The organism is Mesorhizobium sp. B264B1B, assembly GCF_020165765.1.
Classification (GTDB): domain Bacteria; phylum Pseudomonadota; class Alphaproteobacteria; order Rhizobiales; family Rhizobiaceae; genus Mesorhizobium.
This window is the reverse complement of the sequence record NZ_JAIUIS010000005.1, coordinates 1-115,343: the sequence shown is the minus strand read 5'-3', so window position 1 is coordinate 115,343 and position 115,343 is coordinate 1. Positions and strand designations below refer to the sequence as shown.

The following is a 115,343-nucleotide window of genomic DNA, read 5'->3' as shown; positions in this document are numbered from 1 at the left end:
GCATCTACATGTCGCTGTTCTGGTTCATCGCCGCGGCCATCGCGCTGGGCTATGTGCTGACGCAAAGCCGCACCGGCAACTGGATCCAGGCCGCCGGCGGCAACCCGAACGCTGCGAGGGCGCGCGGCGTCAATGTCAGCCGCGTCAAGATCGGCCTGTTCGTGCTGTCCTCGGTCATGGCCTCGCTTGCCGGCGTCATCTCCTCGCTGCGCACCTCGGCGGCCAACCCCAACAGCGGCACCGGCTACGAACTCGAGGTCATCGCCATGGTGGTGATCGGCGGCACGGCGCTGACGGGCGGGCGCGGCACCATCATCGGCACCGTGCTCGGCATCCTTATCCTGCGCGTCATGCGCAACGGCATCGTGCTGATCGGCGTGCCCGGCCTTGCCTACAACATCTTCATCGGCGCGATCATCCTTGGCATGATGGCGCTTCATTCATGGCTGGAACGCCGGCATCAGGCAGGGACGTGAACCATGGCCGAGCCACTGATCCGCATGCAGAACATCCGCAAGTCCTACGGGCGCGTGCAGGCGCTGGTGGACGCCAATTTCCATGTCAACGAGCGCGAGATCGTCGGCCTGCTCGGCGACAATGGCGCCGGCAAGTCGACGCTGATCAAAGTGCTGTCGGGCGCGGTGCCGCTGACCAGCGGCGACATCTTCATCCGCGGCAAGAAGGTGAACCTGCGCAACACCAGCGACGCCATCGCCAACGGCATAGAGACCATCTACCAGGACTCGGCGCTGGTCACGCAGCTGTCGATCGCCCGCAATCTGTTCCTCGGGCGCGAGCCGATCAAGCCGCCGCGCTTCCTCAACCGCATGGACCAGGAGGCGATGAACACGGTCGCCCGCGACCTGCTCAAGCAGGTCGGCATTTCCAAGAACATTCCGCCGACGACGCCGATCGGCTCGCTCTCCGGCGGCGAGCGCCAGGCGGTGGCGATAGCGCGCGCCATGCATTTCGACAGCGATCTCATCATCCTCGACGAACCGACCAACAATCTCGGCGTCGCCGAAACCCAGGGCGTGCTGAGCTTCGTGCGCAGCGCGCGCGATTCCGGCCATTCCTGCATCTTCATCGCGCACAACATCCACCATGTCTTCCAGGTGGTGGACCGCATCGTCGTCATGCGGCGCGGCAAGGTGGTGGCCGGGGACATCGACCCCAAGACGACCAGCGTGGCGGAGGTTGAACGCGTCATCACCGGCATGTCGGACAAGGAGATCCGCGACGCCATCGCCGATGGCAAGGGGTCGCATTGAGGACGAGCGCAACATCCCTGGCGAAACAGCAGAATGGGCATCCGGGCGATGGGCGCGATCGGCGCCGCTCAAATCGCCCGTCTGGCGTGCCATCGCATCGGCAATAGGGTTGCGGCATGAAAGCCACCGTCTCTGACATCGCCAGGAACTGCGAACTGTCGACGGCGACGGTCGACAGGGTGCTCAACAACCGGAAGGGGGTCAGCGCGGCCAACCGGCAGCGCGTCATGGAGGCCGCCAAGCAACTCGGCTATCTGCCGGTCGCCGACCAGGTAACGCTCCCCTCGCGGCCGGCCAATCTGGAATTCTTCCTGCCGATCGGCAGCAACGCCTTCATGCAGGATCTGGCCAGGCATATCGAGGATTATGCCTCGCGCCTGCCGCTCGTTGCCTCGTGCCGGATCCACAACCTCGCCGGAATCTCGCCGAACGCCTTGCAGACCGCCGTCGAAAACCTGTCGCTGAAAGCCAACGGTGTCGGCGTCATCGCCGTCGATCATCCCAGGACGCGCAACATCCTGCGCGACATCGTCGAGGCCGGCATTCGCCTGGTGACGCTGGTGTCCGATATTCCGGCCGCACCACGCTCGGCCTATGTCGGCATAGACAACCGGGTGGCGGGACGGACTGCCGCACTCCTGATGGGACGCTTCCTCGGCGACCGCGAGGGCCAACTGGCGATGGTGGTCGGCTCGCGCTCCTATCGCGGCCATGAGGAACGCGAGATGGGTTTCCGCTCCGTGCTCGGCGAGGAGTTCCCCAACCTGAGCGTCAGCAGCGCCGTCGAGATCAACGACGAGACCGATGCCAGCTACGCCGAAACCATGAAGGCGCTGCGCAACGAGCCGGAACTGCTCGGCATCTATTGCATTGGAGCCGGACGCTCCGGCATTGCCAAAGCCATCCGGGAGGCCAGGCCCAACCGCAAACCGGTATTCATCTGTCACGACCTGACGAGGGAAACGCGCGGCTATCTCGTCGACGATCTAGCCGACGTCGTCATCGACCAGAATGCCAGGCTGATCGCCGAGCAATCGGTCATCCGCCTGCTTGGCTCGATCGCATCATCGGCGCCCTACCTGACGCGGAAATTCATCGAGCCGCGGCTGATCTTCCGGGAAAACGTCCCGGTGCAGTGACGCGGCCCGCGAGGTCTTCCGGTCACTGTGTTCGCGAGCGATACGGCGAATCTGCACAGCTGCTATGCACGATTCACGATTGCCGAATCATTGGGCAACCCATAGCTTCTAGTTGTCGGCCATCTACTCCTCCCAGATGCGATGCCGACGCTGAGTGGGGTGCACCTCCTCCCGCACCACATTCGAAATCGAGCCCGCTGCCACCTCCTCCCGGCAGCGGGCTTTTTTATTGCATGCCGGACATTTCCGGGAACGGCAGGGAATCCACGCAACATCAAAGCCACGGCAAACCGGAAGCGCACGCGCTGTCCGGCGCCAATGAGCCTTGCCGATGGATCAGCCCGCGGCGGCTCCGCCCCTGAAGGACTGGATCAACCCTTCCGCCATGCGCACCAATTGCGCGCTGGGACCTTCGGTGCCAACGGTCTGCACGCTCACGCGCGCGCCTTCGCACAGCAGCGAAAGCGTATCGGCCAGAAGTTCGGCCTGGCCGATGCCGGCGCCCCGGCAGAGCGCCACCAGGCGCTCGCGCTGGGCTTCCTTGAGTTCCTTGATCACGCGCCTGGCCGGATGGTCGGGTTCAGTCAGCTCAACCGCGGCGTTGGCCATGTCGCAGCCCCGGCAATCGGCCGTAAGCATCTCGGCCGCCTTGCGAACCCAGGCATGCAGTTGCGCGAGCTTGTCGCCCGGGTGCTCGGCTTCGAATGCGTCCCACATCGCGCCGGCCTTTGATGCGGTGGCGCGCAGGCATTCGATGATCAGATCGTCCTTGGATTCGAAATGACGGTAGAGCGTCATCTTGTTCGTGCCGGCAGCCTCGGTGATGGCGTCGACGCCGACGCCCTTGATGCCGTGCTTGTGGAACATGTCGCGCGCCGTCTCCAGGATCCGATCCCGGGGACGAGGACGCTCCACGACGCCGTCTGTCATCATTGATCTCCTTCGTTTCCAAAAATCCCTCGGCCACCTCTTGACTAGGGTGTTACCGGTCTGTAACTTCCAGAATGTTACTTACTGGTAACACCTATGGCGTCCGCCGTCAATAACAAGACCGTGATCTGGTCCGGCCAGATCGGGGCGGGCGAAAAATTGCATTTCATGCGGCTCCGGCCGGTGAAGAGATGAAAAACGGTTCGCGAGCATGGGCTGCGAATCGACAGACAAGGAGCCGGCCAATGCCACAGCGCCGCGATCTTACCATAGATGAAGCCGTCCGGGATCCGATGATCCGGCTGGTCATGAAAGCCGACGGGGTCGATCCGCGCGCTTTCGAAACAATGCTGCGCACGCTTGCCAGTTCGCAGCGCGGCGAGGTGCCGTTGCTCCGTTCGTCGGAAGAGTTCGGACGCGGCCAGAGGCTGTCCAGGGTTGCCACTGCATTCGGCAGGGCAAGAGCAGCCGGAGAGGCGTGCGTGTCGTGGTAAACTTCTTCATTCACCGCCCGATCTTCGCCTCGGCGATCGCCATCATCATGGTGCTCGCCGGGACGATTTGTTATTTCCTGCTGCCCGTCTCGCAGTTTCCCGACATCACACCGCCGCAGGTCGTGGTCAGCGCCCACTATCCGGGAGCCAGCGCGCAGGTGGTCGCCGACACGGTGACGACGCCGCTGGAGCAGCAGATCAACGGCGTGCAAGGCATGACCTACATGTCGTCGACCAGCTCCAATGACGGCTCCTCGACGATCACCATCACCTTCGATGTCGGCTATTCCCTGAGCACCGCCGCCGTCGACGTCCAGAACCGCGTCTCGCAGGCTGCCTCGTCGCTGCCGGCGATCGTCAATCAGGGCGGCGTGACGATCAAGAAGCAGAATCCGAACTTTGTCCTCATCGTCAACCTCACCTCGCCCGACGGTTCCGTCGATCCGGTGGCACTGTCGAACCTTGCCTATCTGCAAGTGGTCGACCCGCTGAAGCGGCTGCCCGGTGTCGGTGACGTGCAGATATTCGGCGAGCGGCGCTATTCGATGCGCGTCTGGCTCGATCCGGACAAGCTCGCCAATCTCGGCATCACCGCCGTCGACGTCCAGAACGCCATTGCCGAGCAGAACGTCCAGGTGGCCGCCGGCAAGATCGGCCAGTCTCCGGCGCCTGCCGGCACCGCTTTCGAGATGCAGGTCAATGCCGTCGGCCGGTTGAGCGATCCCAAGGAGTTCGGCGACATCGTCGTGCGCGCCAACACCACCACCGGTTCGCTGGTGCGGCTGCGCGACGTCGCCCGCATCGAGCTCGGCGCCCTGCAATATTCGTCGTCGGCCTTCTTCGGCAAGGACCCGACCGTGGTGCTCGCCGTCTACCAGATGCCCGGCTCCAACGCGCTCGATCTGCAGCAGCGCGTCAAGGACAAGATGCAGGAGCTGTCCGCCCGCTTCCCCAAGGGCGTCAGCTATGCCATGCACTACGACACGACGCGCTTCGTCTCGGCGTCCATGCATGACGTGCTGATCACGCTCGGCGAGGCTCTGGTCCTCGTCGTCGCCGTGGTTTTCATCTTCCTGCAAAGCTGGCGCACCACAATCATTCCGACGATCGCCATCCCGGTGTCGCTGGTAGCGACGCTCGTCGTCATGGAGATGATGGGCTTCTCGCTCAACATGCTCTCCCTGCTCGGCATGGTGCTGGCGATCGGCCTTGTCGTCGACGACGCCATCGTGGTGGTCGAGAATGTCGAACGACAGCTCGAGGCCGGGCTGAAACCGTTGGCGGCTACCAAGGCCGCCATGGCCGAAGTCACCGGTCCGATCATCGCCACGACAGCGGTGCTGATGGCCGTCTTCGTGCCGGTCGCCTTCATCCCCGGCGTTTCGGGACGCCTCTACAACCAGTTCGCGCTGACGGTGGCGATCTCGGTCGGCATTTCCGCCTTCAATTCGCTGACCCTGAGCCCGGCGCTGAGCGCCGCCTTCCTGCGCCATCGCCAAGGCACGCAATTCGTGCTGTTCCGCTGGTTCAATACGGGCTTTGACAGGCTGTCGCATGCCTATGCCAATGGCGTGCGCATCCTCATCCGTTTGCGCTGGATCATGCTCGGCCTGTTCGCGGCCGGGCTGGTCGCCACCTATTTCGTCTGGGCGAAGCTTCCCTCGACCTTCCTTCCGGTCGAGGACCAGGGCTATTTCTTCGTCGTCATCCAGTTGCCCGACGGCGCTTCGCTGGAACGCACCGACGCGGTGGCGCAGAAGGCGCGCGACATCCTGCAATCGACGCCCGGCGTCGACATCGTCGGCTCGATCAGCGGCCTGAACTTCCTGACCAGTGCCGCGCAGTCGAATTCCGCGGTCGAATTCGCCATCCTGAAGCCGTGGGAAGAGCGTGGCCCCGACCAGAGCGCCTCCAAGCTCGTCGCCGACGTGCGCGGCAAGCTGATGCAGATCCCGGAGGCGTTCGCGCTCTCCTTCGATCCGCCCTCGATCCCGGGCATCGGCACCACGGGCGGCTTCGAATTCGTCGTCGAGGACCTTACCGGCCGCGGCAGCACCGCGCTCAACGACGCAACGCAAGCCGTGATCGCCGAGGCGCGCAAGCAGCCGGAAATCAACCCGCAGCAGCTTTTCTCGCCATTCTCGACCTCGACGCCGCAGTTCAACTACGACCTCGACCGCGCCAAGGCGAAGCTGCTCGGGCTCAACCTGCCGGACGTCTTCAACACGCTGCAGATCTATCTCGGCTCGCTCTACGTCAACGACTTCAACCTGTTCGGCCGCACCTTCCGGGTGACCATCCAGGCCGACAAGGATGCACGCGCGGGTGCGGCCGACATTTCGCGGCTCTATGTGCGCAATGCCTCCGGCGGCATGGTGCCGCTCAGCACGCTGGGCAAGCTGGTGCCGTTCGTCGGCCCGGAAACGGTGCCGCACTACAACAACAACGCCTCGGCCTCGATCAATGGCGGCGCCGCGCCCGGCTATTCGTCGGGCCAGGCGGTCGCCGCCATGGAACGGGCCGCCGCCACGGCTCTACCAAGGGATTTCGGCTTCGAATGGACCGGCATCACCTTCCAGGAGCTCAAGGCGGGATCGATCGCGTCGGTCGTCTTCGGCCTCGCCATCGTCTTCGTCTTCCTGATCCTGGCGGCGCAATATGAGAGCTGGGCGATGCCGTTCATGGTGCTGCTGGCAGTGCCGCTCGCCTTGTTCGGCGCGTTCGTGGTGCTGTGGGTGCGCGGCATGCAGATCGACGTCTACTCGCAGATCGGCTTCGTCATGCTGATCGGCCTGGCGGCGAAGAACGCCATCCTGATCGTCGAGTTCGCCCGGCGACGGCGCGAAGAAGGGCTCAGCATCGTCGAAGCGGCGATGGAAGCGGCACGGCTGAGGCTGCGGCCGATCCTGATGACGGCCTTCGCCTTCATCCTGGGCGTGCTGCCGCTGATGTTCGCGACCGGCGCCGGTGCTGCCAGCCGTCAATCGATCGGCACCACCGTCTTCGGCGGCATGGTGGCGGCGACCATCCTGTCGCTGGTGTTCGTGCCGGTCTTCTATGCGGTCATCGAACAGCTGCGCGAACGGCGCGGCGGCGACGAGCCCGCTTCCCTGCATTCCGAACCAACTGCCGAACCCGCCTTGCCGCCCATGGCGCAAGCGGCCGAATAAGATTGGAGACTGAACATGCGTAAATGGAAAATCGCTTTGGGCGCCGCTGTCGCGCTGGGCGCAATCTCGGTGGCGAGCGTTCACCTGCTCGATATGGGCAGCCTCAGCCTCAATGCCGGCACGGCCGGAGCGGCAACGCCCGCTCCCGCGGCATTCGTCATGCCGGTGCCGGTGACCAGCGTGGTGAAGAAAACGATCCCGATCTATCTCGACTATGCCGCCCGCACCGAACCGATCCGCAGCGTCACGCTGCAGGCCAGAGTGCCGGGCTACCTGGAAGAGCAGGCCGCCGAAGACGGCGCCGACGTCAAGAAGGGCGACCTCCTCTACAGGATCGCGCCGCAGGACTTCCAGGCGGCGCTCGACCAGGCGAAGGCGCAGGTGCAGCGTGATACAGCGACGCTCGACTATGCCCGCTCCAATCTCGGCCGCGGCACCGAGCTCGCCAAGAGCGGCTATTTGGCCAAGGACAGCTTCGACCAGCGCACCAGCACCTTGCGCGAGGCGCAGGCGTCGCTGGCGCTCAACCAGGCGGCGGTCCGCACGGCCGAGCTCAATCTGAGCTATTCGGAGATTCGCGCTCCCTTCGCAGGCCGCATCGGCCGTAACCAGGCCTCGATCGGCACGCTGGTCAGCGTCGCCGGCACGGTGCTCAACACGCTGGTGCAGCTCGACCCGATCTATGTAACCTTCAATCCGAGCGAGAGCGATCTGGCGCAGATCGAGGAAGCTCGTGCCGCCGGCCCGATCGAGGTCGAGGTGCTGCTCCCGGGCGAGACCGAAGCCCATCAGAAGGGTGAACTCACCTTCATCGACAACACGATCGACCATTCGACCGGCACCATCACCGCGCGCGCCACCATCGGCAACGCCAAGTTCGCGCTGCTGCCTGGCCAATATGTCCGCGTCCGGCTGCACGTCAAACAGCAGCCCGATGCGCTTATGGTGCCGCAGGTCGCACTGGGTTCGAGCCAACTCGGCAAATATCTCTACGTCGTCGGCAAGGGCAACACGGTCGACCAGCGGCTGGTTTCGACCGGGCCGACCAGCGGCGACCTGGTCGCCATCCTGAGCGGAGTCACGGAAGGCGACCAGGTGATAACAGGCAATCTGCAGAAGATCGGCCCTGGAATGCCGATTTCGCCACTGCCACAGAAACCGGCCACCTGACTCCCCCGCAGGCCCGGTTTCAGCGCGGCGCCCCGGCCTTCCCACAGGTCGCGGGCGCCGCTTTTGCGAGCAGCTCCGCCCGGCCAGTACCGGCGATGTGAAAAAAGCCGCAAAAGTCCTTGTTAGATTGTCGACAATCTGCTTGTCTTGCCTTTATTTCGTCGGGAGTGGCCGGGATGGCAAAGGCGGATTTCAGTCCAATCGCGGATACGACCCGACGCGCGGAGATCGTGGCGCTGCTGCGACGGGCAATCCTAACCGGCCAGTTGGAGCCGGGCCAAAAGCTCAACGAGCTCAGGATTTCCGAACAGATGCGCGTCAGCCGCGCGCCTTTGCGCGAAGCGATGCGCGAGCTGGTGCAGGAAGGTATCCTGACCAGCATCCCCTATGCCGGCACCTTCGTCATCAATGTCACCGCCAAGGACATCGACGATGTCTACTCGCTCAACAAGGTGCTCGACGAATTCGCCATCGAGCGGACATGGGAGCTGCGCGACCGGCGCTTTTTCGATGAGCTCGACCGGCGCCATGAGGCGGTGAAGCAGGCGACGCGCGACCGCGACACCACAAGGCAGATCGAAACCGCGCTGCAACTGCATGGCCTGATTCACGAATGGGCCGACAATTCCGTTCTTTTGGAAACATGGCAGCGACTGACCAGCCGGTTGCAGATGTATTTCGCCCTGCACCAGCAGGCACGCAACGAAGCCGTGCCCGCCGAGGACGTTCACGAGACCTACGTGCGGCTGCTCAAGGGCAACGACATGCGTGCTGCGCAGCGCCACGCCCGTCAACATATCGACCAAGATTTCCAAGAGCTTCTTGCCTACGCGCGCGCTCTCGAACGGCGCCCGTCGAAAGGCGCCTGATCCTTCCCCAGCGGACAACGGACATCAACGTGCAGATCGCAACCATCAAAGCCTACCATGTCGTGCAGCCCTTCGTGGACGGCCCCTACCGCATGTCCAAGGGACGCGTCGCCGACGCCTTCGACGCGGTGATCGTCGCCATCACCTCGGACGATGGCATCACCGGTTGGGGCGAGATGGCGCCGCTCGGTAATTTCTATTCGGCCGCCTTCCCTGCGGGCGCCCGTGCCGGCGTTATGGAGATCGCCCCGCACCTCATCGGCCACGACCCGCGCGGCCTCGCCGGCATCGGCCGGCTGATGGACATCGTGTTCAAAGGGCATCCCTACATCAAGTCGGCGCTCGACATGGCCTGCTGGGATCTCGCCGCGCGCGCCGCCGACGTGCCGCTGGTGACGATGCTGGGCGGCAAGGAGAGCGATACGGCCGAGCTTTACAAGGTCGTCACCCATGGCAGCGTCGATGCCATGGCCGCCCTTGCGCAGCGCATCGTCCAGGACGGCTTCCACCGGCTGCAGGTCAAGGTCGGCGGCAACGTCCGCGACGACATCGAACGCGTCAGCGCGGTCGCCGCCTCAGTGCCGAAAGACACTGTCATCTTCTGCGACGCCAATGCCGGCTGGACGCCCTACCAGGCGCGCCAGTTCGCCGATGCGACGCGCTCGATCGATTACACATTCGAGCAACCCTGCACGACGATCGAGGAAAACATGTCGGTGCGCCGCATGCTCGACAAGCCGATGGTGCTCGACGAATCCGTCACCTCGCTCGAGGACATGCTGGAAATCCATCGCCAGGGCGCGGCCGACGGGCTGACGCTGAAGATCTCGCGGCTCGGCGGCGTCGGCAGGACTCGGCTGATCCGCGATGTCGCCGTCGACCTCGGCTTCATGATCACCGTCGAGGATACCGGCGGCGCCGAGATCGACACGGCAGCCATGGCGCATCTGTCGCTGTCGACGCCGCAGGAGCGCCGCCTGCACGCCATCGCGTTCCACGAATGGGTGACGGTGCGCACGGCGTCGAACAAGCCGCCGGTCACCGGCAGCCGCATGGGCGTTCTGGATGGTCCGGGCCTCGGCATCGACGTCGTCCCGGACCTTCTCGGCAAGCCCTTCTTCGAGGTCGGCCGGTGAAAATCCGCGGCATCAAGGCGACGCCGATCAACCTCAGGCTCGAGGCGCCTTATGCCTGGGTGTTCGGTGAACTCGACGGCTTCTCGCCGACCATTGTCGAAGTGGAGACCGAAGATGGCCTGATCGGCCTCGGCGAAGCACCGACACCGGCAGCAGCCGCAATCGTCAACGACATCCTGGCACCGCGGCTCGTGGGCCGCGACGCCTTCGACATCGCCGGCGCCGAGCATGTCTGCCTCCCCTACTGGACCGGCGTGCAGTCGATCAACGACCGCACCCGCATCATGGCCTTCGGCGCGATCGAGATGGCGCTCTGGGACCTGCGCGGCAAGGCGTGGAACCAGCCGCTCTACCAATTGCTCGGCGGCGCCGTGCGCAAGGAGATCCCGTTCACCGATTACTTTTCGCTGCGCGGCGACGGGCCAAGCGTGAAAGGCGAGACGACAGCGGAGGAAGTCGCCGACTACTGCGTCGAGCTTCATGAGACCCACGGAACGACCTTCTTCGAAGGGAAGTTCTCGACGCAGGATCCAAAAATCTCGCTGAAGATGATCGAATTGATCCGCAGGAAGCTCGGCGACGATGCAATGATCCGCATCGATTCCAACCAGGCCTATTCGCTCAGCACCGCCCGGCGACTGACGCGGCCGCTGGAAGAGCTTAGCGTGCGCAATTGGGAGGATCCAGTGGCGACGATCGAGGAGATGCGCGAACTCAGGCGCCATTGCTCGATCCCGTTCTCGACCCACAACATCGACATCGCCCGCGCCATGGACCTCAAGGTGCCCGCCGCCTTCGTCGGCAATCCAACCGCGCATGGCGGCATCGGCCGCATGCTGCGCTTCGTCGGCGCCTGCGAGCACGCCGGCATCGATTTCTGGTGCTACAGCGGCGACAGCGGCATCGGCAGCGCCGCCTACCTGCATCTATGCGCGGCGCTCGGCTGGATACGGGAACCGAACCAGTCGCTGTTTCGCATGCAACCGACCGACATCACCGAGGAAGGACCGTTTTGCCCGAGGAACAATGTCGTGCCTGTGCCGGAGGGACCCGGTCTCGGCATCACATTGTCGCGAGAACGGCTCGCTGCCTGCCATCGCGACTTCGCCGAGAACGGGCCCTGCAACAAATATCACGATCCGGCAAAGCCCGGAACTTACCGTCGTTTGCCGCTGAACTAGATGAGGGCGGCCGGCCACAACAGAAGAAGCCAGCCGCCGCGATCCCGGTCGGAAAGGGTGGCCACGGACGAGAGGAAGCAGTGCAGCCCAGAAACCGGCACGTCCGCGCCAAGGACTGGATGGACCGGACAAAACCGCGTGCTACAGTCCCGGTCTACAGGCCTCTGGCGACCGGAAACGGTATAGTCGCGAATTTTCGTCAACCATAAGAAACAGGGGAAAGGGTCAAACCCATGAGCAAGAATTATCGCATTCTCGACCTCATCCGGCGCAATCGCTCGCCGCTCGAAAATCACCTCATCGACGGTCTCGTCGACGGCCGTGTCAGCCGCCGCGACTTCATCCGCCATGGCAGCCTGCTCGGCCTGTCGCTGCCGCTGCTGGGCGGCATCACCACGGCCGCGGGCCTCGGTGCCATGCCGTCGCTCGCCCGGGCGCAAGGCGCGCCAGGCGCCACGATCCGCGTCGCAAGCAGCGTGCCGGCGGCGACGATCGACCCTGTCACCATCGCCGATGCCGGCGGCCTGCTGATCATGCAGCAAGTCGCGGAGTTCCTCTGCGTCGACGGCCCCGATCTCGTGCTCAAGCCGGCGCTGGCTGAAAGCTGGAAGCCGAACGACAACGGCTCGGTGTGGACTTTCAAGCTGCGCAAGGGCGTGAAGTTCCACTCAGGCGGCGAAATGAAGGCCGACGACGTGGTGGCCAGCATCGACCGGATCGCCGACCCGGCCAACTCGTCCAACGCATTGTCGGTGTTCACCGGCATCCTGTCGAAGGGCGCCAGCAAGAAGGTCGACGACTACACGGTGGAATTCCACCTCGACGCCCCGAACGGCAACTTTCCCTACATGGTGTCGTCCGATAATTACAACGCCGTCATCGTGCCGGCGAGCTACAAGGGCGACTACGAAAAGAGCTTCGACGGCACCGGGCCGTTCAAGATCGACAAATACACGCCGAAGGTCGGCGCTTCCTTCGTCCGGAACGAAGGCTACTGGGGCGAGAAGGCGCTGCCGGAACGCACCGAATTCACGTTCTTTGCCGACATGCAGCCAATGATCCTGGCGCTGCAGGGCGGGCAGGTCGACATCATCAACCAGATGCCTGTCCTGTCTGGCGTGGCGCTGCTCAACGATCCCAACATCGACATCATCAGCCTGAAATCGTCGGCGCACCAGCAACTGCACCTGCGCTGCGACGACGGGCCGATGAAGGATGCGCGCGTGCGCCGCGCCATCGCGCTCAGCCTGGACCGCGACAAGCTAGTCGCGGGCCTGATGAAGGGGCGCGCCGTGGCCGGCAACGACAGCCCGTTCGCCCCGGTTTATCCCTCGACCGATGCGAGCGTGCCGCAGTGCAAGCAGGACATCGCGCAGGCCAAGCAGCTCATGGAGGCGGCGGGCGCGGGCAAGGGCTTCAAGATGACGCTGACCACCGAGCGCTATCTCGAAATCCCCGAATACGCCCAGCTCATCCAGAACTGGGTCAAGGAAATCGGCATCGAGCTCGAGCTCAACATCCTCGACCAGAGCGCCTATTACGGCGACGCCGTGTTCGGCAAATCGAACTGGCTGGACTCGGAAATGGGCATCACCGACTACGGCCACCGCGGCGTGCCGAACGTCTATCTTGCCGCCCCGCTGAAGAGCGAAGGCACGTGGAACGCGGCGCACTTCAAGAACAAGGACTACGACGCGCTGGCGACCAGCTATATCGCGGCCCTCGATCTCGAAGCGCAGAAGGCGACGGCAGGCAAGATCCAGAAACTTCTGCTCGAGGAGACGCCGGTCATCTTCGGCTATTTCTACGACTATCTGACGGCGACGGCGAAGGGCGTGGCCGGCGTGCAGCCGACCGCGATGTCGCAGCTGTTCCTGGAAAAGGCGTCGAAGGCCTGAGCGGAAGGGAAAGCCAATCCTCTAACAGCCAGCTTCCTGACGGGAGCTGGCTACTCAGGGAGTGTTAGCCATTCTCTCCTTCCTTGTCCGGCGCGTCTCGCTTTCGCTCGTCACGCTGTTCCTGCTCAGCATCATGGTCTTCCTGGGCGGGCAGGTGCTGCCCGGCAATGTCGGGCGCGCCATATTGGGGCCGTTCGCCGACCAGCGCGCCGTCGATGCGCTCAACCATTCGCTCGGCGTCGACCGGCCACTGCTTGCCCAGTACTGGAGCTGGATTTCAAACTTCGTCCAGGGCGACATGGGCACGTCCTACATCTTCCGCTCGCCGGTCGCCCCCTTCGTCATCGATGCGCTGGGAAATTCGATGAAGCTGGCGGCGGTCGCCTTCGTGCTGGTGGTGCCGATCGGCATCCTTGGCGGCGTCGTCGCGGCCCTCAACCTCAACCGGCCGCTCGACCGCATCATCAGCCTTGGCGGCCTGTCAGTGACGGTGCTGCCGGAGTTCGTCACCGGCATCATCCTGATCCTGATCTTCGGCGTCTGGCTGCGCTGGCTGCCGATCTCGGCGGCATGGCCGCGCGATGCCGGTTTCTTCACGCAGCTTTACTACCTGATCCTGCCGGCGCTGCCGCTGTTCCTGGTGCTGTTCGGCTATATCGCGCGCATGGCGCGCTCGGGCATGATCGAGGCGCTCGATTCCGACTATACGCGAACCGCGGTGCTCAAGGGCCTGCCCTGGCGCACGGTGATCTGGCGCCATGTGCTGCGCAATGCGCTGCTGCCGACCATCACCGTCATTGCCACCCAGACCGGCTATCTCATCGGCGGGCTGGTGGTGATCGAGACGCTGTTCCGCTACCAGGGTATCGGCTCGCTGATCTTCACCGCTGCGCGCGGCAAGGATTTCCCGATGCTGGAATCGGGCATCCTGACCATTGGCATCGTGTATGCCGTGGCCACCCTTGTGGCCGACTTCCTCTATTCCGTGCTCAATCCACGCATCCGGCTGGGGTCAGAACAATGAGCGCCGTCCAGACCAGTCCCGCCAGACAGGACGACACCCGCCAGCGCAGCCCCCTGGCGGAGGTTTTGTCCTCGCTGCTTCGCTCCGGCACCTTCCTCGTCGGCATCACCATCGTGCTGTTCTGGGTCGCCTGTGCGCTGTTCGGCGAACATTTCGCGCCCTACGATCCGCTCGCCGACGACATCATCAACGCGCTGGCGCCGCCTTCGGCCGAACACTGGTTCGGCACCGACCAGATCGGCCGCGACGTCTTCTCGCGCGTCATCGTCGGCTCGCGCGACATCCTGACCGTGGCGCCGCTGGCGACATTGCTGGCGACGGTGGCCGGCACGGCGCTCGGGCTGCTCACCGGTTACTTCCGCGGTATCGTCGACGATGTCGTCAGCCGCATCCTGGAAGCCTTCATGGCAATCCCGGTGGTGATCGTGGCGCTGCTCGCCATCGTGGCGCTCGGCACGTCCAAGACCACCGTCATCGTGGTCATCGGCCTGAGCTTCGCGCCGATCATCGCGCGCACCGTGCGCTCGGCGGTGCTGGCTGAGCGCGAGCTCGACTATGTCGCCGCGGCCCAGCTCAGGCATGAGAGTGCGCTGCATACGATGTTCGTCGAGATCCTGCCCAACGTCATTCCGCCGATCCTGGTTGAAACGACCGTGCGGCTTGGTTATGCCATTTTCGCGGTTGCCACGCTTTCCTTCATGGGCTTCGGCATCCAGCCGCCGTCGCCGGACTGGGGGCTCTCGATTTCCAGCAATTACGGCATGATCGGCGGCGGCTTCTGGTGGACCGTGCTGTTCGACGCGCTCGCCATCGCCTCGCTGGTGATCGGCGTCAACCTGGCGGCCGACGGCGTGCATGGAGCCTTCAATGACTGAACCCTCCAAGACCCGGAAGGCCAAGGCCCAGAACGCACTCGACCTCGACGACCTGTCGGTCGCTTATCGTGTTTCGGGCCGAAACCGGGCGGTGCTGCGCAATCTCAGTCTCACCATCGGCCAAGGCGAGGCCTATGGGCTGGTCGGCGAATCCGGCTGCGGCAAATCCACAGTCGCCCTTTCCGTCGTGCGCTACCTGCCGCGAAACGGTTCGATATCAGGCGGCGCGATCTCGCTCGACGGACAGGACGTCATGAAGCTCGATGCCGAGGCGCTCAGGCAAATGCGCGCCGAAAGCGTCTCCATGGTCTATCAGGACCCCGGCAAGGCGCTCAACCCGTCGATCCGCATCGGTCGCCAGCTGACCGAGATCTTCGAGCTTGGGGGCAAAACGGGGCAGGCAGCCGAGGATCGCGCAATCGCCATGCTCAACCGGGTGCGGATCTCCGATCCGGCCAGCGTCATGCAACGCTATCCGCACCAGCTTTCCGGCGGCATGCAGCAGCGCGTGGCGATCGCCATGGCGCTGGCCAACGATCCTTCGATGCTGATCCTGGATGAGCCGACGACCGGCCTCGACGCGACCGTCGAAGCCGAGGTGCTCGACCTGATCGCGCAGCTGCGGCAAGAATTGTCGGCCTCGATCCTGTTCATCAGCCACAATCTCGCCGTCGTCTCCAACATGTGCGATCGCGTCGGCGTGCTCTACGCCGGCATGCTGGTCGAGGAAGGACCGACGGAGGCCGTCTTCAACGATCCGCGCCACCCCTATACGGTAGCGCTGCTGCGCTGCCTGCCACGCGGCGGCCAGCGCAAGGACCAGGGCCGCCTCGACACCATCCCGGGCTTTTTGCCCGGCATCGGGGCCGACATCAAGGGCTGCCCCTTCGCCGACCGCTGCGCTCTCGCTACAGACCGCTGCCGCAACGAGTTGCCGCCGCTCTACGAGCTGGGCGGCCGGCTGTCGCGCTGTCACTATCACGAGAAGGCGCAATCCCTCCCGCGCACGACGCCCAGCGACGCGCCCGCCGCGCCGAAAGCCGCAGCCACGCCGGTATTGCGGGTCGCCGGGCTGAACAAGACCTTTGCCAGCCATGGCCATTCGCTGCGCGCGGTGAAGGACGTGTCGCTCGATCTCAGGCCGGGCGAAACGCTCGGGCTGGTCGGCGAGTCCGGCAGCGGCAAGACCACTTTCGCCAGGCTGCTGCTCGGCCTCGTGCCGCCCGACGACGGCGGCAGCATCGAGCTCGAGGGCAAGGCGCTGGCGCCGCGGCTGGGGGACCGCAGCGACGACCAGGTCAAGGCGATGCAGATCGTCTTCCAGAATCCGGACTCCGCACTCAACCGGTCGCATTCGATAAGGCATCTGATCGGCCGCGCGCTGAAGCGGCTGGCGGGCTTGAGCGGCAAGGCGCTCAAGGCCCGCCTCGACGACCTCGTCCGCTCGGTGCGGCTGACCGACCGGCATCTGGCCGTGAAGCCGCGCCAGCTGTCGGGCGGACTGAAACAGCGCGTTGCCATAGCGCGCGCCTTCGCCGGCGATCCACGCATCGTCGTGTGCGACGAGCCGACCTCGGCGCTCGACGTGTCGGTGCAGGCCGCGATCCTGAACCTGCTCGCCGATCTGCAAGCGAAGGAAGACGTCAGCTACATCTTCATCTCGCATGATCTTGGCGTGGTGCGCTACCTCTCCGACAAAATCGCCGTGCTCTATCTCGGCCGCATCATGGAGCTTGGGCCGTCGGAGGACGTTTTCTCCGGCCCGCATCATCCCTACACCGAAGCGCTGCTGTCGGCCGTGCCCAGGCTCGACCAGACCGAGACGGCGCGCATCCGTCTCGACGGCGAAATCCCCAGCGCCACCAATCCGCCGCCGGGCTGTGTCTTCCACACGCGCTGCCCACGCAAGATCGGCCCGATCTGCGAACAACAGGAACCGCCGCTGGCCGAGGCGCGCCCCGGACACTCGATCCGTTGCCATATTCCCTATGTGGAACTCGCCAGGCTGCAGAGGCCGGCAGCGGTCGATACCGAGCCGGCGTAGCCGAACATACGGCCCCTGCCCTTCACGGATGGCCGGCCATGCTGAAGGACCGGTCGCCCTCGGCAAAGCCCTGCTCGCCGGCCCAATCCCTCGTCAGTGCCCGCAATCCCGCCAAGGCCACGTCGAGCACATCCGACGACGCCGGATTGCTGGGATAGGCAAGATAGATCGGCCGCTGGAACACGGGCGTGTTCGCGACGCGTTTCATTTCGCCGCGCTCGATATGGCCGCTGACGGCGCTGAGCGGCAGATAGGCGGCGGCTTGCTGCGACAGCACGTGCTGCAAACCGATGAAGACCAGGCCGGCCGAAATGGCCGGCTTGACCATGCCGGCAAACGCCCGATCATGCTCGATGCGGAATTCGAGCCCCCAGTCCATCAGTATGTAGTTCTCGGTCCATGGCTTCGTCTGCGCGGCATGCTGGACAAGCACGACCTGATCGACGGCCAGCGTTTCGTAAACGATTCCGGGATGCGGCCGCGGCAGATAGAGGATGCAGATGTCGAGCAGGCCTTCGGCCAGTTGGTCGATCGCCAGATCGGGAAAACTGCCCTCGAGCCGTAACGCAACGTTCGGCCGCTCGGCGCGCATCCATTCGACCCATGGCGAAGTGATGCGCTCCCACAGATAGGCGGGCGCGGTCAGCCGGAGCAGTGTTTCATAGCCATCGGGAACGGCGATGTCCTGCCTCGATTGCTCCCAGGTGCGGGTGATGGCGGACGCATGCGGCAGGAACTGGCGGCCGGCCGGCGTCAGCGTGATGCCATCGCGGTCGCGGATGAAAAGCCGTCGCCCCAACTGCTCCTCCAGCACTCTTATCCGCGCACTGACGGTGGACTGGGCAAGGTTCAGCCGATTGGCCGCGACGGTGAAGCTGCCATGCTCGGCAATCTCCAGGAAACTGCGCAGGTTTTCGGTGTCCATGCCTTGGCTCTCCGCATCGAAAATTCCGATGGCCCCTATCAAAAAATATCGCTTTCCGCTCGCGGTCAACGATGAACTAGATGGCCTGCCCCAAGACAAGCGAGGATTGCAGCCATGCCGAAGCATTTCGAGAGGATCGACATCGCCCGCCGGAATCTCACTGCAATCGAAAATTCCGCTGTCGACGAATTGCTGGCCGGCCGGCTCGACCGGCGCGATTTCCTGCGCCATGGCAGCGTTCTCGGCCTTTCGCTGCCGTTCTTGGGCAGCCTTGTCGCCGCCGCCGGTCTCGGCACGCAAGAAGCCCGCGCCGAAGGCAAACCGGGCGGCACGGTGCGCGCCGGCGTGGCGACGCCAGGCGGGGCCATCGATCCCGTCACCTACTACGACAGCGGCAGCTACCAGCTGGTTTTCCAGACCGCCGAATTCCTCTGCGTCACACAGCCGGACCTCACGCTGAAGCCGGTGCTGGCGGAAAGCTGGTCGCCGAACGAGGACGGCAGCGTCTGGACGTTCAAGCTGCGCAAGGGCGTGAAATTCCACAATGGCGAGGACTTCAAGGCCGACGACGTCGTCGCGACCTTCGACCGGCTGGCCGACCCGGACGGGGCCTCGAACGCGCTTTCGGTGTTCAAGGGCCTGCTGTCGAAGGGCGGCACCCGCAAGGTCGACGACCACACCGTCGCCTTCCATCTCGACGTGCCGAACGGCAGCTTTCCCTATTCGGTGTCGATCGACAACTACAATGCCGTCATCCTGCCGGCGAGCTACAAGGGCGACTACGAAAAGACCTTTGAAGGCACCGGCCCGTTCCGGCTGGAGAGCTACACGCCGAAAGTCGGCGCTACCTTCATCCGCAACCCCGATTATTGGGGCGAGAAGGCGTTGCCCGACCGGCTCGAGTTCAAATTCTACGGCGATGTCCAGCCGCGCATCCTGGCGCTGCAGGCCGGCGAAGTGGACATTCTCGACGCCGTTCCGCTCGATGTCAGCCAAGTGGTGCTGAACAGCCCCGACATCACCGTGCTGCGCGTCGCCTCGACCGCGCACCGCCAGCTCCACATGCGCTGCGACATGGCGCCTTTCACCGACAAGCGCGTGCGCCAGGCGCTGGCGCTGTGCATCGACCGTTCCAAGCTGGTGGATGGGCTGTGCCGCGGGATGGCGGCGACCGGCAATGACAGCCCGTTTGCGGCGGCCTTCCCCGCGACCGACAGAACGGTGCCGCAGCGCGCCCAGGACATCGCCAAGGCCAAGCAGCTTATGGAAGCCGTGGGCCTCAGCAGCGGCTTCGACATCACGCTGACGACGCTGCGCTACTCCGACATTCCCGGCTACGCGCAGCTGTTCCAGAACTTCGCCAAGGAGATCGGCGCGCGCGTCTCGCTCAACATCGAGGACCAGGACAAATATTACGGCAAGGCGGTGTTCGGTCAATCGGACTGGCTGGACAGCCCGCTCGGCATCACCGACTACGCCCATCGCAGCGTGCCGAACGTCTTCCTGAAAAGCCCGCTGGTCAGCGACGGCCCGTGGAATGCGGCGCATTTCAAGAGCGCCGCCTATGACGGCATGGTCAATTCCTATCTCAAGGCGCTCGACATCGGCGCGCAGCGGGCGGCGGCGTCAGACATCCAGAAGCTGCTGCTCGACGAGACGCCTGTCATCTTCAGCTATTTCCCCGACCTCCTGGTGCCGGTGCGCAAGAATGTCAGCGGGCTGCCGCCGATCGCCGCCGGCCTGCTGCTCGACCGGGTGTCGCTGGGATAGAGGCTGGATGGACAATTTCTGCTTTCGGGCGGCGAGGCTATCCGCCAGCGGGGCTGCGAAGGGCGATGGGGGGCCATCGTTCGAGCCGCTCGACTCAGGAGAAGCCCGCCGCCCGGAAACCCACTCCGAGACGACTCAATCCAGGTCCATCTCGCTTTGCGCCAGCACTCTATGACAAAAGAAAAGAAACGGGAGACTACCATTCGCAAGCCTCATTTGCGCGGCCGCGGGCCGCATTTTCCCTTGCTCGACACGATCGTGCAGTATGAGTTCGAGCCCGGCTACGTCGCCTTCACCATGCCGATGCAGAAGCGGCTGCGCGTGCAAGTGGGATCGATGATCGTCGCCGACACGACCAGGGCGCTGGTGTTCTACGAATCCGATCACCTGCCGGTCTACTATTTCCCGATGAGCGACGTGCGCGAGGAATTCCTGCTGCCGAGCAGGACGACGACGGAAGATCCGTTCAAGGGCCTGGCCACGCACTACTCGCTCAACACCGGCATCACGCTGGTCGAGGATGCCGCCTGGCGCTATCTCGACCCGGTCAAGGGCTGCCCACCGATCGCGGACTACATGTCCTTCTACTGGCCCAAGATGACGCATTGGTATGAGGAGGACGAGGAGATCTTCGTCCACGCCCGCGACCCGTTCCGGCGGGTCGACTGCCTGCCGTCCTCACGGCGGGTGCAGGTCATCCTGGACGGCGAGCAGGTCGCCGATTCACGGCGCGGCGTGTTCCTGTTCGAGACCGGCCATCCGGTACGCCATTATCTGCCGATCTCCGACACGCGGCTCGATATGTTCGCGCCCAGCCGCTACATCTCGCGCTGCCCCTACAAGGGCATCTCCAACTACTATCACGTGACGACGGGCAAGAAGCGCCACGAGAACCTCGTCTGGTATTATCCCGAGCCGGTGCATGAGGCGGAGCGCATCAAGGGCCTGGTCTGCTTCCATCACGAACTGGTCGACAAGATCCTGGTCGACGGCGTCGAGATCCCGAAAGAAGCCACGGCCGCCTCCGACGGCTATTTCTAGCCGCGTCGCCATGCCCGCGCTGAAGGCTTGATCGGAACGCGGGACAGCGCATACCCTCCCTGAAGCAGGGAGGACTCTCGATGGATCTTTTCAAGCTGGACGGCGATGTCGCGCTGGTTACCGGTGCCGGCAGCGGCATTGGCCAGGCAATCGCGATCGGATTGGCGCAGGCCGGCGCCGACGTCGCCTGTTTCGGCCATGCATCGAAGGGCGGGCTGGAGGAGACCGCACAGCGTATCACCGCGCTTGGGCGCAAGGCGCTGGTGCTGACGGGCACGGTGACGTCCGAGAGCGATCTCGCGGCGGCGACCGACCGCGTCGAGAGCGAACTCGGCGCCCTGACGATTGCCGTCAACAATGCCGGGATCGCCGGATCGGAGCCGGCCGAGACGATGCCCCTGGAGACGTGGCGGAAGGTGCACGAGGTCAATGTCGCCGGCGTGTTCCTGTCCTGCCAGGCCGAAGCGCGCAAGATGCTGGCGCGGCGCAAGGGCTCGATCGTCAACATCGCCTCGATGTCGGGCACCATCGTCAATCGCGGGCTGACGCAGGCGCATTACAATTCCTCGAAGGCCGCCGTCATCCACATGTCGAAGAGCCTCGCCATGGAGTGGGCCGACCGCGGCCTGCGCGTCAATGTGGTCAGCCCGGGCTACACGCTGACGCCGATGAACAAGCGGCCGGAGGTGGCGGAAGAGATAAAGATCTTCAAGCGCGACACGCCGATGGGGCGCATGGCGGCGCCCGAGGAAATGGTCGGGCCGACCGTGTTCCTGGCCAGCCGCGCGTCGAGCTTCGTCACCGGCCTCGACCTGATCGTCGATGGCGGCTACGTCTGCTGGTAAGGTGGCTCGGCAGGTGGGTTGGGTGCGACCTCGCCTGCGGTCCGAATTATGCATCCAGCAAAGCCTTAGTCGTTGCGCGCGATGAACGTTGGTATATATAATTTCATCCCATGAAACCGTCCTGGCGATGGGGCTTGCCGGGCCGATAGCCGAGGTCAGGGGACCCTGATGGCTCGCATTTTGCAGGGCGCCATAAGGCTGGCAATCGACCGGCAGGTGATCGCTGTCGTAGCGATGCGTCGGCAGCTATGACGCCGACCCTCTCAGCACCATTTCCGCAAATCAAAAACTCAGCACAATCCCGCCTGCGCCGGTTTTGGCCGCGCGATGGCGGAAACGGCCTTGCGCAAAGGCAGGTCTTTCCAACACAATCAAGAAAAAACCCAACAAGGGCAGAAAGACGCAAGAAGGGAACGAACGATAACCGTCACAGCTTGAAGGAGAACAAGCATGTCATTTCGGAGCAGAGTTTCTAAACTGTCCCTGGGCGCCGCCGCGCTCGCGGCACTGAGCCTGCCAACGCTTTCCGTCCACGCCGCAGCCCCTGAATCCAACGACCCCATCAAGATCGCGCTGTTCGACTGGACCAGCGTCAACCTCAACGCCAAGATTCTCGGCGGCATTCTCGAAAAGCTCGGCTACACCGTCGAATATCCGACCGCCGATTACCTCTCCAGCCTGACCACCGGTCTCACCAATGGCGACCTCGATGTCGGCCTGGAATTCTGGGACACGACCGCCGGCGAGGCGATGAAGGCTTCCGATGCCACCGGCCAGACCGAGCGCCTCGGCAAGCTCGGCCCCAAGGCCAAGGAAGAGTGGTGGTTCCCCGAATATATGAAAGAGAAATGCCCCGGCTTGCCCAATTGGGAAGCGCTGAAAGACCCGAAATGCGCCGAGGCCTTTTCGACAGCCGAGACGGCACCCAAGGGTCGTTATCTCGGCGGTCCGGTGACCTGGGAGGGTTTTGACGACGAGCGCGTCGAGGCACTCAAATTGCCATTCACAGTCATCCACGCCGGCACCGACGCGGCGATGTTCGCGGAGCTGGATTCGGCCTATCAGCGCAAGGCGCCGATTATGCTGTGGATCTATTCGCCGCATTGGGCGCCGGCCAAATACAAGGGCGAGTGGGTCGAATTCCCCGAATACACGCTCGAATGCTACAGCGACCCGAAATGGGGCACGAATCCCGATGCCAAATATGATTGCGGCAAGCCGCATGGCGAGATCTGGAAATATGCCTGGAACGGCATGAAGGACAAATGGCCCGTCGCCTACAAGGTGGCCAAGGCCTACACGGTCGACACCGACGAGCTCAACAAGATGAGCGGCGAGATCGACCTCGGCGGCAAGACGCCGGAGGACGTCGCCGCCGCCTGGATCGCCGCCCACGAAGCCGACTGGAAAGCCTGGGCACAGTGATCGCTCCGACTGGAGAATGAGACCCTGCCGTCGATCGGCCGGGTCTCAATCGTCGATATTCCAGAAGGACGCTTGAATGCTTGACAAGACCGAACCGGGATCAAACGTTGCGGGCGCGCCAAAGGATGCCCGCCCGATAAAGCTGGCTTGCCGCAATGTCTGGAAACTGTTCGGTTCGAACGCGGCCAGTTTCATCCGCGAGCGCGACGGCAAGGCCAGCATGGCCGATGTCGCCGCTGCCGGACTGGTCGGGGCGGTACGCGGCGTCGATCTTGAAATCCGCCAGGGCGAGGTCTTCACCATCATGGGGCTCTCGGGGTCGGGCAAGTCGACCCTGGTGCGCTGCATGTCGCGTCTGGTCGAGCCGACGCACGGCAAGGTCGAGTTCGAGGGCAAGGACCTGCTCGAGATCTCGGATGCGGCGCTCATCGAACTCAGGCGCCATCGCATGGGCATGGTGTTCCAGAATTTCGCGCTGCTGCCGCATCTCAACGTGCTGGACAACATCGCCTTTCCGCTCAGCATCCAGGGGCAGGACCGTGCGACGCGCGAAGCACGCGCCCGCGACGTGATCGAGCTTGTCGGCCTGCGCGGCCGCGAGCATTTCTATCCCCGCGAACTTTCAGGCGGCCAGCAGCAGCGTGTCGGCATCGCCCGCAGCCTGGCGACCAAGCCGGAGATCTGGTTCCTCGACGAGCCGTTCTCGGCGCTCGACCCGTTGATCCGCCGCGAGATGCAGGACGAGCTGATGCGATTGCAAACCATGCTGCACAAGACCATCGTCTTCATCACCCATGATTTCGACGAGGCGATAAGGCTGGCCGACCGCATTGCCATCATGAAGGATGGCGAAGTCATCCAGATCGGCACGCCGGAGGAACTGGTGGTTAATCCCGCGACAGACTATGTCGCCGAATTCACCCGCGACGTCGACCGCGCCAAGGTGATCTCGGCGAAGAGCCTGATGCGCGCCTGCGACGGCGCCGAGCATGGCGGCACGGTGGCGCCGGAGGCCAAGATTGCCAGCTTCTCGGCCAGCATCGTGGCGGGCGGCAGACCGTTCGCGGTGGTCAACGGCAGCGGCAAGCCGATCGGCGAGGTGACGCCGCAAGCGGTGATCGACCTGCTCGCCGGCATCGAGCGGTCAGGAGCCGGTGCATGACAGTAACGGCAAGCGCCAGTGAGACGAGGCCGCGACCGGCGCAGACCCGGCTGCTGGTCTGGGCCGCAGCGCTTGCGGTGGTGCTGGTCGTGTTCCTGCTCCAGGACAGTCTCCCCTGGGCTGTCAACTATCCGGCCGAGGCGATCGTGCCGGTCGCCGATTGGGTCAGCGCCCTGATGCGCTGGATAAAGATAAACCTGTCATGGCTGACGCGGTCGATCACTGCCGTGCTCGGCGTGCCGCTCGATTTCGCGCTCGACCTTCTGGCTAAGAATTTCAAGATCGGCCACGGCGCCGACGCCTATGTGCTGCCGCGCCTGTCCTGGATCGGCATCTGCGCGGCGGCCTTCCTCGCCGGGCATGCCGCTGGCGGTCGCAAGCTCGGCATGCTGGTCGGCGGCTGTTTTCTCTACATCGCGCTGTTCGGCCAATGGACCAGCGCCATGCTGACGCTGGCGCTGATTTCCATCGCCGTGCCATTCTGCATCGCCACGGGATTGTTCGTCGGCATCTGGGCTTGGCGGAAACCCTGGGCGGAGCGGCTGGTGGTCTCCCCTGCCCTCGATCTGATGCAGACCATCCCGACCTTCGCGTACCTCATCCCGATGCTGCTTCTGTTCGGCAACAGCCCGGTTTCGGCGATGATCGCCACCGCCATCTTCGCCACGCCGCCAATGGTGCGGGCAACGATGCTCGGCCTGTCGCGGGTGCCGTCCGAGATCGACGATTTCAGCGAGATGGCCGGCTGCACGGCGCGGCAGAAACTGTGGCGCGTGCTTTTGCCGTCGGCGCGGCCGACGCTGATGGTCGGCGTCAACCAGGTGATCATGCTGGCGCTGAACATGGTGATCATCGCCTCGATGATCGGCGCCGGCGGGCTGGGCTATGACGTGTTGCTGGCGCTGCGTGCGCTGAAGGTCGGCGAAGCCATGGAAGCGGGGCTGGCCATCGTGGCGCTGGCCGTCGCGCTCGACCGGTTGAGCCAGGCCATCGCCGCCAACCATGCAAAAGGTCACGTCCACCGGCAAGTCCAGCCCGCCTTCTGGCGGCGCTATCTGACGCTGGCCGTCGCCATCCTGATCGTCACCACACTGCTTGGCCTCTTCGTGCCTGCCTTTGCGGCGGTGCCGAAGGCGATCACCTTCACCACCGCGCCATTGTGGAAAGCGGCGGTGAATTGGGTGACGATCAACTTCTTCGATGTCATCGAGGCGTTCCGCGTGGCGCTGATCCTTAACGTGCTGAACCCGGTGCGCGCCTTCTGCGAAAGCTTTCCGTGGCTGGGCGCGGTATTTCTGCTCGGCCTTGCCGGCTATCAGCTTTCCGGCCTGCGCCTGGCCGCTCTGGTGGCAGTGCTGACCGCCTTCTGCGCCGTCACCGGGCTGTGGGAAAAGACCATGGCGACCGTCTATCTCTGCGGCATCTCGGCCTTCGTCGCTTGCCTGATCGGGATTCCGATCGGCCTGATGGCCGCGCGCAGCGACCGCGTCGAGAAGGTGATCACGCCCGTCATCGATACGCTGCAGGTACTGCCCTCCTTCTGCTTCATCATTCCGGTGGTGATGCTGTTCCGCGTCGGTGACGTCACCGCGATGATCGCAACGATCGCCTTCGCCGTGGTGCCGGCGATCCGCTACACCAATCACGGTATCAGGCAAGTGCCGCCGGCACTGATCGAGGCGGCCAAGGTTTCGGGCTGCACGCCGCGCCAGACTTTCTTTCGCGTGCAATTGCCACTCGCGCTGCCCGAGATCATGCTGGGCGTCAACCAGACGATCCTGATGGCTTTGGCGATGATCATCATCTGCGCCATGGTCGGCACCCGTGATCTCGGCCAGGAGGTGTTCATCGCGCTGTCCAAGGCCGATTCCGGCCGCGGCATCGTGGCGGGCCTCGCCATCGCCTTCATCGGCATCGTCGCCGACCGGCTGTTCAATGCCTGGACGGCGAAAGCACGGGCGAGGCTGGGTTAAAGCTCAAGCGGCGAACTTATCAAGGGAGGAAGACATGACCAGCAGGATTGCTCGCTGCACCTGTGGCCAATTGCAGATCCGCTGTCCGCAACAGCCGGCCAAAATATCGCTTTGCCACTGCCTGGATTGCCAGCGGCGCACCGGCAGTCCGTTCGGGATAGCGGCTTTCTTCGATGCCGACGCGATCGACATCGACGGCTCATCCCAGACATTCCGGCGCAATTCCGACAGCGGCTTTCCCGTCACTTTCCACTTCTGCGGAAACTGTGGCTCGACGGTGTTCTGGTATCCGTCGCGCAAACCGGAGGCGGTCGCTGTCGCGGTCGGCTGTTTCGCCGATCCGTCTTTCCCTGCGCCGACGCAAGCCGTCTACGGCGAAAGCCGCCACGACTGGGTCGTGTTGCCGGCCTGAAAGCCGCTACTCCGCCGCGACGCCCTTCACCTCCAGATAGCTCTCCATCGAATCGTCCAGCGCCTGCAGCCAGGGCGTATGGTGCAGCGGCGCCATGGTGCCGGTCATCAACGAGCGGTAGGAATGGTCGCGGAAGCTCATGATGTCTTCCACCTTGTGATGCTCCCATTCCATGAAGGTCTGGTTGACCGCCTCGACGTCGAAGCCGGGATAGTCGGTCTGGTCCATCAATTCCTTGGTGTAGTCGCCCTGGAACCAGATCATCTGCTCGGCGTCTTCCAGCGTCTCCTCGCGCGCCCGCCATCTGGCACCGTGCTCGGCCATTGCCTGCGCGGACGGCAGCTTGATGCGGCCCATGATGACGTCGCGCGCGTACCAAGCCTGCGCGTCGAACATGTTGAAAGTGTAGAACTGGTCCTGCATGCCGATGTAGAAAAGCTTCGGGTTCTTCTCCCAAACGACGCCTTCATAAAGATCCAGCGGCCACATGCGGTTGGCGGTCTTGAGCTTCAGGTCGTCGGTGAGGAAGGGGAAGGAATGGAGATAGCCGGTGCACAGGATGATTGCGTCGATATCCTTGGTTGAACCATCCTTGAAATGCGCGGTCTTGCCGACGACCTTCTGGAGCAGCGGCACCTCTTTCCAGTTCTCAGGCCATTTGAAGCCCATCGGCTTGGAGCGGTAGCTCGAGGTGATCGACTTCGCCCCGTATTTGTAGCACTGCGAGCCGATGTCCTCGGCCGAATAGGAGCGGCCGATGATCAGGATGCCCTTGCCCTTGAATTCCATTGCGTCGCGGAAATCGTGGCTGTGCAGGATGCGGCCGTTGAAGGTCGAGAACCCCTCGAAGTAGGGAACGTTTGGAACCGAGAAATGCCCGGAGGCGACGACGACATTGTCGAACTCTTCCGAATAGGTGACGTCATTGGTGCGGTCATGCGCGGTGACGGTGAATTTCTTCGTCTCGTCCGAGAAGGTCACCATGCGCACAGGACTGTTGAAGCGCACCCATTTGCGCACGCCTGACTTTTCGACGCGGCCCTTGATGTAGTCCCACAGCACGGCGCGCGGGGGATAGGAGCCGATCGGTCGGCCGAAATGTTCCTCGAACGTGTAGTCGGCGAATTCCAGGCATTCCTTCGGCCCGTTCGACCAGAGATAGCGATACATCGAGCCGTGCACCGGATCGCCATGTTCGTCGAGGCCGGTGCGCCATGTATAATTCCACAGGCCGCCCCAGTCGGACTGCTTTTCGAAGCAGACGATCTCGGGAATGTCTGCCCCTTTGTCGGCCGCTGACTTGAAGGCCCTGAGCTGTGCTAGGCCGGACGGTCCGGCCCCGATGACGGCAACGCGAGTGTTCATGTCCGGGCCTCCATTTTTTTGATTTCCCCAGCGAAACAAATTTCACTGGCAGTGACAGTAATTGGCCCTCCGGCACTGTCAACAGCCATCTGCGGGAACGGCGTTTGCGCAAGGCGGATTCCTGGCGAAGAACCCGCATTGCCCGAAATCGCGGGATTGGCGCATGCGGCATAAGACGGCTTGCCGACGCGGCTGCGCTCATGTATCGCCACCGAATATGTTCACCTTGAGTGAAATAAATCCGCGAAGTCCGGGGGCGACATGGCGAAAAACGCTTCAAATCCAAAGGCCGGTGCTGGAGCCGGCGGCGCAAAGGCAAAGCCGCTGCCAAAGGTCTCGGTGGACGGGAAGACCATCCGCGCGCCGCTTACCCAGAACCCGCACGCCATCCGCGACACGCGTGAAAAGGTGCTGGAAGTGGCGATCGGCCGCGAGGTGCGCGCGTTCCGCAAGAAGCTCGGCATCACCGTCGCCGATCTGGCGGTCGCCACCGACATTTCGCTGGGCATGCTGTCGAAGATCGAGAACGGCGTCACCTCGCCGTCGCTGACCACCTTGCAGGCGCTGTCGCGGGCGCTGGGTGTTCCCGTCACCGCCTTCTTCCGCCGCTTCGAAGAGGAGCGCAGCGCCGTTTTCGTCAAGGCGGGCGAAGGGTTGGACGTCGAGCGCCGCGGCACGCGCGCCGGCCACCAGTACAATCTGCTTGGCCATATCGGCTCAAACACCAGCGGCGTCGTCGTCGAGCCCTATCTGATCACGCTGACCGAGGATTCGGACGTGTTCCCGACCTTCCAGCACGAGGGCATGGAATTCCTTTATATGCTCGAGGGCGAGGTCATTTACCGGCACGGCAGCAATCTCTATCCGATGAAGCCCGGCGACAGCCTGTTCTTCGACGCCGACGCCCCGCACGGACCGGAGCAGCTGACGAAACTGCCCATGCGCTATCTGTCGATTATTTGCTATCCGCAGAGCGCGGGTTAACGGGGCTCGATTCCTTTTTTACAGCATTGGCGATTGGCGAAAGCCGAAGTGACATCCGATCTCCCCCCTTGAGGGGGAGATGTCCGGCAGGACAGAGGGGGGCGAACCGCGATGACGCATAATCTCGTATCCTCCAACAACCGCCGCAATGCGCGCAGGATGCGCAAGGTGATGACCGACGCCGAACTCAAGCTCTGGAATGAGATCAGGGCACGTAGGTTGATGGGACTGGGGTTTTCGGCGCCAGATGCCTATCGCCGGCCATATCGTCGATTTTGCATGCCCGGACAAAAAGCTGATCGTCGAGCTTGATGGTTCCCAGCATGGCCAAGCCGAAGCGTTGGAATTGGACGCTGCAAGAACCGCCAAGTTCGAAGCCCTGGGCTGGACCGTCCTGCGCTTCTGGAACGACGATGTTATCCGCGACATCGACAGTGTCTGCCAGCATGTCGTGATTGTGGCCGGGCTGGGCGGCGGGTGAGTTTCGCGGAGCGTTAGAGGTTGGACATTGGGCAAGGCCTGCGCTCCACGGCGCCCCCTTCTGCCCTGCCGGGCATCTCCCCCTCTTGGGGGGAGATTGGCTGCTTGGAGGGCAGCGTCAATACAGCAATCAATCCGGCCCGAATCCCGGGCTCGTCGCACTGCCATCATCCAATTTCGACAGCCACTCGACCAGTGTCGGGCGGTAGCGCGTCAGCCCCTTGTAGGTGGCAAGCTCCTCGGGCAGGTCGCGGACGACGCGGTGCAGGCGGCGCGCCCATTTCGGTTGCGTCACCAGCTCGTCCATCTTGATCAGGTAGCAGCGGATCGGGAAGACGATGGCGTTGGAGCGCGGCAGGCGCCAGAAGCTCTGCAACTCGACGCGCAGATGCACCTTGTCGCCGACATTGTCGGGCGTCACCGTCGCCCGGTCCGGGCCCCATTTGTGATAATTCTCGGGGCTGGTGTCGAGGCGCGGATTGACGGTCATGGTCCAGTTCAGGCGACGCGCCGGCTTGCCCTGCTGGATGTTGATGAGGAACTTCAGCGCCCTGACGAAAATCCCCTTTTCATGTGCCAGCGGTACCGGCGCGTGCCACTCGAAGAAGTTCATGCCGATGTCAAAATCGAGCGACCAGTCGGCCTGGGTGGTGACCATTCCGGCATCCATCCAAAGATTGCCGTCGCGCTGATCGAGGATGCAGAAATCGCCCTGGCTCTGGCGGGTGATGTACTCCATCGGCCCGTAAGGCAGCGTCGTTGTGTCGCCGAAGGTGAAGGTGTCGTCGATGCCGAGCGGCCGGTTGATCCAGCGCCAGCGATCGCCGTCTCGGGTCAGCGTGAAATGCTCGGGATAGCCCAGCGCCTGCTGCTCCATCAGAAGTTCGAGCAGATCCCAGCCGGCGAGCGTCATGTGCGGCAGCGACTGGCAGCGCAACGGATCCTCGGCCAGGACCAGAGCGCGGTCCTGCATCTCGGCGACATAGTGCTCATCGACATCTATCAGGTTTTCCAGCACGCTGCCCTTCGGACCGACGACATGCGGCTCGATGTTGACCGCATACATGTAGCTGTCTTCATGGAACGGAAACGGGAACCGCCTGATGTGCTCAGGGCTGTTCCTGAAGGTGAAGTCGTCGCGAAACGTTTCCTTGCGAAAGGTGATGCCCAAGCTCGCCTCCTATCTTTCCAAGACCAGCGATTTGCCTTCGAAGCGCGACACGCACGGCATGATCTTGCAGCCGGAGCGATGATCTTCCTCGCTCAGCCAATGGTCGTTGTGGATGAACTTGCCGTCGGACGCGATGACGTTGGTTTCGCATTGGCCGCAAACGCCGCCGCGGCAGAGATAGGGCGGATCGACGCCGGCCGCCTCGATCGCCTCGAGCAGGCTCTGCTGCTCGCCGACCCGGATGCTCTTGCCGCTGACGGCCAGCGTCACATCGAAGGGCAATCCCGGTTGCGGCGCCGCGAAATGCTCGAAATGCACGGTCTCCGGTGGCCAGCCAAGCGCGGCGGCGCGCTCGCGCACCCAGCCGATCATGCCTGCCGGACCGCAGACATAGAGATGCGTGCCGAGCGGCTGCGACGACAGCAGCCGGTCGAGGTCTATGCGTTCCCCGCGGTCGTCGTGATAGAGCCGGACCCGGCGGCCGTAGCGCTGTTGCAGCACATCGGCATAGGTGCCGAGCGAAGCCGTGCGGCAGGTGTAGTGCAGTTCGAAATTGCCGCCCTCGCCTGCCAACTGCGCGGTCTGGGCCATGAAGGGCGTGATGCCGATGCCGCCCGCCAGCATCAAATGTTTCTTCGCCCGGAGATCGAGTGAGAACAGATTGACTGGATAGGAGATCACCATCTCCAGGCCGGGCTTGACGCTCCGGTGCATAAACAGCGAGCCGCCCCGGCCGACATCGTCGCGACGTATCGAGATCGTGTATTCGCGCGTGTCGAGCGGCGAGCCCATCAGCGAATAGGGATTGAGCCTTGTGCGGTCGCCGTCGCGCATCTCGACCACGACATGGGCGCCGCCTGAAAAGGTCGGCAACAGCTCGCCGTCGCGGCGGCGGAAATGAAAGCGGGTGACCAGCTCGTTGACGGGCACAACATCGCTGACGACGACGTCGAGCTTGGTGGTGCCGGTGCTCATCGGAAGACCTCCTCGAACGGAGGAATTTCGCTGCGATCCTCGGCATTGATGCAGACGCCCTGGAACGCCGCCAGCCGCCGCGAATAGTGGTCGCGTACCAGAAGTAGCAGGCCGCAATGCGAGCAGGTGGCGGGTTGCGTCGTTACATTCTCGGTGATGCCCTTGCAATGCACGCACTGCACGCGGCGCGCCAGCGAGCCGCGATGTTCGGTCTGGATCGCGGTGTGGTCGATGCCGGCATCGAGCGCCACCTGCATGGCCTGGCCGATCAGCCCTTCGGTACCGGCGAGATAGAGGCGCAGGCCCATATGCGCGTTATCAAGCGTCTGTTTCAGCCGCGGCAGCAGACTGGCGAAGGACGGCGCCTGGTGGAAGCGCGCCGGTTTCAGCGCTTCGAGAGCGGCGACTTGCCTGTCGTCCGGCCCGGGAATGAAGACGATCTCGGCACCGTCGAAGAACCCGTCCGGAGCCGTTTTGGCCATGTCCGCTATCGCGAGCGCACCCTCGGCATCGGCGATGAAAAGATGGTGCTTGCCGGGCTGCGGAGACAAGGTTCCGTAGACGGGCCGGCTGATGATCGACTTGGCTGCCATTCTCTGCTTCGTGCCTCGAACCCTCGCCTTCGACTATGCCTCAGCCTTTCGCCGTGCGCTTGGTCTTCTTTGGGTCGTCGAACGGCAATGGCTGCGCCGTCGCCTTGATCGATCCGCTCCTGTTGCGGATCTCGAGCCTTGTGTCCTTGACGGCGCAGTCGACGTCGAGGCGGGCGATGCCCATCGATTTCTCGACCAGCGGCGAATACATGGCGCAGGTGACGACGCCGACTTTCTTCCCATCGCGATAGACCGGGGCGCCCTCGTCGGCCGGCTCCTTGCCGTCGAGCAACACGCCATAGATCTTGAAGCGCTCCTTGCCCTTGAGACGGTAGTGCTCCTCGGCGCCGCGAAAGCCGGTCTTTCCCGGGCTGACGGTGAAGTCGAGGCCGAGTTCCCACAGCGTGTCGCCGGGGCCTTCATTCTCGAACGGATATTTCTGCGAATTGTCGTAGGGATAGAACAGGAGATAGCTCTCGACGCGCAGCATGTCGAGCGTAGTGAAGCGGCACGGGATGATGCCGGCGCTCTTGCCCTCGTCGAGGATCCTGTCCCAGATCGTGCCGGCATCCTGGCCGCGGCAGAAGATTTCATAGCCGCGCTCGCCGGTATAGCCGGTGCGCGAGATCATCACCGGAAAACCGAAGAGCTGCGTCTGCATGTGATGGAAATAGTTGAGGTCGCGAATGCCCGGCACGTGCCTGGCAAGATAGTCGACCGCCGCCGGCCCCTGCAGCGAGAGGTCGTGCAGATTGTCGTCGAAGCGCAGCGACACGTCCCTGCCCATCGCCGCCCGCTGCAACTCCTCATGTCCGGTTCCCGAGCCATGCACCACCATCCAGCTATTCGGCCCGGTGCGGTAGAGGATGCAGTCGTCGGTGAATTTTCCCGCCTCGTTGAGCATGCAGGCATAGGCCGATTTGCCGGGATAGATTTTTTCGACGTCGCGCGTGGTGGCGAGATCGATGAGGTGCGAGGCGTGCGGGCCTGTGATGTGGACCTTCTTCAGGCCCGAGACATCCATCAGCCCGGCCTTGGTGCGGATAGCGATGTATTCCTCGTCGGCATCCTTGTCGTAGGTCCAGGCGGTGCCCATGCCGCTCCAGTCTTCGAGTTTCGAACCCAGCGCGCGATGGCGATCCGCCAGGGTTGAAAATCTCCAGGATGCCGTCATCCGATCCTCCGTTCGATATTTTGATTATGTTCCCTGCTCCTGTGCGCGCGGGCTGGAGCTTTGAGCGAATATTGATCGCAAACGCGTGGGGCCTGCAATCCCCTGAAAGCAAATAATTTCATTGTCAGGCAAAATTCGTCATCCGAACAAGACGGTTAACTCTGCGTAAATTCGTCTTGACAATTTCCGAATTCGGTCTGAATTTATGAAAAAAATTTCACTCTCTTGAAAGAGAACGGCGGACGGTGGATTCGGAACCGGACGTCGAAAAAGGGGAAAACCGATGTCAGACCTGCAGCAGCGCATCGAGGCGCTGTACCGTTCCGACTTGCGCGGATCCGCGCTCCTGATCATCTGCCTGTGGGCGACGATCCTCTTCGTCCTCTTCATGACATGGCCGCATATCCCGCATGACGGCATCAAGGCCGTCGTCGCGATTGCCGCCGCCGCGGTGCTGATCTTCAACACGGCGGCGATCCTGGCCATGGTCAACCACTACAAGGAGGACAAGGAGTTCATCTACGGGCTCGACATCAAGAACTACGACCGCAACCGCAAATCCTGAGGGGGGAGAGAAGCATGTCCCGCTACACGCCGCCGCAACAGAGCAAGGCCGGGCAGGTCTTCGATATCGCCGTCGTCGTGGTCGCCATCTTCGTGGCGCTGTGGCTGCCGCTGAAACTGGGATTGGCGGGAGCAGCCAAGTCCATCGACGCGCTCGACGCCAAGACCTGGGAGGCGCTCGGCCAGAACCCGACCATGGCGTCGATCTGGGAAAGGCTCGGCTATACGCCGGAGACCGCGCACGACATAATCCAGAACCGTTTCCACTACATCATCGACTGGCCGACGCTTGTTGTCATGGCAGCCGTGCTAATCGGTTATTTCGTGTTCCTGTTCCGGGCATCGGACCGCGAATATCGCGACGTCATCAACGAGAAGTTCGACGAGAAATAATCCGGGGACAAGACCATGTGGATAGCGCTCTCTTACGCATGCTGGTGCATCTCGATCGTGCTTGCGCTGTGGATGCTCTACGATTGGTTCAAGGTCGATACGACCTACTCCGAGGATGTGCTGACGTCCTCGCGCGAAGGCGAACTTGAAGCCGCTTCCGAAAAACACCGGATCTGAGTGGGGATTGATCGATGACGGTCGTGGTTGAAACTGCGGGTTCGGCAACAAATGGCGACAGGGTCTCGCTGCTTCGGGTGCTTGGCCCGGCCCATGTCTGGGCGTTGGGTGTGGGCATCGTCCTGGTCGGCGAGTTCACCGGCTGGAATTTCTCCGCCGACAAGGGCGGCGCGCTTGCCGCGCTGATCGTCTGCTGGGTCGTCGGGCTGCTCTATACCTCGGTCGCCATGATCGATTCCGAAGTGACGTCGACGGTCGCCGCCGCGGGCGGCCAATATGCGCAGGCCAAGCACATCGTCGGGCCGCTGATGGCCTTCAACGTCGCGCTGTTCCTGGTCTTTGCCTACACCATGCTCGAAGTGTCGGACGCCATCCTGCTCGGCGACACGATCGTCGCCAAGGCGGGCGTCGAGGGCCTCACCCACAACTCCTTCATCGCCGCCACCATCGTCGTCCTGGCATGGCTCAACTATCGCGGCGTGCTGATGACGCTCAACGTCAACTTCGTCATCACCGCGATTGCCTACATCTCCATCGTCATCCTGTTCTTCTCGGTCAGCCCGTGGACGCAAGGCGCGGTGCTCAAGCTCAACGAGTTGGTCACCCCAGAAAACGCGCTGCCCTATGGCTGGATCGGCGTCATCGCCGCTTTCCAGTTCGGCATCTGGTACTATCTCGGCATCGAGGGCACCACGCAGGCGGCCGAGGAAGTGCGCTCGCCCGCGCGCTCGCTGCCTTATGGCACGATGGCCGGCATGATCACGCTTCTGATCGCCGCCGCCATGACCTGGTATGTCTGCGCCTCGCTGATGCCCTGGGAATATCTCGGCATCACTTATTATCCGCTGTGGGACGCCGGCAAGCTGACCGGCAACCCGCTGCTGGAAAACCTGCTGTTCATCGCCACGCTGCTTGCCGCACTGGCGTCCGCCAATGGCTGCATCAACGACGCGGCGCGCGCCTGGTTCTCGCTCGGCCGCGATCGCTACCTGCCGAGCTGGTTCTCGGCGGTGCACCCGAGATACCGCACGCCCTACCGCTCGATCCTGTTCCTGCTGCCGATCGCGCTCGCCTTCGCCTTTATCGCCGACCTCAACCAGGCGATCACCTTCTCGATCCTGTCCGGCGTGCTGCAATATACGTTCATGAGCATCAACATCATGATGTTCCGGAAGAAGTGGCCTCTGGGTTCGATCCGCCGCGGCTACACGCATCCCTTCCACCCGCTGCCGGCGATCGTCTTGTTCTGCCTGTGCGTGGTCACCTTCTTCGCGATCTTCCTCGGCTTCGGCTCGCAGCTCATTGCCATGGTCGCGTTCTATTTCCTGATCTCGCTGTGGTTCCATTTCTATCGCTACAAATTCGTGCGGCGCGGCGACCAGTTCACCATGCCGTGGCCGAAACCGCAGGGCTATTGATGGGAGTAGGCCCGTCCGAATTGGGCGGGCCTGGCATGACGAAATGTCCGAGGTGACGTCAGCACTGCTTGCCGGGGCGGCTGTCCTGGCTCTCGTCCTGCACTTTGCCTGGCTGGCACGCCGCAGCCGCAACAGGGCTGCCGTGGCGCGCGCCGCCGACCAGGCCAGCATCCGCGCCGTCATTGCCGACGCCGAAGATGTCTCGGACGGTACTGCCGGCGTCATCACCTGGGAAGGCTCGTGGAATGGCCAGCGCGTGCAGTTGCGCACCATCGTCGACACGCTGGCGACGAGAAAGCTGCCGGCGCGCTGGCTCAGCGTATCGATAACGGAGAAAACAGCCGTGCCCGGCACGTTCGACATGATGATGCGGCCGGGCTCGCCGACGACATTCTCCAATTTCGACCATCTCGACCACACGCTGCCGAAGGCGCCCGGCTTTCCCGCCGAGGCGGTGCTTCGAACGGACCGCAGAGGCGTGCGCTTCCCGCAAAACATCATCGCCGACCATCTGGAGCCCTTTTCAGAAGGACGCGCCAAGGAGCTACTGATCACGCCAAAGGGTGTGCGTATCGTCTGGCTGCTGGCCGAAGCCGAGCGGGCCCGCTACGGTGTCTTCCGGCAAGCCGCTTTCGGTGACGCGCAAATCGACCCGGCGCTGATCTCGCGGCTGCTCGTATCCCTTTCGGGACTGCGCGACGCGATCAACAGGAACGAACGGAAAGCGGCATGACCGGCGCAACCCCCTCGCCCGGACCTACCAGCCCATATATCGTCCTGGGCGCGGCAACCCTGCTGCCGGGCAGCGGCCACGTCATGCTGGGCGTTCCGACGCGCGGCCTGCAGTTTCTTTTCTTCATGGTCATCCTGGCCTGGGTGACGGCGAAGATCGCCCCGCCCGACGCCAGCTTTGTCGGCCGCCACGCCGGCGGCTTCCTGATCTATGCGCTGTCGATCCTCGACGCCTACAAAATGGCTCGTATCCGGACCGCCAAATGGGCCCATTCCATGCGCCGACAAGGCGATGGGCCGCCGGATGGGACAAAACACAACGCGTAACGAGAGGAATATTTTTTTCATACCAATTGAATTCCCCGAACTCATTCGATACATCATTTTTAGCTACAAAGGGTCTGGAGGCTGGCATGTGCGGAATCGTTGGACTTTTCCTGAAGGACAAGGCGCTGGAGCCGCAGCTCGGTGCGATGTTGTCGCAGATGCTGGTATCGCTCAGCGATCGCGGCCCCGACAGCGCCGGCATCGCGATCTATGGCGCGCCGTCCGGCAACGAGGCCAAGATCACCATCCAGTCGCCGAAGCCGGAGCGTGATTTCCGTGGACTGGACGCCGAACTCACCAAGGCGCTCGGCGTGCCGGTGGGCGTCACGGTAAAATCGACGCATGCCGTCATCAGGACCACGCCCGAAAAGGTCGATGCGGCGCGTGAGATCATCCAGTCGCTCAGGCCCGACATCCGCATCATGGGCGCCGGCGAAGCCGTGGAAATATACAAGGAAGTCGGCTTGCCCGAGGCTGTGGTCGACCGCTTCGACATCCGTGGGATGACCGGAACGCATGGCATCGGGCACACCCGCATGGCGACGGAATCGGCGGTGACGACGATGGGCGCGCATCCGTTCTCGACCGGCGCCGACCAGTGCCTGGTGCACAATGGCTCGCTGTCCAACCACAACAACGTTCGCCGCGAACTGGTCCGCGAAGGCATGAAATTCGAGACCGAGAACGACACCGAAGTGGCGGCCGCCTATCTCTCCTCCCAGATGGCGCATGGCAAGAACCTCGGCGAGGCGCTGGAGGGCACCCTCTCAGATCTCGACGGTTTCTTCACCTTCGTCGTCGGCACCAAGAACGGCTTCGGCGTGGTGCGCGACCCGATCGCCTGCAAGCCCGCCGTGATGGCCGAAACGGACCAGTATGTCGCCTTCGGCTCGGAATATCGCGCGCTGACCAAACTGCCCGGCATAGACAATGCGAGAGTCTGGGAACCGGAACCCGCAACCGTCTATTTCTGGGAGCATTGAGTTCATGCCGGCAACAAAACTTTCAACCGCGGCGGCGAGCGACCATGCCTCCCGGGTGTTCGACCTGGACCAGATGTCGCTGCGCGAGCTCAACCAGGCACTGCACAATCTGACGCCAGGCTCGAACGAGACCGCCTGGGAAGTGTTGAACCCGAAGGGCAGCCATTCGGTCGCCGTCGGCGTCGACCAGCCGGTCAGCATCGATGTGCGCGGCAGCGTCGGCTATTACTGTGGCGGCATGAATTCCGGCAGTGCCATCACCGTGCATGGTTCGGCGGGACCCGGCGTTGGCGAAAACATGATGTCGGGGTCGATAACAGTCAAAGGCGACGCCAGCCAATATGCCGGCGCCACCGGCAAGGGCGGGCTGCTCGTCATCGAGGGCAATGCGTCCTCGCGCTGCGGCATTTCGATGAAAGGCATCGACATCGTCGTGCACGGCAATATCGGCCATATGTCGGCCTTCATGGCACAGTCCGGCAATCTGGTGGTGCTGGGCGATGCCGGCGACGCGCTCGGCGATTCCATCTACGAGGCACGGCTATTCGTGCGCGGCAAGGTCGACAGTTTGGGCGCCGACTGCATCGCCAAGGAAATGCGGCCCGAACACCTCGAACTCCTGCAAGGCCTGCTCGATCGTGCCGGCGTCACCGGCGTCAAGCCGTCGGAGTTCAAGCGCTACGGCTCGGCGCGCACGCTCTACAATTTCAATATCGACAACGCCGACGCGTATTGAGGCAGCATGACCTATCGCAACCCGCCGACGACGCCGCGCAAATCCGCGACTTTCGACGACTACACGCTTTCCGAGATCCGCCGCGCCGCGGCCACCGGCATCTATGACATCCGGGGCGCCGGCGCCAAGCGCAAGCTGCCGCATTTCGACGACCTTCTGTTCCTGGGCGCATCGATCTCGCGCTATCCGCTCGAAGGCTATCGCGAGCGCTGCGACACATCAGTCGTGTTGGGCTCACGCCATGCCAAGAAGCCGATCGAGCTGAAAATCCCGATCACCGTTGCTGGCATGAGCTTCGGCTCGCTGTCGGGCCCGGCCAAGGAAGCGCTCGGGCGCGGCGCGACGCTGTCGGGCACCTCGACCACGACCGGCGACGGCGGCATGACCGAGGAAGAGCGCGGCCATTCCAAGCAACTCGTCTACCAATATCTCCCCTCGCGCTATGGCATGAATCTGCGCGACCTGCGGCGCGCCGATGCCATCGAGGTCGTCGTCGGCCAGGGCGCCAAGCCCGGCGGCGGCGGCATGCTGCTCGGACAGAAGATCTCCGATCGCGTCGCCGAGATGCGCACGCTGCCCAAGGGCATCGACCAGCGCTCGGCCTCGCGCCATCCCGACTGGACCGGGCCGGACGATCTCGAGATCAAGATTCTCGAACTGCGCGAAATCACCGACTGGGAGAAGCCGATTTACGTCAAGGTCGGCGGCGCCCGCCCCTACTACGACACAGCGCTTGCGGTGAAGGCCGGCGCCGACGTCGTCGTCGTCGACGGCATGCAGGGCGGCACGGCGGCGACGCAGGAAGTGTTCATCGAGAATGTCGGCCAGCCGACGCTCGCTTGCATCAGGCCGGCGGTGCAGGCGCTGCAGGATCTCGGCATGCATCGCAAGGTGCAGTTGATCGTCTCGGGCGGCATCCGCAACGGCGCCGATGTCGCCAAGGCGCTGGCGCTCGGCGTCGACGCGGTCTCCATCGGCACGGCTGCCCTTGTCGCGCTCGGCGACAACGATCCCCGCTGGGAGGCGGAGTACAACGAGCTCGGCACCACATCAGGCGCCTATGACGACTGGCACGAGGGCCGCGACCCGGCCGGCATCACCACGCAGGATCCCGAACTGATGAAGCGGGTCGATCCGGTGGCCGCCGGCCGCCGGCTGGCGAACTATCTCAAGGTGATGACGCTGGAGGCGCAGACCATCGCCCGCGCTTGCGGCAAGAACAGCCTGCACAATCTCGAACCCGAGGATCTCGTCGCGCTCACGATCGAGGCCGCCGCGATGGCCGGCGTGCCGCTGGCCGGCACCAACTGGATACCGGGGAAGAACGGCTTCTGATCAACAAAGGGCCGAAGGCCATATGCTCTAGGGCCAACAATCGACAAAAAATGGGGAACTTCCGTGACAGTTGATCTTGCAGAGTTCGCAAGGGCGAAAAACGTCAAATATTTCATGATCTCCTACACCGACCTGTTCAGCGGGCAACGCGCCAAGCTGGTGCCGGCGCAGGCGATATCAGATATGCAGAAGGATGGCGCCGGCTTCGCCGGTTTCGCTACCTCGCTTGACCTCACGCCGGCACATCCCGACATGCTGGCGGTGCCGGATCCGAATTCGGTTATCCAGCTGCCCTGGAAGCCTGACGTCGCCTGGGTCGCCGCCAACTGCATCATGGACGACAAGGAGGTCGACCAGGCACCGCGCAACACGCTTAAGCGACTGATCGCGGAAGCCGCTAACGACGGCATGCATGTCAAGACCGGCGTCGAGGCGGAATTCTTCCTGATCTCGCCCGACGGCAAAACGATCTCCGACGAATATGATACGGCGGCGAAACCATGCTACGACCAGCAAGCGTTGATGCGCCGCTACGACGTCATCGCCGAGATCTGCGACCACATGCTGGCGCTCGGCTGGGGCGCCTACCAGAACGACCACGAGGATGCCAACGGCCAGTTCGAGATGAACTGGGCCTTCGACGATGCGCTGGCGACCGCCGACAAGCACTCTTTCTTCAAGTTCATGGTCAAGTCGATCGCGGAAAAGCACGGCCTGCGCGCCACCTTCATGCCCAAGCCCTTCCAGGGACTGACCGGCAATGGCTGCCATGCGCACATCTCGGTGTGGGACAAATCAGGCAAGACCAATGTCTTTGCCGACAATTCGATGGAGCTCGGCCTGTCGGCCAAGGGTAAGCACTTCCTCGGCGGTATCATGAAACATGCCTCGGCTCTCGCCGCCATCACCAACCCGACCGTCAATTCCTACAAGCGCATCAACGCGCCTCGCACCATTTCGGGCGCCACCTGGGCGCCGAACACGGTGACCTGGACCGGCAACAACCGCACCCACATGGTGCGCGTGCCCGGCCCCGGCCGTTTCGAGCTGCGGCTGCCTGATGGCGCGGCCAACCCTTATCTGCTGCAAGCCGTCATCATCGCCGCCGGCCTCGACGGCATCCGCTCCAAGGCCGATCCCGGCAGGCGCTACGACATCGACATGTACCAGCACGGTCACACGGTGGAGGGCGCGCCGAAATTGCCGCTCAACCTGCTCGACGCGTTGCGCGAATTCGACAATGACAAATCGCTCAAGACGGCGCTGGGTGAGGAATTCTCGTCGGCTTATCTAAAGCTGAAGCACCAGGAATGGAATTCCTATGCTTCGCACTTCACGCAATGGGAGCGCGACCACACGCTGGATATCTGACCGGCGCAGCGTGCGAGCGACCTCGGAATGAACGTATGAAATATTCGATCTTCTCGCTCGCCCGCGCCGCCTTCTCCGGCCACAAGAACTGGCAGCGCACCTGGCGCGACGCCAGCCCGAAGGACCGCTACGACGTGGTGATCATCGGCGGCGGCGGGCATGGTCTGGCCACCGCCTGGTTCCTCGCCAGCGAGTACGGCATCAGGAATGTGGCCGTGCTGGAAAAGGGCTGGATCGGCTCCGGCAATGCCGGCCGTAACACCACCATCATCCGTTCCAATTACGGCCTGCCCGGCAACACCGGCTTCTACGAATTATCGATGAAGCTGTGGGAGCGGATGGAGCAGGACCTCAACTACAACACGATGGTCAGCCAGCGCGGCGTCATCAATCTCTACCATTCCGATGCGCAGCGCGATGCCTATGCGCGGCGCGGCAACACGATGCGCGTCAACGGCATCGATGCCGAATTGCTCGACCTTGCCGCGGTCAAGAAGATGATGCCGTTCCTGAATTTCGACAATGCGCGCTTTCCCGTGCAAGGTGGGCTCTTGCAGCGGCGCGGCGGCACGGCGCGGCACGACGCGGTGGTCTGGGGCTACGCCCATGCGGCGAGCGCGCTCGGCGTCGACATCATCCAGAATTGCGAAGTGACGGGCTTCGTGCGCGACGCCAACGGCAAGGTGACCGGCGTCGAGACCTCGCGCGGCAAGATCGGCGCCGGGAAAGTCGGCATGGCCGTCGCGGGCTCCTCCTCGCGTGTCGCCGCGATGGCGGGCCTGCGCCTGCCGATCGAAAGCCATGTGCTGCAGGCCTTCGTCTCCGAGGCGATCAAGCCGCTCATCCCCAATGTGATGACGTTCGGCGCCGGCCATTTCTACGTCAGCCAGTCGGACAAGGGCGGCCTGGTCTTCGGCGGCGACATAGACGGCTACAATTCCTACGCCCAGCGCGGCAATTTGCCTGTGATGGAAGACGTCTGCGAAGGCGGCATGGCGCTGATGCCGATGATCGGCCGCGTGCGCCTGCTGCGCCAGTGGGGCGGCATCATGGACATGTCGATGGACGGTTCGCCGATCATCGACAAGACGCCGGTCGACGGGCTCTACCTCAATGCCGGCTGGTGCTATGGCGGCTTCAAGGCGACGCCGGGCTCAGGCCTCGTCTTTGCCCACCTGCTGGCCCGCGACCAGTCCCACAAGGAGGCCGCCCGCTTTCGCCTCGACCGGTTCCGGTCTGGTGCGATGATAGACGAAAAGGGCCAGGGCGCCCAACCGAACCTGCACTGAAGGCCCTGCCATGCGCATCACCTGTCCCTTCTGCGGCGAACGCGACCTCGGCGAGTTCACCTATCTCGGCGACGCCAAGCCGATGCGTCCGGAGGCTGGCGCTTCGGAGGACGACGTCTTCGACTACGTTTACCTGCGCGACAATGTCGCCGGCGTGATGGACGAGAATTGGTATCACGGTGGCGGCTGCCGAGCGTGGCTGAAGGTCACCCGCAACACGCTGACGCACGAAATTTCGGCCGTGGAGCCGGCGGCGGGCGCCGGGGGGAGGCAGGTTGCGAAATGAATTTTTCTGTCCAGCTCAGCGCCGCGGTGAAGGCCGGTACGTCTTTACCTCCCCTTTGTAGGGAGGTCGGACCGCAGGTCCGGGTGGGGGTCGGCGCCGCCCCCCCACCCCGCTGCTTCGCAGCGACCCTCCCCACCAGGGGGAGGGTAAGAAGCGGCAGGGCGACGAGCGGCAGCGCGACGCCAGTGCATGGGGCTGCATCGTGACTTCCTCCCAATCCCATCGTCTCCCGACCGGCGGCCTCCCCGATCGTTCGTCACCGCTGAGCTTCCGCTTCGATGGCAAGACGTTCTTCGGCTTCGAGGGCGACACGCTGGCGTCGGCGCTGATCGCCAACGGCGTCAAGCTGGTCGGCCGCTCGTTCAAATACCACCGTCCGCGCGGCATTCTGACCGCCGGCTCGGAAGAGCCCAACGCGCTGGTTGAACTGCGCACCGGCGCACGCCGCGAGCCGAACACCAAGGCCACGACCGCCGAGCTCTATGAAGGGCTCGAGGCCGCCAGCCAGAACCGCTGGCCGTCGCTCCATTTCGACGTGATGTCGGTCAACCAAATCTTCGCGCCGATCTTCGTCGCCGGCTTCTACTACAAGACCTTCATGTGGCCGGCGAAATTCTGGGAGGCGATCTACGAGCCGGCGATCCGCCGCGCCGCAGGCCTCGGCCGCGCCGCCGGCGTTGCCGATCCCGACCACTATGACAAGGCCTGGGCGCATTGCGACGTGCTGATCGCCGGCTCCGGCCCGACCGGGCTTGCGGCGGCCCTTGCCGCCGGCCGCTCCGGCGCCCGCGTCATCCTGTGCGAAGAGGATTTTATTCCCGGCGGCCGCCTGCTCTCGGATGGCGGCACGATCGACGGGCTGCCGGCAGCCGAGTGGCTGTCGCGAACCCTGGCGGAACTCGAGGCAATGCCCGATGTCCGCATCATGACCCGCACGACGCTGTTCGGCGTCTACGATGGCGGCACCTATGGCGCGATCGAGCGGGTCAACGACCATCTGCCCTCGCCGCCCGAGCACCAGGTGCGCCAGCGCATGTGGCGCATCGTGGCCAGGCGTTGCGTCGTCGCGGCCGGCGCCCTCGAGCGGCCGGTCGTCTTTGCCGGCAACGATACGCCCGGCGTGATGATGGCTTCGGCCATGCGGACCTATGTCGCGCGCTATGCCGCCGCGCCGGCAAAACGCATCGCGCTGTTCACCAACAATGAGGATGGCTGGCGCACGGTCGAGACAGTACTCGGCGCAGGCTTGCAGATTGCGGCGGTCATCGACGCACGGCCTGACGTCTCGCCCGCCCATCGTTCGCTCGCCTCGAAGAGCGGCTTCCCGGTGCTGCATGGCGCCGTCAGCCGTGCGGACGGCGGCAAGGACGGTGTGAGGAAAATCTCCGTCTCTCTCACCGGCGGCGCGCGAGCCGAAGTGGAAGCGGACGGGCTTGCCGTCTCCGGCGGCTGGAACCCGGCGGTCGGGCTCACCTCCTATCATCGCGGCCGGCCGAAATGGCGCGACGACATCGCCGCCTTCGTGCCCGACGGCGCGCCTCCCGGCATGGTCGCCGCCGGTGCAGCCAATGGCTCGTTCGGTCTCGGCGCCTGCCTGGCGGGAGGGTTTGCAGCAGGCGCGGCGGCCGCGCTCGACGCCGGGCGCAGCGGCAAGGCCGGCACAGCGCCAACTGCCGATGACGAGGCGTTCTCGTTGACGCCGCTCTGGCATGTCGCCGGCAAGGGCAAGGCGTTCGTCGACCAGCAGCACGATGTCACTGCTTCCGACATCGAACTGGCGCAGCGCGAGGGCTTCGAGTCGGTCGAGCATCTGAAGCGCTACACCACGCTCGGCATGGCGACCGACCAGGGCAAGACCTCCAACGTCGCCGGCCTTGCCATCATGGCCGCGGTGTCGGGCAAGTCCATTCCCGAAACCGGCACGACGATCTACCGCCCGCCCTATGTGCCGGTCGCGATCGGCGCCTTTGCCGGCCATCACCGCGACGAGACTTTCCACGCCACAAGGCTGACGCCTTCGCATCACTGGGCCGCCGAACAGGATGCCGTCTTCGTCGACACCGGCCTGTGGAAGCGCGCGCAATGGTATCCGCGCACGGGCGAGAAGGACTGGCTGGAATCCGTCACACGCGAGGTCAAGGCGGTGCGTTCCGGCGTCGGCTTCTGCGATGTCTCGACGCTCGGCAAGATCGACGTGCACGGCCCCGATGCCGGCGCCTTCCTCGACCGCGTCTACATCAACACCTTTTCCAACCTCGCCGTCGGCAAGGCACGCTACGGGCTGATGTTGCGCGAAGACGGGTTCGTCTACGACGACGGCACGACCTCGCGGCTGGCCGAGGATCATTATTTCCTCACCACCACCACCGCCAAGGCCGGGCTGGTGATGCAGCATCTCGAATTCTGCCGGCAGGTGCTGTTTCCCGAATTGGACGTGCAACTGACCTCGGTCTCCGACCAGTGGGCGCAATTCTCGATCGCCGGGCCGAAGACCCGAGATCTGCTGAAGGAGATCGTCGACCCGACAGAGGATCTGTCGAACGAGGGCTTCCCCTTCATGAGTGCACGCGAAGTCGCGCTGCGCGGCGGCATCAAGGCGCGGCTGTTCCGCATCTCTTTCTCCGGCGAAATGGCGTTCGAAATTTCGGTGCCGGCGCGCTATGGCGAGGCGCTAGTGCGCAATCTGATGCTGGCCGGCAAGCCGTTCGGCGTGACGCCATACGGCACCGAGGCGCTTGGCGTCATGCGCATCGAAAAGGGCCATGTCGCCGGACCGGAACTGAACGGCACCACGACGGCCAGCGACCTCGGCCTGGGCAAGATGATGTCGACCAAGAAGGATTTCATCGGCCGCGTCATGGCCGGCCGCGAGGCACTGGTCGCGCCGGACCGGCAGGTCGTCGTCGGCATCAAGCCGACCGACAAGGCGCGGCGGCTGCGCTCCGGCGCGCACATCGTTCCGAAGGGCCAGACGCCCGGACCTGATAACGACCAGGGCTATGTCACCTCAGTCTGCTTCTCGCCGACATCGGATCAATGGATCGGGCTTGCTCTCGTGGAACGTGGTCGCGAGCGTATCGGCGAGACCGTGCGCGCGCACGATCCGCTGCGCGCAGAGGAGTATGATGTCGAACTGTGCAATCCCGTCTTCTACGACCCGGATGGAGGGCGCCAGCGTGGCTGAATTTACCTGGGATGCGCGCAGCCCTCTCGACCGCACGCTGGTCGTCGGTCCGCATGGCGCGCAGGGCGATACCGGCGTTTCGCTGACCGAGATCCGCAATTTCGACCTCGTGCAAGTGATGGCACGCCGCGGCAAGGCGGGTGACCTGGCCAGGGCTGCGACGGCGTGTTTCGGCATTGCCGGTCCGGATGCGCCCAAGGCGGTGCGGATTGCGGATGCCACGCTGATCTGGTCCGGGCCGGATCAGTTTTTCGTGCTGTCGAAGAGTGGCAAGCACGGGATGAAGGCGCTTGCTCCTCTGCTTGCCGGATCGGCTTCGCTATCCGACCAGTCGCATGCGCGGGCGCTGATCAGCATCTCCGGTGACAAGGCGCGGGCGATGTTGGCCAAGCTTTCATCGCTCGATCTGCATGCCGGTGTGTTCGCGGTCGGCTCTGCCGCCGCAACCTCGATGGATCACACCAGCGTCACGCTCTGGCGTGGGAATGATCGGGCGGACGGACAGGCGGTGTTCAACGTTCTGGTCTTTGCGACCTTTGCCGAGAGCCTGTGGCACACGATGCTCGATGCGGCGGCGGAATATGGTGTGGATATCAGCCATTCCGAGGAAGTGACGTAGCTTTGCGCACGCCCTTCCCTTCTCCCCTTGTAGGAGAAGGTGGCCTCGCGGAGCGAGGTCGGATGAGTGGCGCTCCAGCTTGGCAATGACGGCACGCCGTCACCCACCCCCTCAACCGTCTCGGCGCTGGGCACTGATCCACCGCCCTGGGGCGAGCCACGGATCTCGCCCCGTCCTTCGGGCCCCACAAGGGGAGAAGGAAGAACCTGCCCCACCACCGCCTTGCCAAACCCACCCGCACTGCTATTCTTGCTGCTAAAATAATTTCACGCACAGGCAAACTTGTTTCTCGAACCGCAAGGCTGAGATGAGCCAGTCGCCCTACCCTGCCGTCGCATCCGGACCACCCCGGCCGAGCCTGATCCTGCGGCCCGGCCAGATCGCGCTGCCGCCGGGCATGGAGCGCTATACGGTCCAGGGCAATGGTGCGGTGCTGATCGAGGCCGAGGCCGGCGACACGATCACAGTGCGCAATGTCGAGGGCGGCCAGGCTTGCGAACTGCTGGCATGGGATGGCACGGGTGCGACCGATCCCTCCATCCTCGGGGAAAAATCCAACAGCAATGCCGCCGGCATCAAGGCGCTGCTTGCCGAGGGCGATGACAGTCTCGCGTCCCTGCGGCGCGGGCTCGCGCGCCGGCAGGTGCGGCTCGACCAGGCCAAGGCGGTGCGCGTGTTCGGCGGCGCCACGCCGGCCGGCACCGAACAAGCTTTCACCGTCGTGCGCGACGGCTCGGTGGTGATTGCCGCGCCCGGCGGGCCGATGCTGGTCGACGGCCATGATACGGCGACGCCGCTTGCCGTGATCGTGCGGCGTGCCACCATCCGTCCGGCGGCGAAGTCGCTATTGGCCGACCCGCTCGCCGATCCGGTGCTCGATTTGCGCGTCCATTCGGCGACGGCGGAATCCTACTTCGTCAAAGCCGGCGACTATCTGCAGATCATCGACGTCGACGGGCGCCAATGCACCGACTTCCAGTGCTTTTCGGCGCGCAAGCTGGACAAGGGGCTCGACCATCCGCTCGATGTGACGACGACACGCTCGCTGATGGGCGCGAGCTATCCGATGCCGGGGCTGCACTCGAAATATTACGACCAGGACATGGAGCCGCTGGTCGAAGTGGTGCAGGACACATGCGGCCGGCACGACGCCTTCGCGCTCGCATGCGCCGCCAAATATTACGATGACATCGGCTATCCCGGCCATGCCAACTGCTCGGAGAACTTCAACCGCGCGCTGTCGGACAAGGGCGTCACACCACGCGCCGGCTGGATGGCTATCAACTTCTTCTTCAACACGGCAATCGACGCGCATGGCATCATGGTCTCCGACGAGCCATGGTCGCGGCCCGGCGACTATGTGCTGCTGCGGGCCCTGACCGACATCGTCTGCGTGTCCTCCGCCTGCCCCGACGATACGACGCCGGCCAATGGCTGGGACCTGACCGACATCCATGTGCGCACCTATTCCGGCCAGCACAAATTCTCGCGTGCGATCGCCAGACGCATGACGCCCGATTCGGAACCGAAAATGACCCGCGAGACCTCCTTTCATTCGAGCTTTGCCAAGCACACCCGCGACTTCGTCGAGTACAGGGGCTATTGGCTGGCCAATTCCTTCGCCAGGGAAGGCGCGATCGCCGAGTACTGGGCCTGCCGGCAGGACGCCGTGATCATGGACCTGTCGCCGCTGCGCAAATTCGAGGTCACCGGCCCGGATTCCGAAGCGCTGCTGCAATATACGCTGACCCGCGACGTCAAGAAGCTCGGCGTGGGCCAGGTCGTCTATTCCGCCATGTGCTACGAGCATGGCGGCATGATCGACGATGGCACGCTGCTCAGGCTCGGCAAGGACAATTTCCGCTGGGTCGGCGGCGACGATCTGTCCGGCGAATGGCTGCGCGAGACGGCGACAAAGCTCGGCCTCAACGTGCTGGTGCGCTCGTCCACCGACCAGATGCACAATATCGCCGTGCAGGGGCCGAAGAGCCGCGACATCCTGAGGAAGGTGATCTGGACCTCGCCGCTGCAGCCGTCGATCGAGGAACTGGAATGGTTCCGCTTCGCCGTCGCGCGCATCGGCGGCGGCAATGGCGTTCCGGTCGTCGTCTCGCGCACCGGCTATACCGGTGAACTCGGCTACGAGATCTGGTGTCATCCGCGCGACGCCGAAAAGGTCTTCGACGCGATCTGGGCCGCCGGCCAGCCGCATGGATTGAAGCCGATGGGCCTGCAGGCGCTGGACATGGTGCGCATCGAGGCCGGGCTGATCTTCGCCGGTTACGAGTTCTCCGACCAGACCGACCCGTTCGAGGCCGGCATCGGCTTCACCGTGCCGCTGAAGTCCAAGACCGACGACTTCATCGGCCGCGAGGCGCTGATCCGGCGCAAGGAGAACCCGCAGAACAAACTGGTCGGGCTCGACATCGATGCCAACGTCGCGGTCGGCCATGGCGATTGCGTGCATGTCGGCCGCGCCCAGATCGGGGTCGTCACGTCGGGCATGCGCTCGCCGGTGCTGAACAAGACCATCGCGCTGGCGCGGCTCGATGTCACCCACGCCGCCATCGGCGCGCGAGTTGAAATCGGCAAGCTCGACGGCCACGCCAAGCGGCTGCCGGCGCGAGTCGTGGCCTTCGCCCATTACGATCCGCAGAAGACCAGGCCGCGTTCCTGACCGCGGCCTTCCGGGCATACGGGATTGCCCGTCGGCGGCGCCGCGGGGCACATTTGTGCGCCCGCCCGCAAGCGTGATGTGCACGGCGCGACAAAACGCTTGACGTGAAAGCGCGCCGGATCAATCTTCACTCCTAAGAAAAAAATACGACTGAGTGGAAACACTGAAGTCGCGGCGATATTGGCCGGGAGCAAGCTTCGCACAGCCGAGGCGTCGCCGGCGGGGAACATCAAAAAGGGGAATTCACCGACATGAGCACCATAAGCACGGTCCTGGACCAGCCTGCCGAAAGCAAGCTGCTCAGGCATATCGACTGGCGCGGCGCCTTCTGGGTGGCGAGCGGCGTTCCAGCCCTTGTCCTGTTCTCGATCGGCGGCATTGCCGGCACGACCGGGACGCTCGCTTTCCTGATCTGGACGGTGTCCATGGTCATGGGCTTCCTGCAATCCTTCACCTATGCCGAGATCGCCGGCCTGTTCCCGAACAAATCGGGCGGCGCCTCGATCTACGGCGCCACCGCCTGGCTGCGCTACTCCAAGTTCATCGCGCCCTTGTCGGTGTGGTGCAACTGGTTTGCCTGGTCGCCGGTGCTCTCGCTTGGCTGCTCGATCGCCGCCGCCTATATCCTCAATGCGCTGGCGCCGGTGCCGATCTTTACCGACACGTCGCCCGAGGTCGCCGCCTATATCGCGGCACATGCCGGAACGAGCGCCGGCGACGCCATTACCGCGGTGACCGCGGCGGCGACTCCGGCGATCCGCACGTGGTCGGCGTTCAGCCACACACTGGGTCCGGTGTCCTTCACCTTCAACGCCACCTTCTTCATCGGCGCCGTGCTGATGCTGATGATCTTCTCGATCCAGCATCGCGGTATCCTGGGCACCGCCAATGTGCAGAAATATATCGGCCTGCTGGTCATCGTCCCGATGCTGATCGTCGGCGTCGTGCCGATCTTCACCGGCCAGATCAACTGGGCCAATTTCTCGCCGCTGGTTCCCTTGGCCGCCGCCTATGCGCCAGAGCCCGGCGCCTGGAACATCGCCGGCTGGACGCTGGTGCTCGGCGGCATGTTCATCGCCGCCTGGTCGACCTACGGCTTCGAGACCGCCGTCTGCTACACCTCCGAGTTCAAGAACCCGGGCACCGATACCTTCAAGGCCATCTTCTATTCCGGCCTGCTCTGCATGCTGCTGTTCATCCTGGTGCCGTTCACCTTCCAGGGCGTGCTCGGCCTCAACGGCATGCTGGCGACGCCGATCATCGACGGCTCAGGCGTGGCGGATGCTCTCGCCGGCATGGTCGGCGGCGGCGGACTTATCCACAGCCTGCTGGTGATGCTGATGATCCTGGCGCTGGTGCTGTGCATCATGACGGCTATGGCCGGCTCCTCGCGCACGCTCTACCAGGGCTCCGTCGACGGCTGGCTGCCGCGCTACCTCAGCCACGTCAACGAGCATGGCGCGCCGACGCGGGCGATGTGGACCGATCTGTGCTTCAACCTGATCGTGCTGGCGATCGCCTCGGCCGACGCGACAAGCTTCTTCTTCATCCTCGCCGTATCCAATTGCGGCTACATCATCTTCAACTTCCTCAACCTCAATGCCGGCTGGATCCATCGCATCGACAACGGCCATATCGCGCGGCCGTGGAAGGCCCCGAGCTGGCTGCTCGGCGTCGGAGCGATCTTCGCCTATGTCAACGCGATCTTCATGGGCGCCGGCGCCAAGGTGTGGAATCCGATGGCGCTGTGGGCCGGGCTGATCACCGCGGCGCTGATCATCCCGGTGTTCTGCTTCCGCCATTACATCCAGGACGGCGGCAAGTTCCCCGACCACATGCTGGCCGACCTCGGCATGGCGGGAGCGGACCTCTCGGTGAAAAAGGCGGGCATGCTGCCCTATCTGACGCTGGTCGCCGGCGTGGCGGTAATGCTGATCGCCAACTGGTTTTTCGTTATCTGATTTGCCTGACGGGCAAGCGGCCTTCGGCTCCGGAAGAACAGAAATCGGCCGGTCTCAAATGAGACCGGCCGATTTCGTTCATTCAGCCGCCAAAGCGAGTTGCGGCCTCTCCACGCCTTCGACGGTTTTCGGTTCGGGCGTCTGTTCGTCGGTCGGCACCTTCTTGCGCTCGCGGCCGAAGAACAGGGCGTAGCCAGCGGGCAGCACCAGGATGGTGAGCACGGTTGCAACCAGAATGCCGCCCATCATGGCGTAGGCGAGCGGCCCCCAGAATACGCCGCGCGAGATCGGGATCAGCGCCAGCACCGCGGTCATTGCCGTCAACACGATCGGCCGGAAACGGCGCACAGCCGAGCCGATGATCGCTTCGGAGCGTTCCATGCCTTTCGCGATGTCCTGGTCGATCTGGTCGACGAGGATGATGGAGTTTCGCATGATGATGCCGAGCAGCGCGATGACGCCGAGGATGGCGACGAAGCCGAACGGCGCGCCGCTGATCAAAAGGGCCGCGGCCGCACCGATGATGCCGAGCGGACCGGTGGCCAGCACCAGCATCGCCTTGCCGAAATGCTGCAGCTGGACCATCAGCAATATGACGATGACGGCCAGCATGATCGGCGCCTTGGCGGCGATGGAAGCCTGGCTTTCCGCCGAGTCCTCGGCACCGCCCTGGATCTCGATCTTGTAGCCCGGCGCAAGCCCGTCGCGCAGATCCTTCATGTCGTTGTACATTTTGGTGACGACATCGTTGGACTGCACGCCGTCGGGCAAGGTCGCCCGCACGCTGATGGTCGGCAAGCGGTCGCGCCGCCACTCGACGCCTTGCTCCAGCACCGGCACAACCTTGGCCACCTGCGACAGCGGCACGAAGCCACCGAAATCGGTCGGGATGTAGATGGAATCGACCGAGGACAGCAGGGCGCGGCTGGCATCCGGTTCGCGGGCGACGATGGACACCGTTTCTTCGCCGTCGCGGAAGTCGCCCAGCGGCGCGCCGGACATGGACGCCTGCAGCATCTGGCGAATGCGTTGCGAGGTGACGCCCAGCGCGCGGGCGCGGTCCTGGTCGATGACCAGCTTCATCGCCGGCACAGGTTCCAGCCAGTCGTCGTGGACGGCGCTGAGCAGCGGGTTGGCCTGGAATTTCGCCTTCACCTGGTCGGCAATGCGCCGCACTTCCTGGCGGTCCGGGCCCATGACGCGCATCTGCACCGGCCAGCCTGTCGGCGGGCCGAGGAACAAGCGGTCGACCTTGCCGCGGATGGAGGGGAAGTCCTGCGCCAGGATGGTGCGCAGCTTGACGATCAGCCGCTCGCGCGCCGGCTCGTCATTGGCCATCACAAGAAGCTGGGCGAAGTTAGGATTCCTGAGCTGCTGGTCCAGCGGCAGGAAGAAGCGCGGCGCGCCTTCGCCGATATAGGTGGCGATGAAGCGCTTGTCCTTGTCGTCCATCATCTTGGCTTCCAGCGCCTTGGCCTGCGTCTCGACTTCCTTGATGCTGGTGCCTTCCGGCAGCCAGAGATCGACGAGGATTTCCGGGCGCGACGATTGCGGGAAGAAGTTCTGTGGAATGAACTGGAAGGCCCACAGGCTGGTGGCGAAGGTCACCAGCGTCATCGTCAGCACGATGATGCGATGGCGCACGGCCCAGGTAACGGTCGAGCGAAGCCGGCGATAGAAGCTGGTGTCGAAGACGTCGTGGTGGGAGCCGGCATGCTTGCGCTGCTTGAGGATCATATATCCCAGCCATGGCGTGAAATAGACCGCCACGAACCAGGACACGACGAGCGCGATGCCGACGACGTAGAACAGCGTGCGGACATATTCGCCGGCGGTGGAGGCGGCGAAGCCGACCGGAATGAAGCCGGCGGTGGTGATCAGCGTGCCGGTCAGCATCGGGAAAGCGGTCGAGGAATAGGCGAAACCCGCCGCCTCGATCTTGACCAGCCCCTCCTCCAGCTTGCGTTCCATCATCTCGACGACGATCATGGCGTCGTCGACAAGCAGGCCGAGCGCGATGATCAAGGCGCCGAGAGAAATGCGCTGCAGGTCGATGCCGATCTCGTACATGATGGCGAAAGTGGCGGCCAGGACCAGCGGGATGGCGATCGCAATGACAAGTCCGGAGCGCCAGCCGATCGACAGGAACGAGACGACGAGCACGATCAGCAGCGCTTCGCCGAGCGCATGCATGAACTCGCTGACAGCGTCCCTGACGACCTCGGGTTGGTCCGATATCTGGTCGACGGAGACGCCATAGGGCAGCGCCTCCTCGAATCGCTTGTAGGTCGCCTCGACGTCCTTGCCGACATCGGTGACGTTGAAGCCCTTGGCCATGACGACACCGAGCTGGACGCTCTCGTGGCCATTGAACCGGTACTTGCGCTCGAAAGGATCCTCCAGCCCCGAGCTCACGGTGGCGATATCGCCAAGGCGCGTCACCTGGTTGCCGGCGCGCAAGCGCAGCTCGCGAATGTCAGCCGCCCTGGTGACGTCGCCCTCGACCGAAATGCGGACCGAGCGCAGGCCGGTGTCGACAGAGCCTGCCGGGTCGACATTGTTCTGTCCCTTGATCGCGTTCTGCAGGTCAGTCAGCGTCAGGCCGCGCTCGGCCAGCGCCTTGGACGAGACGTCGATATAGATCTTCTCGGGCTGGTCGCCGATGATGACCGCCTTTTCGACGCCGGGCGTCGTCAGCAGCATATCGCGGGCCTGGATGGCGAACTTCTTCAATTCGGGATAGCTGAAGCCATCGCCGCTGATCGAATGCAAGGTGATGAAGGTGTCGCCGAATTCATCGTTGAAATAGGGGCCGAGCAGGCCCTGCGGCAGATCGCCTGCTATGTCGCCGACCTTCTTGCGCACCTGATAGAAGGCGTCGTTGACCTGGGCAGCATTGGTGTCGCCCTTGATCTGAACCGTGATGATGGCGCTGCCGGCGCGCGTGTAGGAGCGCACGAAGTCGAGATGCGGCGTTTCCTGCAGCTTGCGTTCGATCTTGTTGACGACCTGGTCTTCCATCTCCTGGATCGAAGAACCCGGCCAGATCGCCTGCACGACCATGACGCGGAAGGTGAAATCGGGATCTTCCTTCTGGCCCATGCGCATCAGGCCGAGCGCACCGGCAAGGATGATCAGGCCGAACAGGAAACGTGCGATGCTCGGATGCCCGATCGCCCAACGCGAGAGGTTGAAAGGCCGCTTTTCAGTGTTGCTGTCGGTGGTCATGGCGCCAGTCCAGTCCAATTGATCTGCAGGGCAGGTTCATCATGCCGTTCATGCGTTCTTCGTCTGGCTTCCGGGCGGCGAAGCTCCCTCAAGCGGAGAGACTCGCATCGCGTGTGACGCGACAATGATGCGGGGGAGCCATCTTGCCGGCGTCTCGACGATCGGGCGCCTGCCGCCCGGAAACCATGGCCTGCCCGGTCTTGCGGCTCGCGCCGCCAAGACAGGGGGGCTTTCGTAGTGCCTGGCTGTCAGCGCAGGCTGCTGGTGGCAGCGTCGTCCGCCGCCGAGGCGGACTGCTGGAGACTATCGCCGGACAGCTTGACCTTCAGATTGTCGGTCATGAACTGGGTGCCAGCGGCAACCACGACGTCGCCCTGCTTGAGGCCGTCGGCAACCGCGACGCCATCGGCGGTGAAGTTCGCGATCTTGACCGGACGCGAATGCACGGTGTCGCTGCCGCGGTCCACGGCCCAGACGATCTTCTGGCCGTCCTTTTCAGCCAGGGCGCTGAGCGGGATCGAGACCAGCTGGGTCTTGCTGTCGATCGAGGCCTGCACGTTGGCGGTCATGCCGAGCAGCACGCGCGGATCGTTGGGAAGCGAGACGCGAACGGCGAAGGTACGCGACTGCGGGTCGGCGCTGCCGGCCACTTCTCGGACCTTGCCGGCAAGCGTCAGCGCATCGTCCGCCCAGAAGCTTGCCTTGACCTCCTTGCCCGGCCTGAAGCCGGCAATATCCATTTCCGGTACCGCGATCAGCACTTCCTTCTCGCCATCGACGGCAACCGTCATCACGGGCGTGCCGGCACCGACCACCTGGCCGACATCGGCACTGACTGCGGTGACGATGCCGTTCTCGCTCGCCTTGAGGTCGGTATAGTGGACCTGGTTCTGAGCCTGGGCGAGGGTCGAGCGGGCGGCATCGCGCGTCGCGACCGCCTGGTTGTAGGCCAGCGTCGCCTGCTCGAGCTGCGATTTCGGCGCGAAATTCTTGTCATAAAGCTGCTCGGCGCGCTTCCTGGCGAGATCCACCGTCTCGACCTGGCGCTCGGCGGCGTCAAGGCTCGCCGCGGCGCTTTTGACCGAAAGCTCGTAATCGGAGGGATCGATGCGGGCGAGGACGTCGCCCGAGGTGACATGCTGGCCGATGTCGACGAGCCTCTCGGTGACCTTGCCGGCAACGCGGAAGCCGAGATTCATCTCGGTGCGAGCACGCACCGAGCCGGAGTAATCGAGCTGGCGGGTGGTCTGCGCCGCGCCGATCTCGACGACCTTGACGGGGCGGATGATATCCCTGACCTCCGCCTTCTCCTGGGAACAACCGGCAAGGCCGAGTGCCGCGACGATCAGGCCGGCAACGGGCAGCCAGCGGATAATGGAATTGGACGAAGACACCTTAGCACTCCCAAACTGGAGATTGATTGTCGTTGCCGGCGCCCGGCGGGCGGCGGCTATTTCTTCAAGGCCTTGATCGCATAGTCGATGAGGTCGTCGGGCATTGCCCGGTTGGTCTTGGCAAGACACTGGGCCACCATCTGCGGGTGGCACAAAATGACCGTGGCGGCGCCGAAGCAACGCGACGCAATCACCGGATCCTGCTCCCTGAATTCGCCGGCCGCGATGCCCTCGCGGATCACCTCGGCAAAAAGATCGTGGATACTGTCGACATGCTTGTCGATGACGCCCCAATCGCGCTCGAGGGCGACGATGACCATCTCATGGACCTTCTGGTCGTCGAGCATGACCTCCATGGTCATCTTGTACTGCGCGTGCACGTAGCGCCGCAGCCGTTCCTCGGCGCTGATCGGCAAATGCATGATCTCGTAGGCCATCCTGTAGCTGGCCCCGAGCATCCGGCCGCAGACCGCCTGGTGGATTTCGACCTTGGACGCAAAGAAGCGATAGATGTTGGCTGGCGACATGCCGAGTTCGCGGGCAATGTCGGCGACATTAGTCTTGCCGTAGCCATAGTGCCGGAACAGGCGCTCGGCGCAATCGAGAATGCGCGTTACATTCTCCTGGCGAGCGGCATCGGCGACGAGGTTGGCGGTTTCGGACATAGCCTCTTTCGATTTACTAGTGATGAATTTTAATTTTCGTCACTCGTAAATCGAAAGGAACGCGATGTCAACGCGGATTCGGCGTACGCGTACAAAATGGTGACAGATGGTGACAGTCGCAGGTGTGCAATGACCGACGTTGCCGATTGCGAATGGCGCTCATCCCGTCATCATCAAGGGCGTAGCAAGGAGCGGAGCGACGCGCAGACTCTCAGAATCCATGCTGCGACCTCTGTCGAAAAAAATAAATCGGCTCAAAGGGTTAGGCCGACCAGCATCCACAATCTTGGAAAGCCATTGTCGGCCGTCGGATCACGGCTGCCGGGTCGCGGCATGGAGCCTAGGGCTCCGCGACGGAGCTTCGCTCCTGCAACGCTCTGGGATGACCAACTCGCGGATGCTGGTGCAAACTGCTACGAGTTGGCGCTGCCACTCTTCGCCATCTCCCTTAGCCGGAATTTCTGGATCTTCCCCGTCGAGGTCTTGGGAATCTCGGCGAACACCACCGCTTTCGGCAGCTTGAAGCGGGCAAGCAGCGCACGGCAATGCTCGATGATCTCGGCCTCGGTCGCTGTCTTGCCGGGCTTCAGCTCGACATAGGCGACCGGCACCTCGCCCCATTTCTCGTCCGCCCGCGCCACCACGCCGCAAGACGCAACGGACGGGTGCTTGTAGAGCGCGTCCTCGACCTCGATCGAGGAAATGTTCTCGCCGCCCGAAATGATGATGTCCTTGGAGCGGTCCTTGAGCTGGATATATCCATCCGCATGCATGACGCCGAGATCGCCGGAGTGGAACCAGCCGCCGGCGAACGCCTCGTCGGTGGCCTTGCGGTTCCTGAGATAGCCTTTCATGACGATGTTGCCGCGAAACATGACCTCGCCGATGGTCTGGCCGTCGGCGGGCGTCTGCGTCATCGTTTCGGGATCCATCACCGTGAGGCCTTCGAGCGCGGCGTAGCGGACGCCTTGCCTGGCCTTCCTCGTGGCCCTCTGCCCCTTCTCCAGATGATCCCACTCATTGTGCCATTCGTTCACCACCGCCGGGCCGTAGGTCTCGGTCAGACCATAGAGATGCGTGACGGCGAAGCCGGCATCGGCCATGCCGGTGAGCACCGCTTCCGGCGGCGGCGCGGCGGCCGTGTTGAAGGTGACGGCTTGCGGGAACTGGCGCTTGTCCTCATCCCTGGCGTTGATCAGCACCGACATGACGATCGGCGCGCCGCACAGATGGGTGACGCCATGGTCGGCGATGGCGTCGTAGATCTGCTTCGGCCGAACCCAGCGCAGACAGATATGGGTGCCGGCCTGGACGGCCAAGGTCCACGGAAAGCACCAGCCATTGCAGTGGAACATCGGCAGTGTCCACAGATAGACCGCGTGCTTGGCCATGCCGGCATGGACGGTGTTGGCGTAGGCCATCAGGGCAGCACCCCGATGATGGTAGACGACGCCTTTCGGGTTGCCTGTCGTGCCCGAGGTGTAGTTGAGCGAAATGGCGTCCCACTCGTCGTCTGGCATCGACCAGGCGAAATTCTCCTCGCCCTCGGCGACGAAGGCCTCGTAGTCAAGCGTGCCGATGCGACCGCCCTTCGGATAGGGAGCGTCCGCGGCGTAGTCGGGATCGTCATAGTCGATGACCAGGGGCTTCACCTTGGCCAGGTCGAGCGCTTGCCGAACCACTTCGGAGAATTCGCGATCGACGATGAGCACCCTGGTCCCGGCATGGTCGAGCTGGAAAGCGATCACGGCGGCGTCGAGGCGAGTGTTGAGCGAATGCAGCACCGCCTTGGTCATTGGCACGCCGAAATGCGCCTCCAGCATCGGCGGCGTGTTCGACAGCATCACCGTCACCGTGTCGCCCTTGCCTATGCCGCGCCTGGAGAGCGCCGAGGCGAGCTGCAGCGAACGCCGCCAGAAATCGCGATACGTCACGCGCTGCCGGCCATGGATGATGGCGACATGATCGGGATAGGTCTTGGCTGCCCGCTCCAGATAAGTGAGCGGCGTCAGCGGCTGGTGGTTGGCAGCGTTCCTGTCGAGATCCTGTTCGTAAGGGTTGCCCATCCTGTCCTCCCCGTATGTCCCTTTGCCGACATGTTCTAACCACAGGCTCGGGCCGCGTCACCAGCAACGATGCCACGACAAAGCGCGTCTGGCGCAATGATGGTCTAGATTTGGCGCGCGTAAAGGCATTGCGTACCTCCGCGCGGTTTGACTTTTGTCGAGAGCCGTGACTAATGTCAGCCGAGGAGAAGGCATGGCAATCCGACCGGCAGAACAACTTATCCACAAGGCCGCCTGGCTCTATTATGCGCATGGCCTGCGCCAGGACCAGGTGGCGAGCCAGCTTAACATTTCCCGCGCCTCGGTTGCCATGTATCTGCGCAAGGCGCGAGAGACCGGCATCGTCAACATCTCGACCTCGACCCAGCTTTTCACCGACGACGTCATGGCGCGCAAGCTCGAGGATGCACTCGGTCTCGACGCGGTCTGGATCGCGCCGGAAAACGGCCATATCGCCGATCCCGCCACCGACATCGCGGTGCTGGCGGCGAGCGTCTTTCTCGAACTGGTGAAAAAAGGCGACCGCATCGGCGTCGCCTGGGGACGCACCGTCTACATGATCGCCGACATCATGTCCTACGCCGATCTCCAGGATGTCACCGTGGTGCAGCTCTGCGGCAATCTCGGCGCGCCCTATTCCTATCGTCCCGACCAATGCACGATGGAGATCGCCCGGCGGCTCAACGCCAAGGGCATCAATTTCTACGCGCCGCTCGTGCTGACCACCGAAGAGCTGGCGCGCGGCCTGCGGGCCGAGCCTGTAATCCGCGAACAGCTGTCGAGCATCCACGAATGCGATCTGGCGCTGTATTCGGTCGGCGCCGTCGATGCCGACAGCCATCTGGTCAAATGCGGCGCGCTGACATCAGACGAAATGGCCGACCTGCGCAAGGCGGGCGCGGCCGGCGTCATTGCCGGGCAGATCATCGATGCCGAGGGCAAGGTGCTCGACTGCGGCTACAACCGGCGGGTGATCTCGGCGGAGCTTTCCTCGCTGCGCGCCATTCAGAAGCGGCTGATGGTGGTGCAGGAGAACAGCAAGTTCGAACCCCTGCTCGCTGCGATCGCCGGCGGCCTTTGCACGCATCTGGTGGTCGGCGCCGATATGGCGCAGCGGCTTCTGGATCATGCCGGAGCGCCAGGCAAAAAGGTATCCTAGAGACCATTCCTGCCGCGCCCGTCATCAAGGCGTCGTGGCATTCCTGTTTCACCACTATGACAGCAACTGGACGAAGCTAATGAAGAACCTGTGGAATGACGGCGACGCGGAGAAGATGGTTGCCGACTATGCAAAGAAAGGCGTCGGACGCGATCTCGCGCTGCGCGTCTACACGACGCGCCTGCTGGGCGGCGAACCGCGACTGGTGCTGCATGGCGGCGGCAACACTTCCTGCAAGACCAAGGCGACCGACCTCGTCGGCGACGAATGGGACGTGCTGTGCGTCAAGGGCAGCGGCTGGGACATGGCCGTCATCGAGCCGCAGGGCTTGCCGGCGGTGAAGATGGGCGCGCTCATCAAGGCGCGCGCGCTGAACAAGCTCTCCGACGAGGACATGGTCGCGCTGCAGCGGGCGAACCTCATCGATCCGTCCTCGCCCAATCCTTCGGTCGAGACTTTGCTGCATGCCTTCCTGCCGCACAAATTCGTCGACCACACGCACTCGACCGCCATCCTGGCGATCGTCGACCAGGAGGACAGCAAGCCGCTGGTGAAGACGGTGTTCGGGGCCAAGATGGGTTACGTGCCCTACATCATGCCGGGCTTCGACCTCGCCAAGGCGGCGGCCGATGTTTTCGACGCCGACCCTGATGTGGAAGGACTGATCCTCGACAAGCATGGCATCTTCACCTTCGGCGACGACGCCAAGCAGGCCTACGACCGGATGATCCATTATGTGAATGTCGCCGAGGAGTATGTTGCCAGCCACGCCAAGCCGAGGGCGGCAAAGGCCGCGCTTCCGGCGAAGCTCGCGACGCCGGCTTCCATCGCTCCTATGTTGCGCGGCGCCGTGGCGGTGGCACGCGGCGAAGGCCGCTTCGACCGCATGATCAGCGATTTCCGCACCTCGGATGCGATCGTCGATTTCATCAATTCGGCCGAGATCGCCGACTACGCCGCGCGCGGCGTGTCGACGCCGGACCTGTCGATCCGCATCAAGACCGGGCCGATGGCGGTGCCGGCGCCAGATGCGGACAAGGCCGGCGACTACAAGGCCGTCATCAAGAGCCATGTCGACGCCTTCGCCAAGGAATACCGCGCCTATTTCGAGACCAATGACGCGCTCGACGACGTCAAACGCACCATGCTCGACCCGATGCCGCGGCTGACGCTGGTGCCGGGGCTCGGCATGTTCGGCCATGGCCGCACGCTGAAGGATGCCAGGATCGCTTCCGATGTCGGCGAAATGTGGATCGAGGCCGTGCGTGGCGCCGAGGCGGTCGGCCGTTTTCATCCGCTTTCCAAGGCCGACCTGTTCCCGCTCGAATACTGGTCGCTGGAACAGGCCAAACTCGCCTCCAACAAGCCGAAGCCGCTGACCGGCCAGGTCGTGCTGATCACTGGCGGAGCCGGTGCGATCGGCGCCGCGACAGCCAAGCTTTTCGCCGACAATGGCGCCCATGCGGTGGTCGTCGATCTCGATGGCGAAAAAGCCGCTGATGCGGCCAAGAAAGCGGGCAACAATTCGATCGGCGTCGCCGCCGATATCACCGATCCGGACCAAGTGCGTGCAGCCTTCGACAAGGCGGTCGCCGTGTATGGCGGCGTCGACATAGTGGTGTCCAATGCCGGTGCCGCTTGGGAAGGCCGGATCGGCGAACTTGACGACGCGCTGCTGCGCAAGAGCTTCGAGCTCAATTTCTTCGCCCACCAGTCGGTGGCGCAGAACGCGGTGCGCATCATGCTCGAACAGGGTACCGGCGGCGCTCTCCTGTTCAACACCTCCAAGCAGGCGGTCAATCCGGGTCCGAAATTCGGCGCCTACGGCGTGCCGAAGGCGGCGACGCTGTTCCTGTCCAGGCAATATGCACTGGATTACGGCGCGCATGGCATCCGTTCCAACGCCGTCAATGCCGACCGCATCCGCTCCGGGCTGTTGACCGACGCCATGATCGCCAGCCGATCGGGCGCACGCGGCGTGTCGGAAAAAGAGTACATGTCCGGCAATCTGCTCGGCCAGGAGGTGACGGCGCAGGACGTGGCGCAGGCTTTCCTGCACCACGCGCTGGCCGACCGCACAACCGCCGACGTAACGACGGTCGACGGCGGCAATATCGCGGCGGCGCTGCGGTAGCACGGTCACGCACAGCGCAGACGGCAGGCTTGCAAGAACACCCGTTTGTAGCTACATTGTGGCTCAACAGTAAGGAGTCGCAACATGGCTACGGATACGGTTGTCCGCGCTCGAATTGATGCCGCGACAAAGGACCAGGCTACCGAAGCCCTGGCGGCAATGGGACTGTCGGTCTCCGACGCCATTCGCCTGCTGCTGGTCCGCGTCGCCGCCGACAAGGAATTTCCCTTTCCGGTGAAGGTGCCGAACGCAACCACCCAAAAGGCCATGGCCGAATTGGAAAAAGGCAAAGGCAAGCGTTTCGCGTCAGCCGACGAATTGTTCAAGGATTTGGGCATCTGACATGCCGACGCCCGTTCACTCCGGGCAATTCCGCAGGGACGTTAAGCGCATGGAGAAGCGTGGCAAAGACCTCGCTAAATTGCGCGAGTTGTTGGGCCTGCTCATCGCCGGACTGCCGGCGCGTTATAAGGATCACCCCTCTAAAAGGCGACTGGAAAGACTATCGGGATGCGCATGTAGAACCGGATTGGCTCTTGATCTACCGCATTGCCGACGATGAGCTGCGGCTTGCCCGCACCGGCTCCTACTCCGATCTGTTCAACGAATGAAGACAGCAAAAAAGCCGCCTGCAGTTGCTGCAAGCGGCTGTTCCAAGTGTGAGCGAATTGCAATATCGATTGGCCTACTTCGCGTTCGGGTTCGGCATCCAGGCCGGCATGGCGACATCGGCATGGGCGAACTGCGGCAGCTTGGCCGACAGGTCCTCCATATTCTTGATGTCCTTGTCGAGAAGGTCCTTCTGGGTGATCAGCGTCGGCGGCACGACGACGTTGTGTCCGGGGTCTTCGCCGGCCAGCAGCTGCGCCAGCGCACGCACCGAGACCTGGCCGACGACGGCCGGATTGGTGGCCGCGGTTGCCGCCCAGGCGCTGTCGGGCTCGCGCATCGCCGCAATGTCAGAGGTCGAGATGTCGGCCGAATAGATCTTGATGTCCTTGTTCAGGCCCGCCTCGTCGACGGCGATCTTCACGCCCTTGGCGAACTCGTCATAGGGAGCAAACATCACCTTGATGTCGGGATGGGCGGTCAGCACCGAGCGCGCCTGGTTGGCGACCGAGTTGGCGATCGGGTTGTCCAGCGTGCCGAACATGGCGACTTCGTTGATGCCCGAGTATTTCTTCTTCACGTCGACCCATGTTTCATTGCGGCGGTCGAGCGGGGCTATGCCCGCGACATAGACATAGCCGGCCTTCCAGCTCTCGCCATTGTCCTTGACCGCCTGCTCGAGCGCGAGGCGCGCAAGGTCGCGGTCTGACTGCTCGATCTGCGGGATCTTGGGGTTTTCGACGTTGACGTCGAAAGCGACCACCTTGATGCCGGCGTCGACCGCGCGCTGGGCGGCGTCCTTCATCGATTCCGTCAGGCCGTGCTGGATGATGATACCCTGCACGCCAAGCGCGATGGCCTGGTCGACCATGTCGGCCTGGAGGGCGGCGTCCTGGCGGCTGTCGAGCACGCGCAGGTCGACGCCGAGGGCCTTGGCCTGCGCCTCGACGCCGGACAGATAGGCCTGGAAGAAGTCACCGGTCGAGAGATAGCGCACCAAGGCGATCTTGACGCCTGGCTTGTCGAACGGCGCCGGGCGATCGGCAGCCAGGGCCGTCCCTTGCACCAGCAACGCCGCGCCGGCGAGCCCGAGCGCTGCTTTGCCCAAAAGTCTTCTTGTGATGTTCACGTCGTTTCCTCCACTTGTTGAAATGCAACCCGGTCGAAATCTATGTCCTGCCCCTGCCGGAAAGAGCGAAGGTGAAGACAAGGGCGACGACCAGAACGGCGCCCTTGATGAAATCCTGCGTGTAGTACGGCGCGTTCATCATCGTCAGGCCCTGCAGCAGGACACCGACGAAGACGGCGCCGACAGCCGTGCCGAACGCGTTCGGCTTGGCGGCGCCTAGCACCGCGTAGCCGATGAGCGCCGCGGCGACGGCGTCGAGCAGCAGATTATTACCCGAGGCGATGTCGCCGCGTCCAAGCCGGGCGGCGAGCAAAATACCGCCGATCGAGGCAAAAACTCCTGAAATGATATAGGCCCAGATTTTGTATGCCTTGACAGGCGCGCCGGCGAGTTCGGCGGCGCGCTCATTGGAGCCGACGGCATACATCATGCGGCCGAAGCGGGTGTATTCGAGGAAGAACCAGATCAGCACCGCGAGCACCGCGAGGACGACGACCGAGACCGGAACGAGATTGGGAATGAAGAAGTCGAAGCGGTGGCGGCCGAGCGCCAGGAACGCCTCGCCGAACTTGCCGTTGGCGACCGAGCCATCGGGCATGGTCATGCCGGTGGCGATCGAGCGGCCTTCGGTCGGGATGCGCTGCAGGCCGACCAGCAGGAACATCATGCCGAGCGTCGCCAGCAGGTCCGGCACGCGCATATAGACGATCAGCCAACCATTGATGAGCCCAACAATAACGCCGATCAGCAGGCAGACGATGACCGCGACGACAGCGTTCTGCTCCAGCACCACCATCACATAGGCCGCAGCCATCATGGCTGACGTGGCGACCGAGCCGATCGACAGGTCGAAGCCGCCAACGACCAGCGTGGCGGTGACGCCAAGCGCCAGCACGCCGGTGATGGCGACCGACTGAAAAATGAAGACCGCGCTTTGCGGCGAAACGAAACCGTCGGCGGCGATCGCGAAATAAGCGACGAGCCCGAACAACAGGACGATGAAACCGTAGCGGATGGCGTGGTTGCGCTGCGTCATTCAGCGCCCCCGCGCGCCGCTGCCGTTTTTACCCAACTCGAACCCATGCTCTCCATTCCAATTGTCATCGTCAGCTCTTCAATTCCAGCCGGTCAAGCCGCGCGGTGCGGCAGCCCGCCGGCCACCTCGGCCAGCAGGCGATCGAGATCGATGTCCGCGTTGCGGTGTTCGCCGACAATGGTCTGCTCCGACATCACCAGGATACGGTCGGCCGTCTCCAGCGCCTCGTCGAGTTCGGTGACGAACAAAAGCGTCGCGCGGCCATTGGCGCTTGCCCTCAGCTTGGCTGCGATGTCGCGCCTGGCCGAGATGTCGACGCCTTGAAACGGCTCGTCGAGAATGAACAGGCTTGCATCCTGCGCCATCCAGCGGGCGACCATCACCTTCTGCTGGTTGCCACCGGACAATGCCGACATTTCGTCCTTCTCGGAGCGGCAGACGATGCCCAATTCCTGGATCTGCCGGCGCGCCGTGGCGCGTTCCAAGCGGCGCTTGAGCACGCCCAGGTTCGACATCCGCCTCAGGAACGGCAGGCTGACATTGCGCTCGATGTTGAAGCCGCCGACGATGCCGCTGGTGGCGCGATCCTTTGCGACGAGGAAGACACCGGCGGCGATCGCGTCGCCGGCCGAGCGCGGCGCGTAGGGCTTGCCGTTCATCGTCATGGTGCCGGCGAGAGGCCTGCGCACGCCGAACAGCGTCTCGGCAAGCGCTGTCTTGCCGACGCCGACCAGCCCGGTGACGGCAACGATCTCGCCGTCGCCAAGTGTCATCGAGATCGGCCTGGCGCCCTGGGCGATGCGCAGGCCTTCGACGGTCAGCACCGCCTTGGCCGAGTGCCTGGCGACGATCTGGTCGAGGTGGATCTTACGGCCGAGCATGGCATTGACCGCACCTTCGTAGTCGAGCGGCTTCTTGTCGAAGACGCCGGACACGGCGCCGTCGCGCATCGAGACGATGCGGTCGGCAAGCCGCCTTATGTCGGACATGCGGTGCGAGATATAGAGGATCGCCACGCCTTGCGCGCGCAGCCTGTCGACCAGCGCAAAAAGCCGATCGGCTTCGGCGCTCGATAGCGATGAGGTGGGTTCGTCGAGGATCAGCACTTTCGGCTGATGTGCCAGCGCGCGGGCAATCGCCACCATCTGGCGATCGGCCAGCGAGAGATCGCTGACGCGCGCCTTCAAGTCGATCGCCAGGTCCATGCGGTCGGCAACCGCCTTGGCCTCGCGACGCACACGGACCGGGTTGAAGAGCACCGGGGCGCCACTGCCGCTCAGCCTGTCCAATGTCAGGTTGGTGGCCACGTCAAGGTCGGCGACGACACCGTCATTGATGTTCTGGTGAACGGTGACGACGCCAGCGCGGATCGCTTCCGCCGGTCTTCCCGGCGCAAAGTCCTGGCCGGCCAGGGTCATGGTGCCGCCGTCGCGCTCGTAGACGCCGCTGACGATCTTGACGAGGGTGGATTTGCCGGCGCCGTTGGCGCCCATCAGGACGGTCACTTCACCGGCATGGAGTTCGAGCGAGACGCCGCCAAGCACCTCGTTGCGGCCAAAGGATTTCCTCAGTCCCTCTACGCGGAACACGGCATTGCCGACCATGCGTTCCTCCCTGACGGTGACGCTATGGGCTACATCGGCAATTGTCAACACGATTGACAATTGCCAGAGCGCTACCTAGCTTGGCCCCGCCGCCGTGGCTCCGCTATGATAGGGGACGAGCAGGAGAGGTGAGGATGACCGGGAAGACGCCGTTCGAAGCACTGTCGGTGGAGACGCTCGCCACGCGGCTCGGCAGCAACGAGGCGCTCACCCAGCGCATCGGCGAGGACACCAGCCGCTGGAAGGTGCGCGAGGTCGGCGATGGCAATCTGAATCTCGTCTTCATCGTCGAGGGCGGCAAGGGCGCGGCGGTCGTCAAGCAGGCCCTGCCCTATGTCCGGCTGGTCGGCGACAGCTGGCCGCTGCCGCTGAAGCGTTCCTTCTTCGAATATCACGCGCTCACGCGGCAGGAGGCGCGCGCGCCGGGCTCGGTGCCGGCCATCTACCATTTCGACGAGACCCAGGCGCTGATCATCATGGAGTATCTGTCGCCGCACATCATTTTGCGGCGGGCGCTGATCGAGGGCCGGCAATTGCCGAACATTGCCAGGGATATCGGGCTGTTCATGGCCCGCACCCTGTTCCGCGGCTCCGACTTCTCGATGGTGACCAAGGATCGCAAGGCGGACCTGGCGCTGTTCGCGGACAATGTCGAGCTGTGCGACATCACCGAGAATCTGGTGTTCTCCGATCCTTATTTCGACGCCAAGATGAACCGGCACACTTCGCCGCAGCTCGACGCCCTGGTCGCCGAGTTGCGCGCCGACCGCGACCTCAAGGTGGAAGCGCAGCGCCTGAAGCATCTGTTCGCCGCCAATGCAGAGACATTGCTGCATGGCGACCTGCATTCCGGCTCGATCATGGTCACCGATAGAGAGACCAGGATGATCGACCCGGAGTTCGCCTTCTACGGGCCGATGGCCTTCGACGTCGGCATGCTGCTCGCCAATTTCTGGATGGCCTTCTTCTCGCAGCGAGGCCATGAGCAGAACGGCAAGCGCGACGCCATGCGCGCTTATCTGCTCGATGTCACAGCGCAGACATGGTCGGTATTCCGCACCGAATTCTCGCATCTGTGGCGCACGGAACGCAACGGGATGCTTTATCAAAAGAGCCTGTTCGAGGATCAGGGCGACAGGCTCGGCGCCGAGCAGGCGCTCGACCATGTGCTGCACCAGATCTGGGACGACCTCCTCGGCTTTGCCGGCATCGAGGTGCACCGGCGCATCCTCGGCCTCGCCCACAATGCCGATTTCGAAACCATTGCCGACGAAGACCTGCGCGCCACATGTGAAGCGAGGGCGCTGAAGTTCGGCCGCCACATCGCCGTCAATAGGCGTCATATTCACAGCATCGACGAGGTCAACAACCTGGCCGCGCTGATCGAACAGGAGAACCGCATTTGAACGTCGGCGAGCGCCACTATCGCACCATCTGGCTGAGCGACGATGGGCGCTCGGTGGAGATCATTGACCAGCGCTGGCTGCCGCATAACTTCCGTATCGTGAAGGTCGACACCGTTAATGGCATCGCCACCGCCATCCGCGACATGTGGGTGCGCGGCGCGCCGCTGATCGGTGTCACCGCTGCCTATGGCGTTGCCATGCAGATGGCGGACGATCCGGCGGATGCCGCGCTCGATGCCGTCTGGGAGACGCTCCACGAGACGCGTCCCACGGCGATCAATCTGCGCTGGGCGCTGGATGAGATGCGGCGGTTCCTGCGGCCGCTGCCGACGGAACAACGCGCCGCAGCCGCCTATCGTCGCGCCAGCGAGATCGCCAACGAGGATGTCGGGCTCAATCGCGCCATCGGCGAGAACGGTCTCGCCATCATCAAGGACATCGCGGCGCGCAAAAAGCCGGGCGAAACCGTCAACATCCTGACCCATTGCAACGCCGGCTGGCTGGCTACCGTCGACTACGGCACGGCCACCGCGCCGATCTACCTGGCAACGGAGGCCGGCATTCCGGTCCATGTCTATGTCGACGAGACGCGGCCGCGCAACCAGGGCGCCCAGTTGACGGCTTGGGAGATGGCCGGCCACGGCGTGCCGCATACGCTGATCGTCGACAATGCCGGCGGCCATCTGATGCAGCGCGGCGCAATCGACATGGTCATCGTCGGCACCGACCGCACGACGGCCGACGGCGACGTCTGCAACAAGATCGGCACCTATTTGAAGGCACTCGCCGCCGCAGACAATGACGTGCCGTTTTACGTTGCGCTGCCTTCGCCGACCATCGACTGGACGGTGGGCGACGGACTTGCCGAAATCCCGATCGAGGAACGCTCCGGCGACGAGGTTTCGCTGGTGTGGGGCAAGACCGCGAGCGGCGAGATCGCCCAGGTGCGCGTCTCGCCGGAAGCGACGCCCGCGGCAAACCCCGCCTTCGACGTGACGCCGGCGCGGCTGGTCACCGGCCTGATCACCGAACGCGGCGTCGCCAAGGCCTCGCGTGAAGGGCTGAAGGCGATGTTCCCGGAGCGTGGATAGCCGGCTCTCGCAAAGGCAAGGAACCACCTTTCGCTGTTCAGAAGGTGCTGCTCTTTGCGATCTCCAGCGAATTGACGAAATCCAGTGAACGCCGCAGCGCGCTCCGAATGGTGGCGATATCCACCGGCGCGCTCCGCCGTTGGGGATCACGGCGCTGCGGGCGCCGCAGCCGCAATGGCAGTTCGATGCTGACCGGCAGCGTCGCGGGAAGCGTTGCCCAGTACGGTTCGTAGCCGATCGAGCCGTCGCCGATAGCGCAAAATGTCCATCCCTCCCCGGTGCTGACGACATCCTTCAGATGAGCATGCCCAACGGCATCGATGGCATCAGCGATATCTTGCGCCGGCTGCACCGTCTCGTTGCTGTAGGTAAAGACATTTCCGGCGTCGTGGTTCAGGCGCACGTGTCGCGATCCGATGTCCCGAATGAAGCTTGCCCCCAGCCGGGCACTGCCGAGCAGATCGCCTTGGCCATGTCCGGGATTCTCGAGCGCCAGCACGATGCCGACTTCCTCCAGCCTCGGCAGGAGGGCGTCAATCGTTTTGCGGATCGCCGCGCTGTTTCTCGCCGGGCCGGCATTGGTAATCAGGAAGGACGCACCAAGACCGGCGGCAAAGCCGATGCGGCGGGACAAGGCGTCGACGGCATCGGCCCCCGACAGGTCGAGATGAGCCGACACGGCATTGATCCCCAGCCCGGCATGTTCCGCTGCCTGGCGCAACTTCGCGGCGTGCGCAGCCGCAAACATGCCTTCGTCGAAATCGACATAGCCGCGGATGAAGGCCGGCTCGACATGGAGGGCGCCGGCCGCCGCAATCTCCTCGAGGGCCAATTCCATGGGATAGCCATCGAAGAGCGCGGTCGATACCGAGGTCCGGCGCGGCGAAGGCAGGGCTCAGGCTCCCTTGCCGTAGACGATCAATTCCGAGGCTTCCTTGACCTTGGCAGGAGACAGCGCTTCGCGCCAATCGTCACGGACCACGACGCCCTTGGCGAACCGCATCAGGCGTAGCGCCGCATCGGACGGCACTTTCGGAGAGAAGCCGAACCACATGGCAATCTCGACGTTCAGATGGCCTATCAGGAAGTCCATCGCGGCCTTCCTGGGAATGCCATATTTGCGTTCGCACTCCTCGACAGCCTCGACCATGGTGTCGACGAAGGGCATGGCCACCATTTCGGACAGGCCCGGCTCCAGGATCGCCAATTGTTCGACCGTGACGCGATGGCTGTCGATGATCGGCGACCACATGGCCCTGCACACTTCCTCGCCAAGCGCATAGTGCTCTTCCGGACCTTGCATCAGGGCACAGACGATCGATTGCCTGGCGATGCCGCCATGGTAATCGCGACGCGCGGCCCATTCCGTCTCTTCGCCGAACAGTGGCGGATGGCAGGGATGGCCGACGAAATAGGTGAGATCCGGCCGATCCGCGGGCAAGTCGCCGGCATAGGGCGCTGCCGCATCCAGAATGAGGATCATGGTGCCCGCGGCAAGCATCGGCGAGATCTGCCGCGCCACCTGGCCGATGATATTGTCCGGCAGGGCCATTACCACCACCTTGGCGCCGGGAATGCCCTCGTCCATGGCGACGGCGCCGATATCGGCCTCTCCCAGCCGCTTGCGGCCGGCCTCGCCGATCTCCACGGCGCGGACATCGTAGCCCGCTTCGATCAACTTGCGTGTCACGCGGAAGCCCATCTTCCCTCCGGCTCCAAGCACCGCCACGGATGTCGTCATTTGCTTCTCTCCCATTTGCCTTGATGGCGCGCCGGTGGCGCAGATTCAGCCGAACGCTTGCAGCGCGGCTTCGAGCTCCGGATGCGTGGCGGCGTAGTCGCGTGCGGGAACCCCTGCCGCCGCGGCTTCGAAAGCATCATGCAGGCTTCGAACGCCGGCGGCCGGCCCGCCTGGATGCGCCATGATCCCGCCGCCGCAGCAATAGATGAAATCGTCCGAGCCGAGCCTCGTATAGGTCTCGGCCGCCTGCACAGCGGTCTGTCCAGACGAAAACACCGGCATGACCGTATCGGGACGGCCAGCCCGCTCGAACATCGGGGTGAGACAGCCATGGGCCGACGCCATCACCGATTCGTCCGGCTCGCAGAACTTGTTGGACAGCCCGTTGACGTGCATGTGGTCGATGCCCGCCAGACGCCAGAATTTCTGATAGGCGAGATAGCTCATGCCGAGATCGGGAGAGCGGCTGAAGAGGCCCCAGCCGGCCCGATGGCCGTGCAGCGCAACGGCGGAGTGGCGACGGATCTCGATGACGGCGGACAGGCCGACGGAATTCAGGACCAGCATGGCGCAGGTCCCGCCACGGCGCTCGATCAGATCCAGCTGGCGACGCATGGCGTCGATGTCACCGGAAATGTTGGCCGCATACATGACCTTGCGCCCGGTCCTGTCGGCGTGCCCGTCTATCACCGCCATGACCGCTTCGTACCGGTGTTCGAACGGCGAATGCGGAGGGTCTCCCATCAATTCGTCGTCCTTGATGAAATCAAGACCCGCGGCAATCAGCGTGTCGGCCAGGGTCGCGGTCTCCTGCGGGGTAAGACCAACGCTCGGCTTGACGATGGTACCGATCAGCGGGCGTCCTTCGACGCCCGTCAGGCGACGCGTTCCCTCGACGGCGAAGGCCGGCCCTGGATAGGCATCCGCGAAGGCATCGGGAAAGGTAACGTCGAGGAGACGCATGGCCGAGAAATGATGCAGCTCGAACAGATTGCCGAGAACCGTCGACCAGACCGAAGCCAGCACTGGCCCCGTATTCTCGATGTTCCAGGAAAGGCCCACCTTGGCCCGGCGCGGCCTCACGGTCGCATTTTTTGGCGAGCGCGAGAACGGCAACGCCTCACTGTCGACCTCGGCAACATCGCTGATGAATTCGACGCGGGCTCCGAACTTGCGCAGCAGCTCCGGCGTTTCTCCGGGTATGGCGCGGAAAGTCCCGCTTGATTGTTCGCCCGCCATCGCAGCCGCGGCAACCTCCAGCGGGTAGCGGGTTTCGATCAGATAGGTGGCGCGGAGGCGACCGGACAATGCAGGCTTCCCGACTGGAATGACGTTCACGGAGTGACCGTTAGCACCAAAAAGAAATCATGTCATCATATGAGTTTTCTCGGGCAAAAAAATTTCGGCGGCCGCTCAGCCGGCTCCGCCGCCGGCCAGTTTCGAATAGAGCTCGTTGGCGCGGCCAATGTGGTCGGCCATTGCCGCGCTCGCGCCTTCCGGATCGCCGCCGGCGATTGCCTTGTAGATCCGCTCATGCTCCTCGACCGTCAGCCGCTCGGCGCCTTTCATCGCCACCAGATCCCGCTTGAAACGGGACAGCCATTCGAGCATTCCCTTCGCCACCGCCGCTATCATCGAATTGCCGCTCATCTCCGCAATGACGGCGTGGAACTCCATGTCGGCAGCTACAAACCGGGCTTGGTCGCCCTTTGCCTCGCGCAAATGACGCAAGGTCTCCGCGAGGCGTTCCAAACTCTTGGCCGTAGCGCGCCGCGTGGCTATCCGAACCAGGCCGGTTTCCAGCAAGAGCCTGACTTCCTTGAGTTCTTCAAGCCCGCGAGAGTTCGTCGCCAGCATCATGACCATCGCCGCTGAGACCTGATCGACGATGACATCAGGCGTCGGATTGATGACGCGGGCACGTTCTCCGTGCGAGATCCTGATAAGTCCCATCTGCTGCAGCGACAGCATCGCTTCCCGGATCGAGGGCCGGCCGACGCCGATCATCGTCATCAGTTCCTTTTCCGACGGCAATTGAGAGCCGGGCGGGAATTCGGATGTCGAGATTGCCGCCATCAACCGGTCAAGCACCTCCACATACAGTTTCTTTTTCTGGACCGGCTCCATCCGTCCCTCCCTGGGTGTTCGCGGAACAATCGATCCCGAGTCGCGTCGGCGGACAAGGGTCCCGCCATCGATTGACATTACATATATGATGACCTAACGTCCGTCTACGGCTGGATTTGGACCGGTCGCCAGTTGCCGGGGCAGGCCGGCTCCGTTTGGCCAAGGAAAGAACGAAGCCGACGGCTGAGTTCGTCTCGTCCTTAATCGAAGGAGGTTTCGGCAATCGAGGTTCCGGTGCCCGCTTGCCTATTTGGTATGCTGGTATAACATGTAGCTGGTATGGCGTCTTTCGGAGGATGTCGTAACGGAATGGCAGAAGGCCGACGTATCGGCCGGTGTTTTTTGGGAGGAAAATATCATGAAGTTTTCAACCGTGGCGGCGCTTGCCGGCGCCGCGCTGGTCAGCGTCTCGGCTGTGCCGGCAATGGCGTCACCGGATGCGCCGGTGATCGCGCTCGCCAACGCCTATTACGGCAACACCTGGCGGCACCAGATGGTGGAGGCTTTCGAAGCCTCGGCCAAGGAAGCCAAGGCGGCCGGTCAGATTGCCGACTACATCGTCATGAACGGCGACGGCTCGGTGGCGCAGCAGAACAGCCAGATCGCCGAACTGATCCTCAAGAAGGTCGACGTGCTCGCCGTCGATGCCGCCTCGGAAACCGCAGTCAACGGGATCATCGAAAAAGCCTGCAAGGCCGGCATCATCGTCGTTTCGTTCGATTCGGTCGCCTCGGCGCCCTGCAACTACCAGCTCAACTTCGACTTCAAGGGCTACAAGGCAGCCCAGGCCGAGGCCGTCTTCAAGATGATCGGCGGCAAGGGCAACGTCATCCAGGTGCGCGGCGTCAAGGGCTCGGCGCCCGACAACGACATGTTCAACGCGCAGCAGTCGGTGCTGGCCAAATATCCCGATATCAAGGTTGTCGCCACGGTCTACGGCCAGGCGACTGCGTCGGTCGCACAGGCGGCCATTGCCAACGTGCTGCCCTCCCTGCCGCATGTCGACGCCGTGCTCGCACAAGGCGGCAGCGACGATGTCGGCATCGCCCAGGCATTCGTCCAGTATGGCGGCGACTATGCCGGCAAGATGCCGATCATCGAAGGCGGCGGCGGCACCGACTTCGTCAAGTGGTGGGCCGAGGAGAACGCCAAGAACGGCTACCAGACGGTCTCGATGAACACCACGCCCGGGATTGGCGGCGCCGCGTTCTGGCTCGGCCTGTCGCTGCTCAAGGGCGCCAAGGCACCCAAGATGATGATCATGCCGGTGGCTACCGTCGATGCCGGCAACCTCAAGGAATATGCAAAGCTGCCGGGCGGCCAGATCATCAGCCCCAGCTATTCGCTCGACTGGGTCAAGCAGAACCTGCTGAGCAAGTAAGATTGGCAATGCGAGGGACCGGGCGCCGCGGAACGGCCGCGCCCGGTCCCTGCCCGTGAAGAAACGGAGGACGAATGTCCCATCTCGCCGTAGCCCCGGAAGGCGCAGCCGCCGCGGTGCTCGCCGATCCGACCCGGCAGAGCGTTGTTTCGCTTTCCGGGATCACCAAGAGCTTCGGACCGACGCTGGCGAATGCAGAGATCGACCTCGCCGTCTCCACCGGCGAGATCATCGGGCTGGTCGGCGGCAACGGCGCCGGCAAATCGACGCTGATGCGCATCCTGTGCGGGGCGATGTGGCCGACCCTGGGCTCGATTTCGTTTGCCGGCCAGAATATCGGCTTCGCCGGCTACGACACGGCGGAAGCACAGCGCCGCGGCATCCGCATGGTGCACCAGGAATTGTCGCTGTGCGCCAACCTCTCGGTGGCCGAAAACTTCTTCCTGGAAATTCCGGCGGATGCCGCCAACCGGCCGGGCTGGCGGGCACTCTACAGGGCGCGCGCCCGCTCGGCGCTGGACGCCGTCTTCCCCGCAAACGGCATCGATGTGAATGCCGAAGTCGGCCACCTCTCCATCGCCGAACGGCAAATGGTCGAGATTGCGCGCGCCGCCGCGACCCCCGGTGTCAAGCTGATCGTTCTTGACGAACCGACCTCCTCGCTCGATCTCGATCGCTCGAGACAGTTGCGGGCCTTCATCCGCGAGCGGGCCAAATCCGGCCTCGCCTTCATCTTCATCAGCCACAAGCTTCAGGAAATCATCGACATCGCCACCCAGGTGGTCGTGCTGCGCAATGGACGCACCGCCTGGCGCGGCGATGTGGCCGAGACGTCGATCGGCAGGCTGGTGCAGCTCATGGGGGGCGACGCCAACTCGATCCACCAGCATGGTACCGCCACCACCGGCAGCCGCGAAGCGCTGGTGCGATTGTCCGGGTTCCTGACGGCCGAACTCGGCCGCGACATCGAGATCGGCCGCGGTGAAATCATCGGATTGGCAGGCCTCGAAGGCAGCGGCCAGAAGGAGTTGCTGCACGCAATCTTCAAGCCCGATTCCGGAACGGATGCGGCCGTCGCCAGGAACGGTGAAGCCGGTTTCATCGCGGGCGACCGCCAGAAGGAAGGCGTGTTCCCCTTGTGGAGCGTGCTTGGGAACATCAGCATCGGCGCCCTGGCACGCCGCCCGGCGCTGGGCCTGGTCTCGGACCGCGCCAACCGCGCGGCAGCGGCGGATGCCGCCGGCCGGCTGCGGCTCGACGAAACCCGCTTCGGATCCAACATATTGGAGCTCAGCGGCGGCAACCAGCAGAAGGCGCTCGTCGCCCGGGCGCTCGTCGCCGACACGCCGATCGTCCTGCTCGACGACCCGACGCGCGGCGTCGACATCGCCACCAAGCAGGACTTCTACCGCCTCTGCAACGACATTGCGCGAGGCGGGCGCACGCTCATCTGGCACACGACCGAAGATGCCGAACTCCTGGCCTGCGACCGCGTGCTGGTATTTTCCGGCGGCTGCATCGTCAAGGAACTGGCCGGCGAAGCGATCACGGAATCAGCCGTCGTTGGCGCATCCTTCGCCCAGCAGACGGATAAAGCTGCCAGTGCGAGACGCAGCGGCGCTGCCGGCGCCGGGCTTGCCCGCAGGCTGGTGAGCGCTGCCCCCTTCATTGGTCTTGCCGCGGTGCTGGCTGTGATGATCTCGGCCAATCCGGCGGTCGCCTCCATTTTCGGGCTCGACCTCTTGCTCATGCCGGCGCTGTCGCTGGTACTGGTGACCGCGGCGCAGATGTTCATCGTCGGCGGCAGCGAGATCGACCTCGGCGTCGGGGCGTTCGCGGGGCTCGTCAGCGTGCTCAGCGCCACGCTGCTCTACGACCAACCGTGGCTCGGCGCCCTGGCGCTGGCGGCGGCGATCGTCGCCTATGCCGGGCTCGGCGGCCTGATCCAGGCGCGCAAGATCCCGGCCATCGTCGTCACGCTGGGCGCCTCCTTCATCTGGGTCGGGATAGGCTATGCGCTGCAGCCGACGCCCGGCGGCGCCAGCCCCGAATGGCTGTCGACAATGTTCAACTGGTCGCTCGGCTTTGTGCCAACCTCGATCATCCTCATCGCCGCGGTGGCAGTCGTGGTGTTCGTGATCGACCGGTTGCCGCTCGGCGTGGTGCTGCGCGGTTTCGGCAACAATCCGACCGCGATGATCCGTTCCGGCTGGTCGCCGACGCGCTACGCGCTGGTGCGCTACCTCGTCGCCGGGCTATTCGCCGCCGCCGCCGGCCTGTCGCTGACGGCGATCAACACGGCGAGCGACATCAATTCCGGCAATTCGTTCACCCTGCTCAGCGTCGCCGCCGTGGTGATGGGCGGCTGTTCGCTGCTGGGCGGCGTCATCTCGCCGGTCGGCGCCGTCGCCGGCGCGGTCACGCTGGCGTTGATCGGCGCCCTGCTCGGCACGCTGAGCGTGAGCAGCGACTTCAACGCAGCGACGCAGGGACTGATCCTCATCGCGCTGCTGACCTTGCGCAGCCTGACCGCGGACCGCAGGAGCGAACAATGAACGCGTTTGCCGCCTTCAGCCCTTGGGCGCAGAAAAACCGCTGGATCTGGTCGGCGATCGGGGTGCTGCTGCTCTGGCTGGTGCTGTCCATCGTCACCAACCGCTTCAGCCTCTCCAGCCTGTCGGGCATCGTTCTGTCGGCCTCGTTCCTAACGGTCGTCGGCATCGGCCAGATGTTCGTCGTCACCACCGGGCGCGGCAATATCGACCTTTCCGTGGCCTCGGTGATCACGCTCAGCGCCTTCGTGGCGCTGCTGACCATCAAGGGCCAGGACGCCAACCTCGCCGTCGGCGTCGGCGCCGCGATCCTGCTCGGCCTTGCGGTCGGCGCTCTCAACGCGCTGCTCGTCGTCGGGCTGAACATACCGGCCATCATCGCCACGCTGGCGACGGGCTATGTGCTGGCGACCGCAACGCTGCTGTCGAACCGCGCGATATCGGGCTTCGCCGTCAGTCCGCTGTTGAAGACGCTGGCGACGGGCCGGGTAGCGGGCGTGCCGATCATGGCAGTCATCGCCATCCTGGGCGTCGCCGCAACGTCGTTCGTGCTACGCTATACCGTTTACGGGCAACTGCTCTCGGCAGTCGGCCAGAACCGCGCGGCGGCGCGGCTGGCAGCGATCCGCAACAACCGGGTCATCGCCTCGGCCTTCATCATCTCCTCGGTGCTGGCCTCGCTCAACGGGCTGCTGCTGGGCGCCTATATCGGCGGCGCCTTTCTTGAAATGGGCCAGCCCTATCTCCTGCAATCCATCGCCGCGGTGGTGCTGGGCGGGACGCTGATCTTCGGCGGCTCCGCGACGGCGCTCGGCACGCTGTTCGCCAGCATCCTTTTGATCCTCATCGTCACGACCATGCAGATCATCGGCCTGCCGCCCGGCGCGCAGGACATCGTCCAGGGCATCGTCGTCATTTTCGTTCTGGCGCTGGCCGGCCGGCAGGTGCTGTCGCGGCGCGCCGCCGTCGACCCCGCCGCCCTCGAAAGCGCTGCCGGCGACGGCACGGCGAAACCCGAGGCGGGCGCTGCGGCAATCAGGCCGCAGTGACAAAGCAGAGAATGATTTCTCTTGCCAAGATGGTAGAGTGATCATACCAGTAAATAAGGTGACGATTGGCGAAACCATCGTTCAATGTTTAGGAGCAAGGCTAGATGACGACGATCGCGCTGTTCGGTGCCGGCGGCAAAATGGGTTACCGCCTATCGACCAATTTCCGCGGCTCGCCCTATACGATCCGCCATGTCGAGGTCAGCGACGCCGGGCGCGAGCGGCTGAAGACCGGGCTGGGCTTCGATACGGTCAGTGCCGACGAGGCGCTGGAAGGCGCCGAGGTGGTGATCCTGGCGGTTCCGGACACCCATATCGGCAAGGTCGCGGCAAGCATCGAAAGCAAGCTTGCGCCGGGCACGATGGTGATCGTTCTCGATGCCGCGGCGCCGTTTGCCGGCCATTTGCCTGATCGTCCCGACCTGACCTACTTCGTCACCCACCCCTGCCATCCGCCGATCTTCAATGACGAAACCGACATGGCGGCCAAGAAGGATTATTTCGGCGGCGTCAAGGCCAAGCAGCACATGGTCAGCGCACTGATGCAGGGACCGGAAGCGGACTACGCCAAGGGCGAGGCCATCGCCAAGATCATCTGGGCGCCGGTGATGCGCTCGCACCGCGTTTCCGTCGAGCAGATGGCGCTGCTCGAGCCCGGCCTTTCTGAGACCGTGTGCGCCTCGCTGCTGGTGGTCATGAAGGAAGCTGTCGACGAGGTCGTGGCGCGCGGCGTCGACCAGCAGGCGGCCCTCGATTTCCTGCTCGGCCACATGAATGTGCTCGGCGCCGTAATCTTCGGCGAAACCAAAGGCGTGTTCTCCGACGCCTGCAACAAGGCCATCGAATTCGGCAAGCCGGTGCTGATGCGCGACGACTGGAAGCGGGTCTTCGAACCGGAAGAGATCGCAGCCAGCATCCAGCGGATTACCTGAGCGGGCCGCCGCTTAGATACAGATCACCTGAATTAGTGGTTGACTCATTATACCAGTTAGCTTTAGCTGTTCCCGGACTCGGATCGGTCATGCTTCGTTGGAAGTTTGAAGTTGATGCGAGTGAGACGGCGGGAGCGGAGCGAGGAGCAGTTCGGATGACAGCCGGCGATCGGCTCTGAAATCCGGGCGGCGCACTGCCGGCCCTGCCTGACGAATTCAATAGTAGATAGAGGCCTCGAAACGATCGAGGCCTGGGTTTCAACGGGAGGACTTCATGAAACTGACACGCAGAATGACGCTTGCTGCCTTCGCAGGCGTGCTGGCACTCGGCACGGCGATGCCCGCCTACGCGGCGGATCTCATCGCCATCATCACCCCATCGCACGACAATCCGTTCTTCAAGGCGGAAGCCGTCGGCGCCGAAGCCAAGGCCAAGGAATTGGGCTACGAGGCGCTGGTGCTGGTCCATGACGACGACGCCAACAAGCAGTCCGAGCTGATCGACACCGCGATCGGCCGAGGCGCGAAGGCGATCATCCTCGATAATGCCGGTGCCGACGCCACCGTCGCCGCCGTGCAGAAGGCCAAGGACGCCGGCGTCCCCTCCTTCCTTATCGACCGCGAGATCAACGCCACCGGCGTCGCGGTGGCTCAGATCGTCTCCAACAACTACCAGGGCGCCCAGCTCGGCGCGCAGGAATTCGTCAAGCTGATGGGCGAGAAGGGTAATTTCGTGGAGCTGGTCGGCAAGGAATCCGACACCAATGCCGGCATCCGTTCCAAGGGCTATCACGACGTCATCGACGACTATCCGGACCTGAAGATGGTCGCGCAGCAGTCGGCCAATTGGAGCCAGACCGAGGCCTATTCCAAGATGGAATCGATCCTGCAGGCCAATCCTGACATCAAGGGCGTCATCTCCGGCAACGACACGATGGCGATGGGCGCCTATGCGGCGCTTGCCGCGGCCGGCCGCAAGGACGTCATCGTCGTTGGCTTCGACGGATCGAACGACGTGCGCGATTCCATCACCTCGGGCGGCATCAAGGCGACGGTGCTGCAGCCGGCCTATGCCCAGGCGCAGATGGCGGTCGAACAGGCCAACGACTTCATCAAGAACAAGAAGTCGCCCGAGAAGGAAAAGCAGCTGATGGACTGCGTGCTCATCAATGGCGACAATGCCGCCAAGCTGGAAACCTTCGCGCTCAAGAACTGAGCCGGCGCAACGCGAACAGCGGGGGGCGAACCGAGGTTCGTCCCTCGCTCCTTTTCACCAGGATGCCTCGACCGCCATGCAGAAAAAGCCGAGTTGGCCGATCCTTGCCCTGACCGCCGGCATCGCGCTCAGCGCCTGCAAGATCCTTCCGACGCCATCGGCGCAAGGCGACGGCAATGCCTCCGCCTTCAACTCCGACAAGATGGTCGAGGACATCTGGGCGGCGAAAGTCATTCCCTATCTGCAGCAGAAGGCTGGACCGTTCGCCGAGGTCCATGCGCTGGCGAAGACCGATCCGGCCGCGGCCGGCGCCAAATACGGCAATCCGAAGAAGCAGGCGAATTCGCCATGGACTTTCGCGGTCCGCGTCGAAGGCAAGATCGTCGCCGCCAATACGCAGTCGCGCGCGGCCACCATCGACGTCGACGTCGAGGGTGACGGCAAGGCGGACGCGCGCGTCCAGATCGGGCCGGCGATGCGCGGCACGGCACTGCGCGACAGCCTCGACTTCGTCCAGTTCAACGACTTCACCAACCAGATCGACTTCGCCCAGTTCGGCAAAGCTTTCAACGCCCATGCGGCCAAGACGGTGCTCTCCAAGCTGCCGCGCGAGGCGCTGGAAGGCCGCACCGCCAAGGTGCTCGGCGCCTATACGATCGAAGGCGGCCAGGACCTGCCGCTGGTGACGCCGGCGGAGGCCGAGATCGGGCCGAAGCCATGAGCCAGGCCAATGGCCATGACGTCATCCTCAAGCTGGAGGATGTCTCGAAAGTCTATGCCGGCACGGTCGCGGTCAAGCAGGCGAATTTCGAAGTGCGCAAGGGCGCGGTCAACGTGCTGGTCGGGGAAAACGGCGCCGGCAAGTCGACGCTGATGAAGATCATCGCCGGCGTCGAGCAGCCGACCGTAGGGCGCATCCTGCTCGAAGGCGAAGAGGTCTCTTTCTCGTCGTCGGGAGATGCGGTCGACCGCGGCATCGGCATGGTGTTCCAGGAGCTGAACCTGTTCGGCAACCTTTCGGTCGCCGAGAATATCTTCGCCACGCGCGAGATCACCAACCGCTTCCGCAAGATCGACCGCAAGGAACAGGAGCGCCGGGCCGGTGAATTCCTGGAGCGGCTGGAAGCCGGCATCCGGCCCGACATGCTGGTCGAGGATCTGCGCATCGGCCAGCAGCAACTGGTCGAGATCGCCAAGGCGGTTTCGCTCGACGCCAAGATCCTCATCATGGACGAGCCGACCTCGGCGCTGAGCGCCGCCGAAGTCGAGATCCTGTTCAAGGTGATCGCCGACCTCAAGGCGCGCGGCGTCGCCATCGTCTACATCTCCCACCGGCTGGAGGAACTGATCCGCATCGGCGACTACATCACCGTGCTGCGCGACGGCCGCATCACCGGCCAGGAGCAGATGAAAAACGTCGATACGCAGTGGATCGTGCGGCAGATGATCGGCTCGGACGCCAAGGACTTCGCCAAGGCCGACGGCCATGTGCCGGGCGCGGAAATCTTCCGCGCCGAGGAGATCTGCCTGCCACGCGTCACCGGCGGGCTGGCGGTCGACCACGTCTCGCTGTCGCTGCGCGCCGGCGAGATTCTCGGCATATACGGGCTGATGGGTGCGGGGCGCAGCGAGCTGTTCGACTGCATCATGGGCCGTCACGGCCATGCCAGCGGCAGGATCTTCATCGCCGGAAAGCAGGTGAAGGAGCGCGACACGACGCGCCGCATCCAGCGAGGGCTGGCCTTGATCCCAGAGGACCGCCAGCGCGAGGGCCTGGTGTCGATCCTCTCGGTCGCCAGCAACCTGACGATGGCGAGCCTGTCGCGCTTCGTGCGCCTGTTCCATATCCGAGGCGGCGCCGAGCGGCAGGCCGTGATGCAGATGGTGCGGGAACTCGCAATCAAGGTCGCCGACCCGGCGCAGGAGGTCTCGTCGCTGTCGGGCGGCAACCAACAGAAGGTGGTGATCGGCAAGGCGCTGCTCACCGGACCGAAAGTGCTTCTGATGGACGAGCCCAGCCGCGGCATCGATGTCGGCGCCAAGGCCGATGTCTTCCGCACCATGCGCAAGCTTTCGCGCGACGGGCTGGGCATCCTGTTCGCCACCTCGGACCTCGACGAGGTGATGGCGCTGTCCGACCGCATCGCGGTGATGAGCAATGGCAGATTGACCGGCATGTTCGACCGCGCCGAAGCGACGGAGGCGGCGATCGTCGCCGCGTCGGCGCTGGGCCACGGACCGGCCGCACATGGGGAGCAACGCTGATGACTGACATTCCGGCCAAGGCTGCCGCTTCCTCCGCCTCCAGCGGCTCGGCGCTGCTGACGCTGATGAAGCTCAGAACCTTCATTGCGCTGATCGCCGTGCTGGTGTTCTTCTCGATCGCGGCGCCGAACTTCCTGTCGGCCGCCAATCTGATCCTGATGGCCAAGCACGTGGCGCTCAATGCCTTTCTCGCCATGGGCATGACCTTCGTCATCATCACCGGCGGCATCGACCTTTCGGTTGGCTCGATCGTCGGCCTGTGCGGCATGGTGGCCGGCTACCTCGTGCTCAACGGCATCGACCTGCAGATCGGCTACACCATCTATTTCAATGTCGTCGAGATCGCCTTGATCACGCTCGCGGTCGGCATGCTGATCGGCGCCGTCAACGGGCTGCTGATCACCAGGCTCAACGTCGCGCCCTTCATCGCCACGCTCGGCGTGCTCTATGTGGCGCGCGGCTTCGCGCTGCTTTCCTCCGACGGCCGCACTTTCCCCAATCTCGTCGGCAAGCCGGAACTCGGCACCACCGGCTTCGGCTTCCTGGGTGCCGGCCGGCTGCTCGGCCTGCCGGTCTCGATCTGGATCCTGATCGTGGTGGCGCTGGGGGCGGCCTATCTCGCCCACTACACGCCGCTTGGCCGCCACATCTTCGCCGTCGGCGGCAATGAGCGCGCCGCGCGCATCTCGGGCGTGCGCGTCAACATGGTCAAGATGTTCGTCTACATGTTCTCCGGCTTCTGCGCGGCAATCGTCGGGCTGATCATCTCGTCGGAGCTGATGGCCTCGCATCCGGCGACGGGCGAGAGCTTTGAGCTCAACGCCATCGCCGCGGCGGTGCTTGGCGGCACTTCGATGTCGGGCGGCCGCGGCACGATCGGCGGCACCATCGTCGGCGCCTTCGTCATCGGCATCCTTTCGGACGGGCTGGTGATGATGGGCGTGAGCTCGTTCTGGCAGATGGTGATCAAGGGCCTCGTGATCATCGTCGCCGTCGTCGTCGACCAGGCGCAGCGCCGGCTGCAGCAGCGCGTTACCCTGATGCAGATGGCAAAGGCGGGCTGAGCATGGCGGAGTTGCGTGGAGCGCTGATCGGTTGCGGCTTCTTCGCCGTCAACCAGATGCATGCCTGGCGCGACATAGAGGGCGCCTCGATCGTCGCCATCTGCGACCGCGATCCGGAGCGGTTGCGGATCGTCGGCGACCAGTTCGGCGTGGCGCGGCGCTACACCGATGCGGCGGAACTTTTCACCGCCGAGACGCTCGACTTCGTCGACATCGCCACCACTGTCGGCAGCCATCGACCGCTGGTCGAGATGGCGGCCGCGCATGGTGTTCCCGTCATCTGCCAGAAGCCGTTCGCGCCGACGCTTGGCGATGCCAAGGCGATGGTCGCGGCCTGTGCCAAGGCCGGCGTGCCGCTTATGGTGCATGAGAACTTCCGCTGGCAGTCGCCGATCCAGGCGGTGCGCGCCCTGCTCGACAAGGGCGAGATCGGCACGCCGTTCTTCGGCCGCATCTCCTTCCGCTCCGGCTATGACGTGTTTTCCGGCCAGCCCTATCTGGCGACCGGAAAACGCTTCATCATCGAGGACCTCGGCATCCACATCCTCGACATCGCCCGCTTCCTGCTCGGCGACGTCACGAGCCTGACCGCGCGGACCACACGCATCAACCCCGCGATCGCCGGCGAGGATGTGGCGACGATGCTCATGGATCATGCCGGCGGCGCCACGTCGGTTGTCGATTGCAGCTATGCGACCAAGCTTGCCACCGAGCCGTTCCCGGAAACACTTATCGAGCTCGACGGCGTCGACGGCACGATCCGGCTGGCGCAGGGCTACCGGCTGACCGTCACCGGCAAGAGCGGAACCAGAGTGAGCGATGTCTCGCCGCCGCTCCTGCCCTGGGCCTCGCGGCCATGGCACAACATCCAGGAAAGCGTGCTGGCCATCCAGCGGCACTGGGTCGACTGCCTTGTCGGCGGCAAGGAGCCGGCGACCTCGGGCGCCGACAATCTGAAGACATTCGCCCTGGTCGAGGCCGCCTATGCGGGTGCTGCGAGCCGCGAACCGGTGCAGATCGAAGCCTTGCTGCAATGACGGCCGACGTGTTCGATCTTTACGGCACACGGGCGGCCGAAGCGGCACCGATCCTGCTGCAGGCGGGCGCGCTGAGTGCCGAGCTGGTCAATGGCAATCTGCGCACAATCCGGCATGCCGGCACCGAAGTGCTGCGCGCCATCGCCTATATCGTACGCGACCGCGACTGGGGCACTTATGAGCCGGAGCTGACGGACCTGACCATCGACCAGAAGGTCGACCGTTTCTCGGTAAGCTATGAGGCGAATTGCACCGGCCCGGGCGGCAGCAGCCTGCGCTTCCACGCGACGATCGAAGGCTCCGCCGACGGCAGGCTGGTCTTCGATGTGACAACGCTGCCGGAGAGCGATTTCGAGACCAACCGCTGCGGCTTCTGCATCCTGCATCCGATCGCCGGCCTCGCCGGCAGCCCGGTGACGGTGGAGCACACCGATGGCAGGGTGGTGGACACGGAACTGCCTGATCTGATCGACCCATGGCAGCCCTTCAAGGACCTGCGTGCCATCACCCATGCAGTGCGTCCCGGCGTCAGCGCCGAATGCAGGATGGAAGGCGATACTTTCGAAATGGAGGACCAGCGCAACTGGTCGGACGCCTCCTACAAGACCTATGTGCGGCCGCTGGCCTTGCCGTGGCCCTATGTGCTGCCGGCCGGCGAACCGCTGCGCCAGACGGTGAGCCTGCGCCTCACCGGCGGCGCCGGGATGCCCGCCGCGACCGCGAGTGCCGAACCGGTCCGCATCGAACTCGGCGAGACCGGGCCGAGGCTGCCCGATGTCGGCGTGATCGTCTATCCCGAGGACGTAGAGGCAACGCTGGCCGAACTGCCGATGCTCGCAAGGCTCGGTCCGCAGCAACTCCTGTTCCACTTCGATCCGACGCGCGGCCACGGCCTGGACGCGCTGCGCGCCCATGCCCGGCTCGCCGCGGCGCATCCCGCCTCGACCACGCTCGAATGCGTGGTGGCCTGCACGGGCGACCTCGATGCCGAATTCTCCGATGTCGCCGATATGGTGCGCCGGGTCGGCCTGCGGCTCGATGCGGTTGCCGTCTCGCCTTCGGTCGACCGCCAGTCGACGCCGCCGGGCAGCGCCTGGCCGGCATGCCCGCCGCTGGAAGAAATCTATGCCGCGGCGCGGCGCGCCTTTCCCGGGATCCGCCTCGGCGGCGGCATGTTCAGCTATTTCACCGAGCTCAACCGTAAGCGCGTGCCCGCCGACCAACTCGATTTCGTCACGCACTGCACCTGTCCGATCGTTCACGCCGCCGACGATCTCAGCGTCATGCAATCGCTGGAGGCGCTGCCCTTCATCACCCGGTCGACCCGGGCGATCTTCGGCGACAAGCCTTACCGGATCGGCCCGTCGACCATTGCCATGCGACAGAACCCCTATGGCGGTGCGACCAAGGACAATTTTGCCGGCCAACGCATTGCCATGGCGAACCGTGATCCCCGCCATGCCGCGCAGTTTGCCGCCGCCTGGACCATTGGCTATGCCGCGCGCGTCGCGCCGGCCGGGCTGGAGATGCTGACACTGTCCAGCATCACCGGACCATTCGGCGTGCTGGCCGCATCCGGCGAACCTGTCGCCGAGGGATCGCCGCGGCCGATTTTCCGGGCCGTCCAAGGGCTTTGCGAACTGGCTGGGCTCGCGCATGTTGCCGCGAAAACAAGCGACGAGACGCGTGTTGCGGCGCTGGCCGGTCGCGCCGCCTCGGGCGACATTGCCGTCTGGCTGGCGAACCTGACGGCGAACGACGTCCCGGTTGATGTTTCGGCACTGGGTCAGGGCCATCTTACGATGTCGCCCTACGCCATTGTCCGGGTTGGCTAGAGCTACTTATCGGAATTCATCACATAGAGCGCACGCGAGCGTTCGAGATGCTTGATCATCGCCTTTTCGGCGCCGTCGGCATCACGGTGCTCAATGCGGTCGATGATCTCCTCATGCTCGGTAAGCGTGTATTGTTCCTTGCCGGTCCAGATCAGCATCTCGGTGTGGTATTCCTTCAGCCAGCCGAGCGTGGCTTCGCTGACTGCGACATAGATCGGATTGCCCGATATCGCCGATATCTGGGTGTGGAACTTCATGTCGGCGGAGATGAAGGCTTCGGAATCACCGCGCGCGGCGCGCTGCTCGGCCACCGTTGCCCTGAGCCGCTGCACATCCTCGGCGGTCGCCTTTTCCGCGGCTTCCCTGACCATGCCGCGCTCGAAGAAGATGCGCGCCGTCTTCAGGTGCTCCAGCGTGTCCCTCGATGAAGACAGGATGATCTTGGCCGCGCCGTCGACCTGCTTGATGATCGATTTGGCGGTTAGTTGCAGCACCTTGGCGCGCTCGCCATGCGAGATGGCGACCAGTCCCATATTGCTCAGCGCCTGCATGGCCTCGCGGATCGCCGGCCGGCCGACCTCGAAGCGCTCCATCAACTCGCGTTCGGACGGCATGTCGTCGCCCGGCTGCAGCTCGCCGCTGGTGATCAGCCGCTTCAGCCTTGCAAAGACTTCGTCGGAAAGTTTGCGCCGGACGATCGGCTCCGAACGGTTCATCGTGACGAATCACTCCCTGGCCCGGTTCCTGTTTAGCATTCCAGGCAGGATTACCGGAATGCCTGCGCCTGGAGCGGTCCCGCGATTTCATGCAATCGCCAAGCCGCGCCAGCTGTTTGTTCCAGGCATTCCGAACGAAAAACGCCGCTCATTTCCCGGAATTGCCGAAGCCGGCCCTCTTGCCGAAGTCGGGATATTGCTTGCAATACTTAGGTACTCATTATACCAGATTTCCTGCGCGACAAAACTTTTTTCGAACCCTTTTCAAGCGGCCGACAGACCATGATCACGCTTACCTATCGCATCGAAACCTCTGGCAGCATCGAAGCGCTGGCGGCCAAGATCGCGAGCGACCAGTCGACCGGCACCTTCGTCCCACTGCCCGGCGAGACGGAGGAATTAAAGGCGCGTGTGGCGGCTCGTGTGCTGGCGATCAGGCCGCTGCCCGATGCCGAGCAGCCGTCGCTTCCCGGATCCGGGAACGGCCCCTTCCGGCGCGCCGATGTCGATATCGGCTTCCCGTTCGACGCCATCGGCACCGACCTGTCGGCGCTGATGACGATCGCCATCAGCGGCACCTATTCGATCAGGGGCCTGTCCGGTATCCGGGTCATCGACATGAAGCTGCCGGAACAATACCGGGGCGCCCATCCCGGCCCGCAATTCGGCGTTGCCGGCAGCCGCAGGCTGACCGGGGTCGAGGGCCGTCCCATCATCGGCACCATCGTCAAGCCGGCGCTTGGCCTCAGGCCGCACGAGACAGCCGCGATGGTGGGCGAACTGATCGAAGCCGGCGTCGATTTCATCAAGGACGACGAGAAGCTGATGAGCCCGGCCTATTCGCCGCTCGCTGAGCGGGTGAAGGCGATCATGCCGCTGATCCGCGACCACGAGCAAAAGACCGGCAAGAAAGTGATGTACGCCTTCGGCATCTCGCATGCCGATCCCGACGAGATGATGCGCAACCACGATCTGGTGCTGGAAGCCGGCGGCAATTGCGCGGTCGTCAACATCAACTCCATCGGATTCGGCGGCATGGCTTTCCTCAGGAAGCGCTCCGGGCTGGCGCTGCATGCGCACCGCAATGGCTGGGACATTCTCACCCGCCATCCCGGCCTCGGCATGGATTTCAAGGTATGGCAGCAATTCTGGCGGCTGCTCGGCGTCGACCAGTTCCAGATCAACGGTATCGGCTCGAAATACTGGGAGCCGGACGATTCTTTCATCCGCTCTTTCGAAGCGGTGACCACGCCGCTGTTTTCATCATACGATTGCGCGCTGCCCGTGGCCTGCTCCGGCCAATGGGGCGGCCAGGCGCCCGAGACCTATGAGCGCACCGGCCGCACGGTCGATCTCCTCTATCTCTGCGGCGGCGGCATCGTCAGCCATCCGGACGGGCCCGGCGCCGGGGTGCGCGCGGTGCTGCAAGCGTGGCAGGCCGCGGTCGAGGGCATTGCCCTCGACGAATTCGCGCGCGACCATGCCGAGCTGGCACGCTCGATCGAGAAATTCAGCGACGGCAAGGCGGCCTGAGCGAAGCCATGCAGAACCTGCTCCTGAGCTATTATGGCGACGACCTCACCGGCTCGACGGATGTCATGGAGGCGCTCGAGCTCGGCGGCGTGCCGACGGTGCTGTTCATGCGTCGGCCCGATGAGCGCCTGCTGGCGCGATTTTTCCATTGCCGCGCCGTCGGACTGGCCGGCACCAGCCGAAGCGAAACGCCGCAATGGATGGAGCAGAATCTGGCGCCCGCCTTCGAATGGCTGAAGAGCCTCGAAGCGGCGATCTGCCATTACAAGATCTGTTCGACCTTCGATTCCAGCCCGACGGTCGGCAATATCGGCCGCGCCATCGAGATCGGCCGGCGCATCTTCGGCCAGAGTAGCGTGCCGATGGTCGTCGGCGCGCCGCAGCTCAAGCGCTACACGGCCTTCGGCAATCTTTTCGCGGCGTTCCGCGGCGAGTATTTCCGCATCGACAGGCATCCGGTGATGAGCAGGCATCCGGTGACGCCGATGAACGAAGCAGACCTGCTCGTGCATCTCTCGCGCCAGACCAGTCTCAGCTCCGGCCTTGTCGACCTGGCTGCATTGCAGACCGACGATCTCGCGCAAACGGTCGACCAGGCCGTGCAAAACAGGGCGATCATCCTGTTTGATGTCGAAAGCCGCCAGACACAGAGACGCGTCGGCGAACAGATCTGGCGCATCCATGACCAAGGCCATGGCTTCGTCGTCGGATCCTCGGGCGTCGAATATGCCTTGCTTGCCGAATGGGCCGGCAAAGGCATTGCCTCCGGGCAGGCGTCGTTCGCGCCGCCGGGACCGGTAGACCGCCTCGCGGTGGTCTCGGGCAGCGTGTCGCCGACCACCGAAAAGCAGATCCGCCACGCCCTTGCCCACGGTTTCGACGGCGTCGAGATGGATGCCATGCAACTGGTCACGGAGGGCGCCAAGGAGGCAATCGAGCGCGCCGTCGCGAGCGGATTGGCAAGCCTGGCTGCGGGGCGCAGCGTCATCCTCTACACCGCGCTTGGCCCACAGGCCGACCGTGGCGCCGAGATCGACCGGATCGAAGGTGCGCGAAACACGCTCGGGCGAGCGCTGGGAACAATCCTGCGCCGGTTAATCGTGGAACAGAAACTCAAGCGCGCGGTGATCGCCGGCGGCGACACCTCCAGTCACGCGCTCGGACAATTGGCCATCGACGCGCTGACCGTGCGCATGCCGTTGCCGCAATCGCCGGGATCACCGCTCTGTGTCGCCCATGGCGGCGGCGCAATCGATGGACTCGAAATCGCGCTCAAGGGCGGCCAGGTCGGCACCGACGCCTATTTCGAGACGATCCGGCTGGGAAGCTAGACGTTTGTTTTTGCGCAATTCCATAGGGAAAGCGCTACGCGCTTTTCCCGGAAAACCGTACACACTTTTCCTGGAATTGCTCTAAGCCGTTGCCATGATGACGTGAGCCTGAATTTTGGCGGCCACCGCGCCGCTGCCATGTCTGTCTGCAATCGCGGATGCGGCGTAGTCGGTCGCGGCTTGCAGCTTCCCAGCCTCCCGGGCCTCGATTTCGGTGCGAAGCACAGTTCCCTGGCAATAAGCGACGGCGGGAAGGCGCGGCGAGGATGCACGGCTTTGTTCGGCTCTCGTCTCGATCATTACACCGGAGAACCCAGTTTCCTCCAGCTCGCGACGGATCACTGCCTTGTCGTGGTAGCCATGCGGCGTGCGTGCCAGAAAGCGCGGCGGATCGTCGGGGAAGATCCTTGCGAGAGCATTCGTCACATCATCGGCAAAGACGTTCTCCTCGATGCGATCCCATACGCTGAACAGGAAATGTCCGCCCGGCCTCAGGACACGCCTGGCTTCGCGGTAGGCAGATGGCCGGTCGGGAAAGAACATCGCACCGAACTGACAGCAGACGAGGTCGAAGGCCGCATCTTCAAACGGCAGCGCCAAGGCGTCCGCCCGACGCCATGTGATGCGACCGTCGGGAGGTTGTCGCGAAGCGGCGTAGTCGAGCATCGGCTGGTTGAGGTCGGTTACGGTATAGCTTGCGCCGGGAGACAATTTCGGCGCCAATGCGCGGGTAACGACCCCGGTGCCGGCGGCCGTCTCCAAAACCGCGGCGGGCGACAGGGACGCTGCTCGCGCTACAAGATCCGCAGCGAACGGCTCGAAAATCAACGGCACCATATAGCGGTCGTAGTTTTCCGGTATGGAGCCAGCGAATACCTTGTCCGTTTCCAGCGTTGCCATCACCCGCCCTCTGCCTAGAGGCTCGGGAGATTAGCATATCATTGCTTGTTTTGCGCCGTTTTCGGCGGAGACGACCAGTCCAGCTCCAAATCAAAGAGATAGAGCATGACGTCGTCCGAAAACCGCTTCGCTATCGGCATCAGGCCTTAGTACAGGGGCTCGGCCATGTGCCTGGGCGCCGGCCACTGCGTCGTGACGCCGGGCTGCACCGGCCGCTCGAGATAGGTCGACAGCACCACGTAGCTGCGCGTCGAGGTGACGCCGGGTGTCTCGTAGAGGCGCGAGAGCAGGCCTTCGAGCGCCCGCGTGTCCTCCGTGCGGACCTTCAGCAGCATGCAGGTGTCGCCCGCAACCGTGTGGATCTCCTCGACCTCCGGATATTGCGAAACCGCCATCAGCTCCGGCGTCTTGCCCCAGCCCTTGGTGTCGATATGCACGAATGCCAGCAGCGGCTTCTTGACCGCCTTGGGGTCGATGATGGCAGCCGTGCCGCGAATGGCGCCGCTGCGCCGAAGGCGCTTGACGCGCTCATGCGCGGCGGGCGGCGAGAGGCCGACACGATCGCCAAGCTCAGCATAGCTGACCGTGGCGTCGTCGACGAGAACGCCTAATATCTTTCTGTCGATCGCGTCGAGATCGCGGGGCGCCGGCCTGTTCTGCGGAATGCCATTTGTTTCTTCGTCCATAGTGGAAATTCCCGATTGTAGCCGAATAAAATACGGCCATTATGAATATATGTCGAACAGAGATCAAGCAGCAACCCTGGGTGCGAATGCCCGGCCGCCCATCCCGGCGCTGGCCTATCTCTTGACCGGATGCATCGCCGTCATCGGCTCGAACTCCCTGGTGCTGGGTCCAATTGCTCCCGCCGTGGCCGTGTCGTTCGCGACCAGCGTGCCTGTCGTTATGATGGCGGCCGCCGCCTTCGGCCTCGGCACCTCGGCGAGCGCCCTGTTCCTGGCACGCTACATCGACCGGGTCGGCGCGCGCCGGATGCTTCAGGCGGCCTTGCTGTTGCTGACGTTGGCGCTTGTCGCAAGCGCGGTGGCGCCGACGGTGACGGCGCTGGTCGCTGCGCAGCTTCTCACCGGCATCGCCGCCGGCGTCGCCATGCCGGCAATCTATGCCAGTTCCGCGGCGATTGCCCCACCTGGACGGGAAAGCGGAACGATCGGCGTTGTGCTGACCGGATGGACGCTCAGCATGGTGGCCGGCGTTTCGCTGTCGGCGGTGCTTGCCGATCTCGTGCACTGGCGGGCCGTCTTCGCCGCCGTGGCGCTGCTGGCGGCGCTGGCGCTTGGCAGCCTTACCGCATCGTCACTCCCGGATGTCAGAAAGGCCGGCCCGGCTCCAGCGCCGCTCGAGGCGCTCGGCATTCCCGGCATCGTGCCGCTTCTGATCGCCTGCGGTGCTTTCATGACCGCCTTCTACGGTGTCTATGGCTATCTTGGCGACCATCTGCACAGCGGGCTGGGCCAGCCGGTCAGCGCCAACGGCCTGGCCGCACTCGCCTATGGGGCCGGGTTCGGCACGGCGGCGCTCTTCGACGGCATCATCGATCGCCTGGGGGCTCGCCGCGTCATGCCCTTCGCTTACCTGCTCGTCGCCATCGTCTATGTCGCGATCGCCGCGACAAGCAACAGCTATGGCATGATGCTCGCCATGGTGGCGGCTTGGGGTCTCGCCAATCACTTCGGTCTGAACGTGCTGGTGATGCGCCTGTCGGCGCTCGATCCGTCACGGCGCGGCACGATCATGGGCCTGAACAGCGCGGTGACATATCTGGCGGTCTTTGTCGGCACCACCGGCTTCGGGCCGCTATATTCGGATTTCGGCTTTGCCGCATCGGCAATTGTGGCGGCGTTGCTGATGCTGGTCGCGGCTTCGGCCGCCGCCTGGCGCCCGCGCCAGCCACACAGGACGTGATGGGCCACCAGCCCGCGCGCGGTTGACAGCGGCGCCCCTGCCCTTCCATACAAAGCCGTTAATGTTCTCAGGGCGGGGTGAAAGTCCCCACCGGCGGTAAGGACTCCTGATTGCGCACGATTTCTTTCCGAAAACCGGTCCGGTTTTCGGGGTCATGCGCGGGACCCAAGCCCGCGAGCGCTTTCCGGCAAAACCGGAAGGGTCAGCAGATCCGGTGTGATTCCGGAGCCGACGGTTACAGTCCGGATGGAAGAGAACGAAACGGAAGACGGACCGCCCCGGCGGCCGGTTTTCGTATCGTGCGTCCTGATTCTGGTTCGAAACGGAAGGATGGACCCATGAATCAGCATTCCCACAAAGACTATGAAACGACCCGCGTTGCCGTTGTCAGGGCGCGCTGGCACGCGGATATCGTCGACCAGTGTGTCGCTGCCTTCGAGGCGGAGCTTGCTGCACTGGGCGACGGCCGCTTTGCCGTCGAAATCTTCGACGTGCCCGGCGCCTACGAGATCCCGCTGCACGCCAAGACATTGGCCGAGACGGGTCGCTACGCCGCGATCCTCGGCGCTGCCTTCGTCGTCAATGGCGGCATCTACCGGCACGAATTCGTCGCCGGCGCGGTCATCGACGGCATGATGAATGTGCAGTTGACGACCAGCGTGCCGGTGCTTTCGGCGGTACTGACGCCGCACAATTACCACGACAGCTCCGAGCACCACCGCTTCTTCCTCGAGCACTTCCAGGTAAAGGGCAAGGAAGCGGCCGGCGCATGCCTCCAGATTCTGGCGGCGCGAAGGCACATCGCCGCCTGAAACAGCCGAGAGCGGGGTGGAAATCGCGGTAACAGCCTGTAGTATCTCAGGAAAATGCCGAGTTCGGGAGGATGCCGGTGCAGACCAAGAAGATCATCAATGACGGCAACCGTGCCGTCGACGAGATGCTAGAGGGGATTCTGGCCGCGCATCCCAGCCATCTCAGGAGCGCGGACGGCAGCCAGCGCTCGATCATCGCCCGCAACGGACCGCGTCCCGGCAAGGTCGGGCTCGTCGTCGGCGGCGGCTCGGGCCATGAGCCGACCTTTCTCGGCTTTGTCGGCAAGGGCCTGGCGGATGCGGCGGCGATTGGCAATGTCTTTGCCTCGCCGCCACCCGATCCCATCCTTGAATGCGCCAAGGCGGCGAACGGCGGCGCGGGCGTCCTGTTCACGTACGGCAACTATGCCGGAGACGTGATGAATTTCGACATGGCGGCCGAAATGGCCGCCATGGACGACATTGAGGTGCGCACGGTGCTGACCACCGACGATGTCGCCTCGGCACCGCGCGACCAGCGGCAGAAGCGTCGCGGCGTCGCCGGCAATTTCTTCGTCTTCAAGGCGGCCGGCGCGGCCTGTGACCGCATGCTCTCCTTCGACGAATGCGAGCGCATGGCGCGCAAGGCCAACGACCATACCTTCACCATGGGCGTGGCGCTGTCGCCCTGCTCGCTGCCGCAGACCCGGCGGCCGAATTTCGAGATCGGCGCCGACGAGATGGAGATCGGCATGGGCATCCATGGCGAGCCGGGCATCGCGCGCGGCAAGCTCGGGACCGCCGACGAGATCAGCGACGAGATGCTGGACAATATCCTTGCCGAGATGGCGCCTTCGCGTGGCGACAAGGTTGCGGTGCTGGTCAATTCGCTGGGCTCGACACCGTTGATGGAGCTCTACATCATGAACCGTCGCGTCAAGCAGCGTCTCGACGACATCGGCGTTTCCATCCATGCGACCTGGGTCGGCAATTACTGCACGTCGCTCGAAATGGCCGGCGCCTCGGTGACGCTGTTCCATCTCGATGGCGAGTTGCAGACCATGCTCGACCATCCGTGCGACTGCGCCATGTTCCGCGCCGGCTGAGGAGTGACCCGTGAGCATCGATAGCGCTGACCTGAAGAGAATGTTCGATGCGATCGCGGTGGCGATCGAAGCCGACAAGGACCGGCTCTGCCAGCTCGACGGCGTCATCGGCGACGCCGATCACGGCATCGCCATGGCGCTCGGCTTCAACGCGGTGCGCGACGCGCTGGCGCCACTCGACCTGACGGCGACCGAGCCGACCGCGCTTCTCAACATGGCGGCTAAATCGTTCCTCAACGCGGTCGGTGCGTCGTCTGGCCCGCTCTATGCCACCGCCTTCATGCGCGCCGCCGCTGCCGTCAAGGGCAAGACCACGCTAGCTGATGCGGATGTCGTCGCGCTGTTCCAGGCGATGGCGCAAGGCATCCGCGATCGCGGCAAGGCCGAGATCGGCGAGAAGACGATGATCGACGCCTGGTTGCCGGCGGCGGAAGCGGCCGGCGCCAGCAATGCGGCGGGAAAAGGTCTTGCCGAAAGCCTCGACGCGGCAGTGGACGCGGCGCGCCTGGGGGCCGAGGCGACCAAGGACATGATCGCCGTCAAGGGCCGCTCCTCGCGGCTCGGCGAACGCTCGCTCGGCCATATCGACCCCGGCGCCGCCTCGGCCGTGACCGTCATCGAGGCTTTGCGCGACAACCTGGCTTAGGCCTGCTTCGCTTCATCGAGCTTGTTGATCGCCTGGACATTGCCGGCCGACGGTCCCTTCTCGTCGAACTCCGAGGCCAACCAGGTATCGACGATCGCCTTGGCGAGTTCCGGGCCGATGACGCGGGCGCCCATGGTGATGATCTGCGCGTTGTTGGATTTGGCGGCGCGCTCCGCGGAATAGGTGTCGTGGGTGAGTGCCGCCCGGATGCCAGGCACCTTGTTGGCCGAGATCGAGACGCCGATGCCGGTGCCGCAGAACAGGATGCCGCGGTCGTTCTCGCCGTCGATGATCGTCTGGGCGAGCTTTTGTGACAGGTCGGCATAAAAGCCGGCCTGGCTGAGGTCGCTGACGGTGAGGCCGGATTTTGTCGCGAGATGCGCGGCGATGACATCAAGCAACGGCTTGCCGGCGCTGTCGGCTCCAATGGCTATTTTCATGGTCGTGTCCTTTCTTGAATGAGATTTCGTTCGTTCAGATCGCCGCCGAGGCGCGCCTGAGGATGTCGATGTAGCCCTCCGCCTGCCAGGCCGAGCGGCCGATAAAGAGGCCATCGATGCTGGGCTGGCCGATCAGCTCGGCCGCGTTGCCGGGATTGACGCTGCCGCCATAGAGCACCGGCGGGATGGACGGCAGCAGGCCGCCGGCCACTTTCTTGATCAGCGCCTGCTGTTTTTCGGCATAGGCGGAGCTGGCCGGAATACCCTTGTCGCCGATCGCCCAGACCGGCTCATAGGCAAACAGGATTTTTGCCGCCTTCGCCTCGCCTTCGAGGAACAGCAGCGCACCCTCGACCTGGCCGGTCAACACCGCATCCGCCTTGCCGTTTTCGCGCTCCGCCAGCGTCTCGCCGACGCAGATCAGCGGTATCAGTCCGTGCTTGACGGCGGCCGCCGTCTTCAGGCCGACGGTGCGATCGGCCTCGCCGAAATGCTCGCGCCGTTCGCTGTGGCCGAGTTCGACCATGTCGAGACCGCAGTCGCTCAGCATCAGCGGCGAGATCTCGCCGGTCCAGGCCCCGGCATCGGCCCAGTGCATGTTCTGGGCACCGACCTTGACCCGCGTCGACGACAGCGCCTGCTTGACCTCGCGCACCGCCGTGAACGGGGGGATGACGAAAGGCTGGATGCGCTCGTCGAAGCCTGGCACGAAGCCGGCCAATGCCCCGGCGAAATCCAGCGCCTCGGCGAGCGTCTTGTTCATCTTCCAGCTTGTACCGACCCAATAAACCACGCCTGCGCTCCTTGATCCTCAATCCTTGTTGGCGACCACCGTCAGCGAAACGCCGGCGGCATCCAGTGCGGCGCGCATTCCGGGCTCGGGCGCGCGACCGGTGAAGACGGCATCGAACGCCTCGAGTTCGGTCAGGAAATGCAGCGCCGTGCGGCCGAACTTGCCGTGATCGACCAGAAGGTATTTGCGGGTCGCTGCTTCCATCATCAGCCGCTTGATCTGCACCACCTCCTGGTCCTGGTGGAAAGCGGAGGCGCCGTGGATAGCCGATGACGACAGGAAGGCGACGTCCGCGCGCAGCGATCTCAGCGAAGCCTCGGCAAGCAGTCCGAAGAAGCCGTGGAACTTCTTGCTATACTGGCCGCCGAGCGCAATCAGGTCGATGCCCCCGGCGCCGGCCAGGTCCTGGATGACGGCCAGATTGTTGGAGATCACCGTCAGCGGCCTGAAATCGGCGAGATGCCGTGCGATGCCGCCAGCCGTCGAGCCGTCGTCGATGATGACAGTCTGGCCGGGTTCGATCATCGCCACGGCGGCCGCCGCAAGACGCTGCTTTTCCCCTGTCGCCTGCTTCTGCCGGTAGCGAAAATCGCTTTCGAAGAGACCGCTCGGCTGGATCGAAGCGCCGCCACGCACCTTGCGCAGGAAACCGCTCTCCTCAAGGTCGTCGAGATCACGATGCACCGTCATCCTGGAGACGCCAAAGCGTGAGGCAAGGTCGTCGACGCTCGCCGCGCCGACGTCCATCAGAAAGTCCATGATGCCTTGACGCCTGTTATCGCTCTTCATTGCCGATGTCCGCCAACCGACGCTGGCTCCTCGATAAAGATAACATATTTCTTCCTGAAACTATCATGATTTTTGTGATAATGAGATATTTTCCTGGGATATTCCCGTGGCTTTCATCACGACCCTGTAACAAGAATTGCTGCCGGGACGGTGTCTGACGGTTGCGGTTGCACGGAAATCCGGCCAGAAGCATCGGTGGGCTGGACGATGCGCGGACAGCCAGCAAGCACAGGTTAGAAACCAGATACGGGAGACTATTCGTTGGCTCGCATCACACTGAGACAATTGCTCGATCACGCCGCCGAATACGGCTATGGCGTGCCGGCCTTCAACATGAACAACATGGAACAGGGCCTCGCCATCATGGAGGCTGCGGAGGAGACCAAGTCGCCGGTCATCCTGCAGGCAAGCCGCGGTGCGCGTGCCTATGCCAATGACGTGGTGCTGGCCAAGCTGATCGATGCGCTGGTCGAGATCCATCCCGACATCCCGGTCTGCATGCACCTCGACCACGGCAACAACGAGGCCACCTGCGTCACCGCGATCCAGCATGGTTTCACCTCGGTGATGATGGATGGATCACTCAAGGAGGACGGCAAGTCGCCGGCCGACTACGCCTATAATTCGGGCATCACCAAGCGCGTCGTCGACATGGCGCATTGGGGCGGCGTTTCGGTCGAGGGCGAGATCGGCGTGCTGGGCTCGCTGGAGAGCGGCGGCGGCGAGCAGGAGGACGGCCACGGCGTCGAAGGCGCGATCAGCCACGACCAATTGCTCACCGATCCGGTGCAGGCCGAGCAGTTCGTGCGCGACACCCATGTCGACGCGCTGGCGGTTGCCATGGGCACCAGCCACGGCGCCTATAAATTCTCGCGCAAGCCGGACGGCGCGGTGCTGGCGATGAACGTCATCGAGGAAATCCACCGCCGCCTGCCGAACATGCACCTGGTCATGCATGGTTCGTCCTCGGTGCCGGAGGATCTGCAGGAGATCATCAACAAATATGGCGGGCAGATGAAGCCGACCTGGGGCGTGCCGGTGGAAGAGATCCAGCGCGGAATCAAGCATGGCGTGCGCAAGATCAACATCGACACCGACAACCGCATGGCGCTGACCGGCGCGATCCGCAAGGTGCTGACGGAAAATCCCTCGGAATTCGATCCGCGTAAATATCTGACGCCGGCGATGGCGGCGATGAGGAAGCTGTGCAAGGAGCGTTTCGAGCAGTTCGGCACCGCCGGCAACGCGCCGAAGATCAAGCCGCTGCCGGTCTCGGAAATGGCCAAGCGTTACAAAGCGGGCAGCCTCGATCCGAAATTCGGCTAAACGACCAGTTCCCGGAGCGGTTCAGTGTTGGATAGAACCGCCGAACCGCTCCAGCTCTTTACGGGATGAGAACACCGGCCGAGGTCGCGGAACGTCCTGCGCGGCGAAGCCCAACCGTGTCAAACAGGCTCGCGCCAAGGCTGCATTGCTGTCGATGACGACCAATCCGTTCGTAGGGTTGAGGCTGGCGGCCACCACCGACAGTTCGGTGCAGCCGAGAACGGCCGTATCGGCGCCGGCCGATCGCGCGATTTCAAGCGCGCGCTCGGTTTCGCTCGCCGCCTCCGCGATCGAACCACCCTTGACCAGGCCGATCGCGCTATCGACGCGGCCCTGGAATTCCGTGACGGCGGGAAAGCAGAGCTCAAATCCCGCCGCCGACATCCTGTCCCGATAGAAGCCGGAGACCAGCGTGCCCTGCGTGGCGAGGATCGTAACCTTGCCTCGGCTCAGGCTACGATGGGTTTCAGCCACGACCGCGTCGGCGATATGGATGATCCGCGCCTGCGAGCTCGCCGCCAGCTGCTCATACCAATGATGGGCGGTGTTGCACGGCATCGCGATACAGGCAACGCCGAGCGCATTGAGCGTCGAGACCGCGGCTTTCAAAGACGGCAACGGACCGTCATGGCCGGCAAGGATCGCCTCGGTCCTGTCAGGCAGCTGAGGCACGCTGAGGATGACGGCGGGCACATGCTCATTGTCCCGGAACGCCTGGGTCATTCGGGTCAGCTTGAAGTAGAAGTCAGCCGATGCCAACGGCCCGAGACCGCCGATGACGCCGAGCTGGAGGCTGACGCCATGGTCGATCATCGGACGGGCTCGGCTTCGAGCTGTTCCGACGCCGCTTCGACAGGCTGCGTCGTCTCCCTGTGGCTGGGCGCGATCATTGCGGTGCTCGCCGCCACGGTGCAGACGCTGGACAGCGTCATGAACGTGTCGACGGCCGCGTCGACCGCGACGAACAGGGCGAACGCCGCCTCGAAGGGAATCTTCAGGTAGCCACAGACGATCGACATCTGGGACAGGATGAGCAGGCTGCCCATGCCGCCAGTCGTCAGCGCGAGAAGCGCCGAGGTGATGCCGACGAGCAGGAGGTCGGGGATTGCCAGCGGACGGCCGTAGAGCTGAGCGATGAAAAGAACACCCGACGTGTAAAGCAGCGCCGGGCCTGTCCGCAGCAATGCCGCCTGCAGCGGCACGAGCAGTTCGACGACCACGAGGCTGAACCGCAGACGCTCGCTCAGCAGGTTGATGACCCACGGAAGCGAGGCGACGGTAGAGCGCGTGGTGATGGCTACCATGAGAAGGGGCTGACAGGTCTTGATCGTGGCCCAGTAGCTTCGCCGAGAGCGGATGGCGATAACGCCAAATGCGCCGGCGATGAATGTGAGGCAGGAAAGACCCATCACCAGCAGATAACCGCCCATCAGCGTGAGCGGCTTGGTTCCGGTCGACGCGGTCTGATCCGCGATCAGGATGAAGGTTGCAAACGGCAATCCCCAGATGAACCAGTTGGTAAGGACCGTGCAGGCCCGGTAAACCGCGTTCAGCGCCTGAGACAGGCTCATGGACGAAGGCTGGGGAATCTTGCCCATCGCGAGCCCGAAAAGCAGGCAGAACAGCAGGACCTGGATGGTTTGACCGGAGGCCAGCGCGCTGAAGACGTTGTTCGGTACAAGATCGAGCAGTATCGAATGCCCGGTGTCGGATCCCTCATTGGGTGGTGGTTGGTAGGGGAATGCGAGATCGGTGGATACACTGCCCTGCGAATTGATGAACTCGCCAAGCTCGATGCGCGATTGAGGATTCTCGATCTGGCCCGGCTGAAGGACAAGCGAGTAGGTGCCACTCACCAATACGCTCAGGAACGACACGACCAGCACCGCCATACCCACCCGGCCAAGGTAACGGACCGAGTTGGGATCCTGAACCATCGACATGATCGAGAAGATGACCGACGAGACCAGGTAGGGCAGGACGACCATCTTGAGGAAATTCAGGTAGAGCTGCGCCACCGGGCTGATCGCATGGGCAAATGCTGGATAATAGAGGCCGCAAAGGATTCCCGCCCCGATCATCGCAATCGTCGTCGCGGGCGAGCGCAATATGCGCCTCGCCGCCAGGCGCCAATCGAAAGCCAAGGGTCCGGCTGCTTCCGTGACAGCCATCGTCAGGCTTTGCTCCCCAACCGGTAGCGCGCGATGATCTCGTCAGTGTTGAGAACCTGCTGACCGCGCGCGAGATCGAGGTAAAGGTCGATAAACGCCGCGAGATGCGGATTGTCCGGTCGCACACCGATTGCGATCGTGTCTACCTTGTCGGTCAGCGTGATCGAGCGCGCGGCGACCGTCATCGACGGATCGTCGACCATCAGCTTCTTGATCTCGAAATCGTCGCGATACGCCATGTCGATCGTCCCATCGCGGATCGCATCGACAACCATGTCCCAGCCTGCAAAACGATGAACTTGTGCATGCGGGAAGGTCGTCGCGGCATAGGTTGCGAATGAAGAGCCCTCGATCACGCCGAGATCGCCCGAGAAATCGCGGATGATCTGCTCGGGTGGTTTGCCTTGCGCGATGCGCGCCAGGTTGAGGCGATTGGCGATGAGGCCTTGGTGCAGCATGGCATAGGGCCGGGAATAGAGGATTGAGCGGCCACGGCGAAGGGTTCGGCTGAGCTTGCCGATGGCTATGTCCGCCTGGCCGGAAGTCAGCTGTTTCACCATGCCGTCGAACGTTGCGGCGGATCGGTCGAACACCGGCTCGACGCCGAGCTCCGCTGCTATGCCGCGGGCCAGTTCCATGTCTATGCCGCTGTTCCCCGATCCATCGGCCGGGAAGAATGGATCGGAGGCAAAGGCCGGCATTGCAATGCGCAGCGCATTGTCGCCGACGACGGGAGCGATCTCCGCCTGCTGTCCTGGAGTATTGGCCGCCCGAGCTTGCGCGACCAGCAAGCCGACGCTTCCGGCCGTGAGCAGCGTACGACGTGTAACCGACATGCGGATTCTCTAGTTCGCGAGGGAAGCCGGACAAACAAATCGGACCAATTCGCAGTATGCATGGCGAAGTTAAACAAAAGTATCTTTCGCATTGTACTTTTATAGCAATCAGCGACGCAGGCTGCCGCAATACTCGTATTATGTAATGTATCTGGGATATCTGATTGCTTCGCTGGCGGGCCAACCGGTTGGACCGCCAACAGGCGCGAGTGGCATCGGCTGCCGCCCCGACCTCTACCCGGTTTTCGGCAGCAGATCAGGCCTGCCCGTGTCGATAAAGGGCGCCCAGTAGTCGACCGATTCGCGGATCATGGCGACCACCTGGTGGTCGACCGGTTCGCGCTCGCGGAACGACAGTTCGAGGCAGATCTCGTTGTCGGTGCCGCCGCCGCGCCGCACCGTCTCCAGCAGCTTTTCAGGCGTGATGCGGCCGTCCCTGTTGTGAGCCGCTGTGAACGGCCAATGACCACCCTTGTTCATCGACGATTGCTTGATGTGGATGATCGGCGACTTCCTGGGGAAAGCCTCGGCCCAGGCATAGGGATCGATATCGGCCGGGTTGCTGGAGGTGACGTCGCCATGGTCGATGTCGACCATCATCTCCAGCGGAATGGCCATGCCGGCCGCGTCGATCGCATTCTGCAGCAGCCTGCAATTCTCGATCGTGTGGCCGAACTCGCGGCCGACCGACATCGGCTCCCAGAACAGGTAGTTAAGCCCGGCCGCGCGGGCGTGTTCGGCGACCTCGCGCCAGCATTCCAGTGCAATGTCGAACAGGCGCGCGCGGCGCGCGGGATCATCATAATCGCGATGGGTGAAGATCGCGAATTGGGTACCCATGCCGCCGGCGCCAAGCTCGGCCGAGATGTCGGCAAAGGTCTTGAACCAGCAGACATAGTAGCGGCGCACGTCCGCGTCTGGATGGCCGAAATGGTTGAGCCGGCCGTAAGGACCGGTCATGCCCGAGGTCACGCGCACGCCCGTGCGGGAGAGTGCGCCACGAAACAGGCGGACGAATTTCACGATCGTCGCCGCCGGCCAGCCCGGATTGACGAATTCATGCGTGAGCTGAATGTCCCTGATGCCGATGTCGTAGGCAATGGTATCAACCAGGTCGTCAGGCTCGGCAAAGCGATTGACCAGCGGATTGGTGTTGAGGGAGAGCGTGAATGCCAAGATCGCGATCCTCTCAGCCCTGTCGCGCTACATTGGCAATGATTGCCATCACCCTGCCCTCGCCAGCCGGCTCGCGCACCAGTGTTCGAAAGCCGATCTCTCCTCGGCGGAAAGATGCAGGCCGTGCTTGGTGCGCCGTTCGAGAATGTCGGCCGGTGTCTCAGCCCATTCCTGCTCGAACAGGTAACTGGCCTCGCGCTCGAAGAAATCCTTGCCGAAACATCGCCCGAGTTCCGCGAGCGAACGGGCCGCGCCGACCAGAAGACGTGTCCTGGTGCCGTAGAGCCGACCGTAATGCTTGAGCAGCGATGCAGGCATCCATGGATACTCCCGCCCGAGATCTCCTAGAAACTGTTCGAAATCGGCATTGGCGATGTCGCCGCCAGGCAGATGCGCCTTCGCCGTCCAAGGCTTGCCCATCCGGGGGAAGAACGGAGCGATCCTGTCCAGCGCATGCTCGGCGAGCTTGCGGAAGGTGGTGATCTTGCCGCCGAAGACGGACAGCAGCGGCGCCTCAGCATCCGGCGCGTCGAGTTCGAAAATATAGTCGCGGGTCACGGCACTCGGGTTGTCGGCATTGTCGTCATAGAGCGGCCTGACGCCGGAGAACGAATAGACGACATCGCCGCGCGCGAGGCCAGGCTTGAAATAACGGTTGACCACCCTGATCAGGTATTCGATCTCGCTCTCATCCGCCGCCACGTCCTCGGGTCGGCCGTCATAGGGAATGTCGGTGGTGCCGATCAAGGCGAGATCGCCCTGATAAGGATTGATGAAGATCACCCGCTTGTCGCTGTTCTGGATGAGGTAAGCTTGGCGGCCCTCCCAGAATTTGGGCACGACGATATGGCTGCCCTTGACCAGCCGGACATTGCGCGTCGAGTTCTGGCCAGCAACGCGGTTGATGATGTCGTTGACCCAAGGGCCGGCGGCATTGACCAGCGCCCGCGCCCGCACGGTGGTTTTCACGCCGGTCTTGCCGTCGCGCATCTCCACCGACCAGAGGCCGCCTTCCCGGCGGGCGGCGGTGCAGGCGGTTCGGGTGAAGATCTTCGCTCCGCGCTCGCGCGCATCCAGCGCATTGATCAGCACGAGACGGGCGTCGTCGACCCAGCAATCGGAATATTCGAAACCGCGCTTGAACTCGTCCTTGATCGGCGCGCCCTCGGGCGCGGTGCGCAGGTCGAGCGTGCGGGTGGCCGGCAGCCGCTTGCGGCCGCCGAGATGGTCGTAGAGGAACAGGCCGAGCCGCACCAGCCAGGCCGGCCGGTCGTCAGGACTGTGCGGCAGCACGAAGCGCATCGGCCAGATGATGTGCGGTGCCGATTCCAGGAGTACCTCGCGCTCGATCAGCGCCTCGCGCACCAGGCGGAACTCGTAATATTCGAGGTAGCGCAGGCCGCCATGGACGAGCTTGCCCGATCGCGAACTGGTGCCTTCCGCCAGATCGTCCTTTTCGCACAGGATGACGGAGAGGCCGCGGCCTGCTGCATCGCGGGCTATGCCGGCGCCGTTGACGCCGCCGCCGATGACGAAAAGATCGACGATTTCGGATCCGCCGCTCATCTCGTCACGATCTCGCTACAGGATTTGCGCACCATGGCTGCCGCTCTCAGCACGGATTGACCGGCGGCAGCCCGGCGATATAGCGGCGCACCTCCTCGGCGGCCTGCTCGGCCGCATAGGTCACGGTGCGCACCGAGGCGCCGGCGATATGCGGCGTCAGCGTCACGTTGGGAAGCTGCAGCAAGGGCCAGTCCGACGGCACAGGCTCGACCGCGAACGTCTCCAGCATGGCGCTGGCGATCTGGCCTGAAACAAGCGCCTCATAGAGTGCGTCATAGTCGACCAGCGGCCCGCGCGCCGTGTTGACGAAGATCACCCCGGGTTTCATCCGCGCGATGGTGTCCTTGCCGATCAGGCCGCGCGTCTCCGGCGTCACCCGCGAATGCAGCGTGACCACGTCGGAGCGGGATAGGAGATCGTCAAGCGCGACCAGTTCGACGCCGGCGTTGCGGTCCTCTGCGCTCAACTGCACATAGGGGTCGCTGACCAGAACGTGGCAGCCGAAAGCGCGCAGCAGCCTGACTACCTTTGTTCCGATATTGCCGTAACCGACGACGCCGACCGTCATCTCGCTAAGCTCGCGGCCGGTGCGGTCGGCGCGGTAGAGATCGCCGCGCCATTCGCCCCTGCGCAGCGCTTCGTGGCCGACCCGGATCAGCCGCGTTTCGGCCAATATGGCGCCGATGGTGAATTCGGCCACGGCGGTCGCGTTGCGGCCGGGCACGTTGACGACGGTGATGCCATGCGCGCGCGCCGCTTCCATGTCGATGTTGATCGGGCCGCCGCGCGACACCGCGACCAGCTTCAGGGCCGGCAGGCGGCGCATCATGCCCTCCGACAATGGTGCAAGCTGGGTGACGAGGATCTCGGCATCGCCAATGAACTCGACGACCTCGTCGGGACGGCCGAAATACTCCTTGACCTTGTCGAGGCCGAGCGCCGGATCGCCGAATTCCATCGGCTCGTCGGGCCAGGCGGTCTGCAATGTCCTGACATCGAGGTCACCGCTCGCGACCTTCTCGATTTTGGCGCGAAACACCTCCGGAAGCATGAAGTTGTCACCAATGATCGCTATTTTCCTGGGCATACTCGACTTCTCAATTTGCCTGCACCGAAGCCATCGCGCGCCAGACCGGCCGCAGCGCCTGGTGCGCCAACATGTAGGACGGGGTCATCCTGTCGTAGATCGCGGCGAGGTCCCGATCACTCGGCTCCGCCTCGCCAAGCAGCGGCGTCACCCATTCCGCGACGCATTCGTCCATCGACTTGTACAGGCCGACGCAGACCGCGGCTATCATCGCCGCGCCGGCCGCCCCGGCCTCCTCGCGCTGGCTGGTGCGGATGTCTGCGCCGACGGCGGCTCCGAGGATCTTGCGCAGCGCCGGGCTTCGGGCGGCGCCTCCGGTCAGCCGGATCTCGCGCGGCAATGGCCCCATGGCGGCGTAGCAATCGCGCGCGGCGAAGGCCAATCCCTCGAAGACGGCGCGCACCAGGTCGGCATAGCCGTGGCGCGAGGATATGCCGACGAAGCCGGCCCTGGCATTGGCATCGACGAACGGCCCCCGCTCGCCGGCCTCGGACACATAGGGCTGGTAGAGCAGCGAGGCGGGCTGCGAGGCGGCGATCCAGGTGTCGACGAGCGCGATCATCTCGCCATTGCTGCGGGTGATGCCTTGCGAAGCGAGGATGCCGGAAGCGAGCCCAAGCACCCAGTCGATGTTGAGGGTCGCCGCCATGTTGGACTGCATCTGCGCGAACACGCCGGGCGCCGGCATGGCCATGGTGTAGCCGGTTGCCGCCTCGTTCAGTTGCACGTCGTCCGGCGTCTCGGCCAGCCGCATATGCATGCCGGTGGAACCGATGATGGTGCAGCCGGGCTTGCGCTCGCGGTCGAGCAGGCCGGCGCCAAGCGCGGTGCAGACGACGTCGACATAGCCGAGCACGATCGGCGTGCCGGCAAGCATGCCGGTGGCGGCGGCCGCCGCCTGCGACAGACCGGCGCTGTGCCTGGTGCCGTCGGTGACCGGCGGCAGGAGATGCCGCAGATCGGCGACGCCGAGCACGTCGAGCACCTCGTCGCTATAGTCGCGGGTTCGAAAATCACCAAAGGTGAAGGTTCCCTCGGAGGGGTCGGTGGCGCGCTCGCCGGTCAGCTTGAAATAGAGCCAGTCCTTGCAGTGAAACGCCGTCGCCGCCTTGTCGAGCATTTCAGGCATGTTGCGCTTCATGAACACGAACTGCGAGCCCTGCTGGCAGGCGGCGAGCCCGCTGCCGGTCTTTTCGAAGCGCAGCCGGTCCTCGGGCCGCGCGCGGATCTCCTCGACGACGCCGGCGGCGCGCGCGTCGAGCCAGAGCCAGCCCTTCGCCACCGGCTCGCCCTTGCCGTCGATCAGCCAGGTGCCGTCGCCCTGCCCGGTCACCGCGATGGCGATGGTCCGGCCGGCGAGATCGGGCACTTTCTCGGCGAGCTGGCGCAAGGTCGCCGCCGCATCCGCCCATGTGCGCGCAAGATCCTGTTCGGCGCCGCCGCCCGGCCGCGTCTCGTAATGGTTCGGCGTTGCCGCGGCGGCGATCTGCCGGCCTTTCGTGTCGAAGGCGATGGACTTGATGACGGAAGTACCGGCGTCGATACCGATCAAGAGATCACGCATCAGGCGAGCTCCATGCCGTGCGAAATGGCCTCGCCGCTCGCCTGGTCGAAGACATGCAGGTTCTTCGGGTCGATGCTGACATTGATCGGCGCGCCAAGGTCCAGCCGGGTGCGGTCGTGCTCGACCAGGACCAGCGAGCCGCCGGCGAAATCGGCCGCTATATGGGTCTGGTCGCCAAGCCATTGATTGGCCGAAACCCTGGCGGGGACCCCTTCCTTCGAGCGCCGCACCGCGTAAGGCCTGATGCCGATGACGACGCGCTCGCGGCTGAGCAACTGGTCGCGGACGGGAGCGCTGAAGGCGTCCTTGTCGTAGTCCAGCGACAGCCCGTCGGGAAGCCTGAGATTGATGCGCCCGGCGGTGGCGCCGACATAGGCCTCGAAGACATTCATCGGCGGCTCGCCGACGAAGGTGCCGGTGAACAGGTTCGCCGGACGCTCCTTGATCCTGTCCGGCGTATCGAACTGCTGCAGCACGCCGCCTTCCATCACCGCGATGCGGTCGGCAAGCGCATTGGCCTCGGTCTGGTCGTGCGTGACCAGGATCGCTGTCAAGCCGCGCTCCTTGATGAAATGCTTGATGCGGCCGCGCAGCACGGCACGCAGCTGCGGTTCGAGCTGCCCCATCGGCTCGTCCAGCAGATGCAAATCGGCGTCGCGGATCAGCGCCCGGCCGAGGCTGGCGCGCTGCTGCTGGCCGCCGGAGATAGAGCTTGGGTAACGCTCCAATATATCCTCGATCTCGAGCAGCTTGGCGATGCTGGCGACCCTGGCCTCGACCTCGCTTCTGGGCAGCCGGGCCGCCTTGAGCGCGAAGGCCATGTTCTCGCGCACCGTCAGCGGCGGGTAGAGCGAATAGCCCTCGAAGGCCATCGCCACGTTGCGCCTGACCGGCGGCAGCATATGCACCTGGCGGCCGGCGACCGAGATCGCGCCGCGCGACACCTCCTCGAAGCCGGCGATCATGCGTAAGGTCGAGGTCTTGCCGCAGCCGGACGAACCGAGCAGCGCCACGATCTCGCCCTTGTCGATCTCCATCGTCAGCTTCTTGACGGCGTGGACGCCCCGGTCGATCGGGCCATAGAATTTGTCGACGCCGGAAATGGTGAGTGCGCTCGCGCTCATGCGGCTTCTCCGTTGCGCAAACTGACGACATTCTTCGAGCCGATGCGCTCGCCGCCGGCGCGATCGAACAACAGGGCGCTCTTGCCGTCGACGGCAATGTGGGCCTTGCCTTCGCTGCGGCCCGGTGTTCCGGCCGGCCGCGAAACCAGGATCTCGCGGCCGCGCAACGTGCGCACCAGCGTGACGATCTTTTCGTTGAGCGGGGTTTCGGCCTCGACCGTCACCGGAATGGCGCCGGGTTCATTTTCGCCGACGAAATGCAGTGCTTCCGGCCTGAGCCCGATGATGCAGTCGCGGCCGACCGCGGTCTCGGGAGCCCCGGCGAGATGGACCTGCACATTCGACAGGGCGACATGGATTCCCTTGGCGCCAAGCGCCGGCTTGACGTCGAGCAGGTTGATGGTCGGGTCGCCGAACAGCCGCGCGATCTCGATGTTGGCCGGCTCGCGATAGATCTGTTCGGGCGTACCGAGCTGGCTGATGACGCCTTGCGACATGACCGCGATGCGGTCGCCGAGCGCCATGGCTTCCTTATAATCCTGGGTGACGTAAACGACGGTGGCGCCGCGGTCGGCAAGCAGTCGCGGCAGTTCGAGCCGCATCTCAAAACGCAGCTTGGCGTCGACATTGCGCAAGGGATCGTCGAGCAGCAGCAGCGGCGGCGAGCCGACCAGCGCACGGGCAAGCGCGGTGCGCTGCTTCTGGCCGTTGGAAAGAGCGCGCGGCTTGTGGGAGAGCACATGGGCGATCTTCAACAGCTTGGCGACGCTCTCGACGCCGGCTTTGATCGCTCCCTGCGACGACCGCTTGGCCTCCAGCGGCGTCGCGATGTTGTCGAATGCGCTCATATGCGGAAACAGCGCGAAATTCTGGAACGCCATGCCGACGCCACGAAATTCGGCGTCGACGTCGGTCATGTCCTCGCCGCCGATGAGGATCTTGCCTTCGTCGGGGTCGATGACGCCGGCGACGAGGCGCAGCAGCACCGTCTTGCCGGCGCCGGAGGGTCCGAACAGGACCAGCGTCTCACCGTCGGCGACGGTCAGCGAAAGATTGTCGAGCACGGTCTGGCTCTTGTAGCGCTTGACGAGGCTTCTGAGTTCGAGGCTGGCCATGGAACTACCCCTTCACCGCGCCGAGCGACAGGCCTTCGACCAGGTAGCGCTGCGCATAGAGGGCGAGCGCCAGCGTCGGCGTGATCGACAGGACGATGGCCGCCGAGATCTGGCCGTACTGGATGCCCGAGGAGGTGATGAAGGCGAGCGCGCCGACCGTCACCGGTTGCTTGTCGGCCGAGGCCAGCACCAGCGCGAAGACGAAATTGTTCCAGGCGAAGATGAAGGCAAGCAGGCCGGCAGCGGCGATGCCGGGGCCGGCGAGCGGCAGCGCGATCTTGCGGAAGGTGGCAAACCAGGAATGGCCGCCGATGCGATAGGCATATTCGATGTCGGCCGGAATATCCTCGAAATAGCCGCGCACGATCCACAGGATCAGCGGCAGGCAGATCAGCTGGTAGACCCAGATCAGCCCGATATAGGTGTTGGCCAGCCCGAGCTTCTGGAAATAGAGCGTGAGCGGCAACAGCACCAGCAGGGCCGGCGCGAACCTGAACGACAGCAGCGTGAAGGCGATGTCCTCCGAGCCGCGGAACTTGTGCCGCGCGAAGGCGTAGGCCGCCGGGACGCCGAGCAGCAGCGAGACCGCCACCGAGGTCACCGACAGGAACACCGAATTCCACAGGTTGCGCATGAAGGCGATGTCGAGCGTGCCGGCGGCGGTCGTCAGCTTGCCGGTGATCAGCGCTGTGTAATTGGCAAGCGTCGGCTCGAAGACCAGCTGCGGCGGAATGCGCAGGATGGTCTCGTTGGTCTGGAACGACATCATCAGGATCCAGACGATCGGGAACATGAAGAAGATCACGACCAGCGTGAGTGCCGCGCCGCGCAGGGTGCGTTCAAGCAAGGAGGTGTGTTCCATGGCTGCCTCCTCCTATGCCTGGCCACGGGCGCGCTCGCGCAGCCTGAGCCAGTTCTTGATGAAGATGTTGGAGAGGAAATAGGTGATCGCCCACAGGATGATCATCAGCGCCGCCGAGCGGCCGACATTGGTCGACTGGAAGAAGTTGAGATAGGCCTCGACCTGGAAGACGGTCAGCGTGTCGCCCGGTCCTCCTTGCGTCATGGCGTAGATGATGTCGAACTGCTGGATGGAATCGAGCAGGCGGAACAAAGTCGCCGTCAGGATATACGGCGTCAGCATCGGCAGCGTGATGCGGAAGAAGACGAAGCTCCTCGGCACGCCATCGAGGGCCGCGGCCTCGAAGGGCTGCGTCGGCAGGCTGCGCAGGCCGGCAAGCAGCAGGATCATGATGAAAGGCGTGTAGACCCAGATATCGACGAGAACGACGGTGAACAAAGCCGTCGACGGCGACGAGGCCCAGCGGAAGTCCTGTAAGCCGATGAGGCTGGCAAGATAGCTCAGCACGCCGAAGCCGGGATTGGTCATCAGCTTCCACATCAGCGCGGCCAGTGCCGGCGCCGTCATCAGCGGCATCAGCAGCATGATCGAGATGAAGTTGTTCAGGGTCGAGCGCTTCTGCAAAAGCAGCGCGATGGCGAGGCCGAGAAGCAGTTCCAGCACCACCGTGGTGCCGGCATAGAGCAGCGAGATCTTGAGCGTGTTCCAGAACTTCGGATCGGTGAAGAAGGAGATATAGTTGTCGCCCCAGTTGAACTGCCGCGCCCAGGGCTGGCTCAGCCGATAGCGCTGGAAGGAATAGACGACCGAGGTCAGGAACGGAATCAGGATGCCGATGCAGACCAGCAGAGCCGGCAGGCTGAGCACGTAGGGCAGCACTCTCTTGCTGATCCTGAAGCCCGAGGGCTTGGGCCTTTGCGATACCACCGCAGTCATCGTGCTGCTCCGTTGTCCCTGTCGCTCCGCCCTGCCGGCCGCCCAAGGGAGCAAGGCGGCCGGTCGGGCGAATTGGCGGCCACCTTACGGCCCCGCGTCGCAATCTTGAAAAGATCAGGTGAGGACCGGCCTGCCAAGGCTGGCCGGTCCTCTGTTACATCTAGCCGAGGCCGGCTTCCTTGAGCTGGCCGTTGATGCTTTCGGCCAGCTTGTCGAGACCCTCGTCCACCGGCACTTCCTTGGCCACCATCTTTTGCAGCGTCGCCGCCCATTCGGTGGTGAGATCGAAGAACAGCGGCTGCGCCGTGAACTTGATCGAGGCGCCCGGCGCCGAGGCGTCGAACATCTCGACATAGCCGGGATAGCTCTTGTTCAGCTTCTCGCGGAACGTCTCATCCGTCCAGACCGACTGGCGGACCGGATTGACGAAATCCATCTTGGTGGCGCCGAACAGAGCATGCTCGGGTCCGGAGGCCCACTGCATGAAGTACCACGTGGCGTCCTTGTCCTTGGAGAAGTTGGACATCGACAGCGACCAGATCCAGATGTTCGGCGTTGGCGCCTTGGCTTCCGGGTTGGCCTTGAAGGCGGCAAAGGCAAGCTTGCCGGCCATCTTGTTGTCGCCGCCATTCATGAAGTAGCCGAGGATGTCGGCGTCGAAGATCATCGCCGAGGCGCCGGCGCCGAGATCGGCGCCGACCTGATACCAGGTGTAGGTCGACCAGTCCTTCGGACCGCTTTCCTGGATCATCTGCACCCATTGCTTGTGGAAAGCCTTGGACTGGGCGGTGTTCATGGCGGCCGACAATTTGCCGTCGGCCGACACGTTCAGATCCTTCTGGTCGAAATTGGCGTAGGCCGAAAGGAAACCCGGATGGATCGTCGCCCAGGAGCGCGACCCGCGCACGCCAATGCCGTAGACGCCGCCGCCGACATCTTTGGTGAGCTTGGCGGCCGCGGCCACCATCTCGTCCATATTGCCGGGAACCTTGACGCCTGCCTTGTCGAACATCCCCTTGTTGTAGGTGATGTTGTTTTGTTCGAAGCCCCACGGAATGCACCATTGCTTGGCGTCTTCGGACCCCAGGGCCCCGCCCGGCTTGCCGTTCCAGGCGCAGGAGTTCTTGACGCCGGGCAGGAAGTCATCCCAGGCATAGTTGGGGTTGGTCTTGGCCGGATCCTTGATCCATTCATTGAGGTCGGTGATCCAGCCGGCTGGGCCGTAGGTCCAGGTCATATAGGCGCCGGTCATGAAGGCATCGTATTCGGGCGAGCTCGCCGACAACGCGGCCGTGACCTTGTCGAAATAGACGTCTTCCGGGAACACGTCGTAGACGACATTCATGCCGGTCAACTGCTTGAAGTTTTCGAGGTTGGCGATCATCGCATCCGCATAGGGATGCTTGTTGAGCAGGAGCTTGATGGTCTTGCCCTGGTGCGCCTTCCAGTCGAAGTCGGCGGCCAGCGCCCGGGTCTGCCCAAGATTGAGCAGCGTACCGGCCGTGCCGGCGGCAAGGCCCATCGCACCCAGGCCCTTGATCAGCCCACGACGGTCGACTTGTCCGCGCAGGAAAGCGTCAATGAGGTCTTTCTCTTTCTCATGCATTTGGTCTTCTCCTCCACAGGGTAGTTTTAACTGAACCGACGCCGGCTACCCGACTGGCGTCTCCTCCACGAGCGATCGCGCTGTCCGCTCATCAGTTATCAGGCCCTTGAGATAGCGGCCCTCCAGCACCGCTTTGACGGCTCGAACCTTGACCTTGCCGCCGGCGACCGCGACGATCCGGCGGCTGGCGATGTCCTCGCGCGCCAGCGCCAGCGCCCGATTGGAAAGGGTTGTCGCCACCGCTTTGCCGGCATCGTCGAAGAAATGGCCGAGCAATTCGCCGACGCCGCCATTGCGGCGGATCTCCTCCATCTCGCCCTTCTCGATCATGCCGGTGGCGACGAGCGAGGCTTCGCGTTCGGCCGTGCCGATGCCGGCAAACAAAAGGTCGGCGGATCTTGCGAGATCGAAAACCTCGCTGATGCCCTTCTGTCCCAGCAATACCGCGCGGTCGTCCACCGTGTTGGCGAACATTGGCACCGGCATCACATAGGCTTCGGCGCCGGTGCGCTCGGCGAGGCGGTGAATGACGTCATGCGGGTTGGCCGAGAACTTCCGCGTCAAGCCGCCGAGCAGCGAAACGAAGCGGATCTTGTCTGTCGAGCTGCGCGGCAGGTATTCCACGCAGGCGGCGAGCGTGCGGCCATGGCCGACGCCGATCAGCGCCTGCTCGCCGCGTTCGATCTCACGCTTGAGGAATTGCGCGCCGGCGATGCCGAGCGCCTTGAGCGGCAATTCCTCGGAATCGAAATCGGGAACCACCTCGCAATAATCGAGGCCGTAGCGGCGCGACAGCTCGTCCTCGAGCTCGACGCATTCCGAGACTTCGCCGTCGATATAGACCTTCACCAGCCCTTCCTGATTGGCCTTGGTGATGAGGCGGTGGGCCTTGAGGCTGGTCAGCCCGAGGCGCTTGGCAACCTCGGACTGGGTCAGGCCGCCAGCGTAATGAAGCCAGGCGGCGCGTGCCGCCATGCCGGTTTCATCATCGCGCAAGAGGCCGTTTCCAAATCCAACCACGTTCCGCCCTCTGATATTTTTTTCAGTTTCTGCAAAATTTTTCACATGGACGCATCGGAGTCAAGCGCCAAGCGCCTGCAAACGCTGATTTTCAACGAGAATGGACGAGCGAACACCGGGCGTGGCACCGGTCAGGGTAACAGCGGCAGCGAAAGCGCAGGAACCCGATCGCCATCGCCGCCGTCCAGGTGAAGCGGCGGCGCCCAGCATTCGCCGGTGAGCGGATCGCACCATTCGGCAAGCCGCTTTCGGGTGATCAGCTCCAGGCTGAACTTGGTGGTGCGCCGGCGACGTCGAGGTGCCCGGCAGCGGCCAAGACCGCCGGCGAGCAGCGCCTATTGCAACGTCCGCGCCGCGAATGGCATGGAATGGTCGTGCGGCATGCCGGCATCGGCATCTTCCACGCCGAGCCCGCGGTCGAGGCCGGTGGCCACCACCGAAACCCTGAACCGGCCTTCCATGCTCTTGTCGAAGATGGCGCCGACGATGATGTCGGCGTCTTCATAGACCTCTTCACGGATTCTCGTGGCGGCCTCGTCGACCTCGAACAGGGTCATGTCGCGGCCGCCGGAAATCGAGACCAGCACGCCCTTGGCGCCCTTCATCGACATTTCGTCCAGCAGCGGGTTGGCGATGGCGGCTTCCGCCGCCTTCATCGCCCGGCTATCGCCTGACGCCTCGCCGGTTCCCATCATGGCGCGGCCCATGCCGCGCATCACCGATTTGACGTCGGCGAAGTCGAGGTTGATCAGGCCTTCCTTGACGATGAGATCGGTGATGCAGCTGACGCCGGCATAGAGCACCCGGTCGGCGATGACGAAGGCATCGGCGAATGTGGTCTTGGCGTCGGCGATCCGGAACAGGTTCTGGTTGGGGATGACGATCACGGTGTCGGCGCTTTCGCGCAGCCGCTCGATGCCCTCTTCGGCCATCTGCATGCGGCGCCTGCCCTCGAAAGTGAACGGCTTGGTGACGACGCCGACCGTCAGGATGCCGGCCTTGCGCGCCGCCTGGGCGATGACCGGCGCGGCGCCGGTTCCAGTGCCGCCGCCCATTCCGGCGGTGACGAAGCACATGTGGGTGCCGGCCAGATGGTCCATAATCTCGTCCAGCGATTCCTCGGCCGCGGCGCGGCCGATCTCGGGAAGCGATCCGGCGCCCAGCCCTTCGGTTACATGCGCGCCGAGTTGGATCAGCCGCGTCGCCTTGGACATGGTGAGCGCCTGCGCGTCTGTGTTGGCGGCAATGAATTCGGTGCCCTGAAGCTGCTCGGCGATCATGTTGTTGATGGCGTTGCCGCCGCCGCCGCCGACGCCGACAACGGTGATCTTGGGTCTCATCTCGGAGATCTCGGGCTTCTTGAACTCGGCCATGCCTCTTCTCCTTCGCCAGTCGCTCGCGCTTCACGCCCCGCCAGATCGATCACGCCGCAAAACGGCAATCGACGCAGAGCGGCGTGACGAATCAGTCCGCTCGGATGGGTGTCCCAAAAAGCCAGAGAGCGGCCAGAGGTGCAAGTGCGGGGAAGGTCAAGATTTGTGATAGGGACGTTTCATATCCCCACGACGGCCGCGCATGCCCGAGAGTGATGCCGGCATCCCGGCTTCACCCTGCGCGCGCCGAGCCCGATGCCGAGCCTGTCGGTAGCTAATCAAGTTGTCCGGTTTGGTAGCACATGATCTGTCCGCTTCTGTTTTGGCGTCGAAGCGGTTCAC

The 115,343-nt window shown here is 63.9% G+C and carries 99 protein-coding genes, 1 pseudogene and 1 riboswitch (1 of these 101 running past the window's edge); of the genes and pseudogenes, 61 read left to right on the top strand and 39 right to left on the bottom strand.

Annotated elements, in window-relative coordinates; all coding sequences use genetic code 11:
- The 3 genes from LB547_RS12070 to LB547_RS12060 all read left to right on the top strand — a co-directional run.
- Positions 1-476, top strand: partial view of an ABC transporter permease gene (locus LB547_RS12070; protein ID WP_140558252.1) — the 3' portion only. It extends 511 nt beyond the left edge of the window; only the last 476 of its 987 coding nucleotides appear in the window; the start codon falls outside the window, past its left edge; the stop codon is at positions 474-476.
- Between the two features lie 3 nt (positions 477-479).
- Positions 480-1,271 carry an ATP-binding cassette domain-containing protein gene (locus LB547_RS12065; RefSeq protein WP_140497927.1) on the top strand — a complete coding sequence of 264 codons (792 nt, stop codon included), beginning with the start codon at positions 480-482 and terminating at the stop codon, positions 1,269-1,271.
- 116 nt (positions 1,272-1,387) lie between these two features.
- Entirely contained in the window at positions 1,388-2,410 is a 1,023-nt protein-coding gene (locus LB547_RS12060) for a LacI family DNA-binding transcriptional regulator (protein ID WP_140623572.1), read from the top strand.
- Between the two features lie 336 nt (positions 2,411-2,746).
- On the opposite strand, the gene LB547_RS12055 is transcribed toward LB547_RS12060, so the two are convergent.
- A complete protein-coding gene (locus LB547_RS12055; RefSeq protein ID WP_140497923.1) occupies positions 2,747-3,340 on the bottom strand; it encodes a TetR/AcrR family transcriptional regulator in 594 nt (197 codons plus the stop codon).
- A 245-nt stretch (positions 3,341-3,585) separates the two neighbouring features.
- Here LB547_RS12055 and LB547_RS12050 point away from each other — a divergent pair, with 245 nt between their 5' ends.
- The 10 genes from LB547_RS12050 (at position 3,586) to LB547_RS12005 (ending at position 17,201) form a co-directional block, all read left to right on the top strand.
- Positions 3,586-3,834 carry a hypothetical protein gene (locus LB547_RS12050; protein ID WP_140762468.1) on the top strand — a complete coding sequence of 83 codons (249 nt, stop codon included), beginning with the start codon at positions 3,586-3,588 and terminating at the stop codon, positions 3,832-3,834.
- A complete protein-coding gene (locus LB547_RS12045; protein WP_140514947.1) occupies positions 3,828-7,004 on the top strand; it encodes an efflux RND transporter permease subunit in 3,177 nt (1,058 codons plus the stop codon). The genes LB547_RS12050 and LB547_RS12045 overlap by 7 nt, the downstream gene beginning before the upstream one ends.
- 15 nt (positions 7,005-7,019) lie before the next feature.
- Complete coding sequence (locus tag LB547_RS12040) at positions 7,020-8,174, top strand: efflux RND transporter periplasmic adaptor subunit (RefSeq protein WP_140629181.1); 1,155 nt, start codon at positions 7,020-7,022, stop codon at positions 8,172-8,174.
- Between the two features lie 176 nt (positions 8,175-8,350).
- Positions 8,351-9,043, top strand: a complete 693-nt coding sequence (locus tag LB547_RS12035; protein WP_140762471.1) for a GntR family transcriptional regulator — start codon at positions 8,351-8,353, stop codon at positions 9,041-9,043.
- A 29-nt stretch (positions 9,044-9,072) separates the two neighbouring features.
- Positions 9,073-10,179, top strand: coding sequence for a mandelate racemase/muconate lactonizing enzyme family protein (locus LB547_RS12030; protein ID WP_140762474.1), 1,107 nt, complete (start codon positions 9,073-9,075; stop codon positions 10,177-10,179).
- Positions 10,176-11,360, top strand: coding sequence for a mandelate racemase/muconate lactonizing enzyme family protein (locus LB547_RS12025; protein WP_140762477.1), 1,185 nt, complete (start codon positions 10,176-10,178; stop codon positions 11,358-11,360). The genes LB547_RS12030 and LB547_RS12025 overlap by 4 nt, the downstream gene beginning before the upstream one ends.
- Positions 11,361-11,593: 233 nt before the next feature.
- Positions 11,594-13,258 (top strand): ABC transporter substrate-binding protein, encoded by a 1,665-nt coding sequence (locus LB547_RS12020; RefSeq protein WP_140762480.1) that lies wholly within the window; start codon positions 11,594-11,596, stop codon positions 13,256-13,258.
- Between the two features lie 70 nt (positions 13,259-13,328).
- The gene (locus tag LB547_RS12015) at positions 13,329-14,282 is read left to right on the top strand and encodes an ABC transporter permease (protein ID WP_140498118.1); all 954 of its coding nucleotides are present in this window, start codon (positions 13,329-13,331) and stop codon (positions 14,280-14,282) included.
- A complete protein-coding gene (locus tag LB547_RS12010; RefSeq protein ID WP_140497909.1) occupies positions 14,279-15,157 on the top strand; it encodes an ABC transporter permease in 879 nt (292 codons plus the stop codon). The genes LB547_RS12015 and LB547_RS12010 overlap by 4 nt, the downstream gene beginning before the upstream one ends.
- The gene (locus LB547_RS12005) at positions 15,150-17,201 is read left to right on the top strand and encodes an ABC transporter ATP-binding protein (protein WP_140497907.1); all 2,052 of its coding nucleotides are present in this window, start codon (positions 15,150-15,152) and stop codon (positions 17,199-17,201) included. The genes LB547_RS12010 and LB547_RS12005 overlap by 8 nt, the downstream gene beginning before the upstream one ends.
- A gap of 22 nt (positions 17,202-17,223) precedes the next feature.
- Here LB547_RS12005 and LB547_RS12000 read toward each other — a convergent pair whose 3' ends face one another.
- Complete coding sequence (locus LB547_RS12000) at positions 17,224-18,126, bottom strand: LysR family transcriptional regulator (protein WP_140497905.1); 903 nt, start codon at positions 18,124-18,126, stop codon at positions 17,224-17,226.
- A gap of 114 nt (positions 18,127-18,240) precedes the next feature.
- Here LB547_RS12000 and LB547_RS11995 point away from each other — a divergent pair, with 114 nt between their 5' ends.
- From LB547_RS11995 to LB547_RS11965, 7 genes are all read left to right on the top strand, one after another.
- On the top strand, positions 18,241-19,896 hold the full coding sequence (locus LB547_RS11995) for an ABC transporter substrate-binding protein (protein WP_140580717.1): 1,656 nt from the start codon (positions 18,241-18,243) through the stop codon (positions 19,894-19,896).
- Between the two features lie 243 nt (positions 19,897-20,139).
- Positions 20,140-20,937, top strand: coding sequence for a DUF427 domain-containing protein (locus tag LB547_RS11990; RefSeq protein ID WP_224519179.1), 798 nt, complete (start codon positions 20,140-20,142; stop codon positions 20,935-20,937).
- A gap of 80 nt (positions 20,938-21,017) precedes the next feature.
- The gene (locus LB547_RS11985) at positions 21,018-21,782 is read left to right on the top strand and encodes an SDR family oxidoreductase (protein WP_140762483.1); all 765 of its coding nucleotides are present in this window, start codon (positions 21,018-21,020) and stop codon (positions 21,780-21,782) included.
- Between the two features lie 450 nt (positions 21,783-22,232).
- Complete coding sequence (locus tag LB547_RS11980) at positions 22,233-23,207, top strand: ABC transporter substrate-binding protein (protein ID WP_140629168.1); 975 nt, start codon at positions 22,233-22,235, stop codon at positions 23,205-23,207.
- A gap of 76 nt (positions 23,208-23,283) precedes the next feature.
- Positions 23,284-24,369 carry a quaternary amine ABC transporter ATP-binding protein gene (locus tag LB547_RS11975; protein WP_140762486.1) on the top strand — a complete coding sequence of 362 codons (1,086 nt, stop codon included), beginning with the start codon at positions 23,284-23,286 and terminating at the stop codon, positions 24,367-24,369.
- Positions 24,366-26,342: an ABC transporter permease gene (locus LB547_RS11970; protein ID WP_140762488.1), complete on the top strand. Its 1,977-nt coding sequence runs from the start codon at positions 24,366-24,368 to the stop codon at positions 26,340-26,342. Before LB547_RS11975 ends, LB547_RS11970 begins: the two co-directional genes overlap by 4 nt.
- Before the next feature lie 34 nt (positions 26,343-26,376).
- Positions 26,377-26,754, top strand: a complete 378-nt coding sequence (locus LB547_RS11965) for a GFA family protein (RefSeq protein ID WP_140514715.1) — start codon at positions 26,377-26,379, stop codon at positions 26,752-26,754.
- A gap of 6 nt (positions 26,755-26,760) precedes the next feature.
- Here the strand turns inward: LB547_RS11965 and LB547_RS11960 are convergent, their stop codons facing one another.
- Positions 26,761-28,119 carry an NAD(P)-binding domain-containing protein gene (locus tag LB547_RS11960; RefSeq protein WP_140762490.1) on the bottom strand — a complete coding sequence of 453 codons (1,359 nt, stop codon included), beginning with the start codon at positions 28,117-28,119 and terminating at the stop codon, positions 26,761-26,763.
- Positions 28,120-28,380: 261 nt separating this feature from the next.
- Between LB547_RS11960 and LB547_RS11955 the strand changes: the two genes are divergently transcribed.
- Both LB547_RS11955 and LB547_RS11950 read left to right on the top strand, forming a co-directional pair.
- The gene (locus LB547_RS11955; RefSeq protein WP_140762492.1) at positions 28,381-29,103 is read left to right on the top strand and encodes a helix-turn-helix domain-containing protein; all 723 of its coding nucleotides are present in this window, start codon (positions 28,381-28,383) and stop codon (positions 29,101-29,103) included.
- A 111-nt stretch (positions 29,104-29,214) separates the two neighbouring features.
- Positions 29,215-29,584 (top strand): annotated as a pseudogene (locus tag LB547_RS11950) (endonuclease domain-containing protein).
- Between the two features lie 129 nt (positions 29,585-29,713).
- Here LB547_RS11950 and LB547_RS11945 read toward each other — a convergent pair.
- Genes LB547_RS11945 through LB547_RS11930 form a run of 4 tightly spaced genes read right to left on the bottom strand, consistent with a single transcriptional unit; the run spans position 29,714 to position 33,496 of the window.
- A complete protein-coding gene (locus tag LB547_RS11945) occupies positions 29,714-30,754 on the bottom strand; it encodes a heme-dependent oxidative N-demethylase family protein (RefSeq protein WP_140497883.1) in 1,041 nt (346 codons plus the stop codon).
- 9 nt (positions 30,755-30,763) lie between these two features.
- Positions 30,764-31,729, bottom strand: a complete 966-nt coding sequence (locus LB547_RS11940; protein WP_140497881.1) for a PDR/VanB family oxidoreductase — start codon at positions 31,727-31,729, stop codon at positions 30,764-30,766.
- Complete coding sequence (locus tag LB547_RS11935; RefSeq protein ID WP_140497879.1) at positions 31,726-32,322, bottom strand: dimethylamine monooxygenase subunit DmmA family protein; 597 nt, start codon at positions 32,320-32,322, stop codon at positions 31,726-31,728. The genes LB547_RS11940 and LB547_RS11935 overlap by 4 nt, the downstream gene beginning before the upstream one ends.
- A gap of 40 nt (positions 32,323-32,362) precedes the next feature.
- Entirely contained in the window at positions 32,363-33,496 is a 1,134-nt protein-coding gene (locus tag LB547_RS11930) for an aminomethyltransferase family protein (protein WP_140497877.1), read from the bottom strand.
- Positions 33,497-33,779: 283 nt separating this feature from the next.
- Here LB547_RS11930 and LB547_RS11925 point away from each other — a divergent pair, with 283 nt between their 5' ends.
- The 16 genes from LB547_RS11925 to LB547_RS11850 all read left to right on the top strand — a co-directional run bounded on the left by LB547_RS11925 (position 33,780) and on the right by LB547_RS11850 (position 51,548).
- Positions 33,780-34,061: a hypothetical protein gene (locus tag LB547_RS11925; protein WP_140497875.1), complete on the top strand. Its 282-nt coding sequence runs from the start codon at positions 33,780-33,782 to the stop codon at positions 34,059-34,061.
- 14 nt (positions 34,062-34,075) lie between these two features.
- The gene (locus LB547_RS11920) at positions 34,076-34,453 is read left to right on the top strand and encodes a hypothetical protein (RefSeq protein WP_140497873.1); all 378 of its coding nucleotides are present in this window, start codon (positions 34,076-34,078) and stop codon (positions 34,451-34,453) included.
- Between the two features lie 15 nt (positions 34,454-34,468).
- Positions 34,469-34,630, top strand: coding sequence for a hypothetical protein (locus LB547_RS11915; RefSeq protein ID WP_140558279.1), 162 nt, complete (start codon positions 34,469-34,471; stop codon positions 34,628-34,630).
- Positions 34,631-34,644: 14 nt separating this feature from the next.
- Positions 34,645-36,048: an APC family permease gene (locus tag LB547_RS11910; protein ID WP_140497869.1), complete on the top strand. Its 1,404-nt coding sequence runs from the start codon at positions 34,645-34,647 to the stop codon at positions 36,046-36,048.
- Positions 36,049-36,091: 43 nt separating this feature from the next.
- Complete coding sequence (locus tag LB547_RS11905) at positions 36,092-36,781, top strand: hypothetical protein (RefSeq protein ID WP_181170958.1); 690 nt, start codon at positions 36,092-36,094, stop codon at positions 36,779-36,781.
- Positions 36,778-37,107 carry a hypothetical protein gene (locus tag LB547_RS11900; RefSeq protein WP_140497867.1) on the top strand — a complete coding sequence of 110 codons (330 nt, stop codon included), beginning with the start codon at positions 36,778-36,780 and terminating at the stop codon, positions 37,105-37,107. Before LB547_RS11905 ends, LB547_RS11900 begins: the two co-directional genes overlap by 4 nt.
- A gap of 86 nt (positions 37,108-37,193) precedes the next feature.
- Positions 37,194-38,090: a class II glutamine amidotransferase gene (locus LB547_RS11895; RefSeq protein WP_140558281.1), complete on the top strand. Its 897-nt coding sequence runs from the start codon at positions 37,194-37,196 to the stop codon at positions 38,088-38,090.
- A 4-nt stretch (positions 38,091-38,094) separates the two neighbouring features.
- A complete protein-coding gene (locus LB547_RS11890) occupies positions 38,095-38,826 on the top strand; it encodes a GXGXG domain-containing protein (protein WP_140551135.1) in 732 nt (243 codons plus the stop codon).
- Between the two features lie 6 nt (positions 38,827-38,832).
- The gene (locus tag LB547_RS11885; RefSeq protein WP_140514697.1) at positions 38,833-40,161 is read left to right on the top strand and encodes an FMN-binding glutamate synthase family protein; all 1,329 of its coding nucleotides are present in this window, start codon (positions 38,833-38,835) and stop codon (positions 40,159-40,161) included.
- 63 nt (positions 40,162-40,224) lie between these two features.
- Positions 40,225-41,532: a type III glutamate--ammonia ligase gene (gene glnT, locus LB547_RS11880; protein WP_140514695.1), complete on the top strand. Its 1,308-nt coding sequence runs from the start codon at positions 40,225-40,227 to the stop codon at positions 41,530-41,532.
- A gap of 35 nt (positions 41,533-41,567) precedes the next feature.
- Entirely contained in the window at positions 41,568-42,821 is a 1,254-nt protein-coding gene (locus LB547_RS11875; RefSeq protein ID WP_140623591.1) for a sarcosine oxidase subunit beta family protein, read from the top strand.
- Positions 42,822-42,831: 10 nt separating this feature from the next.
- A complete protein-coding gene (locus LB547_RS11870; protein ID WP_140762494.1) occupies positions 42,832-43,107 on the top strand; it encodes a sarcosine oxidase subunit delta in 276 nt (91 codons plus the stop codon).
- 202 nt (positions 43,108-43,309) lie between these two features.
- Positions 43,310-46,291: a sarcosine oxidase subunit alpha gene (locus tag LB547_RS11865; RefSeq protein WP_140762496.1), complete on the top strand. Its 2,982-nt coding sequence runs from the start codon at positions 43,310-43,312 to the stop codon at positions 46,289-46,291.
- The gene (locus tag LB547_RS11860) at positions 46,284-46,910 is read left to right on the top strand and encodes a sarcosine oxidase subunit gamma (RefSeq protein ID WP_140555446.1); all 627 of its coding nucleotides are present in this window, start codon (positions 46,284-46,286) and stop codon (positions 46,908-46,910) included. Before LB547_RS11865 ends, LB547_RS11860 begins: the two co-directional genes overlap by 8 nt.
- A 307-nt stretch (positions 46,911-47,217) precedes the next feature.
- On the top strand, positions 47,218-49,587 hold the full coding sequence (locus LB547_RS11855; RefSeq protein WP_140762498.1) for a DUF1989 domain-containing protein: 2,370 nt from the start codon (positions 47,218-47,220) through the stop codon (positions 49,585-49,587).
- 251 nt (positions 49,588-49,838) lie between these two features.
- Positions 49,839-51,548 carry an APC family permease gene (locus LB547_RS11850; protein WP_140497849.1) on the top strand — a complete coding sequence of 570 codons (1,710 nt, stop codon included), beginning with the start codon at positions 49,839-49,841 and terminating at the stop codon, positions 51,546-51,548.
- A 78-nt stretch (positions 51,549-51,626) separates the two neighbouring features.
- Here LB547_RS11850 and LB547_RS11845 read toward each other — a convergent pair whose 3' ends face one another.
- The 4 genes from LB547_RS11845 to LB547_RS11830 form a co-directional block, all read right to left on the bottom strand.
- Positions 51,627-54,776 carry an efflux RND transporter permease subunit gene (locus LB547_RS11845; RefSeq protein ID WP_140649030.1) on the bottom strand — a complete coding sequence of 1,050 codons (3,150 nt, stop codon included), beginning with the start codon at positions 54,774-54,776 and terminating at the stop codon, positions 51,627-51,629.
- Between the two features lie 248 nt (positions 54,777-55,024).
- A complete protein-coding gene (locus tag LB547_RS11840) occupies positions 55,025-56,170 on the bottom strand; it encodes an efflux RND transporter periplasmic adaptor subunit (protein ID WP_140762501.1) in 1,146 nt (381 codons plus the stop codon).
- Positions 56,171-56,226: 56 nt separating this feature from the next.
- Complete coding sequence (locus LB547_RS11835; protein WP_140497843.1) at positions 56,227-56,835, bottom strand: TetR family transcriptional regulator; 609 nt, start codon at positions 56,833-56,835, stop codon at positions 56,227-56,229.
- A 413-nt stretch (positions 56,836-57,248) separates the two neighbouring features.
- Entirely contained in the window at positions 57,249-58,901 is a 1,653-nt protein-coding gene (locus LB547_RS11830) for an acyl-CoA synthetase (protein ID WP_140672580.1), read from the bottom strand.
- A 193-nt stretch (positions 58,902-59,094) separates the two neighbouring features.
- Here LB547_RS11830 and LB547_RS11825 point away from each other — a divergent pair, with 193 nt between their 5' ends.
- The 4 genes from LB547_RS11825 to LB547_RS11810 all read left to right on the top strand — a co-directional run bounded on the left by LB547_RS11825 (position 59,095) and on the right by LB547_RS11810 (position 62,805).
- Positions 59,095-60,060, top strand: coding sequence for a sugar-binding transcriptional regulator (locus LB547_RS11825; RefSeq protein ID WP_140497839.1), 966 nt, complete (start codon positions 59,095-59,097; stop codon positions 60,058-60,060).
- 79 nt (positions 60,061-60,139) lie between these two features.
- On the top strand, positions 60,140-62,194 hold the full coding sequence (locus tag LB547_RS11820; RefSeq protein WP_140564317.1) for a bifunctional aldolase/short-chain dehydrogenase: 2,055 nt from the start codon (positions 60,140-60,142) through the stop codon (positions 62,192-62,194).
- Between the two features lie 84 nt (positions 62,195-62,278).
- Entirely contained in the window at positions 62,279-62,536 is a 258-nt protein-coding gene (locus LB547_RS11815; protein WP_140497837.1) for a type II toxin-antitoxin system RelB/DinJ family antitoxin, read from the top strand.
- A gap of 59 nt (positions 62,537-62,595) precedes the next feature.
- Positions 62,596-62,805 carry a type II toxin-antitoxin system YafQ family toxin gene (locus LB547_RS11810; protein WP_404926805.1) on the top strand — a complete coding sequence of 70 codons (210 nt, stop codon included), beginning with the start codon at positions 62,596-62,598 and terminating at the stop codon, positions 62,803-62,805.
- Between the two features lie 74 nt (positions 62,806-62,879).
- On the opposite strand, the gene LB547_RS11805 is transcribed toward LB547_RS11810, so the two are convergent.
- From LB547_RS11805 to LB547_RS11795, 3 genes are all read right to left on the bottom strand, one after another.
- On the bottom strand, positions 62,880-63,932 hold the full coding sequence (locus LB547_RS11805; protein WP_140623603.1) for a substrate-binding domain-containing protein: 1,053 nt from the start codon (positions 63,930-63,932) through the stop codon (positions 62,880-62,882).
- A 40-nt stretch (positions 63,933-63,972) separates the two neighbouring features.
- The gene (locus LB547_RS11800; RefSeq protein WP_140551153.1) at positions 63,973-64,968 is read right to left on the bottom strand and encodes an ABC transporter permease; all 996 of its coding nucleotides are present in this window, start codon (positions 64,966-64,968) and stop codon (positions 63,973-63,975) included.
- A gap of 92 nt (positions 64,969-65,060) precedes the next feature.
- Positions 65,061-66,572, bottom strand: a complete 1,512-nt coding sequence (locus LB547_RS11795) for a sugar ABC transporter ATP-binding protein (protein ID WP_140672579.1) — start codon at positions 66,570-66,572, stop codon at positions 65,061-65,063.
- Positions 66,573-66,706: 134 nt separating this feature from the next.
- On the opposite strand from LB547_RS11795, the gene mtnK reads away from it, so the two are divergent.
- Together mtnK and mtnA are read left to right on the top strand one after the other, a co-directional pair.
- Positions 66,707-67,978: an S-methyl-5-thioribose kinase gene (gene mtnK / locus LB547_RS11790; protein ID WP_140672578.1), complete on the top strand. Its 1,272-nt coding sequence runs from the start codon at positions 66,707-66,709 to the stop codon at positions 67,976-67,978.
- Positions 67,975-69,069, top strand: a complete 1,095-nt coding sequence (mtnA, locus tag LB547_RS11785; RefSeq protein ID WP_140672577.1) for an S-methyl-5-thioribose-1-phosphate isomerase — start codon at positions 67,975-67,977, stop codon at positions 69,067-69,069. Before mtnK ends, mtnA begins: the two co-directional genes overlap by 4 nt.
- A gap of 37 nt (positions 69,070-69,106) precedes the next feature.
- Here mtnA and LB547_RS11780 read toward each other — a convergent pair whose 3' ends face one another.
- From LB547_RS11780 to nanR, 4 genes are all read right to left on the bottom strand, one after another.
- The gene (locus LB547_RS11780) at positions 69,107-69,907 is read right to left on the bottom strand and encodes a sugar phosphate isomerase/epimerase family protein (RefSeq protein WP_140762503.1); all 801 of its coding nucleotides are present in this window, start codon (positions 69,905-69,907) and stop codon (positions 69,107-69,109) included.
- Between the two features lie 57 nt (positions 69,908-69,964).
- Positions 69,965-70,810, bottom strand: coding sequence for a phosphogluconate dehydrogenase C-terminal domain-containing protein (locus LB547_RS11775; RefSeq protein ID WP_140655663.1), 846 nt, complete (start codon positions 70,808-70,810; stop codon positions 69,965-69,967).
- Between the two features lie 45 nt (positions 70,811-70,855).
- Complete coding sequence (locus LB547_RS11770; protein ID WP_181175420.1) at positions 70,856-72,118, bottom strand: ribulose-bisphosphate carboxylase large subunit family protein; 1,263 nt, start codon at positions 72,116-72,118, stop codon at positions 70,856-70,858.
- Between the two features lie 105 nt (positions 72,119-72,223).
- A complete protein-coding gene (gene nanR / locus LB547_RS11765; protein WP_140497819.1) occupies positions 72,224-72,937 on the bottom strand; it encodes a transcriptional regulator NanR in 714 nt (237 codons plus the stop codon).
- A gap of 358 nt (positions 72,938-73,295) precedes the next feature.
- Between nanR and LB547_RS11760 the strand changes: the two genes are divergently transcribed.
- From LB547_RS11760 to LB547_RS11715, 10 genes are all read left to right on the top strand, one after another.
- Positions 73,296-74,318: an ABC transporter substrate-binding protein gene (locus LB547_RS11760; protein ID WP_140520883.1), complete on the top strand. Its 1,023-nt coding sequence runs from the start codon at positions 73,296-73,298 to the stop codon at positions 74,316-74,318.
- Positions 74,319-74,392: 74 nt separating this feature from the next.
- The gene (locus LB547_RS11755) at positions 74,393-76,873 is read left to right on the top strand and encodes an ATP-binding cassette domain-containing protein (protein ID WP_140762505.1); all 2,481 of its coding nucleotides are present in this window, start codon (positions 74,393-74,395) and stop codon (positions 76,871-76,873) included.
- Positions 76,870-77,919 (top strand): ABC transporter permease, encoded by a 1,050-nt coding sequence (locus LB547_RS11750; protein ID WP_140629130.1) that lies wholly within the window; start codon positions 76,870-76,872, stop codon positions 77,917-77,919. Before LB547_RS11755 ends, LB547_RS11750 begins: the two co-directional genes overlap by 4 nt.
- A 104-nt stretch (positions 77,920-78,023) precedes the next feature.
- Positions 78,024-78,851, top strand: a complete 828-nt coding sequence (locus LB547_RS11745) for a phosphogluconate dehydrogenase C-terminal domain-containing protein (RefSeq protein WP_140497811.1) — start codon at positions 78,024-78,026, stop codon at positions 78,849-78,851.
- A 274-nt stretch (positions 78,852-79,125) separates the two neighbouring features.
- On the top strand, positions 79,126-80,067 hold the full coding sequence (locus LB547_RS11740; protein ID WP_140497809.1) for a D-ribose ABC transporter substrate-binding protein: 942 nt from the start codon (positions 79,126-79,128) through the stop codon (positions 80,065-80,067).
- A gap of 76 nt (positions 80,068-80,143) precedes the next feature.
- Entirely contained in the window at positions 80,144-80,788 is a 645-nt protein-coding gene (locus LB547_RS11735; protein ID WP_140497807.1) for a DUF2291 family protein, read from the top strand.
- A complete protein-coding gene (locus LB547_RS11730) occupies positions 80,785-82,332 on the top strand; it encodes a sugar ABC transporter ATP-binding protein (RefSeq protein WP_140514652.1) in 1,548 nt (515 codons plus the stop codon). Before LB547_RS11735 ends, LB547_RS11730 begins: the two co-directional genes overlap by 4 nt.
- Positions 82,332-83,396 carry an ABC transporter permease gene (locus tag LB547_RS11725; protein WP_140762507.1) on the top strand — a complete coding sequence of 355 codons (1,065 nt, stop codon included), beginning with the start codon at positions 82,332-82,334 and terminating at the stop codon, positions 83,394-83,396. Before LB547_RS11730 ends, LB547_RS11725 begins: the two co-directional genes overlap by 1 nt.
- 2 nt (positions 83,397-83,398) lie before the next feature.
- On the top strand, positions 83,399-84,433 hold the full coding sequence (locus LB547_RS11720; RefSeq protein WP_140580673.1) for a Gfo/Idh/MocA family protein: 1,035 nt from the start codon (positions 83,399-83,401) through the stop codon (positions 84,431-84,433).
- Positions 84,430-86,268 (top strand): hypothetical protein, encoded by a 1,839-nt coding sequence (locus tag LB547_RS11715; protein WP_140649024.1) that lies wholly within the window; start codon positions 84,430-84,432, stop codon positions 86,266-86,268. The genes LB547_RS11720 and LB547_RS11715 overlap by 4 nt, the downstream gene beginning before the upstream one ends.
- A gap of 2 nt (positions 86,269-86,270) precedes the next feature.
- On the opposite strand, the gene LB547_RS11710 is transcribed toward LB547_RS11715, so the two are convergent.
- Positions 86,271-86,984, bottom strand: a complete 714-nt coding sequence (locus LB547_RS11710) for a transcriptional regulator NanR (protein ID WP_140514647.1) — start codon at positions 86,982-86,984, stop codon at positions 86,271-86,273.
- 282 nt (positions 86,985-87,266) lie between these two features.
- Here LB547_RS11710 and oiaX point away from each other — a divergent pair, with 282 nt between their 5' ends.
- Together oiaX and LB547_RS11700 are read left to right on the top strand one after the other, a co-directional pair.
- Entirely contained in the window at positions 87,267-88,517 is a 1,251-nt protein-coding gene (gene oiaX / locus LB547_RS11705) for a 3-oxo-isoapionate-4-phosphate decarboxylase OiaX (protein ID WP_140555486.1), read from the top strand.
- A gap of 8 nt (positions 88,518-88,525) precedes the next feature.
- A complete protein-coding gene (locus LB547_RS11700; RefSeq protein WP_140520887.1) occupies positions 88,526-89,848 on the top strand; it encodes a four-carbon acid sugar kinase family protein in 1,323 nt (440 codons plus the stop codon).
- An 81-nt stretch (positions 89,849-89,929) separates the two neighbouring features.
- Here the strand turns inward: LB547_RS11700 and LB547_RS11695 are convergent, their stop codons facing one another.
- Both LB547_RS11695 and LB547_RS11690 read right to left on the bottom strand, forming a co-directional pair.
- Positions 89,930-90,748, bottom strand: a complete 819-nt coding sequence (locus tag LB547_RS11695; RefSeq protein ID WP_140762509.1) for a class I SAM-dependent methyltransferase — start codon at positions 90,746-90,748, stop codon at positions 89,930-89,932.
- A 146-nt stretch (positions 90,749-90,894) separates the two neighbouring features.
- On the bottom strand, positions 90,895-91,434 hold the full coding sequence (locus tag LB547_RS11690; RefSeq protein WP_140497789.1) for an Lrp/AsnC family transcriptional regulator: 540 nt from the start codon (positions 91,432-91,434) through the stop codon (positions 90,895-90,897).
- Positions 91,435-91,483: 49 nt separating this feature from the next.
- On the opposite strand from LB547_RS11690, the gene LB547_RS11685 reads away from it, so the two are divergent.
- The 4 genes from LB547_RS11685 to dhaL all read left to right on the top strand — a co-directional run bounded on the left by LB547_RS11685 (position 91,484) and on the right by dhaL (position 95,217).
- Positions 91,484-92,674, top strand: coding sequence for an MFS transporter (locus LB547_RS11685; RefSeq protein WP_140762511.1), 1,191 nt, complete (start codon positions 91,484-91,486; stop codon positions 92,672-92,674).
- A gap of 59 nt (positions 92,675-92,733) precedes the next feature.
- Positions 92,734-92,936, top strand: a riboswitch (FMN riboswitch).
- 76 nt (positions 92,937-93,012) lie between these two features.
- Positions 93,013-93,486: a 6,7-dimethyl-8-ribityllumazine synthase gene (locus LB547_RS11680; RefSeq protein WP_140762515.1), complete on the top strand. Its 474-nt coding sequence runs from the start codon at positions 93,013-93,015 to the stop codon at positions 93,484-93,486.
- Between the two features lie 77 nt (positions 93,487-93,563).
- Positions 93,564-94,571 carry a dihydroxyacetone kinase subunit DhaK gene (locus LB547_RS11675; protein ID WP_140762518.1) on the top strand — a complete coding sequence of 336 codons (1,008 nt, stop codon included), beginning with the start codon at positions 93,564-93,566 and terminating at the stop codon, positions 94,569-94,571.
- A 10-nt stretch (positions 94,572-94,581) separates the two neighbouring features.
- Positions 94,582-95,217, top strand: coding sequence for a dihydroxyacetone kinase subunit DhaL (gene dhaL, locus LB547_RS11670; protein WP_181170887.1), 636 nt, complete (start codon positions 94,582-94,584; stop codon positions 95,215-95,217).
- On the opposite strand, the gene LB547_RS11665 is transcribed toward dhaL, so the two are convergent.
- The 3 genes from LB547_RS11665 to LB547_RS11655 are packed head-to-tail and all read right to left on the bottom strand — an operon-like array spanning position 95,214 to position 97,239.
- The gene (locus LB547_RS11665; RefSeq protein ID WP_140497783.1) at positions 95,214-95,657 is read right to left on the bottom strand and encodes an RpiB/LacA/LacB family sugar-phosphate isomerase; all 444 of its coding nucleotides are present in this window, start codon (positions 95,655-95,657) and stop codon (positions 95,214-95,216) included. The genes dhaL and LB547_RS11665 overlap by 4 nt on opposite strands.
- 34 nt (positions 95,658-95,691) lie before the next feature.
- Positions 95,692-96,450 carry a triose-phosphate isomerase gene (locus LB547_RS11660; RefSeq protein WP_140555498.1) on the bottom strand — a complete coding sequence of 253 codons (759 nt, stop codon included), beginning with the start codon at positions 96,448-96,450 and terminating at the stop codon, positions 95,692-95,694.
- 18 nt (positions 96,451-96,468) lie between these two features.
- On the bottom strand, positions 96,469-97,239 hold the full coding sequence (locus LB547_RS11655; protein ID WP_140520894.1) for a DeoR/GlpR family DNA-binding transcription regulator: 771 nt from the start codon (positions 97,237-97,239) through the stop codon (positions 96,469-96,471).
- Positions 97,240-97,500: 261 nt separating this feature from the next.
- Between LB547_RS11655 and fba the strand changes: the two genes are divergently transcribed.
- Positions 97,501-98,565 carry a class II fructose-bisphosphate aldolase gene (fba, locus tag LB547_RS11650; RefSeq protein ID WP_140497777.1) on the top strand — a complete coding sequence of 355 codons (1,065 nt, stop codon included), beginning with the start codon at positions 97,501-97,503 and terminating at the stop codon, positions 98,563-98,565.
- A 21-nt stretch (positions 98,566-98,586) separates the two neighbouring features.
- Here the strand turns inward: fba and LB547_RS11645 are convergent, their stop codons facing one another.
- The 15 genes from LB547_RS11645 to LB547_RS11575 all read right to left on the bottom strand — a co-directional run.
- Positions 98,587-99,378, bottom strand: coding sequence for an aspartate/glutamate racemase family protein (locus tag LB547_RS11645; protein WP_140559304.1), 792 nt, complete (start codon positions 99,376-99,378; stop codon positions 98,587-98,589).
- Positions 99,375-100,673, bottom strand: coding sequence for a dicarboxylate/amino acid:cation symporter (locus LB547_RS11640; RefSeq protein ID WP_224656269.1), 1,299 nt, complete (start codon positions 100,671-100,673; stop codon positions 99,375-99,377). Before LB547_RS11640 ends, LB547_RS11645 begins: the two co-directional genes overlap by 4 nt.
- Positions 100,674-100,738: 65 nt before the next feature.
- Positions 100,739-101,572, bottom strand: coding sequence for a substrate-binding periplasmic protein (locus LB547_RS11635; RefSeq protein ID WP_181168569.1), 834 nt, complete (start codon positions 101,570-101,572; stop codon positions 100,739-100,741).
- A gap of 234 nt (positions 101,573-101,806) precedes the next feature.
- Entirely contained in the window at positions 101,807-102,748 is a 942-nt protein-coding gene (locus LB547_RS11630) for a sugar phosphate isomerase/epimerase family protein (protein WP_140497771.1), read from the bottom strand.
- A gap of 48 nt (positions 102,749-102,796) precedes the next feature.
- Positions 102,797-104,314, bottom strand: coding sequence for a glycerol-3-phosphate dehydrogenase (locus LB547_RS11625; RefSeq protein WP_140762526.1), 1,518 nt, complete (start codon positions 104,312-104,314; stop codon positions 102,797-102,799).
- Between the two features lie 46 nt (positions 104,315-104,360).
- Positions 104,361-105,401, bottom strand: a complete 1,041-nt coding sequence (locus tag LB547_RS11620) for a 2-hydroxyacid dehydrogenase (RefSeq protein ID WP_140497767.1) — start codon at positions 105,399-105,401, stop codon at positions 104,361-104,363.
- A 10-nt stretch (positions 105,402-105,411) separates the two neighbouring features.
- Positions 105,412-106,965 (bottom strand): FGGY-family carbohydrate kinase, encoded by a 1,554-nt coding sequence (locus LB547_RS11615; RefSeq protein WP_140762529.1) that lies wholly within the window; start codon positions 106,963-106,965, stop codon positions 105,412-105,414.
- Positions 106,965-108,089, bottom strand: a complete 1,125-nt coding sequence (locus tag LB547_RS11610) for an ABC transporter ATP-binding protein (protein WP_140762532.1) — start codon at positions 108,087-108,089, stop codon at positions 106,965-106,967. The genes LB547_RS11615 and LB547_RS11610 overlap by 1 nt, the downstream gene beginning before the upstream one ends.
- On the bottom strand, positions 108,086-109,204 hold the full coding sequence (locus LB547_RS11605) for an ABC transporter ATP-binding protein (RefSeq protein ID WP_140762535.1): 1,119 nt from the start codon (positions 109,202-109,204) through the stop codon (positions 108,086-108,088). The genes LB547_RS11610 and LB547_RS11605 overlap by 4 nt, the downstream gene beginning before the upstream one ends.
- Before the next feature lie 4 nt (positions 109,205-109,208).
- Entirely contained in the window at positions 109,209-110,066 is an 858-nt protein-coding gene (locus LB547_RS11600) for a carbohydrate ABC transporter permease (RefSeq protein WP_140497759.1), read from the bottom strand.
- Positions 110,067-110,078: 12 nt separating this feature from the next.
- The gene (locus LB547_RS11595; protein WP_013896837.1) at positions 110,079-111,002 is read right to left on the bottom strand and encodes a carbohydrate ABC transporter permease; all 924 of its coding nucleotides are present in this window, start codon (positions 111,000-111,002) and stop codon (positions 110,079-110,081) included.
- Between the two features lie 160 nt (positions 111,003-111,162).
- Positions 111,163-112,608, bottom strand: coding sequence for an ABC transporter substrate-binding protein (locus tag LB547_RS11590; RefSeq protein WP_140762538.1), 1,446 nt, complete (start codon positions 112,606-112,608; stop codon positions 111,163-111,165).
- 45 nt (positions 112,609-112,653) lie between these two features.
- A complete protein-coding gene (locus LB547_RS11585) occupies positions 112,654-113,628 on the bottom strand; it encodes a sugar-binding transcriptional regulator (protein ID WP_181165158.1) in 975 nt (324 codons plus the stop codon).
- A gap of 335 nt (positions 113,629-113,963) precedes the next feature.
- Positions 113,964-115,001, bottom strand: a complete 1,038-nt coding sequence (gene ftsZ / locus LB547_RS11580; RefSeq protein ID WP_140762541.1) for a cell division protein FtsZ — start codon at positions 114,999-115,001, stop codon at positions 113,964-113,966.
- A gap of 156 nt (positions 115,002-115,157) precedes the next feature.
- On the bottom strand, positions 115,158-115,343 hold a 186-nt coding region (locus LB547_RS11575), incomplete at its 5' end, for a hypothetical protein (protein WP_224655983.1).

Bases quoted from the DNA above. Each gene is read 5' to 3' on its own strand.
- LB547_RS11720 (WP_140580673.1), top strand. From the start codon at position 83,399: ATGGCGGAGTTGCGTGGAGCGCTGATCGGTTGCGGCTTCTTCGCCGTC.
- LB547_RS11745 (WP_140497811.1), top strand. From the start codon at position 78,024: ATGACGACGATCGCGCTGTTCGGTGCCGGCGGCAAAATGGGTTACCGC.
- LB547_RS11740 (WP_140497809.1), top strand. From the start codon at position 79,126: ATGAAACTGACACGCAGAATGACGCTTGCTGCCTTCGCAGGCGTGCTG.
- LB547_RS12060 (WP_140623572.1), top strand. From the start codon at position 1,388: ATGAAAGCCACCGTCTCTGACATCGCCAGGAACTGCGAACTGTCGACG.
- oiaX (WP_140555486.1), top strand. From the start codon at position 87,267: ATGATCACGCTTACCTATCGCATCGAAACCTCTGGCAGCATCGAAGCG.
- LB547_RS11710 (WP_140514647.1), bottom strand. From the start codon at position 86,984: ATGAACCGTTCGGAGCCGATCGTCCGGCGCAAACTTTCCGACGAAGTC.
- LB547_RS11935 (WP_140497879.1), bottom strand. From the start codon at position 32,322: ATGGCAGCCAAGTCGATCATCAGCCGGCCCGTCTACGGAACCTTGTCT.
- LB547_RS11645 (WP_140559304.1), bottom strand. From the start codon at position 99,378: ATGATCGACCATGGCGTCAGCCTCCAGCTCGGCGTCATCGGCGGTCTC.
- LB547_RS11730 (WP_140514652.1), top strand. From the start codon at position 80,785: ATGAGCCAGGCCAATGGCCATGACGTCATCCTCAAGCTGGAGGATGTC.
- mtnK (WP_140672578.1), top strand. From the start codon at position 66,707: ATGACCGGGAAGACGCCGTTCGAAGCACTGTCGGTGGAGACGCTCGCC.
- LB547_RS11760 (WP_140520883.1), top strand. From the start codon at position 73,296: ATGAAGTTTTCAACCGTGGCGGCGCTTGCCGGCGCCGCGCTGGTCAGC.
- LB547_RS11900 (WP_140497867.1), top strand. From the start codon at position 36,778: ATGACCGGCGCAACCCCCTCGCCCGGACCTACCAGCCCATATATCGTC.
- LB547_RS11925 (WP_140497875.1), top strand. From the start codon at position 33,780: ATGTCAGACCTGCAGCAGCGCATCGAGGCGCTGTACCGTTCCGACTTG.
- LB547_RS12005 (WP_140497907.1), top strand. From the start codon at position 15,150: ATGACTGAACCCTCCAAGACCCGGAAGGCCAAGGCCCAGAACGCACTC.
- LB547_RS11815 (WP_140497837.1), top strand. From the start codon at position 62,279: ATGGCTACGGATACGGTTGTCCGCGCTCGAATTGATGCCGCGACAAAG.
- LB547_RS11895 (WP_140558281.1), top strand. From the start codon at position 37,194: ATGTGCGGAATCGTTGGACTTTTCCTGAAGGACAAGGCGCTGGAGCCG.
- LB547_RS11600 (WP_140497759.1), bottom strand. From the start codon at position 110,066: ATGGAACACACCTCCTTGCTTGAACGCACCCTGCGCGGCGCGGCACTC.
- LB547_RS11590 (WP_140762538.1), bottom strand. From the start codon at position 112,608: ATGCATGAGAAAGAGAAAGACCTCATTGACGCTTTCCTGCGCGGACAA.
- LB547_RS11985 (WP_140762483.1), top strand. From the start codon at position 21,018: ATGGATCTTTTCAAGCTGGACGGCGATGTCGCGCTGGTTACCGGTGCC.
- LB547_RS11955 (WP_140762492.1), top strand. From the start codon at position 28,381: ATGGCGAAAAACGCTTCAAATCCAAAGGCCGGTGCTGGAGCCGGCGGC.
- LB547_RS11695 (WP_140762509.1), bottom strand. From the start codon at position 90,748: ATGGCAACGCTGGAAACGGACAAGGTATTCGCTGGCTCCATACCGGAA.
- LB547_RS11775 (WP_140655663.1), bottom strand. From the start codon at position 70,810: ATGACGACATCCGTGGCGGTGCTTGGAGCCGGAGGGAAGATGGGCTTC.
- LB547_RS12065 (WP_140497927.1), top strand. From the start codon at position 480: ATGGCCGAGCCACTGATCCGCATGCAGAACATCCGCAAGTCCTACGGG.
- LB547_RS11655 (WP_140520894.1), bottom strand. From the start codon at position 97,239: ATGAAGAGCGATAACAGGCGTCAAGGCATCATGGACTTTCTGATGGAC.
- LB547_RS11915 (WP_140558279.1), top strand. From the start codon at position 34,469: ATGTGGATAGCGCTCTCTTACGCATGCTGGTGCATCTCGATCGTGCTT.
- LB547_RS11620 (WP_140497767.1), bottom strand. From the start codon at position 105,401: ATGCCCAGGAAAATAGCGATCATTGGTGACAACTTCATGCTTCCGGAG.
- LB547_RS11605 (WP_140762535.1), bottom strand. From the start codon at position 109,204: ATGGCCAGCCTCGAACTCAGAAGCCTCGTCAAGCGCTACAAGAGCCAG.
- LB547_RS11635 (WP_181168569.1), bottom strand. From the start codon at position 101,572: ATGTCGGTTACACGTCGTACGCTGCTCACGGCCGGAAGCGTCGGCTTG.
- LB547_RS11715 (WP_140649024.1), top strand. From the start codon at position 84,430: ATGACGGCCGACGTGTTCGATCTTTACGGCACACGGGCGGCCGAAGCG.
- LB547_RS11890 (WP_140551135.1), top strand. From the start codon at position 38,095: ATGCCGGCAACAAAACTTTCAACCGCGGCGGCGAGCGACCATGCCTCC.
- LB547_RS11870 (WP_140762494.1), top strand. From the start codon at position 42,832: ATGCGCATCACCTGTCCCTTCTGCGGCGAACGCGACCTCGGCGAGTTC.
- LB547_RS11830 (WP_140672580.1), bottom strand. From the start codon at position 58,901: ATGGGCAACCCTTACGAACAGGATCTCGACAGGAACGCTGCCAACCAC.
- LB547_RS11690 (WP_140497789.1), bottom strand. From the start codon at position 91,434: ATGGACGAAGAAACAAATGGCATTCCGCAGAACAGGCCGGCGCCCCGC.
- LB547_RS11850 (WP_140497849.1), top strand. From the start codon at position 49,839: ATGAGCACCATAAGCACGGTCCTGGACCAGCCTGCCGAAAGCAAGCTG.
- nanR (WP_140497819.1), bottom strand. From the start codon at position 72,937: ATGGAGCCGGTCCAGAAAAAGAAACTGTATGTGGAGGTGCTTGACCGG.
- LB547_RS11615 (WP_140762529.1), bottom strand. From the start codon at position 106,965: ATGCGTGATCTCTTGATCGGTATCGACGCCGGTACTTCCGTCATCAAG.
- LB547_RS11980 (WP_140629168.1), top strand. From the start codon at position 22,233: ATGTCATTTCGGAGCAGAGTTTCTAAACTGTCCCTGGGCGCCGCCGCG.
- LB547_RS12035 (WP_140762471.1), top strand. From the start codon at position 8,351: ATGGCAAAGGCGGATTTCAGTCCAATCGCGGATACGACCCGACGCGCG.
- LB547_RS11700 (WP_140520887.1), top strand. From the start codon at position 88,526: ATGCAGAACCTGCTCCTGAGCTATTATGGCGACGACCTCACCGGCTCG.
- LB547_RS11845 (WP_140649030.1), bottom strand. From the start codon at position 54,776: ATGACCACCGACAGCAACACTGAAAAGCGGCCTTTCAACCTCTCGCGT.
- LB547_RS11665 (WP_140497783.1), bottom strand. From the start codon at position 95,657: ATGAAAATAGCCATTGGAGCCGACAGCGCCGGCAAGCCGTTGCTTGAT.
- LB547_RS11795 (WP_140672579.1), bottom strand. From the start codon at position 66,572: ATGGTCGGCAATGCCGTGTTCCGCGTAGAGGGACTGAGGAAATCCTTT.
- LB547_RS11875 (WP_140623591.1), top strand. From the start codon at position 41,568: ATGAAATATTCGATCTTCTCGCTCGCCCGCGCCGCCTTCTCCGGCCAC.
- ftsZ (WP_140762541.1), bottom strand. From the start codon at position 115,001: ATGGCCGAGTTCAAGAAGCCCGAGATCTCCGAGATGAGACCCAAGATC.
- LB547_RS11905 (WP_181170958.1), top strand. From the start codon at position 36,092: ATGTCCGAGGTGACGTCAGCACTGCTTGCCGGGGCGGCTGTCCTGGCT.
- LB547_RS11750 (WP_140629130.1), top strand. From the start codon at position 76,870: ATGAACGCGTTTGCCGCCTTCAGCCCTTGGGCGCAGAAAAACCGCTGG.
- LB547_RS11755 (WP_140762505.1), top strand. From the start codon at position 74,393: ATGTCCCATCTCGCCGTAGCCCCGGAAGGCGCAGCCGCCGCGGTGCTC.
- LB547_RS11855 (WP_140762498.1), top strand. From the start codon at position 47,218: ATGAGCCAGTCGCCCTACCCTGCCGTCGCATCCGGACCACCCCGGCCG.
- LB547_RS11685 (WP_140762511.1), top strand. From the start codon at position 91,484: ATGTCGAACAGAGATCAAGCAGCAACCCTGGGTGCGAATGCCCGGCCG.
- LB547_RS11920 (WP_140497873.1), top strand. From the start codon at position 34,076: ATGTCCCGCTACACGCCGCCGCAACAGAGCAAGGCCGGGCAGGTCTTC.
- LB547_RS12020 (WP_140762480.1), top strand. From the start codon at position 11,594: ATGAGCAAGAATTATCGCATTCTCGACCTCATCCGGCGCAATCGCTCG.
- LB547_RS11970 (WP_140762488.1), top strand. From the start codon at position 24,366: ATGACAGTAACGGCAAGCGCCAGTGAGACGAGGCCGCGACCGGCGCAG.
- LB547_RS12010 (WP_140497909.1), top strand. From the start codon at position 14,279: ATGAGCGCCGTCCAGACCAGTCCCGCCAGACAGGACGACACCCGCCAG.
- LB547_RS11780 (WP_140762503.1), bottom strand. From the start codon at position 69,907: ATGGAATTGGCCCTCGAGGAGATTGCGGCGGCCGGCGCCCTCCATGTC.
- LB547_RS11885 (WP_140514697.1), top strand. From the start codon at position 38,833: ATGACCTATCGCAACCCGCCGACGACGCCGCGCAAATCCGCGACTTTC.
- LB547_RS12040 (WP_140629181.1), top strand. From the start codon at position 7,020: ATGCGTAAATGGAAAATCGCTTTGGGCGCCGCTGTCGCGCTGGGCGCA.
- LB547_RS11820 (WP_140564317.1), top strand. From the start codon at position 60,140: ATGAAGAACCTGTGGAATGACGGCGACGCGGAGAAGATGGTTGCCGAC.
- LB547_RS11940 (WP_140497881.1), bottom strand. From the start codon at position 31,729: ATGAGCACCGGCACCACCAAGCTCGACGTCGTCGTCAGCGATGTTGTG.
- LB547_RS11910 (WP_140497869.1), top strand. From the start codon at position 34,645: ATGACGGTCGTGGTTGAAACTGCGGGTTCGGCAACAAATGGCGACAGG.
- LB547_RS11960 (WP_140762490.1), bottom strand. From the start codon at position 28,119: ATGAACACTCGCGTTGCCGTCATCGGGGCCGGACCGTCCGGCCTAGCA.
- LB547_RS11610 (WP_140762532.1), bottom strand. From the start codon at position 108,089: ATGAGCGCGAGCGCACTCACCATTTCCGGCGTCGACAAATTCTATGGC.
- LB547_RS12055 (WP_140497923.1), bottom strand. From the start codon at position 3,340: ATGACAGACGGCGTCGTGGAGCGTCCTCGTCCCCGGGATCGGATCCTG.
- LB547_RS11995 (WP_140580717.1), top strand. From the start codon at position 18,241: ATGCCGAAGCATTTCGAGAGGATCGACATCGCCCGCCGGAATCTCACT.
- LB547_RS11735 (WP_140497807.1), top strand. From the start codon at position 80,144: ATGCAGAAAAAGCCGAGTTGGCCGATCCTTGCCCTGACCGCCGGCATC.
- LB547_RS11595 (WP_013896837.1), bottom strand. From the start codon at position 111,002: ATGACTGCGGTGGTATCGCAAAGGCCCAAGCCCTCGGGCTTCAGGATC.
- LB547_RS11835 (WP_140497843.1), bottom strand. From the start codon at position 56,835: ATGTCCGAAACCGCCAACCTCGTCGCCGATGCCGCTCGCCAGGAGAAT.
- LB547_RS11725 (WP_140762507.1), top strand. From the start codon at position 82,332: ATGACTGACATTCCGGCCAAGGCTGCCGCTTCCTCCGCCTCCAGCGGC.
- LB547_RS11930 (WP_140497877.1), bottom strand. From the start codon at position 33,496: ATGACGGCATCCTGGAGATTTTCAACCCTGGCGGATCGCCATCGCGCG.
- LB547_RS11800 (WP_140551153.1), bottom strand. From the start codon at position 64,968: ATGACGCAGCGCAACCACGCCATCCGCTACGGTTTCATCGTCCTGTTG.
- LB547_RS11625 (WP_140762526.1), bottom strand. From the start codon at position 104,314: ATGAGCGGCGGATCCGAAATCGTCGATCTTTTCGTCATCGGCGGCGGC.
- LB547_RS12000 (WP_140497905.1), bottom strand. From the start codon at position 18,126: ATGGACACCGAAAACCTGCGCAGTTTCCTGGAGATTGCCGAGCATGGC.
- LB547_RS12050 (WP_140762468.1), top strand. From the start codon at position 3,586: ATGCCACAGCGCCGCGATCTTACCATAGATGAAGCCGTCCGGGATCCG.
- LB547_RS11975 (WP_140762486.1), top strand. From the start codon at position 23,284: ATGCTTGACAAGACCGAACCGGGATCAAACGTTGCGGGCGCGCCAAAG.
- LB547_RS11825 (WP_140497839.1), top strand. From the start codon at position 59,095: ATGGCAATCCGACCGGCAGAACAACTTATCCACAAGGCCGCCTGGCTC.
- LB547_RS11680 (WP_140762515.1), top strand. From the start codon at position 93,013: ATGAATCAGCATTCCCACAAAGACTATGAAACGACCCGCGTTGCCGTT.
- LB547_RS11965 (WP_140514715.1), top strand. From the start codon at position 26,377: ATGACCAGCAGGATTGCTCGCTGCACCTGTGGCCAATTGCAGATCCGC.